This window comes from Paenibacillus sp. 22594 (assembly GCF_052044425.1).
GTDB lineage: Bacteria > Bacillota > Bacilli > Paenibacillales > Paenibacillaceae > Paenibacillus_AQ.
In genome coordinates, this window is record NZ_JBQENA010000006.1 from 173,015 (window position 1) to 288,357 (window position 115,343).

At 48.2% G+C, this 115,343-nt stretch carries 105 protein-coding genes and 3 pseudogenes (2 of these 108 running past the window's edge); 69 read left to right on the forward strand and 39 right to left on the reverse strand.

All coding sequences use genetic code 11. From position 1 onward, the window contains the following. Positions 1-548 carry the 3' portion of an amino acid ABC transporter ATP-binding protein gene (locus ACTJKB_RS20005; protein ID WP_440836134.1) on the forward strand. The gene continues 205 nt to the left of window position 1, outside the view, so 548 of the gene's 753 nt are visible here — the last part of the coding sequence; its start codon lies beyond the left edge, outside the window; its stop codon occupies positions 546-548. Positions 549-631: 83 nt separating this feature from the next. On the opposite strand, the gene ACTJKB_RS20010 is transcribed toward ACTJKB_RS20005, so the two are convergent. Together ACTJKB_RS20010 and ACTJKB_RS20015 are read right to left on the reverse strand one after the other, a co-directional pair. Beyond that, positions 632-1,306, reverse strand: a complete 675-nt coding sequence (locus ACTJKB_RS20010) for an S-layer homology domain-containing protein (RefSeq protein ID WP_440836135.1) — start codon at positions 1,304-1,306, stop codon at positions 632-634. A 95-nt stretch (positions 1,307-1,401) separates the two neighbouring features. Continuing rightward, positions 1,402-2,277, reverse strand: a complete 876-nt coding sequence (locus ACTJKB_RS20015; RefSeq protein ID WP_440836350.1) for an AraC family transcriptional regulator — start codon at positions 2,275-2,277, stop codon at positions 1,402-1,404. A gap of 206 nt (positions 2,278-2,483) precedes the next feature. Between ACTJKB_RS20015 and ACTJKB_RS20020 the strand changes: the two genes are divergently transcribed. Continuing rightward, positions 2,484-2,957, forward strand: a complete 474-nt coding sequence (locus ACTJKB_RS20020) for a Fur family transcriptional regulator (RefSeq protein WP_440836136.1) — start codon at positions 2,484-2,486, stop codon at positions 2,955-2,957. Positions 2,958-3,085: 128 nt separating this feature from the next. Here the strand turns inward: ACTJKB_RS20020 and ACTJKB_RS20025 are convergent, their stop codons facing one another. Together ACTJKB_RS20025 and ACTJKB_RS20030 are read right to left on the reverse strand one after the other, a co-directional pair. Beyond that, positions 3,086-3,766 (reverse strand): TIGR00266 family protein, encoded by a 681-nt coding sequence (locus ACTJKB_RS20025; protein WP_440836137.1) that lies wholly within the window; start codon positions 3,764-3,766, stop codon positions 3,086-3,088. A 21-nt stretch (positions 3,767-3,787) separates the two neighbouring features. Then, positions 3,788-4,105, reverse strand: coding sequence for a hypothetical protein (locus ACTJKB_RS20030; protein ID WP_440836138.1), 318 nt, complete (start codon positions 4,103-4,105; stop codon positions 3,788-3,790). Positions 4,106-4,306: 201 nt separating this feature from the next. On the opposite strand from ACTJKB_RS20030, the gene ACTJKB_RS20035 reads away from it, so the two are divergent. After that, on the forward strand, positions 4,307-4,561 hold the full coding sequence (locus tag ACTJKB_RS20035; RefSeq protein WP_440836139.1) for a hypothetical protein: 255 nt from the start codon (positions 4,307-4,309) through the stop codon (positions 4,559-4,561). On the opposite strand, the gene ACTJKB_RS20040 is transcribed toward ACTJKB_RS20035, so the two are convergent. Then, on the reverse strand, positions 4,558-5,391 hold the full coding sequence (locus ACTJKB_RS20040; protein ID WP_440836140.1) for a helix-turn-helix domain-containing protein: 834 nt from the start codon (positions 5,389-5,391) through the stop codon (positions 4,558-4,560). The two genes, ACTJKB_RS20035 and ACTJKB_RS20040, sit on opposite strands and share 4 nt — an antisense overlap. 326 nt (positions 5,392-5,717) lie before the next feature. Here ACTJKB_RS20040 and ACTJKB_RS20045 point away from each other — a divergent pair, with 326 nt between their 5' ends. From ACTJKB_RS20045 to ACTJKB_RS20075, 7 genes are all read left to right on the forward strand, one after another. After that, positions 5,718-6,485: a sugar phosphate isomerase/epimerase family protein gene (locus ACTJKB_RS20045; RefSeq protein WP_440836141.1), complete on the forward strand. Its 768-nt coding sequence runs from the start codon at positions 5,718-5,720 to the stop codon at positions 6,483-6,485. After that, positions 6,478-7,575 (forward strand): Gfo/Idh/MocA family protein, encoded by a 1,098-nt coding sequence (locus tag ACTJKB_RS20050; RefSeq protein ID WP_440836142.1) that lies wholly within the window; start codon positions 6,478-6,480, stop codon positions 7,573-7,575. Before ACTJKB_RS20045 ends, ACTJKB_RS20050 begins: the two co-directional genes overlap by 8 nt. Before the next feature lie 39 nt (positions 7,576-7,614). After that, complete coding sequence (locus ACTJKB_RS20055) at positions 7,615-8,679, forward strand: Gfo/Idh/MocA family protein (RefSeq protein ID WP_440836143.1); 1,065 nt, start codon at positions 7,615-7,617, stop codon at positions 8,677-8,679. 36 nt (positions 8,680-8,715) lie between these two features. Then, on the forward strand, positions 8,716-9,684 hold the full coding sequence (locus ACTJKB_RS20060; RefSeq protein ID WP_440836144.1) for a sugar phosphate isomerase/epimerase family protein: 969 nt from the start codon (positions 8,716-8,718) through the stop codon (positions 9,682-9,684). Between the two features lie 4 nt (positions 9,685-9,688). Next, complete coding sequence (locus ACTJKB_RS20065) at positions 9,689-10,663, forward strand: phosphotransferase family protein (RefSeq protein WP_440836145.1); 975 nt, start codon at positions 9,689-9,691, stop codon at positions 10,661-10,663. 275 nt (positions 10,664-10,938) lie between these two features. Beyond that, positions 10,939-12,009, forward strand: a complete 1,071-nt coding sequence (locus tag ACTJKB_RS20070; protein WP_440836146.1) for an ABC transporter ATP-binding protein — start codon at positions 10,939-10,941, stop codon at positions 12,007-12,009. 169 nt (positions 12,010-12,178) lie between these two features. Continuing rightward, the gene (locus ACTJKB_RS20075; protein WP_440836147.1) at positions 12,179-13,606 is read left to right on the forward strand and encodes a glycoside hydrolase family 43 protein; all 1,428 of its coding nucleotides are present in this window, start codon (positions 12,179-12,181) and stop codon (positions 13,604-13,606) included. Between the two features lie 151 nt (positions 13,607-13,757). Here ACTJKB_RS20075 and fabF read toward each other — a convergent pair whose 3' ends face one another. Further along, the gene (fabF, locus tag ACTJKB_RS20080) at positions 13,758-14,996 is read right to left on the reverse strand and encodes a beta-ketoacyl-ACP synthase II (RefSeq protein ID WP_440836148.1); all 1,239 of its coding nucleotides are present in this window, start codon (positions 14,994-14,996) and stop codon (positions 13,758-13,760) included. 314 nt (positions 14,997-15,310) lie between these two features. Between fabF and ACTJKB_RS20085 the strand changes: the two genes are divergently transcribed. Continuing rightward, on the forward strand, positions 15,311-16,162 hold the full coding sequence (locus ACTJKB_RS20085) for a helix-turn-helix transcriptional regulator (RefSeq protein WP_440836149.1): 852 nt from the start codon (positions 15,311-15,313) through the stop codon (positions 16,160-16,162). A 114-nt stretch (positions 16,163-16,276) separates the two neighbouring features. Beyond that, positions 16,277-17,380 (forward strand): citrate synthase, encoded by a 1,104-nt coding sequence (locus ACTJKB_RS20090; protein ID WP_440836150.1) that lies wholly within the window; start codon positions 16,277-16,279, stop codon positions 17,378-17,380. Between the two features lie 148 nt (positions 17,381-17,528). Here the strand turns inward: ACTJKB_RS20090 and ACTJKB_RS20095 are convergent, their stop codons facing one another. Beyond that, the gene (locus tag ACTJKB_RS20095) at positions 17,529-17,816 is read right to left on the reverse strand and encodes a hypothetical protein (RefSeq protein WP_440836151.1); all 288 of its coding nucleotides are present in this window, start codon (positions 17,814-17,816) and stop codon (positions 17,529-17,531) included. 247 nt (positions 17,817-18,063) lie between these two features. On the opposite strand from ACTJKB_RS20095, the gene ACTJKB_RS20100 reads away from it, so the two are divergent. Further along, positions 18,064-18,831 (forward strand): exodeoxyribonuclease III, encoded by a 768-nt coding sequence (locus ACTJKB_RS20100; RefSeq protein ID WP_440836351.1) that lies wholly within the window; start codon positions 18,064-18,066, stop codon positions 18,829-18,831. Positions 18,832-18,910: 79 nt separating this feature from the next. Here the strand turns inward: ACTJKB_RS20100 and ACTJKB_RS20105 are convergent, their stop codons facing one another. Next, on the reverse strand, positions 18,911-20,374 hold the full coding sequence (locus tag ACTJKB_RS20105; RefSeq protein ID WP_440836152.1) for a serine hydrolase domain-containing protein: 1,464 nt from the start codon (positions 20,372-20,374) through the stop codon (positions 18,911-18,913). Positions 20,375-20,479: 105 nt separating this feature from the next. Then, positions 20,480-21,610, reverse strand: coding sequence for a VanZ family protein (locus ACTJKB_RS20110; RefSeq protein ID WP_440836153.1), 1,131 nt, complete (start codon positions 21,608-21,610; stop codon positions 20,480-20,482). A gap of 153 nt (positions 21,611-21,763) precedes the next feature. Here ACTJKB_RS20110 and ACTJKB_RS20115 point away from each other — a divergent pair, with 153 nt between their 5' ends. Then, positions 21,764-22,111 (forward strand): hypothetical protein, encoded by a 348-nt coding sequence (locus ACTJKB_RS20115; RefSeq protein WP_440836154.1) that lies wholly within the window; start codon positions 21,764-21,766, stop codon positions 22,109-22,111. A 92-nt stretch (positions 22,112-22,203) separates the two neighbouring features. Here the strand turns inward: ACTJKB_RS20115 and ACTJKB_RS20120 are convergent, their stop codons facing one another. Beyond that, positions 22,204-22,836: a hypothetical protein gene (locus ACTJKB_RS20120; RefSeq protein WP_440836155.1), complete on the reverse strand. Its 633-nt coding sequence runs from the start codon at positions 22,834-22,836 to the stop codon at positions 22,204-22,206. Between the two features lie 135 nt (positions 22,837-22,971). Between ACTJKB_RS20120 and ACTJKB_RS20125 the strand changes: the two genes are divergently transcribed. The 13 genes from ACTJKB_RS20125 (at position 22,972) to ACTJKB_RS20185 (ending at position 41,751) form a co-directional block, all read left to right on the forward strand. Then, the gene (locus tag ACTJKB_RS20125) at positions 22,972-23,685 is read left to right on the forward strand and encodes a response regulator transcription factor (RefSeq protein ID WP_440836156.1); all 714 of its coding nucleotides are present in this window, start codon (positions 22,972-22,974) and stop codon (positions 23,683-23,685) included. Further along, on the forward strand, positions 23,686-25,029 hold the full coding sequence (locus ACTJKB_RS20130; protein ID WP_440836157.1) for a sensor histidine kinase: 1,344 nt from the start codon (positions 23,686-23,688) through the stop codon (positions 25,027-25,029). It begins immediately after the preceding gene. A 136-nt stretch (positions 25,030-25,165) separates the two neighbouring features. Next, positions 25,166-26,398 carry an aminopeptidase gene (locus tag ACTJKB_RS20135; protein WP_440836158.1) on the forward strand — a complete coding sequence of 411 codons (1,233 nt, stop codon included), beginning with the start codon at positions 25,166-25,168 and terminating at the stop codon, positions 26,396-26,398. 153 nt (positions 26,399-26,551) lie between these two features. Further along, positions 26,552-27,088, forward strand: a complete 537-nt coding sequence (locus ACTJKB_RS20140) for a sigma-70 family RNA polymerase sigma factor (RefSeq protein ID WP_440836159.1) — start codon at positions 26,552-26,554, stop codon at positions 27,086-27,088. Further along, positions 27,078-28,211, forward strand: coding sequence for a DUF4179 domain-containing protein (locus ACTJKB_RS20145; protein ID WP_440836160.1), 1,134 nt, complete (start codon positions 27,078-27,080; stop codon positions 28,209-28,211). The genes ACTJKB_RS20140 and ACTJKB_RS20145 overlap by 11 nt, the downstream gene beginning before the upstream one ends. A gap of 274 nt (positions 28,212-28,485) precedes the next feature. After that, positions 28,486-29,361, forward strand: a complete 876-nt coding sequence (locus ACTJKB_RS20150; RefSeq protein ID WP_440836161.1) for a formylglycine-generating enzyme family protein — start codon at positions 28,486-28,488, stop codon at positions 29,359-29,361. 166 nt (positions 29,362-29,527) lie between these two features. After that, positions 29,528-31,468 carry a stalk domain-containing protein gene (locus tag ACTJKB_RS20155; protein ID WP_440836162.1) on the forward strand — a complete coding sequence of 647 codons (1,941 nt, stop codon included), beginning with the start codon at positions 29,528-29,530 and terminating at the stop codon, positions 31,466-31,468. A 377-nt stretch (positions 31,469-31,845) separates the two neighbouring features. After that, positions 31,846-33,087 carry a sugar ABC transporter substrate-binding protein gene (locus ACTJKB_RS20160; RefSeq protein WP_440836163.1) on the forward strand — a complete coding sequence of 414 codons (1,242 nt, stop codon included), beginning with the start codon at positions 31,846-31,848 and terminating at the stop codon, positions 33,085-33,087. Positions 33,088-33,251: 164 nt separating this feature from the next. Then, positions 33,252-34,106: a carbohydrate ABC transporter permease gene (locus ACTJKB_RS20165; protein WP_440836352.1), complete on the forward strand. Its 855-nt coding sequence runs from the start codon at positions 33,252-33,254 to the stop codon at positions 34,104-34,106. A gap of 42 nt (positions 34,107-34,148) precedes the next feature. Continuing rightward, a complete protein-coding gene (locus tag ACTJKB_RS20170; protein WP_074083620.1) occupies positions 34,149-34,973 on the forward strand; it encodes a carbohydrate ABC transporter permease in 825 nt (274 codons plus the stop codon). A gap of 43 nt (positions 34,974-35,016) precedes the next feature. Then, the gene (locus ACTJKB_RS20175; protein WP_440836164.1) at positions 35,017-36,009 is read left to right on the forward strand and encodes a LacI family DNA-binding transcriptional regulator; all 993 of its coding nucleotides are present in this window, start codon (positions 35,017-35,019) and stop codon (positions 36,007-36,009) included. Between the two features lie 140 nt (positions 36,010-36,149). Then, positions 36,150-38,315: a glycoside hydrolase family 3 N-terminal domain-containing protein gene (locus tag ACTJKB_RS20180; RefSeq protein WP_440836165.1), complete on the forward strand. Its 2,166-nt coding sequence runs from the start codon at positions 36,150-36,152 to the stop codon at positions 38,313-38,315. 52 nt (positions 38,316-38,367) lie between these two features. Next, positions 38,368-41,751: a GH36-type glycosyl hydrolase domain-containing protein gene (locus ACTJKB_RS20185; RefSeq protein WP_440836166.1), complete on the forward strand. Its 3,384-nt coding sequence runs from the start codon at positions 38,368-38,370 to the stop codon at positions 41,749-41,751. A gap of 161 nt (positions 41,752-41,912) precedes the next feature. Here the strand turns inward: ACTJKB_RS20185 and ACTJKB_RS20190 are convergent, their stop codons facing one another. From ACTJKB_RS20190 to ACTJKB_RS20205, 4 genes are all read right to left on the reverse strand, one after another. Then, positions 41,913-42,089 carry a hypothetical protein gene (locus ACTJKB_RS20190; RefSeq protein WP_440836167.1) on the reverse strand — a complete coding sequence of 59 codons (177 nt, stop codon included), beginning with the start codon at positions 42,087-42,089 and terminating at the stop codon, positions 41,913-41,915. Further along, entirely contained in the window at positions 42,089-43,105 is a 1,017-nt protein-coding gene (gene trpS, locus ACTJKB_RS20195) for a tryptophan--tRNA ligase (RefSeq protein WP_440836168.1), read from the reverse strand. The genes ACTJKB_RS20190 and trpS overlap by 1 nt, the downstream gene beginning before the upstream one ends. Positions 43,106-43,638: 533 nt before the next feature. After that, a complete protein-coding gene (locus ACTJKB_RS20200; protein ID WP_440836169.1) occupies positions 43,639-44,904 on the reverse strand; it encodes an MFS transporter in 1,266 nt (421 codons plus the stop codon). Positions 44,905-44,953: 49 nt separating this feature from the next. Next, positions 44,954-45,865 carry a LacI family DNA-binding transcriptional regulator gene (locus ACTJKB_RS20205; RefSeq protein WP_440836170.1) on the reverse strand — a complete coding sequence of 304 codons (912 nt, stop codon included), beginning with the start codon at positions 45,863-45,865 and terminating at the stop codon, positions 44,954-44,956. Between the two features lie 199 nt (positions 45,866-46,064). Between ACTJKB_RS20205 and ACTJKB_RS20210 the strand changes: the two genes are divergently transcribed. The 7 genes from ACTJKB_RS20210 to aroA are packed head-to-tail and all read left to right on the forward strand — an operon-like array spanning position 46,065 to position 54,646. Further along, the gene (locus ACTJKB_RS20210; RefSeq protein WP_440836171.1) at positions 46,065-47,207 is read left to right on the forward strand and encodes a DUF1611 domain-containing protein; all 1,143 of its coding nucleotides are present in this window, start codon (positions 46,065-46,067) and stop codon (positions 47,205-47,207) included. A gap of 20 nt (positions 47,208-47,227) precedes the next feature. Beyond that, on the forward strand, positions 47,228-48,367 hold the full coding sequence (locus ACTJKB_RS20215; RefSeq protein WP_440836172.1) for a DUF1611 domain-containing protein: 1,140 nt from the start codon (positions 47,228-47,230) through the stop codon (positions 48,365-48,367). Between the two features lie 2 nt (positions 48,368-48,369). Continuing rightward, positions 48,370-50,382, forward strand: coding sequence for an alpha-amylase family glycosyl hydrolase (locus ACTJKB_RS20220; RefSeq protein WP_440836173.1), 2,013 nt, complete (start codon positions 48,370-48,372; stop codon positions 50,380-50,382). 45 nt (positions 50,383-50,427) lie between these two features. Next, the gene (locus tag ACTJKB_RS20225) at positions 50,428-50,862 is read left to right on the forward strand and encodes a hypothetical protein (RefSeq protein WP_440836174.1); all 435 of its coding nucleotides are present in this window, start codon (positions 50,428-50,430) and stop codon (positions 50,860-50,862) included. A gap of 21 nt (positions 50,863-50,883) precedes the next feature. Next, positions 50,884-52,062, forward strand: a complete 1,179-nt coding sequence (locus ACTJKB_RS20230; RefSeq protein WP_440836175.1) for a glycosyltransferase family 4 protein — start codon at positions 50,884-50,886, stop codon at positions 52,060-52,062. 18 nt (positions 52,063-52,080) lie between these two features. Beyond that, positions 52,081-53,319 carry a Coenzyme F420 hydrogenase/dehydrogenase, beta subunit C-terminal domain gene (locus ACTJKB_RS20235; RefSeq protein WP_440836176.1) on the forward strand — a complete coding sequence of 413 codons (1,239 nt, stop codon included), beginning with the start codon at positions 52,081-52,083 and terminating at the stop codon, positions 53,317-53,319. Next, positions 53,276-54,646 carry a 3-phosphoshikimate 1-carboxyvinyltransferase gene (gene aroA, locus ACTJKB_RS20240; protein WP_440836177.1) on the forward strand — a complete coding sequence of 457 codons (1,371 nt, stop codon included), beginning with the start codon at positions 53,276-53,278 and terminating at the stop codon, positions 54,644-54,646. Before ACTJKB_RS20235 ends, aroA begins: the two co-directional genes overlap by 44 nt. A 77-nt stretch (positions 54,647-54,723) precedes the next feature. Here aroA and ACTJKB_RS20245 read toward each other — a convergent pair whose 3' ends face one another. From ACTJKB_RS20245 to ACTJKB_RS20265, 5 genes are all read right to left on the reverse strand, one after another. Next, positions 54,724-56,031 carry a DUF5050 domain-containing protein gene (locus ACTJKB_RS20245; protein WP_440836178.1) on the reverse strand — a complete coding sequence of 436 codons (1,308 nt, stop codon included), beginning with the start codon at positions 56,029-56,031 and terminating at the stop codon, positions 54,724-54,726. A gap of 217 nt (positions 56,032-56,248) precedes the next feature. Further along, entirely contained in the window at positions 56,249-57,301 is a 1,053-nt protein-coding gene (locus ACTJKB_RS20250) for a suppressor of fused domain protein (RefSeq protein WP_440836179.1), read from the reverse strand. Between the two features lie 67 nt (positions 57,302-57,368). Continuing rightward, complete coding sequence (locus ACTJKB_RS20255) at positions 57,369-58,508, reverse strand: toxic anion resistance protein (protein WP_440836180.1); 1,140 nt, start codon at positions 58,506-58,508, stop codon at positions 57,369-57,371. 96 nt (positions 58,509-58,604) lie between these two features. After that, positions 58,605-60,293, reverse strand: a complete 1,689-nt coding sequence (locus ACTJKB_RS20260) for a VWA domain-containing protein (RefSeq protein ID WP_440836181.1) — start codon at positions 60,291-60,293, stop codon at positions 58,605-58,607. Positions 60,294-60,307: 14 nt separating this feature from the next. Then, positions 60,308-61,060, reverse strand: coding sequence for a hypothetical protein (locus ACTJKB_RS20265; RefSeq protein ID WP_440836182.1), 753 nt, complete (start codon positions 61,058-61,060; stop codon positions 60,308-60,310). A gap of 361 nt (positions 61,061-61,421) precedes the next feature. Here ACTJKB_RS20265 and ACTJKB_RS20270 point away from each other — a divergent pair, with 361 nt between their 5' ends. From ACTJKB_RS20270 to ACTJKB_RS20285, 4 genes are all read left to right on the forward strand, one after another. Next, positions 61,422-62,384, forward strand: coding sequence for an EamA family transporter (locus ACTJKB_RS20270; RefSeq protein ID WP_440836183.1), 963 nt, complete (start codon positions 61,422-61,424; stop codon positions 62,382-62,384). Positions 62,385-62,587: 203 nt separating this feature from the next. Then, positions 62,588-63,361: a hypothetical protein gene (locus tag ACTJKB_RS20275; protein ID WP_440836184.1), complete on the forward strand. Its 774-nt coding sequence runs from the start codon at positions 62,588-62,590 to the stop codon at positions 63,359-63,361. 418 nt (positions 63,362-63,779) lie between these two features. Further along, positions 63,780-64,514, forward strand: coding sequence for a LuxR C-terminal-related transcriptional regulator (locus ACTJKB_RS20280; RefSeq protein WP_440836185.1), 735 nt, complete (start codon positions 63,780-63,782; stop codon positions 64,512-64,514). A gap of 93 nt (positions 64,515-64,607) precedes the next feature. Continuing rightward, positions 64,608-65,249, forward strand: coding sequence for a hypothetical protein (locus ACTJKB_RS20285; RefSeq protein WP_440836186.1), 642 nt, complete (start codon positions 64,608-64,610; stop codon positions 65,247-65,249). A 52-nt stretch (positions 65,250-65,301) separates the two neighbouring features. Here the strand turns inward: ACTJKB_RS20285 and ACTJKB_RS20290 are convergent, their stop codons facing one another. Beyond that, a complete protein-coding gene (locus ACTJKB_RS20290) occupies positions 65,302-65,679 on the reverse strand; it encodes a PilZ domain-containing protein (RefSeq protein WP_440836187.1) in 378 nt (125 codons plus the stop codon). Between the two features lie 242 nt (positions 65,680-65,921). Between ACTJKB_RS20290 and ACTJKB_RS20295 the strand changes: the two genes are divergently transcribed. After that, on the forward strand, positions 65,922-67,511 hold the full coding sequence (locus tag ACTJKB_RS20295; protein WP_440836188.1) for an ABC transporter substrate-binding protein: 1,590 nt from the start codon (positions 65,922-65,924) through the stop codon (positions 67,509-67,511). A 102-nt stretch (positions 67,512-67,613) separates the two neighbouring features. Here the strand turns inward: ACTJKB_RS20295 and ACTJKB_RS20300 are convergent, their stop codons facing one another. The 5 genes and pseudogenes from ACTJKB_RS20300 to ACTJKB_RS20320 all read right to left on the reverse strand — a co-directional run bounded on the left by ACTJKB_RS20300 (position 67,614) and on the right by ACTJKB_RS20320 (position 71,840). Then, a complete protein-coding gene (locus ACTJKB_RS20300; RefSeq protein WP_440836189.1) occupies positions 67,614-68,531 on the reverse strand; it encodes an MBL fold metallo-hydrolase in 918 nt (305 codons plus the stop codon). Positions 68,532-68,546: 15 nt separating this feature from the next. Then, on the reverse strand, positions 68,547-69,572 hold the full coding sequence (locus ACTJKB_RS20305) for an ABC transporter substrate-binding protein (protein WP_440836190.1): 1,026 nt from the start codon (positions 69,570-69,572) through the stop codon (positions 68,547-68,549). A gap of 37 nt (positions 69,573-69,609) precedes the next feature. Further along, on the reverse strand, positions 69,610-70,374 hold the full coding sequence (locus tag ACTJKB_RS20310) for an ABC transporter permease (protein WP_440836191.1): 765 nt from the start codon (positions 70,372-70,374) through the stop codon (positions 69,610-69,612). Further along, positions 70,358-71,112: pseudogene (locus ACTJKB_RS20315) on the reverse strand (ABC transporter ATP-binding protein). Before ACTJKB_RS20315 ends, ACTJKB_RS20310 begins: the two are co-directional and overlap by 17 nt. Positions 71,113-71,174: 62 nt before the next feature. Continuing rightward, the gene (locus ACTJKB_RS20320) at positions 71,175-71,840 is read right to left on the reverse strand and encodes a Crp/Fnr family transcriptional regulator (RefSeq protein WP_440836192.1); all 666 of its coding nucleotides are present in this window, start codon (positions 71,838-71,840) and stop codon (positions 71,175-71,177) included. A gap of 220 nt (positions 71,841-72,060) precedes the next feature. Between ACTJKB_RS20320 and ACTJKB_RS20325 the strand changes: the two genes are divergently transcribed. From ACTJKB_RS20325 to ACTJKB_RS20355, 7 genes are all read left to right on the forward strand, one after another. Further along, positions 72,061-72,687 (forward strand): TetR/AcrR family transcriptional regulator, encoded by a 627-nt coding sequence (locus ACTJKB_RS20325; protein ID WP_440836353.1) that lies wholly within the window; start codon positions 72,061-72,063, stop codon positions 72,685-72,687. A 20-nt stretch (positions 72,688-72,707) separates the two neighbouring features. Beyond that, positions 72,708-73,529, forward strand: a complete 822-nt coding sequence (locus ACTJKB_RS20330) for a substrate-binding periplasmic protein (RefSeq protein ID WP_440836193.1) — start codon at positions 72,708-72,710, stop codon at positions 73,527-73,529. A gap of 42 nt (positions 73,530-73,571) precedes the next feature. Beyond that, complete coding sequence (locus tag ACTJKB_RS20335) at positions 73,572-74,216, forward strand: amino acid ABC transporter permease (RefSeq protein ID WP_440836194.1); 645 nt, start codon at positions 73,572-73,574, stop codon at positions 74,214-74,216. 19 nt (positions 74,217-74,235) lie between these two features. Next, positions 74,236-74,982: an amino acid ABC transporter ATP-binding protein gene (locus tag ACTJKB_RS20340; RefSeq protein WP_440836195.1), complete on the forward strand. Its 747-nt coding sequence runs from the start codon at positions 74,236-74,238 to the stop codon at positions 74,980-74,982. 17 nt (positions 74,983-74,999) lie between these two features. Continuing rightward, a complete protein-coding gene (locus ACTJKB_RS20345; RefSeq protein WP_440836196.1) occupies positions 75,000-75,434 on the forward strand; it encodes an OsmC family protein in 435 nt (144 codons plus the stop codon). 321 nt (positions 75,435-75,755) lie between these two features. Then, positions 75,756-77,819 (forward strand): methyl-accepting chemotaxis protein, encoded by a 2,064-nt coding sequence (locus ACTJKB_RS20350; RefSeq protein WP_440836197.1) that lies wholly within the window; start codon positions 75,756-75,758, stop codon positions 77,817-77,819. 271 nt (positions 77,820-78,090) lie between these two features. Next, positions 78,091-79,959: a serine hydrolase domain-containing protein gene (locus ACTJKB_RS20355; protein ID WP_440836198.1), complete on the forward strand. Its 1,869-nt coding sequence runs from the start codon at positions 78,091-78,093 to the stop codon at positions 79,957-79,959. Between the two features lie 309 nt (positions 79,960-80,268). Here ACTJKB_RS20355 and ACTJKB_RS20360 read toward each other — a convergent pair whose 3' ends face one another. From ACTJKB_RS20360 to ACTJKB_RS20385, 6 genes are all read right to left on the reverse strand, one after another. Further along, positions 80,269-80,958: a DUF975 family protein gene (locus ACTJKB_RS20360; RefSeq protein ID WP_440836199.1), complete on the reverse strand. Its 690-nt coding sequence runs from the start codon at positions 80,956-80,958 to the stop codon at positions 80,269-80,271. Positions 80,959-81,180: 222 nt separating this feature from the next. After that, on the reverse strand, positions 81,181-81,936 hold the full coding sequence (locus ACTJKB_RS20365; protein WP_440836200.1) for a (2Fe-2S)-binding protein: 756 nt from the start codon (positions 81,934-81,936) through the stop codon (positions 81,181-81,183). A 13-nt stretch (positions 81,937-81,949) separates the two neighbouring features. Next, entirely contained in the window at positions 81,950-82,909 is a 960-nt protein-coding gene (locus ACTJKB_RS20370; protein ID WP_440836201.1) for an ABC transporter substrate-binding protein, read from the reverse strand. A gap of 120 nt (positions 82,910-83,029) precedes the next feature. Next, positions 83,030-84,676 (reverse strand): helix-turn-helix domain-containing protein, encoded by a 1,647-nt coding sequence (locus tag ACTJKB_RS20375; protein ID WP_440836202.1) that lies wholly within the window; start codon positions 84,674-84,676, stop codon positions 83,030-83,032. A 470-nt stretch (positions 84,677-85,146) separates the two neighbouring features. Beyond that, positions 85,147-87,423, reverse strand: coding sequence for a preprotein translocase subunit SecA (locus ACTJKB_RS20380; RefSeq protein ID WP_440836203.1), 2,277 nt, complete (start codon positions 87,421-87,423; stop codon positions 85,147-85,149). A gap of 514 nt (positions 87,424-87,937) precedes the next feature. After that, positions 87,938-88,174 carry a hypothetical protein gene (locus ACTJKB_RS20385; protein WP_440836204.1) on the reverse strand — a complete coding sequence of 79 codons (237 nt, stop codon included), beginning with the start codon at positions 88,172-88,174 and terminating at the stop codon, positions 87,938-87,940. On the opposite strand from ACTJKB_RS20385, the gene ACTJKB_RS20390 reads away from it, so the two are divergent. After that, the gene (locus ACTJKB_RS20390; RefSeq protein ID WP_440836205.1) at positions 88,173-88,445 is read left to right on the forward strand and encodes a hypothetical protein; all 273 of its coding nucleotides are present in this window, start codon (positions 88,173-88,175) and stop codon (positions 88,443-88,445) included. The genes ACTJKB_RS20385 and ACTJKB_RS20390 overlap by 2 nt on opposite strands. A gap of 469 nt (positions 88,446-88,914) precedes the next feature. Here the strand turns inward: ACTJKB_RS20390 and ACTJKB_RS20395 are convergent, their stop codons facing one another. Then, positions 88,915-92,715, reverse strand: coding sequence for an endo-1,4-beta-xylanase (locus ACTJKB_RS20395; protein ID WP_440836206.1), 3,801 nt, complete (start codon positions 92,713-92,715; stop codon positions 88,915-88,917). A gap of 495 nt (positions 92,716-93,210) precedes the next feature. Between ACTJKB_RS20395 and ACTJKB_RS20400 the strand changes: the two are divergent. Next, positions 93,211-93,455: pseudogene (locus ACTJKB_RS20400) on the forward strand (transposase); the annotation flags it as partial. 391 nt (positions 93,456-93,846) lie between these two features. On the opposite strand, the pseudogene ACTJKB_RS20405 reads toward ACTJKB_RS20400, so the two are convergent. Both ACTJKB_RS20405 and ACTJKB_RS20410 read right to left on the reverse strand, forming a co-directional pair. Further along, positions 93,847-93,969: pseudogene (locus ACTJKB_RS20405) on the reverse strand (sulfurtransferase); the annotation flags it as partial. Positions 93,970-94,096: 127 nt separating this feature from the next. Beyond that, positions 94,097-94,612, reverse strand: a complete 516-nt coding sequence (locus tag ACTJKB_RS20410; protein ID WP_440836207.1) for a DUF975 family protein — start codon at positions 94,610-94,612, stop codon at positions 94,097-94,099. Between the two features lie 436 nt (positions 94,613-95,048). On the opposite strand from ACTJKB_RS20410, the gene ACTJKB_RS20415 reads away from it, so the two are divergent. Beyond that, positions 95,049-95,963, forward strand: coding sequence for a hypothetical protein (locus ACTJKB_RS20415; protein WP_440836208.1), 915 nt, complete (start codon positions 95,049-95,051; stop codon positions 95,961-95,963). Between the two features lie 197 nt (positions 95,964-96,160). Beyond that, positions 96,161-96,709: a hypothetical protein gene (locus ACTJKB_RS20420; RefSeq protein WP_440836209.1), complete on the forward strand. Its 549-nt coding sequence runs from the start codon at positions 96,161-96,163 to the stop codon at positions 96,707-96,709. 158 nt (positions 96,710-96,867) lie between these two features. Here ACTJKB_RS20420 and ACTJKB_RS20425 read toward each other — a convergent pair whose 3' ends face one another. Then, positions 96,868-97,755 (reverse strand): sulfurtransferase, encoded by an 888-nt coding sequence (locus ACTJKB_RS20425; RefSeq protein ID WP_440836210.1) that lies wholly within the window; start codon positions 97,753-97,755, stop codon positions 96,868-96,870. A 341-nt stretch (positions 97,756-98,096) separates the two neighbouring features. Here ACTJKB_RS20425 and ACTJKB_RS20430 point away from each other — a divergent pair, with 341 nt between their 5' ends. Then, the gene (locus ACTJKB_RS20430; protein ID WP_440836211.1) at positions 98,097-99,101 is read left to right on the forward strand and encodes a phosphotransferase; all 1,005 of its coding nucleotides are present in this window, start codon (positions 98,097-98,099) and stop codon (positions 99,099-99,101) included. 5 nt (positions 99,102-99,106) lie between these two features. Here the strand turns inward: ACTJKB_RS20430 and ACTJKB_RS20435 are convergent, their stop codons facing one another. Continuing rightward, positions 99,107-100,504, reverse strand: a complete 1,398-nt coding sequence (locus ACTJKB_RS20435; RefSeq protein ID WP_440836212.1) for a cryptochrome/photolyase family protein — start codon at positions 100,502-100,504, stop codon at positions 99,107-99,109. A 220-nt stretch (positions 100,505-100,724) separates the two neighbouring features. Here ACTJKB_RS20435 and ACTJKB_RS20440 point away from each other — a divergent pair, with 220 nt between their 5' ends. The 5 genes from ACTJKB_RS20440 to ACTJKB_RS20460 are packed head-to-tail and all read left to right on the forward strand — an operon-like array spanning position 100,725 to position 104,249. Further along, positions 100,725-101,696, forward strand: coding sequence for an ABC transporter ATP-binding protein (locus ACTJKB_RS20440; protein WP_440836213.1), 972 nt, complete (start codon positions 100,725-100,727; stop codon positions 101,694-101,696). Then, a complete protein-coding gene (locus ACTJKB_RS20445; RefSeq protein WP_440836214.1) occupies positions 101,689-102,435 on the forward strand; it encodes an ABC transporter permease in 747 nt (248 codons plus the stop codon). Before ACTJKB_RS20440 ends, ACTJKB_RS20445 begins: the two co-directional genes overlap by 8 nt. Then, the gene (locus ACTJKB_RS20450) at positions 102,435-102,809 is read left to right on the forward strand and encodes a GntR family transcriptional regulator (protein ID WP_440836215.1); all 375 of its coding nucleotides are present in this window, start codon (positions 102,435-102,437) and stop codon (positions 102,807-102,809) included. Before ACTJKB_RS20445 ends, ACTJKB_RS20450 begins: the two co-directional genes overlap by 1 nt. A 13-nt stretch (positions 102,810-102,822) precedes the next feature. Continuing rightward, a complete protein-coding gene (locus ACTJKB_RS20455; RefSeq protein ID WP_440836216.1) occupies positions 102,823-103,524 on the forward strand; it encodes an ABC transporter ATP-binding protein in 702 nt (233 codons plus the stop codon). Continuing rightward, positions 103,518-104,249: a hypothetical protein gene (locus ACTJKB_RS20460; protein ID WP_440836217.1), complete on the forward strand. Its 732-nt coding sequence runs from the start codon at positions 103,518-103,520 to the stop codon at positions 104,247-104,249. Before ACTJKB_RS20455 ends, ACTJKB_RS20460 begins: the two co-directional genes overlap by 7 nt. A 176-nt stretch (positions 104,250-104,425) precedes the next feature. Here ACTJKB_RS20460 and ACTJKB_RS20465 read toward each other — a convergent pair whose 3' ends face one another. Together ACTJKB_RS20465 and ACTJKB_RS20470 are read right to left on the reverse strand one after the other, a co-directional pair. Beyond that, the gene (locus ACTJKB_RS20465; protein ID WP_440836218.1) at positions 104,426-104,806 is read right to left on the reverse strand and encodes a PilZ domain-containing protein; all 381 of its coding nucleotides are present in this window, start codon (positions 104,804-104,806) and stop codon (positions 104,426-104,428) included. 184 nt (positions 104,807-104,990) lie between these two features. Next, positions 104,991-105,275 carry a hypothetical protein gene (locus ACTJKB_RS20470; protein WP_440836219.1) on the reverse strand — a complete coding sequence of 95 codons (285 nt, stop codon included), beginning with the start codon at positions 105,273-105,275 and terminating at the stop codon, positions 104,991-104,993. A 524-nt stretch (positions 105,276-105,799) separates the two neighbouring features. On the opposite strand from ACTJKB_RS20470, the gene ACTJKB_RS20475 reads away from it, so the two are divergent. The 13 genes from ACTJKB_RS20475 to coaD all read left to right on the forward strand — a co-directional run bounded on the left by ACTJKB_RS20475 (position 105,800) and on the right by coaD (position 114,307). Further along, complete coding sequence (locus ACTJKB_RS20475) at positions 105,800-106,066, forward strand: hypothetical protein (protein ID WP_440836220.1); 267 nt, start codon at positions 105,800-105,802, stop codon at positions 106,064-106,066. Between the two features lie 22 nt (positions 106,067-106,088). Next, the gene (locus tag ACTJKB_RS20480) at positions 106,089-106,286 is read left to right on the forward strand and encodes a diguanylate cyclase domain-containing protein (protein ID WP_440836221.1); all 198 of its coding nucleotides are present in this window, start codon (positions 106,089-106,091) and stop codon (positions 106,284-106,286) included. Between the two features lie 495 nt (positions 106,287-106,781). Further along, on the forward strand, positions 106,782-107,585 hold the full coding sequence (locus ACTJKB_RS20485; protein ID WP_440836222.1) for a glycoside hydrolase family 73 protein: 804 nt from the start codon (positions 106,782-106,784) through the stop codon (positions 107,583-107,585). A gap of 5 nt (positions 107,586-107,590) precedes the next feature. Beyond that, complete coding sequence (locus ACTJKB_RS20490) at positions 107,591-107,869, forward strand: holin (RefSeq protein ID WP_074083675.1); 279 nt, start codon at positions 107,591-107,593, stop codon at positions 107,867-107,869. A 94-nt stretch (positions 107,870-107,963) separates the two neighbouring features. Further along, positions 107,964-108,386: a hypothetical protein gene (locus tag ACTJKB_RS20495; protein ID WP_440836223.1), complete on the forward strand. Its 423-nt coding sequence runs from the start codon at positions 107,964-107,966 to the stop codon at positions 108,384-108,386. Positions 108,387-108,514: 128 nt separating this feature from the next. Beyond that, complete coding sequence (locus ACTJKB_RS20500; protein ID WP_167374602.1) at positions 108,515-108,652, forward strand: hypothetical protein; 138 nt, start codon at positions 108,515-108,517, stop codon at positions 108,650-108,652. Positions 108,653-108,773: 121 nt separating this feature from the next. Beyond that, complete coding sequence (locus ACTJKB_RS20505) at positions 108,774-109,058, forward strand: hypothetical protein (RefSeq protein ID WP_440836224.1); 285 nt, start codon at positions 108,774-108,776, stop codon at positions 109,056-109,058. A gap of 126 nt (positions 109,059-109,184) precedes the next feature. After that, positions 109,185-110,873 carry an alpha/beta fold hydrolase gene (locus tag ACTJKB_RS20510; protein ID WP_440836225.1) on the forward strand — a complete coding sequence of 563 codons (1,689 nt, stop codon included), beginning with the start codon at positions 109,185-109,187 and terminating at the stop codon, positions 110,871-110,873. A gap of 97 nt (positions 110,874-110,970) precedes the next feature. Then, positions 110,971-111,435 (forward strand): ferritin-like domain-containing protein, encoded by a 465-nt coding sequence (locus ACTJKB_RS20515; RefSeq protein WP_440836226.1) that lies wholly within the window; start codon positions 110,971-110,973, stop codon positions 111,433-111,435. Between the two features lie 185 nt (positions 111,436-111,620). Then, complete coding sequence (locus ACTJKB_RS20520) at positions 111,621-112,220, forward strand: hypothetical protein (protein WP_440836227.1); 600 nt, start codon at positions 111,621-111,623, stop codon at positions 112,218-112,220. A 216-nt stretch (positions 112,221-112,436) separates the two neighbouring features. Then, positions 112,437-112,823 carry a LytTR family transcriptional regulator DNA-binding domain-containing protein gene (locus tag ACTJKB_RS20525; protein ID WP_440836228.1) on the forward strand — a complete coding sequence of 129 codons (387 nt, stop codon included), beginning with the start codon at positions 112,437-112,439 and terminating at the stop codon, positions 112,821-112,823. Between the two features lie 370 nt (positions 112,824-113,193). Next, positions 113,194-113,802, forward strand: coding sequence for a 16S rRNA (guanine(966)-N(2))-methyltransferase RsmD (gene rsmD / locus ACTJKB_RS20530; RefSeq protein ID WP_440836229.1), 609 nt, complete (start codon positions 113,194-113,196; stop codon positions 113,800-113,802). Then, positions 113,786-114,307, forward strand: coding sequence for a pantetheine-phosphate adenylyltransferase (gene coaD / locus ACTJKB_RS20535; RefSeq protein WP_083613474.1), 522 nt, complete (start codon positions 113,786-113,788; stop codon positions 114,305-114,307). Before rsmD ends, coaD begins: the two co-directional genes overlap by 17 nt. On the opposite strand, the gene ACTJKB_RS20540 is transcribed toward coaD, so the two are convergent. Next, positions 114,276-115,343, reverse strand: partial view of a nucleoside recognition domain-containing protein gene (locus tag ACTJKB_RS20540; RefSeq protein WP_440836230.1) — the 3' portion only. The gene runs 165 nt beyond the window's last position; the window shows 1,068 of its 1,233 coding nt (coding positions 166-1,233); the start codon falls outside the window, past its right edge; the stop codon is at positions 114,276-114,278. The two genes, coaD and ACTJKB_RS20540, sit on opposite strands and share 32 nt — an antisense overlap.

Consider the following 115,343-nt stretch of genomic DNA (forward strand, 5'->3'; position numbering starts at 1 on the left):
CCGGCGGCAAAATCCCGCAGCGTTCGATACTTGCGCTCCGCCAGCGGACCGGAATGGTCTTTCAGTCCTATAATTTGTTCCCGCATATGACCGCATTGGGGAATGTGATGGAAGGTCAGGTTACCGTTCAGAAACGTTCCAAGGAGGAAGCCCGCAAGAAGGGCATCGAGCTGCTCGCCAAGGTTGGCCTTGCAGACAAGGTGGATGCTTACCCGCATCAATTATCAGGCGGGCAGCAACAGCGTGTCGCTATTGCACGGGCGATGGCCGTGGAACCTGAAGTGCTGCTGTTCGATGAGCCCACATCGGCACTTGATCCTGAGCTGGTAGGCGAGGTATTGAAGGTAATCAAGCAGCTTGCCGCCGAAGGCATGACGATGGTCATTGTTACCCATGAGATGAAATTCGCCGCAGATGTGGCCGATCAGATTATATTAATGGATGACGGTGTGATCCTGGAGCAGGGGACACCGGCTGAAGTGCTGGAGCATACAACGAATCCGCGCGCGCTGCAGTTCCTGAACCGGCTTAGTGGTGAGGACATCTAATCTGGTTATTAACAAAAAAAGGCAGTCCGGAAGAACGTCCGGGACTGCCTTTTTGCTTGCGCCAATGGGGTCTACTTTGTAGTTTAGCTTTGTGGAACAATATCCGTTTTGGATTTCAGGTATTCCAGAGCATTATAGAGCATAACAGCTGCTTCAGCCCGTGTAATTTCACTTTTCGGATTGAACTTGCCGCCTTCATCCAGAGTGTTGATCTTGTATTTTAGCGAGCGCTGAATGCTGCCCTGGAAAGACGGGTTCAAGGCATCCGCATCAACGATGTCGGTAGGGACAATGTTGATCATCGGCAGATTGCCCACTTTTTCTATACCCTGAATAAGAAGATTTGTGAATAATTCTTTGGTCATTGGCTTTGCAGGGTCGATATCCGCAGGAATTTCAATCCCGTTATAGTGAGCGTTGATAAAAGCTTCCGCGTACCAGGCGTTGTCTTTGACCTTGGTGAACGTGCTGCTGGCGAGCGGCGCCTTGTTGAAGTCGATAGCCGCAAGGCTTAGCTGAAGGCCGCCTGAGATGAACTGTATGCCCTGAGCGGTGGTTACTTTAGAGCCTGGAAGGAACTGGGTGTCGGAGATGCCCTTGATCAGGCCTTGATCCTTTAGGGAAATGATTTTCTCTTTGCCGGTAACGCTGTCAATATCCTTGAAACTGCTGTCAGCGGCAAAGATGGGTCCGGCGAGTGAGAAAGTAAGAAGCGATACACTGGTGATCGCTGCAAAAGCGCTCTTTTTGAAGTTCATATTGATCTCCACCTCTGTCTATAGGATTTAGGCCGCTTGGCCTTATTCAACTCCTTAGACGCGACAGAATATGGAAAGGTTGCAGACCGCTAAATTTAGTCTACGGGAATATAAATAGTGATGCGCATGTGATCAGGAAATGACGAGTTCACCACATCCGTGATTTCAAAGTCGGGCCCTTCCCGACGTTCATAACCGGAATTTTGCAGCCAGGTTCCATAAATATAGTTGCGGGTCGTTGCAGTGAGTGAGGCGGGTCCATAAGCTTTGAACATCGCATACTTTCCTGCGGGGAGAACCAGTTGGGCATAATTCCCGTCCGGCAATTCTGCACTTTCCGTTACTGCCTCACCTACAATGAAGGAGAAGTCGCCGTTGTCCTGATAATCACAAGAAATGCCGTAGGACATTCCCGGAGAAACCTTATCCGGTATAGGCAGAAACCGTCCGTTTCGTCCAAAATCATCGTAGAATCCGGGAATATCAGCATAGTGGCCGTCTCCGTTCAGGCTGGTTTTGTATTTATAGCCGATTATAGGGGTGTGTTCAAGCTGAATCATGGTTGGTTTGTCCATTCGTTCTACATCTCCTTCGGTATTTTTTTGCAGCTCCAGAAAGTTGATCTTGTGCTGGGATTCAGTAGTCATATCCAGAGATCTCCGGTACTTGCCAGGAGTCACACCTGCGTAGCTTTGAAAAGCTCTAGTGAAGGCTTCCTGGGACTGATATTGGCAAGCCAGGGAAATTTGCAGCACACTTTCGCTGGTGTGACGCAGCAGCTTTGCCGCTTCGGTGAGTCGCCGCTTGCGAATATATTCGTGTACGGTAAAGCCGGAAACCGCCAGGAACATGCGCTGGAAATGGAAGGGTGAAAAGCAGGCTTTGCCGGCAATCTCAGCAATCCGCAGTTCGTCCTGCAAATGATCCTCAATGTAGTCCAGCGACAGCTGAATTCTGTGATAATAACTCATCCGTTTCATCCCTTTACAAGTGGAGTACAAAGTTTATTATGGAATATTCTTAATATTATTTTTTGATGGTTTGTGCGAAATTTCAAAACGTAATGGTATAATCATGTCAGGCCCTTTTCTTTGGTGGGTATTTTTGTTATGCTTAATTCGTAACGATTACTAATTATAATCGCAATCCTCGCTTCCGGAAAGGTGGGAGACCCAAGATGAACCCGATTGTTAATATCAGTCAGCAATTCGCTGCACATAACTATAAATTGACTCCTCAGCGTGAAGCAATTGTCAAAGTCCTGCTAGATAATGAGAAGGACCATTTAAGTGTAGAAGAAGTATATATGATCGTTAAGACCAGCTATCCGCATCTTGGACTTGCAACGGTGTATCGGACTCTGGAGCTGCTATGTGAACTTCATATTGTGGAAAAGATGAATTTTGGCGATGGGGTAGCACGATATGATTTGCGCGGTGACGATCATGCCCATATGCACCACCATCTGATTTGCAATGTATGTGGAAGGCTGGAGGAAATCAAGGAAGATTGGCTTCATGACCTGGAGCTCCGGCTGGAACAGGAATATGGCTTTAATGTTACGGACCACCGGCTCGACTTCAAAGGCACATACAATACATGCAAACGGAGCGGCTGCAAAGGAGAAAAGGATTGCCAGGCGGTCTCATGAGGTTGGCGCAGGTATGAGACATCCGGCAGATGAATGTAAGATTTAGCCTGAGTGGAATTTCTGCCTACAAGTGGAAACGGCATTTCAAGAGCCTGCACATTGCGCTCTGAAATGCCGTTTTGATTTTTTTAGGGCCTGGAGGGTACAAAAGATTTGATCCATGTTCCGAAGCTGCCCGGATTGCGGGATTGCACCAGCACTACACCTTCGCCGCGGAACCGGCAGACAAGGGCTTCCCCGCTCGTTAAGCTGTTCAGCCAGCCGGAGGCTGCTTTTTCCACCTTGTATTCCATATAATCCGGCCAGGCCACCAGATGTCCGTTATCAATAATCATTTCCTCGCCCGGTTCCAGGTTGATCGCATGTATCGCTCCGAACGATGAGAGGAATACGGTGCCGCTGCCGCTGATCTCAACGATGAAGAACCCTTCCCCGGAGAACAGCCCGCGCGTCAGATTCTGCATTTTTGTGTTGACCTGAATGCCATGGGTTCCGGCGAGAAATCCGTCCTTTTGCACATATAGCTTGTACGATCCGTCCAGCTCTATGGCCTGAATGTCACCAATGGCTCCCGGAGAGAGCAGCACTTCACTTTGCCCTCTTGTTGCCGTCAGCTCCTGGAAGAAAAACTTCTCCCCGCTCAGCATTCTTCCGAGTCCCCTCATCAGACCGCCGTCCACAGTACCTTTGATTTCCACATTGGGGGACATGGCGACCATCGCACCCATCTCTGCTTTGACACTTTCACCAGGATTCAAATACACCTTAAGCATAGCAAAAGCACCTTCGTACAATACATCGTATTTCATGAATTCCCTCCGCATCTGTGGTTACTGGCTTTCCCAGTACTCCACGGTTTTGCCCATCCTCCGGGCGTACTCAATCTCTTTGCGTGTACTTTCACCGATATACCCGTTCACATGAATGACCATAATTCCGTCTGACATTTTGATTTTATTGTAATGGAGCTGTTCGAACAGATGCGCCTGATCTGCTGTAATATGAATGCCTTCGCTCTGTTCAAAGAATCCCAGACTCAGCACGATTACGCCTTGGCGGGTTAAAGCGGCATTTGCGGCCTCAAACTGAGGTTTGAACTTGGTGGAGCCGCATAAGGTAATGATTCTCGGACGGTCGCAATTCTTCATGGAATCTTCCTTTTTAGGGCTATACTTATACCTTCAAGAATACTGTACCCGAAGCTGCTTGTGCAAGCGGATGCCGGCAGGTGAAATGATTATAATCAACTTTACCGGGAAATCTACAAGCGAATATGTTAAAATTAAAATAACAGCAGCCCAGATACCCAACTGCTGAACATTCAGACTTAAAAAGGAGTGCAAGCGCATATGGCACGCACAAAAACACAAAAAGCTCTGCTGAGGGCAGAACGCTCCGGCACCTGGTGCGCGGAACGAAACCGCAGGCAAAATGATCAGTACGGTGTGATATCACAGCATGTCCGGGTCACCCCAAGCAAGCAGCAGAAACTGAATAAGGTCAAACACAAGGAGCGGATCTTTCAGGATGGCGCTCCTTTTGTATGTCTGCTGAATCCAATCCTGCTTCTGCATCACGCAGATACAGCTCAGGTTCCTTTTTAAGAGAGGACAGCTGTTTCGGCTTGCCGGCTAAATGCACGGTATTGCTTGGGTGACATCCCGAAACGTCCCCGGAACAAACGGTGGAAATAGGTGTAATTGGCAAAGCCGCATGTCTCAGAGACATGCTCCAGCGGCATAGGGCTGAAGGTGATCCGTTCCCGTGCCATATCCAGCCTGACGTCGTTTACATATTTTACAATTGTGGTACCAAAAGCCTCCTTGAACAGATGAACCGCACGTGAGACTGAAATATCCACATGTCCGGCCACATCCTCCAGTCGGAACGGATAAGCCGCATGCTCCTCGACATATTGCTTCATGCGGTACGCCAGATAGCCCTTGGGCGAAACCGCTGGCTGTTCAGACATCAGCCGGTCGATTTCCAGACACAAAATCTGCAGATAACAAGCTGAAATCTCCGGTGAAGGGTTGGACAGACGGCGCTGTTCCAGCACGATTTGGCGGAATAGGCCCAGAAAATAGTCGCTGAGCGGCATAGGGAGAACCAGCGGGCGCTGCTTGCGGGTCCACCATTCTTCAATCCAGGGCCCTCCGCAGAAAATATGATAGTCGCCACTTTCAATACGGGGCTTCCCCACGGGATAGCTCTCTTTGTCGATGCTCAGATAATAGGGATCGCTTGGAGCGAACAGCATGAGATCGCCGCTCTCTACGGTAGTGAGAACACCATCAACCATGGTCCGGCTGCGTCCTTCAGTCTGCAGACGCAGGAGATAATACTGAACACTGTCGCCACCCGACATATGGAATGGCTTGCGGTGTACTGAGAATCCGGCTGACAGGATGTGGCAAGGTGCTGTTTGTGTCATAGGGCCTCCTGGTGATGGAATAGGATATTGAAATGATAAGCAGATTGTTCATGTTTTAATCATATTCTTCATTTTATTATATACGCTTTCATATTACTATGGACCTGAGCAAAAAACATATAAATGATGTGGAGGGGGCTTTATAGCGGCTCTGAAAGCTACATAGGTACGCATATGGAACATGAAGGATAAGGGAGACAGATATTGGGCATTCAGTTGCTTGCAGCCCTTTTGTTCAGGTGAGTCATATGATGTGGCACCACAGGGACGATAAGAAGCAGGATAGATATGGAAGTGCAATCCAAACCATTAGGAGTGAGGCAAACATGCTGAAGATCGGCTTGCAACTGTATACGCTGAGAGAAGAACTGGAACAGGATTTTGAAGGAACACTCCGCAAGGTAGCGGAGCTTGGATATGCCGGAGTGGAATTTTATCATTTCTTTGGACGCACGGCAGAAGAAGTGGTTGCGCTGCTTCAGGAAACGGGTCTTACCGCGCTCGGCGCACATCGTCCATATGATGCTATGCTGAATGACACGGAGCAGGAAATCAGCTTCAATCTGGCTATCGGCAACCGCAATCTGATTGTGCCTTATTTGACTGAAGAACAGCGCAATTGGGAAGAGGTTGCAGCGAATTTGCGGACTATCGGAGAGAAGTGCAGCGCTCGCGGCGCCGTTCTTTCTTATCATAATCATGATTTCGAATTCACAGAGCAATTCAGCGGACGGACCGCTTTTGACGGTATCTTCGAGGAAGTGCCTGCCGATGTGCTGAAAGTGGAAATGGATACATGCTGGGTATATTATGGCGGCTATGATCCGGTAGAATATATCAACAAATATGCCGGACGCCTGCCGATTATCCATCTAAAGGATATGAAAAAGCACGAAGACGGATCGGCGGAGACGGTCGTACTGGGTGAAGGGGAAGTGAATCTGGCTGCGATTCTGGAGGCCGCTGATGCAGCGGGTACGGAATGGGCTGTAGTAGAGCAGGATTATTGCAGCAGATCACCGCTTGAAAGTGTAGCAGACAGTCTAAAATGGGTTAAAACATATGCCAATCAAGGAGGAAATGTTCATGTCTAACAAACTCAAAATTGCTATTATCGGTTGCGGTGGTATCGCAAACGGCAAACATATGCCAAGTCTGTCCCGTCAAAAAAATGCCGAAATGGTGGCTTTTTGTGACATCGTAGAGGAACGTGCACAGGAAGCGGCGAAAACTTATGGGACTGAGGATGCAGCGGTCTACACTGATTTCCGGGAGCTTCTGGCAAAAGGCGGATTTGATATCGTTCATGTATGTACACCAAATGACAGCCATTCCGTGATCTCGGTAGCAGCGCTCGAAGCCGGCAAACACGTAATGTGTGAAAAGCCGATGGCAAAAACAACGGCCCAGGCTCAGGAAATGCTGGACGCAGCACGCCGTACCGGCAAAAAGCTCTCCATCGCATACCAGAACCGCTTCCGTTCGGACAGTGAATATCTGAAGGGCCTCTGTGAAAGTGGAGAACTCGGTGAGATTTATTATGGTAAGGCTATTGCGCTGCGCCGCCGTGCGGTTCCGACATGGGGAGTATTTCTGGATGAAGAGAAGCAGGGAGGAGGCCCACTGATCGATATCGGGACACATGCGCTTGATTTGACCCTGTGGCTGATGGATAATTATAAACCTCGGATGGTAGTCGGTTCGACATTCCACAAGCTGGGACAGAAGAAAAACGCGGCAAATGCCTTCGGTCCTTGGGATCCTGAACAATTCAAGGTAGAAGATTCCGCCTTTGGATTTATCACTATGGAAAATGGAGCGACGATCTCTCTGGAATCCAGCTGGGCACTGAATGTGTCCGAGTTCCGTGAAGCCCAAACTTTACTTGCGGGCACAGAAGGCGGGGCGGATATGAAGGACGGTCTGCGTTTAAACGGAGAACGTGCAGGACGTCTATATGAGACTAAAGTGGATCTTTCCTCCGGCGGTGTAGCTTTCTACAGCGGAGAAGCGGAGAGCGAAGCAGACCGTGAAGCCCGCCTGTGGCTGGAAGCGGTAATTGAAGACAAAGAACCCGTTGTAAAACCGGAGCAAGCTTTTGTAGTTACGCAAATTCTTGAAGCAATCTATGAATCGGCACGGACTGGCCGTGCGGTGTATCTTGACGGAAGTTCAGACAAATAACTGGCAAAGTCAACGTCTATCAAAACAGGAGTGGAGACCATGAGTTCACAGAAGCATACAATCGTCATCGTTGGCTATGGCGGAATGGGAAGCTATCACACACAATTGATTGAGGAGAACGGCCGCCTGGAGGTGGCCGGAACGTTCGATCTGCTGGAGGAACGCCGCAGTGCTTCGGTAAAAGCGGGATATATGGCTTATGCCAGCTATGAGGAGGTTCTGGCTGATCCGAAGGTTGGAACCATACTGATTGCCACACCTAATGATGTGCACAAAGAAATCGCCATCGCAGCGTTTAGAGCCGGTAAGCATGTAATTTGCGAGAAGCCTGTGGCATTATCCTCGGATGAATTTAAAGAAATGCTTGAGGCAGCAGAAACCGCTGGACGTATCATGATGGTGCATCAGAACCGCCGGTGGGACGAAGACTTCAGGATCATCAAGGAAATGTATGAGCATAACACTATCGGTCCTCTGTTCCAGCTCGAATCGCGTGTGCACGGAGCCAATGGCATTCCAGGTGACTGGCGGCACGTGAAGGCACAGGGCGGCGGTATGCTGCTGGATTGGGGTGTTCATCTGCTGGATCAGCTGTTGTTCATGATTGACAGTAAAGTAACCAGCGTGAGCAGCAGCTTAAGCTTCATTCTGGGCAATGAAGTGGATGACGGCTTCGAGGCGCTGCTGCAATTCGAGAATGGCATCAAAGCCGTCGTAGAAGTGGGAACTACCAACTTTATTACACTGCCAAGATGGTACGTAAAAGGTACAGAAGGCACAGGAATTATAGAAGATTGGTCATTGACGGGACGGATCGTTACCCGCAACCAGAAGAGCGAAAGACGGGAGCCTACCCCAATCCGCGCCGGTGTAGGCCTTACGAAAACCATGGCTCCTCCTTCAGAAGGGGCGACGATTACCGAAGCGCTGCCGACCGCAGTAGAGCTGTCCTCCAGCTTCTATACCAATTTTGCCGATGTCATTGAGGGAAAGGCAGAGCCGATTGTCAAAAATGCTGAGGTCATGCGTGTACTGAAGCTGATTGAGGCGATATTTGCGGCGGCTGAAACCAATCAGACCATTAAGGATTTTGACGTGTATTGAGATGAATGCTTATCATGAACGAGAGGCGGCAGAACAATGAAACTTGGAGTATTTATGGTGCTTTTCGGCGGTCGCAAGCTGGAGGACGCGCTGGATTATGTAGCTTCCAAAGGACTTAAGGCAGTGGAGATCGGCACCGGAGGCAATCCGGGCAACAGCCACTGCGATCCCAAGCTCCTGCTGGAGAATGAGACTGCACTCAAAGAGTTCAAGCATGCGGTAGAGTCACGCGGTCTGATGATTAGTGCGTTGAGCTGCCACGGTAATCCGCTGCATCCGCAGAAAGAGCTGGCCCGTAAGGATCACGAGGATTTCGTCAATTCGGTCAAACTGGCGCAGAAGCTTGGTGTTTCTGTTGTGAACACCTTTTCAGGTTGCCCGGGCGATCATGAAGATGCGAAATACCCGAACTGGCCGGTAGCTCCATGGCCGAATGACTACCAGGAGATTCTGGCCTGGCAGTGGGAGAACAAAGTTATACCTTATTGGACAGAATGGGGCGCGTTTGCCGCGCAGCACGATGTGAAGATTGGCCTTGAGCTGCATGGGGGCTTCTCTGTGCATACGCCTGCTACGCTGCTTCGACTGAGAGAGGCAGCGGGTGAAGTGATCGGGGCGAACCTTGATCCGAGCCATATGTGGTGGCAGGGCATTGATCCGGTGCAGGCCATTCATATCCTGGGACGCCAAGGTGCAATCCATCATTTCCATGCCAAAGATACCGTGATCGATCCGGTGAATGTGAATATGTACGGTTTGACCGATATGCAATCCTACACGAATATGCTGGACCGGGCCTGGCAGTTCCGTTCGGTGGGCTACGGCCATGATGTGAAGGTCTGGGCGGATATCATCAGCGCGCTCCGCTTGGTTGGCTACGATTATGTGGTCAGCATTGAGCACGAGGATGGGCTGATGTCTATTGAAGAAGGATTCTCCAAAGCGGTAGACAATCTCCGTCAGGTACTAATTGAAGAACCTCTTGCCGATATGTGGTGGGTCTAAATAAATGGAGAGTTTTACTAAAGTCAAATTGGATGATCAGCAGCTGAGAACTTTAGTAACGGGTACGTTTGGAAAGGATACATTGATCATCAGCAGCAAGGAGTTGACCGGAGGTTTTTTTAATACTGCCTACGATCTGGAATTATCGGACGGACGATCCGTGATTCTGAAGGTCGCACCCTCTGAAGAGACACCAACGCTGAGCTACGAAAAAGACATCATGCGCGCAGAAGTGGAGGCGCTTCGCCTGGTTCTGGCTGCAGGCAGCATTCCGGTGCCGGCCGTATATGGATTCGATGAGAGCTGCGAACGGATTAGAAGTCCTTATTTTTTCATGGAAAAGGTTGAAGGGAAGCCCTACAATGAGGTCAAAGAGAGCCTCGCGGACGAAGTGAAAGCCTCCATTGAACAGGAGCTGGGCCGTTATCAGCGGCTGATTAATGAGATTAAGGGCGGGCACTTTGGTCTTTTTGGAGAGTCGCCTGATGGAACGGGAAGAGCCTGGCGTGAGACCTTCACAAAGATGATTCATACTGTGCTGGACGATGGTCAAAAACTGGGAGCTGTGCTCCCGTCTTCCTATGACGAAATAAGGCAGGGGCTGGAAAAATATCTGCCTGCACTTGATGAAGTAACCGAACCGCGGCTGATTCACTGGGATCTGTGGAATGGCAATATCTTTGTCCAAGACGGTGTGATTGTCTCAATTATTGACTGGGAACGCGCGCTGTGGGGGGATGTCCTGCTCGAATATTACTTCCGGCACTTTGAGAATTCTCCGGCATTCTTGGAGGGCTATGGTGCAGTGTTTAACAGTCCGGGCGAGCAGCTCCGCATCAGGCTGTACGACCTGTATCTTGATCTGATTCTGGTCATCGAGTATTACTCCAGGCAATATAAGGATGAGAATCATATTCACTGGGCGTTTGATAATTTGCGGGAAACCTTGAAAGACTTTGTGAACACAGTTGAAGTATAAATGTGAAAAAGCGGAAGGCCGGTTCTCACAGGAGACACCGGTCTTCTTGCCTGTGCACTGCAGCAGCGGACTTGAATGGGGCCGCGTGAAATTTTGCTATACTATTGTGATTCGTGTATATTTTGTTAGGGATGAACGCGTTTGCTTCGGCATCGCCGGTTTTCAGAAAATTCTTGACGTAAGCACATGTAAATAGATAAAATAATACTTATTGTGTGTTTTTTACGTATTGAGAATCATTATCGTAATTTGAAAAGAAACGAGAGGGTGACAGGATGGAGCGCCTTTTAGAGGTAAAAGACCTGGCTATATCATTCAGAACACGCGGAGGCGAAGTACAAGCGATCCGTGGTGTAAGCTTTCATGTGAATAAAGGGGAAACACTGGCGATCGTGGGCGAATCCGGTTCCGGTAAGAGCGTAACTTCGCAGGCCGTCATGAAGCTGGTTCCCCAGCCGATGGGTGAATACAAGCGCGGACAGATTTTGTTCGACGGGCAGGACCTGATTGGTAAAAATGAAAAGCAAATGCAGAAGATCCGCGGGAAAGAAATCGGAATGATTTTTCAGGACCCGATGACCTCGCTGAATCCGATGATGAAGGTTGGCAAGCAAATTACCGAAGTGCTGTTCAAGCATGAGAAAATCTCCAAGGATGCTGCGTACAAACGCGCGATCGAATTGCTGAATCTGGTAGGGATACCTTCACCGGAACGCCGCTTTCAGCAGTATCCGCATGAGTTCAGCGGCGGGATGCGCCAGCGTGTGGTGATTGCCATGGCACTTGCAGCCAACCCTAAGCTTCTGATTGCCGATGAGCCGACCACCGCGCTCGATGTAACGATTCAGGCACAAATTCTGGATCTGATGAAGGATCTCCAGAAGAAAATTGATACCGCAATTATCTTCATTACCCATGATCTCGGGGTTGTAGCCAGAATGGCTGACCGTGTTGCGGTAATGTATGCTGGTCAGATTGTTGAAATGGGCACAGCGGAAGAAATCTTCTATGACCCAAGACATCCGTATACCTGGGGTCTGCTGGCTTCTATGCCAAGTCTGGAGAGCAAAGGTTCTTTGCTAACTGCTATTCCAGGAACGCCTCCGGATCTGATCAAGCCGCCAAAGGGCGATGCTTTTGCACTCCGCAGTACTTATGCGATGCAAATCGATATGGAGAAAGAGCCTCCAATGTACAAGGTGTCCGACTCCCATTTGGTAAAATCCTGGCTTATGCATCCGATGGCGCCAGCGGTAGAGCCGCCTGAAGTGGTGAAGAAAAGACAGCGCGTTCTTAGCAATGCATATCCGGAACCGATTTTGGTAGAGAACGCCGGAGATTATTAATATATTATATGTAAGCGTCAAGCTCCTTTACGGGCTTGGCGCTTTTTTGCGTGAAATGACGACTTAATGTTTATATAAGCGTGAAACGAAACTAATATATTTAAATAAAAGTATTGACTATTTCAGCTCTGGACAGCAAAATGTAAGGGTATACATAGGAGGCTGAAGGATGAAAAAAAGAACATTTACCACTTTATTATCATTGTCTATTTTGACGGCATGCAGCAACAGCAACCCTGAATTTAATAATGTATCTGTGCATGATCCCTCTGTAATCAAAGTAGATGATATGTATTATGTCTTTGGCTCCCATCTGGCTTCGGCGAAATCCAAAGACTTGATGGACTGGACGCAGGTGTCTTCTGGCGTTGCCGACGGCAATGTGCTTATACCCAATGTTACTGAAGAGTTAAGTGAAACCCTCAGTTGGGCACAAACAGATACTCTATGGGCACCTGATGTCATTCAGCTGTCTGACGGGAAATTCTATATGTACTATAACGCCTGCAGAGGGGATTCTCCGCTGTCGGCAATGGGAATAGCTGTATCCCGCAAGATCGAAGGACCCTATAAAAATAAGGGGATCATTCTCAAATCCGGTATGGCTGGTACAGGCGATGACGGTGAAATTTATGATGCAACCAAGAAGCCTAACGTGGTCGATCCTGATGTGTTTTTTGACGAGAACGGCAAGCTTTGGATGGTATATGGCTCCTATTCCGGCGGGATCTTTATCTTAGAATTGGATACCAAGACAGGTTTGCCGCTGCCTGATCAGGGTTATGGCAAAAAACTGCTTGGTGGCAACCACGCCCGGATTGAAGGACCTTATATGCTATACAGTCCTGAAACCGATTATTATTATCTTTTCCTTTCTTACGGCGGTCTGGATGCGAAGGGCGGATATAATATCCGCGTTGCCCGCTCCAAGAATCCGGATGGTCCATTTGAAGACTCGGAAGGCAAGGCTATGCTTGATGCGAAAGGTACAGCAGGTGTATTGTTCGATGATCCGGTTTACTCTCCATATGGAGTTAAGCTGATGGGGAATTTCGAATTCACGAATGCAGGGCTGGATCCGGAGGCAAACCGGCCGGGTTATGTCTCTCCAGGCCACAATTCGGCGTATTACGATGCCAAGAGCGGACAATATTTTCTCATTTTCCATACCCGTTTTCCTGGCAGGGGTGAGGAGCATGAGGTTCGTGTACATCAGATGTTTATGAATACCGAAGGATGGCCAGTGGTAGCGCCGCACCGATACAGCGGAGAGAAGATTGGTAAGTACACTGCCGAGGAGATTAGTGGCGGCTATGGCTACATCAACCACGGTAAAGAGATCACAGCGAAGGTTGCCGGCTCGGAACCGATTGAATTAACCACTGACGGAAAGATTACTGGGGCGGTTGAAGGAACCTGGAAGCTGACGGGAGATCATAATGCTGAGCTGATAGTTGACAGTGTGGCCTACAGCGGAGTTTTCCTGATGGAGTGGAATGAAGCGGCTGGTAAAAGTGTAATGACGTTTTCGGTAGTCTCGGCTGCCGGCATCTCTCTCTGGGGAAGCCACGATTTACCTGAAACAGAGGAGAACTAATCGGCAATATAGCCCGCTGTTATTGATGTAGCTAGAATTAACATGCTCCAGATGCAGCAAGACAAAAAATCACCAGCGTTAAGCCTCCAGCCCCTCCTGTGCGTGCAGGGGAGCTGGAGGTTTTTATGAATTTCAGTGTTCGGAAGCCTGATCACTCCGTATATTTCTGCAGTACAATCACAGCATTATGACCTCCGAAGCCAAAGGAATTGGAGATTCCGATGTGCAGGTCGGCTTGGCGGGCAGTGTTCGGTACATAATCCAGGTCACAGACTTCATCGGGCTCCTCCAGATTGATGGTAGGAGGGATAAGGCCTTCCTGTATACTCTTAACCAATGCAATGGCCTCAAGGCCTCCAGCGCCGCCCAGGGCATGGCCTGTCATTGATTTATTTGCCGTGACCGGAATGCGGTAAGCCTGGTCGCCGAACAGCTTTTTGATCGCCATCGTTTCTGAACGGTCACCCACCAGAGTGCTGGTGGCATGGGCGCTGATGACATCTACCTCCCCTGGCTCTATCCCTGCCTCTTGGAGAGCCAGTTTCATCGCCTGATAGGCACCTATGCCTTCCGGATGGGTAGCCACCATGTGATAGGCATCTGAACTGGCACCATAGCCTGTCACCTCGCCATAAATTACAGCATTTCTCTGCAGAGCATGGGATAAGGACTCCAGGATGACAATCCCGCTCCCCTCCCCGATGACAAACCCGTCACGGTTCGCGTCAAATGGACGGCTTGCTTTGAGCGGTTCAACATTATGTGTGGACAACGCAGTCGCATTTCCGAAACTGGCTAGTGATATTTCGTTAATTGCGGCTTCGGCCCCTCCTGCAATGACTACATCGGCACTGCCGTAACGGATCAGCCGGAAGGCTTCACCTATGGCTGTATTCCCGATAGAACAGGCCGTTACAGGCGACAATGCAGGTCCAAGTGCCCCCAGCTTAATACTGATCAAGGCTGCAGCCATATTGGAGATCAGCATTGGGATCAGCGTCGGGCTGACTCTTTCCGGTCCGCGGGAACGCAGCACATCGGCTTGCTCCATTAAGGTCTGAATACCCCCGACACCTGAGCCTACATAAACCCCAATACGTTCGCGGTCTATCTTGTCCAGCTGAAGCCCGGAATCAGCCCAGGCGTCTTCGGCAGCTGCCAGTGCGAACTGGCTGAACCGGTCCATCCGCCGCGCCTCCTTGCGGCCAAACCGGCCCTCAGGATCGAAATCGTGCACAGCACCGGCGATCTTTGTTTTGAAATGTGAGGTATCAAATGTGGTGATAGGAGAGATCCCCGACTCACCTGCCGTTAGGCGTCTCCAGAACTGCTCTACTGTATTTCCTAGTGGCGAGACCAACCCCATGCCGGTAATCACTACGCGCTCCATAATTATCCTCCTAAAAGTTTTGATAGCATAAGCTCCCATGAATCAACTCCGCAAAACTCTCTACGTAAGCATCCACAATGTTTTGATAGCATAAGCTCCCATGAATCAACTCCGCTAAACCCACATCGGAAGCATCCACAAAGTTTTGATAGCATAAGCTCCCATAGAGACAATGTGTTATACTCGCAGCCGAAGCATGAAACTGTTTTGTTATGCGTTTATTTTTCCACTTTATTTATCCTATTACAAGTTGTCGTTTATCATAGTATAATTAATACTATTCTAAACATCGTTCAGGAAGAGGCGCATAGATCATGTCTACGCAGACAAGACTTCAGGCATTATCGGACTTTTTAAAAGCAAGGAGGGCGGCGATATCACCTGCTTCCGCAGGGCTGCCTCAAGGCACGCGCAGAAGGACCCCGGGTCTGCGGAGGGAAGAGGTTGCGCAGTTAGCCGGTGTCAGTAACACCTGGTACACCTGGCTGGAGCAAGGCCGGGATATCAAAGTCTCGCCTTCTGTATTGGACTGTATTGCGACCGCACTGCAGTTGACCAAAGATGAGCGCAGCTATTTATTTGCCCTGGCACTGGAGAACGGGCCTGGAGCTGCCCTTTATCCGCAGGAGAACATCTCTGAGATCAATCCTTCATTGCAGAAAATTCTTCAGGAGCTGACCACCTGTCCGACTATTATTTCCGACCGCCGCTGCGGGATTGTGGGTTGGAATGAAGCGGCTGCGCATGTGTTTCTCGACTTTGCCAAGCTCCCGCCGGAGGAGCGGAATATGATCTCCCTGCTATTTGTCCGGAAGGAATTTAAGCGCCTCGCCGTGAACTGGCAGCAGTTCGTCAGCGGGTATTTATCTATATTCCGGGCCTATTACGGCCAATATGTGGAGGACCGCTGGTATGATGATTTCATTGCGGAGATGAAGCAGCAGCATCCGGAGTTCAACACGCTGTGGGAAGAGAGCCGCGTCAGCTCAGCTCCAGATGTTGTGCTTGAATTCCGTCATGCGAAAGCTGGCAAAATGCTGTTTCACCTAACCTCGCTCCAAGTACATGGCAGCACCGATTTGCGCTGCAGTATCTATACGCCGGCAGGGGATTCCAATACAGAAGCAAAGCTCAAGCAGCTGATGGAACAGCATGTCCAGGATTGATGATAAAAAATATTTATGGATTCATAAAAAACTATAAATATGCAATGTAAGGTTTGACGTTTATACTCCTAATATGATGTTTAACTTATGGAATCGGAAAAGGAGCAAAGCATAATGGTAAAAGTGACCGGATTGGAAGGCGTAGTGGCAGGAGAAACCGACATTGGTCTGGTGGACGGGGAAAAGGGATACTTGGTTTACCGGGGATATTGGGCAAAAGAACTTGCAGTGACACGCACTTACGAAGAGGTAGCCTATTTGCTGTGGAACGGGCACCTGCCATCTGCGGAAGAGCTGGAACGGCTTAAGAGCGAAATGGCTGAATCCCGTCAGTTGCCAGGGTATATCCGGCAGATCATTGAACTGATGCCTGCTTCCGTTCCAATGATGCTGGTGCTGCAGAGCACTGTTGCTGCACTTGGAGAGCAGGAAAATACCTCTTGGCCCCCGGCACTAACGCAGGCGGTAAGGCTGGCATCCATCCTCCCGACCATTATTGCTTATAGATACCGTACCCTGAACGGATTAACACCTCTGGAACCGTTATCAGAGCTTGGGCATGCGGCCAATTACTTATACATGCTGACTGGTGAAAAGCCGACCAAGGCGCATGTGCAGGCGCTCAGTGCTTACCTGATTCTATGTATGGAGCACGGCATGAACGCTTCAACCTTCGCTGCCCGCGTGGTACTGTCTACCGAGTCGGATATGAATGCTGCAGTCGCCGGGGCAATCGGGGCTATGAAAGGGCCGCTGCATGGCGGTGCCCCGTATGAAGTAATAGCCATGCTAGAGGATATTGGCACCAAGGAACGGGCGGAACCGTGGCTGCGGAAGGCTCTGGAGAGCGGAACCAAGATCATGGGTTTCGGACACCGGATCTATAAAACCAAAGATCCGCGTGCTGAAGCACTTCAGATCGCGACACAAGAAATGATCGGCAAAGATCCTTCTTTTGACCTGGCACTTCATGTAGAAGCAACAGCCATACATTTACTTCAAGAATACAAGCCGGGCCGCAGACTATTCACCAACGTGGAGTTTTATGCTGCTGCTATTCTGAAGGCGCTGGAGCTTTCACCGGACATTTTTACACCAACCTTTACAGCAGGAAGAATTATCGGCTGGACCGCCCATATTATGGAGCAGGCTGCCAACAACCGGATTTTCCGGCCGCAATCCGTCTATACCGGTCCTATGCCCCAGAACGAATTCTAAAAAAGCTGCAGAATTATTCCGGAGGTTAATCTCTTAGAACATAGCTAGTAAGTATGCAAAAACATCCCCGGCCGACAAGCGGCCGGGGATGTTTTGAGTAGAGGGATGGTCATGAGTGAGAGTATGAGGGGGATACTCTGGCGTTATTTTAGAAATCGGATGTTGCAATTTCAATAGTGCCAAAGACAGCGCCGGCAGCCGTGCTGAGAAGTGCGGCAACCAGAAGTGCATTGACGGAAAGGGTAAGGCTGTTCAGTGCAGGGATGGTATAAGTGACAACTGGAGCATTGACCCGGTAAATGACAAGATCCACAGGGAATGCAGAACCGTTGTTTACCGTTACAGCCGCGTTAATGCCACCTGCCAGATTCTCGTAATAGGATTTACCTACAGAAGGAGCCAGGTTGAAGTATTGAATGGGTAACAAGATAGCCATGGTAACGACCTCCTTTTCATTTGATAGAATATTCTATTCGGTTACTCTATTATTGCTTTGACGAATGACATGGGAGATTAGCACAAAATAATAGCAAGCCTATAATTGGATGAATAGTCCATCCAGGATGGAACATAGCTGCCCTGCACTGGTATAGAAGATTGCGGCTAACTAACGTTAGAGATTCAGCAGGTTGAAATATGTTACACTGGGAGTAATTCTGTTAATAGTAAGGAGAATTAAGATGATCAAGCTGGTATCCTGGAATGTGAATGGGTTAAGAGCCTGCGTTAGCAAAGGCTTCATGGATTACTTCAAAGAAACGGCTGCAGATATCTTTTGTGTGCAGGAGACCAAGCTTCAAGCCGGACAAATTCTTCTGGAGCTGGGAGAAGAGTATGAACAGTACTGGAATTACGCAGTGAAAAAGGGGTATTCGGGAACGGCGGTATTCACGAAAATCAAGCCACTCTCTGTAAGATACGGAATGGAAGAGGATTCAGAGCCCGAAGGCCGGTTGATTACACTGGAATTCGCTGACTTTTACCTGGTGAATGTCTATACTCCAAATGCAAAACGGGATCTGACGAGACTGGATTACCGGATGGAATGGGAGGATCGCTTCCGCAGTTATCTTCAGGAGCTGGACAAGCGTAAACCGGTGCTGGTGTGCGGAGACATGAATGTTGCCCATCAGGACATCGATTTGAAGAATGCCAAAGCCAACCGTGGAAATTCAGGCTTTACCGATGAAGAGCGGGGGAAGATGACAGTACTGCTGGAGTCGGGATTTATTGATACGTTCAGACATCTTCATCCCGATCAGGAAGGGGCCTACACCTGGTGGTCTTATATGCCGAAGATCAGAGAACGGAATGTAGGCTGGCGCATTGATTACTTTCTGGCGTCTTCACGTCTTGCACCGCAGCTGGAGCTGGCGGGATTGGAGTGCAATGTAATGGGCAGCGATCACTGTCCAGTGTATTTACAGCTTGATGGTATACAGTCATCCTAACTTTAAATGGATAAAAATAAGGGCCGTACATCCCCAATCAGGATGCCCGGCCCTTTGCAATTCTGTAGTTAACAATGTCCTATGCCAGATAGCCAACGAATTCTGCTTCAAGATCCTCAGGGGACATGGAAAGATTAAATTGTTGATTAAGTACCATGGATGTATCCTTAACCGACACTTCCATGGTAAGGCAGAAAGGAGTTTCTACAAACAGCAGTGTCATTTTAAGCTTGCCCTCCGCAGTCCAGGTAAAGCTGGAAAAGATCAGGTTTTTAGTAGAGTCCAAGATTTGCGCGGAGCTTGTTATCCATTCGCCTCGCCCAAGCTTGATAATCTGTTTACCGTACATACCCTGCAACATTAATAATGCCTCTGTACTGTTAAAAGAAACCGAAACGGCTTCAAGTTGCTGCGGATTATCTTCCATTCTGAATACTTTGCCGTTCAAGAACGCCTCAAGGACTGAAGCTTCCTTCTGACGCTCGGGCTGAAAGTTTAAGCGGTCAAGGAGCAGAGCAAGCTCCGCATTCGCAGAACCGGTTGGGGCAACGGATGATTCGGTTCTCATGGCAGGCAGAAGATGCTCCCATACCCCGTTCATAATACGCTGCATATCACTGTTTCCGCTTGTTATGGCAACCACAGCATCCTGCTCTGGCATCACAATGCAGAGTTGGCCGAAAGCGCCGTCTCCACGAAATCCGCCATGCTGGCATTGCCAGAACTGATAGCCATAACCCTGCGACCAGTCGCTGGTGCTCGCACCCGGGCTGCCGTCATCATTGCTGATTTGCTTGGATGTTGCGGCGGCAATCCATTCTTGGGTCAGCAGTTGACGGTTATTCCACACTCCTTGCTGCAAATAGAGCTGTCCGAACGCTGCAATATCCTCGGTAGTGATACTTAATCCAAATCCGCCTAAATTGATCCCCCGGGGACAGGAGCCCCAGGTTGGATGCTGTATGCTCAGCGGCACAAACAAGCGGGGTTCCAGGTATTCCAGTAAAGTGAGACCGCTTACTTTTTGCAAAATGGCAGAGAGCATATACGAAGCTCCAGTATTGTAGAGGAAATGGGTACCAGGTGTCTTATCGACCGGAAGCCGGAGGAAGGCTTGGACCCAGTTGCCCTCTTCGCTGCTCATCATTGGTGGCATGGTATCCTCTGTATGGCCGGTCCCCATCATCAGCAGATGGCTGATGTTCATCTGTGCCAGATTGGGGCTAATGTCTGCTGGAGCATCATCGGGGAAAAACGCCACAACCTTATCCTCCAGTGACAATAACCCTTCTGCCACCGCCAGGCCAATTGCTGTCGAGGTGAAGCTTTTACTGAGTGAGAACAAAGAGTGCTGCAGCTCAGGCTGGTAAGGCGACCACCAGCCCTCAGCGACTACAGTGCCATGGCGCAGCAGCATAAAACTATGAAGCCCCAATTGCTGCTCTTCCATAGTATTTAGAAAAGAAGAGATTGCTGCCGACGGGATTCCCTGTTCTTCCGGCAGGCTTCTTGGCAATTGCCTTGTGATTTGCATATTTTCCATAATCATATCTCCCTTGATAGACGTGGATAAGAGCTATACCTACTATATTATACCAATCTTGGACAAGGAAAAAGGAGTCCTGCATGGGACTCCTACCTGTTCATATTATGGAACTTCACAAGTCTTCCCGGTATCGGCGTACTGCTGATCTGGCCAGGTGATCTTGTTGCAGGTCCGGCTCAGTTGTTCATATACCAACACCGGGTTTCGCTTGAATATACGGATTACAAGATGAATAAAGAATATGAAATTCATGATCATTACTCCGCCATACATGATTCCCATCCATGGACCAGGTAAACTGGAGAGCCAGGAGGGAGTAAGCAGATGGACATTCACCCCAATTATAATTCCGTATAGGAGCAGATATCTTAGGATCAATCCCCATAACCGGCTGCGTCCGTCTTCGCTGCTTATGCGGATGCGGACAACCCATTTGCCAAAGGTCCGCCCGCCGGTACAGAAAGGAAGCACTACAAAATAAACCCCTGTCGTAATCCAGTAAGCGCCTGGAACCTGGAAGGAATGGATCAGCAGGAACAGCATGATCCAGATGGGTGCATCTAACACCGCGGCGATGCCCCTGCGGGTATAAGTGACTCTTTTGGCAGATAAATCTACCCGGGTATCCAGCTGTTCGATTCGTGGCAGCAGAGCGGATATCCAGAGCGCGATCCGGTATCCGGTGATTCCACCCAGTGTATTGGTAAGCAGGTCATCGACATCGAAGATCCGGTATGGATGATCAAAAAAACCGTAGATTCCCGTGATCTGGGTGATCTCAAAAAGTAGTGAAAGCGTAAAGGAGAGCAGAATGCAAACGACCCAGCGTGTACGGAAATAATAACCCAGGAACATACCAAACGGTACCGTCAGAAATACATTGAATGCGGCCTGAAGGAAATCCGGTTGCCGGAGGATCCGGAGGTAAGATAAAGGGTCATCTGCGTTTACGTTGGAATTGCGGACAATTTCCTGAATGAAATGCAGCGGTATATGCTGAATCATACTTCCCATAGGCATGGCATTATGCCTGGATGACGGCATCGGGAGCATAATCAAATAGAAAGCGTTCAGCAAATAGAGCAGCAACAAATATAGGACGAGTGCCCTGATTTTGTTGATATAGCCATACCGCCTGTATTGAACCATGAGGAACGGGAGCGTGAACAGCAGCGCTGCCACAGGAAAAGACATGAATGCATAAGAGATTGGAGAGAGATAGGATTGTAACATGAGCCACCTGCCGTAAATAGGATAGTATACAAATTCAGAGAGCACCTCTATGTGTTAGACGCCGCAGCCTGCAGACATCACTGCAATTCGGGGTGTCACTTATTTATTTAGCCCAACCGGCATACATATGTCAGGAGAGGAGCGTGAATCAATATGGAGAAGAAGGTGCAGCAATATTACAAACTGAAGGCCAAACAGAAGGAGTTGGAGAAAGAACTGGGCGAGCTTCGGCAGGACATTCTGGCATTTTGTGCAGAACAGGGAGTGATGGACAGTGAAATCGGGGGCTACAGAGTGAAGCTGGTCACGCAAAACCGCAAGGAATACGATGACGACAAGCTGTACCAGACGTTATCCGATCCTGAGGTGTGGCGGCTGCTCTCCAAAGCAGATCCGGCAAAAATTGCCAGTCTCGTCAAGCTGAAGATCATCGAAGAAGACAAGATCACCCACGCTTATGCGGTTAAGACGGTTACCCTGTTGCAGGTGGATAAGAAATAGATCGGATCATAAATGAGTAGTGTTACAATCATATACTTTTTTCATATTTATCTCACAGAATTCCCGTATCCGATTGTTATTCTAAAGTCACTTCAAAGGAAGAGGTGGTTTAAGATGAATAACAAATGGACAAGAAAAGCAATTGCATTACTGGCAGTGATTAGCGTGGTAGGAGGCTCGACAAGTGCATTTGCGGCAGCAGCACCTGCCAAGGCAGCAGTTACGACAAAGGCAGCAGCACCGATTGTCAAAACAGTTACAACCGCAAAAGTAGCTACACCTGCTGTAAAACACACTGCACTGCCTAAAACCGCTGCAACACCAGCAAAGGCAGTAGCAGCAACAACATCAGCAACAGCATCAACAACAGTAAAAGCACCGGCAAAAACTACAGTGAAAAAAGCATCAACTAAAAAAGCATCAACTAAAAAAGCATCAACTAAAAAAGCATCAGCGAAAACTGCAGTGAAAAAAACATCAGCTAAAAAGGTATCAGCGAAAACTACAGTGAAAAAAGCAACAACCGTAAAAGCACCAGCCAAAACTACAGTGGCAAAAACATCAACCGTAAAAGCACCAGCCAAAACTACCGTAGCAAAAACATCAACAGTAAAAGCACCGGCAAAGACCGCGGTAAAGGCACCGGCAAAAACAGCCGTTAAGAAATCATCAGCCGCTACGACTCCGGTAGTTAAATCCAAAAAGAAATAAGGAATCGAATACATCCTTCTGAGCTTGCAAGTCAGCTTCATATTCTATCTTCAACAAAGACGGGACCGTACGCAGGTTTCCCGTCTTTTGTCTATTGTGATACGCTGTATGTATAAGAGATTAATATAGAAAGGCAGAGTGACTTGACGGTGAGCAAAATAGTAGTGGTAGACGATGACCTTTTCATCTTACAACTGCTCTCTGAGTATTTACGGAAGGAAGCTTATGAGGTAACTTCATTTGCTAGCGGGTCTAATCTGGTGGAATATGTCCGCTCAGATGAACCTGAATGTCTGATCCTGGATATCATGATGCCCGGAATAGACGGACTTTCTCTGCTTACTGAAATCCGTTCGTTTACCGAGATTCCCATAATTATGATTTCCGCAAGGGGCGAAGAAAGTGACCGTATCCACGGGCTGGAGCTGGGCTGCAGCGATTTTTTGAGCAAACCGTTTAATCCTCGTGAACTGGTAGGCAGGGTTAAGGCAATGCTGCGTCTGTATAAATTAGGGAATGGTTCTTCTGTTGACCCTGAGGCTGCATCCCAAACGGAGAATATATGTCATGCCGGAAATCTGGAGATCTATGCTGATTTTCGCAGGGTCTCTGTAAATCATACGGAAATAAGCCTGACCTCGCGCGAATTTGAATTGCTTCTTTTTCTGGCTTCGCATTTAGAGCGGCCGTTTGACCGGGAACAACTGATCCAGCATGTATGGAATTATGATTTCTTTGGAGATGTCCGGGTTGTGGATGATCTTGTCAAAAGAATCCGTAAAAAGCTTGCTGAACATGGTTCTTCACTACTGATCAACACGGTCTGGGGCTTCGGCTACAAAGCGTCCGTTAACAAAATATAGATGCGTACCATTAGAGGCAAGATGCTGTTGTCCTTTTTTTTGGCGCTTGTGGTTACGGTTGGGATTACGGTAGCTCTGTTCGTACACCTGATTGATGATATCCTGGTGAATCAGGTCAAGGCCCAGCTGCATGGGCAGGCGGAGAAAGCCGAGAAAATATTGCGTAATGGCGATATCTCCGGACTGAACAACACAGAATTCAAGTATGTAGTAAAGGGTCTGATGCTGGATGCGGATTATCTTATTCTCGATTCGAACAATAAAGTCATCGATGCGAACGACGACAAGGAAGTAGGAAAAACCCTGAATTATGCACTTTCCGGGCGGAAGGGTATAGCGGTGTTGCATGGCAAAAAGATTCTCTTCACCAAAGAACGTTTGACTGGCCGGCCTTATTCTATCTTCATCTATGCTCCACTCTCCTCCCTTAGAGCGCTCTACGGTTCCTTGATGCGGACAACACTTCTGGCGATTGGATTCAGTCTCTTAGTGATCCTGGTCATAGGTCTATTGACCGTTTCGAGGGTAGTGCGTCCATTGAATCAGCTGAAAGAAGCAGTAGGCCGCTACGAGCCTTACCGTTCGCAGGATGAAGCCTTTCCGGTAGGAGATACCACTGAAATCGGCGAATTGATTACTACGTTTCAGTCGATGTCTGACCGAATACAACAGCATCAGCGTAATCAGGTTGAGTTCCTGCAGAACGTTTCCCACGAGCTGAGAACACCGCTGATGTCGATTCACGGTTTTGTGTTCGCCATCCAAGATCAGGTGGTTACACAAGAGACGGGACTTGAAGTGATATTAACGCAGTCTGTGCGTTTGATGGATATGGTGGACAAGCTGCTTCAGCTTTCCCGGTTGGAGGCGGTCGATGAATATTGGCCTGCATCCGAAATTGATCTTCGTACAATGGCAGAAGAAGCGGCGCTCTTACTTATGCCGGCGGCGAGTGAACGGGCAATTAAGCTCCAAGTGGAAGGGGCGAGCCATCAAACGGTTGTTGCCGGAGAGCAGCTGTTTCAGGTTCTGGTGAATCTGCTGCAAAATGCAGTAAGACACACTTCAAGCCAAATTTGTGTGCGTATCGATACGGAATACCCCGGAGCTGTCTGGGCCATACATATTGACGATGACGGAAACGGATTAAGCGAAACGGAGCGGGATGCTGTCTTCCAGAGGTTTTACACCGGATCTAACGGGGTTACCGGTCTCGGTCTGGCAATTTGCCGGCAAATTGCCACGAATTTGGACGGAGAGTTAGTGTACTCCACCTCCCCTCTTGGCGGTGCGCGGTTCAGTTTTATTAAACATATCGGGCGGGTAACAGGAACGGGTGCATAAGTGGAATTCGGATTGGACTCGCAACCTCGTGTATTTTACGTTAAAATTACAGTGGATACGAACCTCCGGCTGCCTGCAAGCAGCGGAGATGTTTCGTTTAAGCTACTGTAAATTATGATACGGAGGAAATGAAGCGATGAAAGATTTTGATAGGTTGTTGGAGAAATATGCGGACCTGGTTATCAAGGTCGGAGTGAATGTTCAGCCTGGTCAAGTGCTGATAATTCACTCGCCGCTGGAAACGGCAGAGCTTACCCGCCTGATTGTAGGCAAGGCGTATGAAGCAGGAGCCAAATATGTGCTTGTGGATTGGGATGACGAGAAGGTCACACGGATTCGCTACGAGAAGGCCACCGAGGATTCTTTTGGATATTATCCGCAGTGGCATGCTGATATGCTGGAGGGGTTTGCGGAAGAGGGCGGAGCTATTTTACATATTAAGGTGCCTGATCCGGAATTGTTCCGCGGCATCGATTCCTCCAAAGTATCCACTGCAGTAAAGGCCGCAGCTATAGCACGCAAGAAATATCAGAACTACACCCGCAATAACCGAATCAGCTGGTCGCTAATCAAAGCGCCAACGAAGGCTTGGGCGGACAAGGTGTTTGCGGATTTGCCGGAAGAACAGCGTGTGGAAGCGATGTGGGAGGCAGTATTCCAGATGAACCGTGTGGGCAGCGAGGACCCGGTAGCCGCGTGGCGCGGGCATATTGCCGATCTCAAGGAATCCCAGGAACGGATGAATGCTAAACGCTACAAAAGCCTGCATTACCGCGCTCCGGGAACGGATCTGCACGTAGAGCTTCCTGAGGGACATCTCTGGCGCGGGGGTGGCGGTGAAAATGCGAGTGGAGTCTATTTTGTAGCCAATATGCCGACTGAAGAAATATATACCATGCCGCACCGCAAGGGAGTCAACGGGACGGTAAGCAGCACACTCCCGCTGAATTTGAACGGACGGCTTGTAGATGGGATTAAGATTACCTTTACAGATGGAAGAGTAACGGCTTATGATGCAGAATCCGGGCGGGAGCACCTGACCTCTTTGTTAGAAACGGATGAAGGAGCTTCTTATCTGGGAGAAGTGGCGCTGGTGCCGCATGATTCTCCTATTTCACGTCTGAATCGAGTATTTTACAACACTGGAATCGACGAGAATGCTTCCTGCCACTTTGCACTCGGCAGCGCGTATCCGGTAAATATCGAAGGTGGAACCTCACTGAGCAGCGAAGAACTGATAGAACGGGGAGCCAACGTCAGCTTGACACATGTTGACTTCATGGTCGGCTCCGCAGAGCTCGATATCGACGGCGAATTGGCCGATGGAACCATTGAACCCGTCTTCCGCAAAGGGAACTGGGTACTATAAAACACAGGGAATTATATCACTACTTTTTATATCCGTTACAGAAGCTGCGAACTCACCTGGGGGTGGGCTTTGCAGCTTTTTTAGATTCTGCGAAAACCGTTTGGACGGGCTCTCCGTCTTAATCCATATACAGATAAGCAAGGAGGGGAACAGATGATCAGTCCCAAGGCGGAAATGAAAAAGCTCACGGGTACTGTAACGCGGCAGGATAGCGCCTTTTATGAATCCGTAATGGAGCACAGCGACCAGCTGTACCATATTGCCTACAGCTATTTACGGAACCGGAATGATGCGCTTGAAGCGGTACAGGAGACAACCTGCCGGGCCTGGATCAAGCGGGAGACACTGAAAGAGCCGCGGGCATTCAAATCATGGATCATCCGGATTCTGATCTATGTCTGCATCGATGAGCAAAGAAGAAGGAAAAGGTCGGTACCGACACCGGAAGAAGCAATGCAGGAACCGGTCATGCAGCACAACAGCAGCAAGCTGGAAATGCTGTGGGCTGTGGAACAGGTGAAGCTGAAATACCGGCATGTGCTGCTGCTAAAGTACTACAACGACATGACTTTAACAGAAATCGCAGAATTGCTCAGAAAACCGGAGGGCACGATCAAAACCTGGCAGCACAAAGGGCTGAAGCAGCTTAGAACCATAATGAAGAATCGGGGTGAATGGAATGATCAATAGCAGTCAAGAGCAGTCCTTGCTGAACGATGCTGTCCGTATGCGGGAGGAAATGGATAAGGATACAGGCAGTGCAGCAGTAAGACTGGCAGTTCAAACAGGGATGGAGCGGGGACAGATGAAGCTGAGGAAACGTTTTTTATCCAAAAGTATGGGATTCAGTGTTGCCGCAGCCATGATAGCCGCAGCTGTACTGTTTATCCTTCCATATTTTCATACTGTTCCGAAGTCAGCTGGCTTAGAAAGGTCAGTAGATTGGGGTGAACTTGAGGTATTTCGAGAAAACGGCATATTTGGCACGGATGTGGCTACGCTGGATTCTGTGATTCGAAGCGGGTATATTCAGCTGGTGAACAAAACGGCGGAAAGTGAAGGATATGCCATCACATTAAATGCTGTTACAGCAGACGAAAATAGGATCATATACTTTTATACGGCGACAACCGATGAGAAGCAGGAGATATATAGTATTAACAGTGCAAAGATGAAGAACCTTGCCACTGACAGTTATCTGAACACGACGACACAGCTAGGCGGCAATATAAAGATTGCGGAACCGGAGAAAAACCATGTATTTTACGGACGAGGTATTGTAGAACTGAATCGTACGGAGCCTTTCCCACAGCATATTGAGGCGGAATTCAGAATCGCTTCAGTCAATCCAGGCAAAATGGCAGACCGCAAGACCGGGACAATAATGGCGGATATGCATTATTCTAAGCTGCTGAAGGTCAGCTTTGCGCTTGATCCTAAATTTAAGCAACACAAAACACAGATTGTGAAGCCGAATCTGCCGTTTAGTCTGAACGGGCATGAGGTGGTACTCAGTCAGGTTGAAATGTCTCCATTGCTGATTCAGGCAAGAGTTGCACTGAAGAATCCGGAGGAGAATGATTGGGAAACCAGGAACGATATTTTCAAAGACGCCTTCTTTCAGGAAATACTGTCGAAGGTTCAGGGAAAGTCTATCCAGCTCAGCCTGGTTTCAGGCGGGGGTACGGAGGATGGGTATGCATATGCGTTTGCCAGCAACTGGCTGGATAATCCCCGGTCGCTGGAGCTGAAGATCAAAGAGCGGACGGGAAGTAAGCTGGAGGAAATTAATCTGAAAGTTTATACAAAATAATAAGCGATGCGCTTAAAGCCAATTTTATCGGAGCTAAAAAACAGACATCCGGGTGAGTTTCCGGAAGTGAGCGCTGCTGCACAGCAAGCGATTGAGCAAGCACTAATGCAGAAGATATTCCCGCTCAGAAGGAAGTAATACCAGATAAGGAGGTCTCATTTTGGATAAACATCAAGAGAAAAGCTGTTGCGCCGCTAGAAGGCAGCCAACTTCAGAATATCTGGCGACTCGAATACTATATCCGGAGACTCAGGCGCCGGGTCCCGCGGCACACATGAACCCATTTCCTGATCTGTCACAGAGTGTGCGACTTGGAGGAAGCACCTTTCTAATGGGTACAAACAGTCAGGAGGCGTTCCCTTTTGATGGAGAAGGACCAGAGCGCGAGGTCTATGTCGCTCCCTTCTATATCGAGAAATATGCAGTTACAAACGCCCAATTCAAGACATTCATTGAATCCACAGGATATGTCACAGAGGCGGAGCGATTCGGCTGGTCATTTGTATTCCATGCTTTTGTATCGGATGAGTTAAATAAGCAGCCGCTGCAATTTCCGGTCCAAACGCCGTGGTGGCTGGTCATCGAGGGCGCCTCGTGGCATTCCCCGGCTGGTCTCGGTACGAACATCCAGGACAGATTGAACCATCCAGTTGCACATGTATCATGGAATGATGCGGAGGCCTATTGCAGATGGGCGAGCAAACGGCTGCCAACAGAAGCGGAATGGGAGCTCGCTGCACGGGGTGCTCTTTCCAGCAAGAGATACCCTTGGGGAGATCAACTTAAGCAGGGGAGCAGAAATCTCTGCAACATTTGGCACGGAGAGTTCCCGAAAGTCCACACGGCACCTGATGGTTACTTCGGCACTTGTCCCGTGGATGCTTATCCTCCCAACGGGTATGGATTGTACAATATGACCGGCAACGTATGGGAATGGTGCTCTGACTGGTTCAGTTCATGCTATCATCAAATCAGTTCATCCATTAACCCGCAGGGGCCAGCAGTTGGCAAGGCTCGAACGATGAAAGGCGGCTCTTACCTCTGCCACCATTCCTACTACAACCGTTACCGTGTTGCGGCGCGCAGTTCGAACACGCCGGACAGTTCTACAGGTAGTATCGGATTTCGCTGTGCCGTTGATGCTGAATGAGCATTGAACAGGAAATAGTGGTGAGATTGGTCCCTGAACGAGTACGGTGTGATTCAGTCTACCTGTTCAGTAAACCCTGATGAGACCTTCTCCCATTCCTCTCTGGAAAATAAAATAATTTGTGATAAAGTGGAGATGTAACAACTCTGGAGGGGGATTTTGGAAAATGAGAGGGTATAAGTTGGGAATTGCAGTAGCTGTGATTGCAGTGGCGCTCCTAGGGAATTTCAGCAAGGCGGAGGCGGCGGGAGCTACGCTGGTTGATTTCGAAGACGGCAATCGTCTGATGAGTGACGGCACAGTCTGGACGCAAGATATGAATGTTGAGGAAACCTTGTTGACAGACTACAACATTGTAGATCTGGATGGGGAGTACGGCTTGACCAAGGATGGACAGCTGGTGAGATTCTCGTTATTTGATGCGAAAGTGGTGAAGGGGACATCAGGTATTGTTCAGATCTCCGGAACCTATTATCTGAAACAGGACGGCACCGTGTGGGATATGGATGGCAAGCAGTTGAAGGAATATTCTGATATCGCCATGATCAATGCCAACCGGCATACGAATATACTGGTAACCTTATCCCGTTCTGGAGAGCTGCGGTGCGCATATGGCTTCCAAGGCCCGATTGACCAGCTGGGCTCCGCTTCAGAGGTTTCGGCGGTTCTGTCCGGCGACCTTAATGAGGCGGCTGTAGTGTTGAAGTCCGGCAAGGTGCTGGTCTATTCCAAATACCAGGCAGACAAGGCCAATCCGGCCAAATATGTGCCTACAACGTTGACGGAGCAGGCGGCGGGCGCGCTGTACAATGACAGTGGAAATCTCTTTGTCCTCCTTCAAGACGGGACAATCGTAGTGAAGAGATCACAAGTGCCCGGCACCTATGAATTGGAGCAGACTGAGTCTCAGCCGGGACATGTCACTGCCTTGGTTACCGAGTGGCGCGGCTCGTTGATCATCAAGCTCCAGGACGGCACACTCCGGAGCTATAGTCCCCAGTCCGGTGAATTGCAGGAGATTTCCGTTCCGGTTATTGAAGATCTAAATCTGCGGATTGAGTCTAAAGAACTGAAGGTTGGCAGCAAAGTATCAGTACAGATTGACGAAATCTGGAGCAATGACACGACGAAGCGCATCCCGCTGTCCGAAGCTGAGCTTGAGATCGAGAAGCCTTATCTGCTGCAAAAGATGCCGGACGGTACGGTAAAAGCCCTTGCGGTGGGCCAGACCAAACTGACAGCCCGCTCCGGTTCGTTCTCCAAAACGATCAGCGTCTCCATCAGCGATACATCGCTGATGGACCAGGGAGCTTACATAGGGGGTAAGATGTACCTTCCAGTACAGCCTGTGTTCCATAAGCTGGGTGCCTCCATTCAAGCGGATATGGCCGCCAAAACCTTCTCCATCCGGCTTGGCGAACTGCCGATTCAGCTACAGCTGGGCAGTGATACAGCGATCATAAATGGCGAAAAGGTTAAAATGAGCGATAAAGTGCAAACCGTGAACGGAACCGCAGTATTTCCGGCATCCCTACTCAAAACCGCACTTGGAGCCGGTCTGGCCTGGGATGGCACTTACCAGAAGATGACGGTTAGTTTCGGGAGCGCGAAACTGACGGTGCAGACCAAACAGACGGCCCAGATCGTCAAAACGAAATCACAAGGTTACCTCACCAAGCTCATTGGGAAAAGCTACTGGGTTAACTTTTTTGATGAGAATTACCGCTTTCAGAAGGTGACGATTGTGGATATTATTCCGAACAATAACGGCTACTTTGCAGCAGCCTTTAAGTTTCCTTCGGGTAAGGTTTTGAACACCCGTAAGATGAGTGGTGATGAATTAATATCTACCCTTGCGGACAGACAAGAGTTCTTCACAGCCGATCCTTACAAGACCTATAAATGGCCGGATGCCATCTGGGCGAAGATCAAGGATGGACGGGTTACAACCGGTATGACCAAGCAACAGGTGGAATTAAGCTGGGGCTCGCCCATCGATGCCTCGGCTATGGAAGGCAGCGGTGTTCGGGTAGAGACCTGGTCGTATGGCAATTTTAATTATGTAACCTTTACGAACGGCGTTGTTACGATGATCTATACCAACTAAGCGGATATAAGCAAGGCTGCAGCTTTACTCAAAGGACACTCTGGATCAGCAGAGTGTCCTTTTTTGCAACATTTTTGGATAGCCTACTTGAAATCGCTAACAGCAAGTCATATAATAGGGCTATCGAAACGATTCGATTCACGCAATCGATAAACGGGCAACATACGGAGGGGAAGATCTCCTTTTCGAGGGAAAATGTAGGAAAAGTAGTTTCGGATCTCGAATCATGGGTAAATATTGATTGTGAGGTCTGAAATTCGTACTATGTTTCACAGAAAAACTCGAATTTTTTTTCGAATTTAGTCGAAACGTTTCGATGTATGGGCTTTATTCATAGTTTTTAAAGTTTGGCTAACACTAAAATAGGGGTGAAAGAAATGAAAAAAAAGACAGGTTTGGTAGCTACAGCAGTATTGATGAGTTTCTCTTTGGTTGCTGCAGGTTGTGGGAATTCTAATAATTCAGCATCCGGTGACAGCAAAACATTAAAGGTGTGGTTCATGGGTACTGCGGATACCGTAACACCGATTGCCAAGATGTATGAAGAAAAAAATCCCGGTATTAAAGTAGAAGTTCAAGCGATTCCTTGGGATAATGCACATGACAAATTACTGACAGCCGTAGCTTCCAAAAACGGTCCGGACGTTGTCCAAATGGGTACAACCTGGATTCCTGAATTTGCAGCTGCCGGTGCGCTAAAGGATATGGCACCTTATATCGAAAAATACCCAAGCATGAAAGCGGAAAACTTTTTCGATGGTGCCGTTCAAACGACGAAATATGAAGATAAGACGGTAGCGATTCCTTTCTATGTTGAAACACGCGCTATGTTCTACCGTACAGATCTGCTAGGTGACGTAGGCTATCCGGAAGGTCCTAAGACTTGGGATGAACTGAAGGATGCCAGCAAGAAGCTGGTTGCCAAAGGCGGAGCCGGACATTATGCGTTGCCTATCGAGGCAAAGGATTCCATCTACACTGCAATCTTCGCCTGGCAGAACGGAAGTGAGCTGATTGACAGCAACCGTAAGCCACAGTTCAACCAACCTCCTTATGTGGAAACCATTAATTTTCTAAAGAGCTTCTATGATGAAGGTTTGTCCCCTAAGGGTACAGATCTGGATACGGTAGCTGCATTTAAAGATGGCACTATGGGGATGTTCATCAGCGGTCCGTGGATGATTCAGACAGTCAAAGAAAAAGCACCTGAAATTGACGGTAAATGGGCTGTAACCACGCTGCCGGCCAAGAAAACGAACACCTCCTCTATTGGCGGTGCAGACCTGTCGATCTTCAATTACAGTAAAAACCCTGATGAAGCCGCTAAATTTATCGCTTTCATGGCTGAGCAGGATGCACAGCTGAAATTTTATGAAACTTCCAACTCTATGCCTGCACTCAAGGCTGCTTGGACTAACGATGCGTTGAAAGACCCGATGATCCAAGCCTTCGGTGAACAGCTTAAGAGTGCACGTCCTGCTCCAATGGTAAAAGAATATGAAGAGATTGCCAAGGCTGCTATGGCTTCATTTGAGCAGATCACGGTAGGCGGTGCGGATACGCAAACCGAACTGGACAAGCTTAACGCGAAGGCAAATGAACTTCTCGGCAACAAGTAAGTAAGTATTATACTTGCCAGACATACTGCCGGTATCTCCCGATAAGAGGTCCCGGCAGTATGTACGTTCGTTCTTAATTAAGGAAGAAAGTGCAAGAAAGCGAAGGGATGTGAGCAATTGTGAGTTCATTTGTGAAGCAATGGAATAAAAATAAATACCCTTATATGTTTATCGCGCCTGCCGTAATCCTGCTGACCTTATTTTCCATTATTCCGATTATTATTGCGCTGGTCATCAGCTTTACCGATATGGATTTGGTTGGACTTGCAGATTATTCGAATATCAGCAGTGCGGGTTTCGACAATTACATTAATATTTTTAAAGACCCGATCTTCCTGAAATCGATGTATAACACACTGATCTATGTAGTTATCGGTGTACCGCTTGTAGTGCTCGCGTCCATGGGAGTGGCCCTGCTGCTTAATTACGGAACAAGCTGGCTGTTCAAAAGCTTCCGTGTCATCTATTACATGCCGTCCATTACCAACATTGTAGCCGTGGCGGTGGTTTGGGGATATCTGTATAACGGCAGTTATGGTCTGTTCAACTACATTCTGTCCATCTTCGGCCTTCCGGCACAGCAATGGCTTCAGGACCCGACTCTTGCGAAATTGTCCCTGATCTTGCTGGCGTTCTGGAAATCCATCGGGCTTAATATGATTATTTTCCTGGCGGCCCTGCAGGGCATTCCCCGTTCCTATTATGAAGCGGCTGAAATTGACGGAGCAACAGGCTGGAAGAAGCTGCGCTTCATTACAGTTCCTCTGCTGGGATTCGCTACTTTCTTTGTGACCATTACGACCTTGATTGGCTGGATTCAATTCTTCGAAGAACCGCTGGTTATGACCAAGGGCGGACCGCTCAATGCAACGATGTCGATGGCACTCTTCATTTACAACAACGGTTTCCAGCTCAGTAAGTTTGGCTATGCGGCTGCTGGCTCATTTGTGCTGTTCATCATTATCATTGTGGTGACGCTCATTCAATTCGCGGTCAAAAAGAAAGAAGTGGAATATTAAGTTTCAGCTTCTGCGCTGCAGCTTAAAGAGGAGGATACTTTCATGGCATTGAAAATGAAACATATGGAAAAAGGCTTGATGATCGCACTGCTCATTATCGGAGGACTGCTGATGATGGTGCCGTTCATCTGGATGATCGGCTCTTCCTTTAAACCTGAGAATGAATTTACTGTGATTCCGCCAACACTCATTCCGAACCACCCGACGTTCTCTAACTACCGGGATTTGTTCGTGAAGATGGACTTTTTAATTTATTTGAAAAATACACTGATCATCGTGCTGTGCTCTTTTGTAGGACTGTTTCTAAACGCGATGGCCGGTTATGCTTTTGCTAAATTTGATTTTCCGGGTAAAAATAAGTTTTTCTATATTATTTTGGCGACGATGATGATCCCCTCACAGGTGACGATGATTCCAACCTATCTGATTATTAACCAGATGCATTTGGTGAATACGATGGCGGGTATTGTGTTGCCTGGTTTGGTCGGCGCTTTTGCGATTTTCCTGTTCCGCCAGTTCATGACCACGATTCCGATGGATTTGCTGGAGGCAGCAAGACTGGATGGGGCCGGCGAGTTGCGAATTTTCTTCCAGTTGATGGTCCCGATCGTGAAGCCGGTTTTTGCGGTACAAGGCATCCTGACCTTTATTGGGGCTTGGAACAGCTTCCTCTGGCCGCTGATTATTGCCAATGATGAGAGACTGTACACCTTATCGGTAGGGCTGTCATTGCTGAAAGGACAATATGGAACCGAGTTCGGACTGCAAATGGCCGGAGCCGCATTCATGGTCGTACCGATTATTATTATATTTATCTTCTTCCAGAAGCATATCATAGAAGGATATACCATCTCCGGCATAAAATAATATAGAGAAGCATATTGCATGTCTCGGGAAGGATTGAACAAACATGGCAACAATCAAAGATGTGGCAAAGCTGGCAGGGGTAGCCTTATCGACAGCGTCCTATGCCATGAGCGGCAACAGCAAGGTGAGCGCCAAAACCAGGGAAAAGGTGCTTGAAGCCGCAAGACAGCTGAATTATCAGAAAAATGGCTTTGCCATGGATTTGAAAAGAAGCCGCACGAATACTATTGCTCTAATATTGACGGATTTGTCCGGTCCCTATTATTCAGAGCTGATCCGGAGCATTCAGGATGTGGCTTTGTCCAATTCCTATGATCTTATCGCATGCAGTTCTATGGGCGGGAAGGATTCTACGGCAGTAAGATTTCTTTTGGAAAAAAGAGTGGATGGAGCCATTGTGCTCGCACATAACATTACCGATGAAATTTTGCAGGCTGCCGGAAGCGAAAGGTTCCCCATTGTAGTTATGGACCGGCTGATTTCCGGTAGAGGCCTCATTAATGTCGTAGTGGATGGAGAACAGGGGGGTTACAGTGCTACCCGTTATTTGATCGAAAAAGGCCATGAGCATATTGCATACATCAGCGGTCCGGCCAATTCCTATGATAATACGCTGCGCTATCAAGGGTTTCTGCGGGCCATGCGGGAAGCGGGTTTGGCAGAAAAAGCCAAATGGAAACTAAACGGGGGGTTCATCCGTGAAGGCGGATATAAGGCGACCAAAATGATGCTGATGCAGGGGGAATTGCCTACTGCTGTCTTTTATGCAAATGATGAAATGGCTGTAGGAGGAATGAAGGCACTGGAAGAAGGTAGGATCAGGGTGCCTGATGATATTTCTGTGATCGGATTTGATGATATCCAGCTGGCTGAATACATTCAGCCCCCGATGACCACGATTCGGCAGCCTATGTACGAATCCGGATCGCTGGCGGGACATCTGCTGTTCCAGATGCTGAACGGTGACACCGTCAATGATTTCTATAAGCTCAAGATTGAGCTGGTTGAACGTAAATCGGTCAAACCCCGGAGCTAACCGCCCTGGGGAATGAAAGCGTTAGTATATCGAAATAAAGTGAAACGTTTATGAAATAATGGTCATTAAATAAGTATAAAACCATATTATAAAAGGCGAAAAACAAAAGAAACGTTTCGTTTCATTGGGGGTAAGCAGCTATGACTGAACATCTGTATAACAAATATGTGCAACATATGACCCTTGAAGAGAAGATAGCCCAACTGCTTCAGCTGGCAGCTCCTTTTTATGATGAACCTGGTGATGATTCAGAGATTACTGGACCTATGGAAGAGCTCGGAATTGATTCCAACACCAAACGGGCTGCCGGTTCGGTGCTAGGTATTGCAGGTGCGGAGAAAATGATGGCTGTTCAGAAGGAACACCTGGCCGGCAACAGACTGGGTATTCCACTGCTGTTCATGGCGGATATTGTCCATGGCTTCAAAACGATATTCCCCATTCCGCTGGCGATCGGCTGTTCCTGGGATCTTAAGCTTGCTGAACAAAGTGCTGAGATAGCTGCACGCGAGGCAGCCGTATCCGGTCTGCATGTGACGTTTGCCCCGATGGTCGATTTGGTTCGTGACGCCCGCTGGGGCCGTGTGATGGAATCTACCGGGGAAGATACCTATCTGAATGCTGAGTTTGGGAAGGCGTTTGTCCGAGGCTTCCAAGGAGACAATCTAAAGGATGACAAGACCCGTGTAGCGGCATGTGTGAAGCACTTTGCGGCATACGGACTGGCCGAAGGCGGCCGTGATTATAACACTGTGGATCTTTCGGAGCGTCAGCTGCGTGAATATTATCTGCCCGCCTACAAAGCGGCCATCGACGCAGGCGCTGAAATGGTTATGACTTCTTTTAATATTGTAAATGGCATTCCGGCAACAGCTAACCAGAGATTAATGCGTGGTCTGCTGCGTGACGAATGGGGATTCGACGGGGTTGTGATCTCCGATTGGGCGGCGATTAAGGAAGTTATTGCCCATGGTGCAGCGGAAGATGACAAAGAAGCTGCTTTCAAGGCGATTCACAGCGGTGTCGATATTGATATGATGACTACAAGTTATGTGAATCATTTACCGGAGCTTGTGGCTGAAGGGCTTGTCGACGAAGCAATGATTGACGAAGCCGTACTGCGGATTCTGAACCTGAAGGAGAAGCTGGGCTTGTTCGAGAATCCAATGCGCGGAGCTGACCCTGAGTTGGAACAGCAAATTGTGTTCAGTCAGGAGCACCGTCAGGTATCCCAGAGACTGGCCGAGAAGTCGAGTGTACTTCTCAAGAATGAGGGAGTTCTGCCGCTTCAGACTGACCAGCGGGTTGCCTTGATTGGTCCGTTCGCTGACAGCGGTGATATTCTTGGCTGGTGGTCCTGGACGGGGTCCAAGGAAACTGCGGTGAAGCTTGGTGAGTCCATGCAGAAGGTAAGCAGTGATCCCAGCAATGTGATAATTGCAAAGGGATGCGGTATCGATACCCTCTCAGAGTCTGGTCTTGCTGAAGCGCTGAACGCTGCGTCAGCAGCCGAGGTTATTGTAATGGCTCTTGGCGAAGCCTCTGACATGAGCGGAGAGGGGGGCAGCCGCAGTGATATCCGGCTTCCGGATGCTCAGCTTGAGCTGATCCGCGAGATGAAGAAGCTTGGCAAACCGCTGGCTGTTGTTCTTTTCAACGGGCGGCCGCTTGATCTGCACGGAATCTTTGATGTGGCAGATGCGGTGCTGGAAGCCTGGTTCCCGGGCAGTGAAGGCGGCGCGGCGCTGGCGGATATTCTGTATGGCAAGGTGAACCCTTCCGGAAGATTGTCTATGTCTTTCCCTTATTCTGTCGGACAAATTCCTGTATACTACAATGCTTACAGTACCGGCCGGCCTAAACCTGAGGAAGAAACAGACAATCGTTATATTTCTCAATATATTGATATTCCCAATGAACCGCTGCTGCCGTTCGGTTATGGCCTAAGCTATACAACCTTTGCCTATGCAGATTTCTCTCTGTCGTCGGATACCATGACTGTAAGCCGTCCACTGGAGGCCAAGGTGACTGTAACGAATACCGGCAGTCAGGCCGGAACGGAGACCGTTCAGCTCTACATCCGTGATATGTCCGGTGAGACTGTGCGTCCGGTCAAAGAGCTTAAAGATTTCAGACAGGTGCAGCTGTCTCCGGGAGAGAGCAGAGAGGTTGTTTTCCACATCGAGGAATCTCAGCTTCGCTATCACCACAGTGATTTGTCCTATACCAGTGATCCCGGCCGATTTACTGTATATGTCGGCGCCAGCAGTCGTGACACTCAGTCCGCAATGTTCCGATTGGTATAATGTGTATATCATTAGCGGCCTCATACCTAATCAGATAAGGAAGTGAAATGAAATGACAATTGAATCTAGTACCAAGCTGACGCTACAAAAGGGTAATTTAGCCTTTACATTTCTGGAGAGTGGTGACCTATACCAGGCTCTTGGCGGCAAAATGATGATTAATCAGCTCCTGTCGAGCAGTGTCGACGGTGCGCCGGGCAATTTATATGCAAGGCTTCATACTTCGAACGGAATTCAGGCATTTCCGCTGCTTGGCGTGAAATCAGCCAGCCGTTTCCGCAAGGACGGAGACCGCTTGGTATGGCAAGGCGATATTCCAGCAGAGCAGGTTGGACCAGGAGTAGATGCTATACATTATCAGGTAGTCTTTTCCATGACAGATCTGGGAGCCTGGTTCTGGGATGTCTCCATTGAAGGCAGCGGCGTTCTCCTGGACGTGATCTATACTCAGGATGTGGGTATTGCGTCTCCTGGAGCTGTTACAAGCAATGAGGCTTATCTGTCCCAATATATCGATCATGCCGTATTTGAAAGTAAAGAGAATGGGTATATTGTATGCTCCCGCCAGAACCAGCCACAGGCCGGACAGTTCCCTTATCTTCAGCAGGGTTTGCTTGAAGGTGCTACGGGATATTCGACCGACGGCTTTCAATTCTTCGGTTTATCCTACAAGGAAACCAATCAGGCGGAGGCATTGTCCCAGGACAAGCTTACCAATGAGATTTATCAGTATGAATTTGCCTACACAGCGCTGCAATCGGCAAAAGTTCAGCTGGAAGGGGAAGCACGCTTTACGTTCTATGGACTGTTCCGGGAGGATCATCCGGCAGCAATTACGGAACTTGAGTATAAAGAGGCAGTCCAAAAGGCCTGGCAGCAGGTACAGTCTCAGGGAAGCGTGTCTGCAGATGGAGAGTGGCTGAACGAGGTATCGGTTAAACCTCAGATCGGTGAACCATTGCAGACACTTCCTTTGACAGGGGCTGAGCTCGATTTGCTGTTCCCTCAGAAGTTCCAGGAGGAACGTGAGGATGGCCAATTGCTGGCTTTCTTTACTGACGGCTACGAGCATGTGGTGCTCAAAGATAAGGAGCTGCTTGTCGAGCGTCCGCATGGACAGATACTCATGAGTGGTGATAATGCCCGGCTGAATCCTGAGGTAATGACTACAACCTCCTATATGTATGGTATTTTTAATTCCCAGGTGGTCGTCGGCAATACTAATTTTAATAAAATGATGTCCAATGCCCGCAGTGCATTAAACATCTACAAGACCTCGGGGCAACGTATTTATGTCTTTTCTGAAGGTCAATATCATCTGTTAACGATGCCTTCGCTGTTCGAAATCGGTTTTAACTATGTGCGTTGGTATTATAAAACGGCTTCGGATACCCTGGTGATTACCAATTACACCACCATGGATGAGCCGGAGGTTAGACTGCATGTCCGTTCTGCTGGCGGTATCGCTTACCGTTTCCTGATCACGAACCAGATTACCATGAATGTGGCGGAATATGAGGTTCCCTATGAAGTGTCTCAGGACGCGGCAGATGGTACGCTGACCTTCCGGGCAGCGAAGTCAGGCACCAGCGCGAAGGTGTACCCTGAACTGGCTTACCGGATGCATCTGGATGGTGCGGTATACGAGTTGGGCGATGAGTCCTTCCTGGTAGAAGGCCGGGTTCAAGGCAGTGCATCCCTTGTGGTGATGGAGCTGCATGAGAGTGCTGAATGGACCTTAACTCTGCAGGGACTACTGGATGGCAAGGCGCGTCCACTTAGCTCCACTTCGCTTGAGACCGAGGTTGACCGGTACCGCGAATTTTTGTCTGGAGTTATGAATGGGTTCAAGCTGACGGAGAAGGGTGGGACGGAAGGTGAGTTGTTCAAGGTAAATGCGCTGGCCTGGTGGTATACCCATAACATGCTCGTTCACTATTCCGTACCTCACGGTCTGGAACAATATGGCGGGGCTGCTTGGGGAACCCGCGATGTCTGTCAGGGTCCGGTGGAATATTTCCTGGCCACCCACAAGTATGAGCAGGTTCGTGAAATCCTGCTTACCGTATTCGCCCATCAGTATGAGGATGACGGTAGTTGGCCGCAATGGTTCATGTTCGATAAGTATACGCATATTCAGCAGGAAGAGAGCCACGGGGATATTATTGTCTGGCCGCTGAAGGTGCTTGGCGATTATCTGCGGGCGACCCGGGATTACGAAGTTCTGGATGTGCAGCTTCCGTACACCCGCAGACACCATTTTGACTTCACAGAAGGAACGGCTTCCCTGCGGGAACATGCGGTCAAGGAACTGGATTATATCAAAACGAACTTCCTGCATGATACGTTCCTCTCCTCCTATGGTGACGGGGATTGGGATGACACCTTGCAGCCGGCCAACGCTCAGCTGAAGCAGTACATGGTTAGCAGTTGGACAGTCGCATTGACGTATCAGACGGTTCTTGGACTGTCGGGCGTATTGGAGGAAGTCGATGCTGCATGGTCCGGGGAGCTGAAGGAACTGGCGGCAGGAATCAAAGGTGACTTCAACCGCTATATGCTGGGAACCGATGTGATCCCGGGCTTCCTTTACTTCGAAGATCCAGCCCATGCCAAGCTGTTGCTGCATCCCGAAGACAAGGAGACTGGCATCCAGTACCGGTTGCTGCCGATGACCAGAAGCATGATTGGCGAGCTGCTGACTCCGGAGCAGATGGAGGAGCATTACAAGCTGATTCAGGAGCAGTTCCTGTGTCCGGACGGTGTGCGTCTCATGAATCATCCGGCTCAATATGCCGGTGGTGTCAGTCTGCACTTCAAACGGGCTGAGCAGGCGGCGAATTTCGGCCGTGAGATTGGTCTGCAGTATGTGCATGCGCATATCCGTTTTGTTGAAGCGATGGCGAAGATCGGTAAACGGGATCAGGTCTGGAAAGGATTGGCCGTCATTAACCCGATAGGCATCCGCGATGCGGTACCAAATGCGGAACTGCGTCAGAGCAACTCCTATTTCAGCAGCTCGGACGGAAAATTCTCCAACCGTTATGAAGCGCAGGAGCGTTTTGCAGAGCTGCGTGACGGTTCGGTTCCGGTCAAAGGCGGCTGGAGAATCTACTCGAGCGGTCCGGGGATCTACATGAATCAGCTGATTTCGAATGTACTGGGTATCCGCGAAGACGGCGGCGATCTGATCATTGATCCAGTATTGCCGGATGAACTGGATGGAACCCGTTTGGACTTCGACTACGGCGGCAAATCTGCCACGTTTGTCTACCATTGCGCACAAGGTGAACTGGCCTATATTAAGGTAAATGGACAGGAAGTTCCAACTGAACGGCTGGCGAATCCGTACCGCCTGGGCGGACTGCGGATCAAGCGGGCTGATTTTGACCGGCTGCGAAGCGCAGAAGGCACGGTAGTGGACATTTATATGTAAGCTTTAATCGAACATTAGGCAATTCAGTTGAAAAAGCGGTCAGTGATACGGGTATTCCAAACAGGATACCAAGTAATCACTGGCCGCTTATTTTTAAAATATAAGGATTTATATGTTTCACACCATCAATCATCTTTCTGCTTGAAGAAGGGGACTGATTCTCAAACAATGAACGCAAGGATACGATTCAGCCGAACGACATGAGTAGGAACCGCTCTTGCGAGATCGAAGTATTGCTCCGCATCCTGGGTACTACGGATAGGAGTCTCATGGGCAATCAGCCCGAAGTCGCAGTTGTTATCTAGCAATAATACGGGAAGTTCCGGTAAACTCAGCATTAGAGCATCCCTTTTTCCATGGCGGAGAGGCCGAAATAATCAAGGCTCATCGCTTCACGGACTTCCTTCATCGTCGCACTGGCGATCCTCCGGGTGTACTTCGTTCCGGTCATTAGAATATCATCCACGAGGTGTGGCCGTGAGGCGTAAAAGGCCCGGCGCTCCCGCATGGGTGCAATCAGCTGCTCTAATGTCAATGTGATGCGTTCTTTGCAAGCCGTGCATCCCATGGTCCCACGTTCACAGCCTTCGCGTATTTCCGTAAGCGGATCCGGCCCAAAAGCTCTATGATAAGCATAAATGGGGCAAATCTCCGGGTGTCCGGGATCATTTTTATGCACGCGGGCGGGGTCTGTGACCGCTCTTTTTATTTTGTAGGCGATATCCTCCGCAGAAGTATCAAGTTCGATCGCATTGCCCAGACTTTTACTCATCTTAGCATTTCCGTCTGTACCAACAAGTCTCGGTGTATTGCTGATCATCGCCTGAGGTTCTACAAGGATTGGCTGATACAACTCGTTGAACCGGCGCACAATCTTGCGGGCCAGCTCCAGATGCGGAAGCTGATCGTCACCAACAGGAATAATCGTTGCTTTGCAAATGGCAATATCAGCGGCCTGACTGACCGGGTACCCCAGAAATCCGTAATACAGCTCGTCTAGCCCTCGTCCTTTGGATTCAGCCTTAATGGTTGGATTGTGGCGCAGCGCATTGACGGATACGAACATGGAGAAATATATAGTGAGTTCAGCAATCTCGGGAATCATGGATTGAATGAAAATCGTAGACTTCTCCGGATCAATCCCTACGGATAAATAATCCAGAGTCATCTCGCGGATATTGGTGCGAATCAGTTCCTGTTGTTCGAAATGGGTGGTCAGCGCCTGTACATCGGCCAGAAATACAAAGGATTCATACTGATCCTGTAAGAGCACCCGGTTCTGCAGACTGCCGGCATAATGGCCAAGGTGGAGCTTTCCGGTTACCCGGTCTCCTGTCAACACACGTTCTGTCATAAGTGAACATCCTCCTAAAATGGTTGTATACATATTTGTGGAATTTGTAAAATTGAAATGTGAGCCGCCACCACCAGCCATCCTCCATGGCCATCACCCCCTTGAAAAATAAAATAACCCCGTCCGATAAGGACGAAGTTGTCGTTGTACCACCTTAATTGACTGCTCAGCCGCACTAAAGGTGCAGACTTTTCAGTCTTCGCATTACGGTGCGGAGATGCTGCAACTCCTCATCCCGAGACCGTTCCCCTGATAACGGCGGGATTCCCGGCATTTCCCTACTTCACCTTCTAAGGATGGTTCGGAAAAGCAACTCCAAAGGCCATTCGAGCATATCCTGGACACCGGTTCACAGCAACCACCGGCTCTCTGCAAGTCCACTGGGGAAATGTCTACTTACCCTTTTTCTGCGTTGTTTATTGTATATGGGGAATATTACCTTATGGTAGTTGGATTCGTCAAGCAGAGATGAAAATTCAAATCGTCTCGCCGCAGGACGAAAAAGAACACCTACCTATCGGCGCAATATCACCTTATCTATAACTCCGAATGACCTTGAGCTTAGTAGAAGCATATAAAGCGAACAGGAGCAGCAGCAATCCAATGGAACCCATGACAGGACCGGGAGTGAAATGATCCGAGAGGTAGGAGACAATGGTCAGACCGATCGACGGAGCTACACTCATAACGGACCCCAGTACGCCGAAGACTCTGCCCTGAAGCTCTTCCGAAATTTCCAGCCGGAGAACGGTATTGATTAGCAGTGTGCAGAACGAGAATATGAATCCAATCAACAGAATGACAGGAATAGCTGCAGCTGCAGAAGGGATGAAAGATAACAGGATGTACATTGGGCCTAGACTGAGGAGACTGATCATAATCAATAAACCCCGCCGTTTGATTCGGGAACCGAGTATCATAATCAGGCCTGAGCCAATCATATAACCGAGCGGAATACAGGCTTCCATGAGTCCGAACTGGAACGGGCTGGACTTCCATACGTTGACGGCCATGACCTGGGTCAGCATCAGCGAAGGCATGAAGAATAGCGTGAGCGTCGGAAGCATGATGATGACTGCTTTGGCAAAAGGAAACTTCCAGATATACCGCATGCCGTCTCCAAGATCCTGCATAAATTTCTTCTTCTCTTGGGGCTCATGATTGACGCGAGTCGGCATCGGCAGGGAACGGACAGCAAGAACGAGCAGGAAGGAGACGAGAAATGTGAATCCATCGAATAAAATGGCGTCTGACGCACCAAAGGTTGCGACAAAGATTCCTCCTGCCGAAAAGCCTACCGTCCGGCAAATGTTCTCCGACAGATTAAGCATTCCAACCGCTTGCTGGACATGCTCTTTGCCAACAACGGTGATAATAGAAGACTGGTAGGCAGGAGACTGGAACAGGGCCGACACGGTGGTCAGCGCTGTAAGCACAGCCACAATAATGAAGGAAGAGGAAGGGACGGAGATGACCAAGGCAAGCACGATTACCAGCATGCAACTGATCAGATCTGTAATCAGCATAATCTTTCTACGGTTGGTTCGATCCGCGAACGTTCCTCCAATAGACCCGAGCAGTGAGCTCAGTAATAGGTTAATGATCGTCAGTACAGCCATTAATTTGGCGCTGCCGGTGGTCTGGAGCACCCAAAGACTTAGAGCAATGCTGTGAAAGGTATTTCCAAACAGAGAAATGGAAAAGGAACAGAGCAGCAATAGAAATTTTTTGTTGGCCCAAAGTCCCGGGTAAGTGGGTGCAGCAGCAACCGACTGTCTAGCCAAAACCGGATCGGACATGGTATTCTCTCCTTTCAACTTAAGCGTTTAAGTTAGTCCTCAAAAAAAATTAGTCGATAAAATAGCAGTTATTGTCTTGCTCAGAGTAATCGGAATCGTGCAAAAGCTTAAGCATGAGTTCAAATGCGACTTCCGCCTTATCACCTTGGAAGAGAAGCTTCTCCACGCTTTCACCCAGCATTTGCGGAGAATTACAGGTACAGATTACAGTCAGGTGCTCGAAGCCGCATGTCTTCTCGACGTGGCTGCCAATGAATTCATTGATCACGATCGCCTGCTTGAAGCGGTGGTGATCCATTGCTGGATTCAAATCCTGTAGTTCGCGGATCTCGAAGACCGCATCGTCAGCCAGAGGAACACTGCTGCGGATATAACGGGTTAGCAGCGAGTTGTTGAAGCTCTCCATAATCAAACAGACCTGCGACAGATCCTCCGGCAGAGCCTCTTCAAGCGCCGAGCGGTAATTGAACACCACCTGCTTGAACAGCTTATCTTCAATCATGCTGTCAATCAGAATCAAGGGAATACCCTCGACAAAGTGTCTGGAGATCGAGTAGAAGGATGCGTCCAGCACATCAATGAGAAACACGGCTTCCAGTTTGCGCTCGACAATAATGTCCAGCGAAGGGTTAGCTTCATCCAGTGAGTAGAGCAGCGTATGATAGCCGGCTGCTGTAAGCCGTTGCTCCAAGGCATGAATAAAGGCGAGCTGTGCATGAAGCTTCCAGTAAGGCATTTGCACGGATTTGTGGACCAATACGCCTACGAGACCAGTTTTTTGGTTTGCAAGTGAGCGGGCTGCCAGATTCGGAATATAGCGAAGTTCTTCGGCCAGCTGCATAATCTGGCGCCGTGTTTTCTCAGGAATGGTCTGATTATCCACACGATTCAGCACATAGCTTACGGTAGCAACGGATACGTTAGCCCTGATGGCGATGTCCTTCATAGTTGTTTTTTTCAACAATCAAATCTCCTATCAGTCAATTTCCTAAAGATTAACATTAGAGCGGGTCAAGAGTCAATTCTGGATATGGAATGTCATGAAAATACTTTTATTTCTTTGTATTGATATAATATGTAAAATATTGTAGTATCAGCTTAATCGGTTAAGTCTATCGATTGTTGTCTATCATTTTCTCTATCATAGGAGGCGGTTATGCATGGACAATGTGGTGTTGTATCCCTTTAATAAGATCACGCAAGGGATGGTCAGATTCAGGGATTTGACGGATTTCAGGGTAGTGGCGGTTGTCGATTTTGTCCTGCATAAGGGTAAAGATGCGGCAGAGCTGGTTGCAGGCAGAGCGGCGGGTATTCCGATTACGGACAACATCGAAGAGGTGCTTGAGGCTGCTGATACCTTGATTCTGAATGATCCGGGAACTTCATTTGGCAATAACGAAAGCGTATACGGCGAGCATAATCTCACTCAGCTGTGGAGAATGTTGGTTATCCGTGCCCATGAGCGAAAGCTGCGGATCATCAGTGTGCATGAAATTATTGACGGCCCCACCCTGGAATGGCTACTTAAGAATGGAATTACCATTGAGGTGGAGCCGCAAATCCCCGCAAGTCTGGAGCACCGGCTTCAATCCGAATATGTATTTCCTTCCCCTGGTGATGAAGTAGCCACTTATCTATCTTATTTTGATGTAGACGCCCAGATAACCGCTTATAACCACAATATTTGCAAGGTAGGGATATTCGCAACAAGAGGCTGCCTGGGAAAGTTCACTGCCCAAATGTCATTATTCAGAGAACTTAAACAGGCAGGTGAGAAGGTCAAGGCGATTATAACCGAGCCTACAGCTTCACTGTTCAACCAACCGGGCGGGGATATTATGAAATTTATTGCCCGCAGGCCGCTGAATCAATACCCGTATTACATTCATGCAGCTGTCCGGGAGGCGGAGAGTGAAGGCTATGATTATGTACTTTTATCAGGGCAAGGTTCCCTGCTGCCGAATGAGAACTTCGTGATTGCAGCGACCAAGGTTTCTTATTTGCGGGCCTTCCGGCCGGACCTGACGATCCTGATTGCAGGTTATGATGATGATGAGCAGATCAGAGACAGCCTCGATATTCTTCGTATATACGGCAATGCCAGCCGACCTTTCGCCATTCTGATCCCAGATAAATACGAAGTTGATTTTGGAGAATACATCTGGAAGACCCCTGAAGAAATCGAACGACGCAAGGAAGAGATCCGCAGCCGCTTTGAAGCCGAGCATGTCGAATCCGTTCTGGACATTGGCAGACTAGCCGCCAAGCTGTCCCAGTATAAGAAGACTGTCAGATTATGAACCGGGCGGAGGCAGCGAATATGAAGAGAGTCGTGCTGTATCCATTCAATAAAATAACGCAGGGTTTGCTTCGCTTTCGTGATCTGCTGGACGTGGAGATTGTGTCGGTGATCGACTTCGTGCAGGAAGACGGACAAGATGCCGGAGAACAGGTAGACGGGAAACGCGCGGGGATTCTCATTCATAGGTCTATGGAAGAAGGACTGATTGGTGCGGACACTCTGATCTTGAACGATCCGGGCACTACTTTTGGCGGGAATAAGGGTATATTCGCCGAGCATGATCTGGCCGGATTATGGCGCGAATTGGTTATGTACGCTTCAGACCGGGGCTTAAGGGTGGTTAGTGTGCATGAAATCTATGACCGGGATACGCTGAGTTGGATGGCGGAGCAGCAAATAAAGATCGACGTGGTTCACAGTCCGCGGGAGCATCTTATTCAAGAGATGGACGAGCGTTACTCTACGTGCGAAACGGATATCGAGCGCTATCTGGAACAGTTCGAGAAGGAGGCGTTGATGTTCTCCCGCCCCCGAACGATTAAGAGGGTTGGGATTTTTGCCACCCGGGGATGTATCGGCAAATTTACCGTGCAAATGAATCTCTATCGGAAATTTCGGGCGTGGGGCATTCCGGCGACAGCCTTTATCACGGAACCAACTGGCTTCCTCTTCCGGCAGCCCGAAGGAGATATCTTCAAATTTCTGGCACACCGTCCGCTTCAGCAGTATCCGTATTATATAGATTCAGTTATTCATCAGGCTGAGCGCAGTGGGAGCGAGTGGATCATCATGGCGGGGCAAAGCTCCATCCTTCCTACTATGAATATTGCATTCAACTCCCTGAGATACGCGATGCTACGGGCCTTTGACCCGGAGTTTGTACTGCTGATTGCCGGTTATGATGACGACTTGCACATTCAAGATGCGATTGATATTCTAAGAATCTACTCCAGGCGGCCGCTTGCCCTGCTGCTTCCAGATAAGATGGAGACCTCTTACGGGCAATATGAAATTTATCCCCATGAACAACGAACTGCCCGCAAGCTGGAACTGGAACAGAAATTCCAAATTCATGTGCTTTTTATCGAACAGGCGGAAGAAACCATGAACCTCCTGCTCGATGCAGCGAATGCCGTCCCGGCCGGTTCAGGTATGTAACTATGCTGAACCCGGGCCAATGTATCTATCAGATTATCACCGACCGTTTCAACGAAGGCAATCCTGGCAACCGTCCACTGGCTGAGCTATTCAGTCCGGATTCAAGCAATCTGCGGAAATATCTCGGCGGCGATTGGGAAGGGATTATCACCAGGATTAGGGACGGATATCTCACGGGAATGGGCATTTCTGCCATACTGATTTCTCAGCCTGCAGAGAACATTCATGTCTGCATGGACGATGAAGCAGGTACGGCTTCTTATCATGGCTATTGGCCCAGAGATTTCCTCAGGCCCAACCCGTATTTTGGTTCACTGGACACCTTCAGAGCCCTGGTGAACACTGCACATGAGCATGGACTGAAGGTCATCATTGATTTTACGCCCAACCATACATCGCCGGCACTGGAATTGCAGCCTGCTTACATGGAGAATGGTGCATTGTACCGCTCTGGAGAGCTTGTGGCTGCATACTCGGGAGATATGGAGCGTGTGTTCCTTCATAATGGTGGCACTTCTTTCCTGAATGCCGAGGATTCGCTGTACCGCAACCTGTATGACCTTGCCGGACTGGATCAAATGAATCCGCAGGCAGATGAGCTTTTACGCGAAGGTATTGCTTACTGGCTGGATCAAGGGGTCGACGGGGTCCGAATTGACGCAGCCAAACATATTCCTCCAGGCTGGCTAACCTCACTGAATGGATTCATTCATGCCAGAAAACCGGCGTATCTCTTCGGGGAATGGTTCCTGGAAGCACATGGAAGATCGCAGGATAATGCTGCGTTTGCCAATATCAGCGGAATGAGCCTGCTGCATTTCATGTTCACTCACTCGGTACGGGAGAGTTTTCACGGCGAACGAGGATTCGAAGCTTTCGCTGACATGCTCCGGGAAGCCTCCGGGAGCTATAAACATTTGTTCGACCAGCTTATTTTTCTGGATAATCATGACATGAGCCGGTTTACTCAGAACTCGGACCCTTCGCTTACGGATCTGGCGCTTGTGCTGCTGTTGACTTCCGCAGGCCTGCCCGTGGTGTATTACGGAACCGAGCAGTACATGAGTGGAGGAGATGACCCGCATAACCGTGCCATGATGAGCTCCTTCAGCAGGGAGACACCCGCCTACCGGATTCTGGCGGAGCTTAATCGCCTAAGGGCACGTAACCTTGCGATTGGTTATGGTAGTACGGAGCTGCTACATGTGAACACCAGGGTACTGGCATTCGAGCGTAGATACAGGGAAGATGTTGCTCTGGTCCTGCTCAATCTGGAAGAGAGAGAACATGTTCTGCCGCCACTGGTGACGTCCCTTCCGCAAGGCACGTATTCCAGCATTCTGAGAGACGTGTTCGCAGATTGTGAAGTGGCTCCAGGGGCTGCAAGGGATATACGGAATATGATGATGGCTCCGCGTTCTGCTTATGTCTATGCGTATGAGTCTGATTCGGAGGAGCCGGCAGCCTTGCACTTCTATCCCAAAGCAGCGGCGCCGGGAAGTGAGCTTATTATTCAGGGAAGACATTTGGGTAATACAGGCAGTCTGACAGTCGGTGGGTATGCTACAACTGTAATATCATGGGAATCCGATAGGATCGTTGCCAACGTCCCGGCTATACCAGCGGGCACACATAGGATACAAGGGCTGAGGGGCGGGGAGACGGAGTTCCTGCTGACGGAAGAGCTGACCATATGGACAGGAAAGCTGGTTACGGTAAGGCTGGTGGTCAAGAACATACACACCGATTATGATTCACAGGTCTTTGTAACAGGGAATGTGTATGAGCTTGGAGCATGGGGAGCGGACAGGGCCGCAGGGCCATTTTATAACCATATCGTCTATCGGTACCCCACCTGGTACTGTGACATTAGCCTGCCGGCGGATTCCCGGATCGAATTTAAATTTCTGCTAAAAAGTAATTCCGGAACGGTGCGCTGGGAGCAGGGAGTGGCCCATAGCTGGCATACGCCTCCGGAGGGTGTATCCGAAATGATTGTGGAGTGGCAGGAGTGATGGCCGCCAAGAATTCATCCAGTTGTCCAAAAGGAGATGCTGCGTATGGATGAGAGATTGCAGTTTGATGGAGCGCGCCTGGTCTTCCAGACTACGCTGGGCGAAGATACAAGGAGCATGATTGCCTGGCATTTTAAAAGTGGATGGCATGAGCTGCAGCAGGCTGTCCGCCTTACCGCCCTCTCTGCCGACAATAAATTTGCACAGTTTCTGTTCCCGGTGGATAGGCCGCTTGGACAAGCGCTGGACATGCAAATTCCCAGGCCGGGAAACCGCTACTATTACGCAGATTTGGGGATTATCAAAAAAGTGCAAACGTTTGTACCGATTTCGAGGTCGAATATTTTATATATTTCTGAAGACCTCATGACCGAGTCTGTGGACTGGCTCTCTTTTCAAAGAGATCATTCCTCGCCACCGCTGCTGGAGCAAAATACATGGTGGGAATTCTTCACGGGTTATTCACTTATTGCACACTGAGAGATTCGGAGGGGACAACCTATGCAATCAAGCGTATCTGTCTTAATCCTGTCCTGGGAGTATCCGCCTTTGGTGATTGGAGGGATTGCCCCTCATGTCTATGAATTATCCAGGCATTTGCAGGCTGGGCGGACGGCAGTCCATGTAGTCACCAATACCGCGCCCGGGCGGCCCGTACTGGAGGTGGAGAACGGCGTACACGTGCACCGTGTGAATTCTTATGAGAATTTGACTGACTTCGAGGATTGGGTGCTTCAATTCAATCTGGCGATTGTGGATTATGTTACAGCTCAGCTAAGCGGGAACATCAGGTTCGACCTAATTCACGCGCATGATTGGCTGGTCGGTTATGCGGCCCTTCTTCTGCGCCAGCGCCTTCACCTGCCGCTCGTTACGACGATCCATGCTACAGAGTATGGAAGAAATCAGGGATTATTCACGCCGCAGCAGCAAACGATCCATTCCATCGAACACGAACTGGTATCCTCGTCGGACAAGGTTATTGTATGCAGTCTGCACATGCAAAGCGAAGTCTGCGCCGTGCATACCCTGGACAAGCAAAGGACAGAGGTGATTCCCAACGGCATTGATCTTCGTTCACTGGAGCTCATGCCTGCCCATTCTTTCAGAAGAGAACATTATGCGCAGAATGGCGGAAAGATTGTCTTGTTCATTGGAAGGCTGGTTAAGGAAAAAGGGGTGCAGGTGCTGCTGCAAAGTATGCATGAGGTGCTTCGGGAATTCCCGCACTGTACATGTATTATCGCAGGCCGGGGCCCTATGCTGGCCGAACTTGAAGCAAGTGCGGCCGAGCTTGGTACAAGCATCCGGTTCACTGGCTTTGTGGACAGTCTGGAGAAAAGCTATCTGCTGGAGATTGCTGATGTCTGTGTATTTCCCAGTTTGTATGAGCCCTTCGGTATTGTAGCGCTTGAAGCGATGGGAAGCGGTACCCCGGTAATTGCGTCCGATATCGGTGGACTTGCTGAGATTGTGGAGCACGGGCGGACCGGGCTCATCAGCATTCCTGAAGATCCCCATATGCTTGCGGGCCGGATTCTGTATCTTCTCCGTGATCCTGAGGAGGGGGACCGGCTTGCGGAGGCAGCCCGGCGGGAAGTCCGGCTGCGGTATGACTGGCACCCTATTGCTGAGAGAACCAGAGAAGTCTATTCCGCGCTGAGCGGCGTGAGATTATGAGGAAGGCAAGGTGCTGAAATGACATCTTTTATCACCCTCAAAGAAGAGATTCTTGATCTATCGCTCTGTGCTTCCTGCGGATTATGCGCCGCAGTATGCCCTCAAGGCCTGCTGGCAATGAACGGCGATTCCGTTCCGATTCCCGTATTCCAAGGCATGGAGAGTCAAGCAGCGGACACCTGCGGAAGCTGCAATCTCTGCTCGGATGTGTGCCCGGGGTATGACACAGGTGTGATGGAGTCCGAGCGCCGCATTTTCGGCCGTAACCGATCCGAGCTTGAACGCTGGACAGGTATTTACCTGTCCACCTATCAATTATCGGCAGCGGACCCGGAGATCCTGGGCCGGGCGGCAGCCGGTGGTGCGGGGACGATCCTGGCGATCACGGCGCTGGAGGAGAACTTGGCCGACGCGGTGATTGTGGTAGGGAGAGATCAAGAACGCCCCTGGGTGCCGAAGGCATACCTTGCCGATTCGGTGGAACGGATTATCGAGTGCGCACAGACCAGCTACTGCATTACGCCGAATCTGGATCTGCTAAAGGACGGCAGATATGACAAGATAGGCATTATAGGTGTGCCGTGCCAGATTCAAGGAATCAACAAGCTGCTGAATCTCCCGGAGCATCTGCCTTCCTCTATGCTGGCAGACAAGGTAGCGTTCACAATTGAGCTGGGATGTGCTTCTAATACCTCCCTTGGCGGTACTGAACATCTGATTACAGAGATCCTCGGCATCGATTTGGCTGATGTTGTCTTTATGCGCTACCGGGAAGGGCAATATCCTGGACAATTCGTGGTCAGGACAAGGCAGGGTCAGGAATATTTTCTCCCTTTTTATAGGCTGGTGGAGGAGTTCAAGAAGTTTAAGACCTTTCGCTGCCTCGCTTGCCCGGATTGGTGGTCAGGTGTTGCCGATATCTCGGTTTCGGATGGGGACCCCAACATTTTTGATTCCAGCAAGGCCGGAGTATCCGCCAAAGCTTCATCCACGGTAATGGTGCGTACGAAGATGGGAGCTGATCTACTTGCGCTTGCACTGCGCCGGAACGCGGTGGAGCTAGTCGATTATACCTTCGAGAACAACCTTGGACTGGAGCGCAAAAGGCAGCGTTACCGCAGCTACGCGGCGAAGGGTGACCGGCGGATTCCGCTGGCTCCCGGAAGAGATATGGACTATTCGCAAATACTCTCGGATGATGAGGTGATCAGAATTGGAATTGGTACAGAACAGGGTCGAGCTACCGGCCAAGTGTGACTTGCGAATCAGAGCGAAGCGGGATGTAGGCTCTTTGGTGTTCAATTCGATTCCCGGAGACAAATCCATCTCCCAGCGGGCCATTGTCCTGAACGCTATCGCCGAAGGCAGAGGCACCGTACAGGGTGTGCTGCGTTCCCGTGACACTCAGAGCTGCATCGCTATTTTGCGCCAATTAGGTGTAACGTTTGCATGGAATGGTGATGACCTGTCTGTCTATGGGAGAGGGCTGCGGGGCTTGCAGGTACCAGAGGGCAGGCTTGAGATTGGGAATACGGCCACATCGGCCCGGCTGATCTTGTCTGTGCTGGCAGGACAGCCCTTTGCAGCGGAACTCGGCGGGAACGCACTGCTCTCGGCAAGGCCAATGGATTGGGTGGTTCAGCCACTGATGGACATGGGGGCCTCTATTGAATATCTTGGTGTGAAGGGCTGTCTGCCTTTGAGGGTTCAGGGAGCATCGCCATTGTCTCCCATAGACATGGAAGCCACCGTATTCAGCGCACAGGAAAAGTCAGCCCTGCTATTCGCGGGATTGTACGCGGAGGGGATCACACGTTATCGGCAAAGCTGCCAAAGCCGGGATCATACCGAACGCCTGATGCAGTATTTCGGCATAGATATTCAAACCGAGGGCGATGTTACTTTGCTGAAGGGAGGGAGTGCCTTTTCCGCTAAGGATGTAATTGTTCCAGGTGACCTGTCCTCAGCGGCTTTTCTGCTGGCTGCATACGCTATTCGGGGAATAGCGTGCAAAGGCAGCCTGTTGATTAAGAGGGTGGGTGTCAATCCGACCCGGAGCGGGTTCATCCACCTGCTTAGAGAGATGGGTCTTCATTTGACGCTGCAAAAGGAAGAGGAACTGATGTCCGGGGAGCCGGTTGCCGATATCCATTGTACATCCGGAACCCGCTTGTCTCCTGTTCTAGCTGAAGGCAACGAGCGAATACAGAGCTTGATTGACGAGGTTCCTTTGCTGGCTGCGGTATCGGCGTTCGCGGAAGGGGATACTGTGATTAGGAACTGCCGGGAATTAAAGGACAAGGATACTAACCGGATTCAGACGACTGCGGGGGTACTACGAGCTTTTGGTGTGGAAACCTCCTTCAGTGAAGACGAAATGGTCATTCATGGGGGGCGGCATCCATCACCTGCCATTGTTGATAGCTCTGGTGATCACCGGATCGCCATGACCGCCGCTGTTCTCGCCAGCAGTATGGATGAGCCTTCGATTATCCGCAACTGCAGCTGTATCGACGTATCCTACCCGGGTTTTGTAGAGGACCTTTCGCAGCTAGCTCATATTGATATTTTGCGTTCAGAATGATAATCTGTACTTTTTGCTGAAAAAGCCCACAGCACCGCATGATGCAGTGCTGTGGGCTTCTGTGATTTCGAGTAATATTATTTAGTGGTAATTGTATAGATTTCAGTCACAGGTCCATCTGAGAGCTTCAGCTTCGTTTTACCATCAGCGCTCATTTTATAGAGGCTCTCATTATCCTCTGCGTTATAATAGTAGATCCCTGATACATCGTTATAGATTACACTGTTATCCCAAGTCACGCCGTTCAATTTGGATAAGGATAAATCCGCTTTTACAGCATAAGCCTTGTCGCTTGCAAAAAACACGATTTGTCCGGCGGCTGTTCCATTCTTCAGGTTATAGACATCCGTCACATTGCTTAGTGCGAGTGTTTTGGTACTCGTTACTTTGCCGTTGGCTATAGTACTGATATAGCCTTTACCATTGCTGCCGACGTAGGCCAGCTTGTTTCCACCCATATCGGCAAGGCTGACAATCCCGCTTTGACTAAGCTGAAACGACTTTCCATTCTTATCTATCACAAAGCCTTTACTTTTGGAATACACGAAATTATCCTCATCGTCTACGGTAACACCTTTGTTATAGATATAATAGTCATTGGACCAAAAACCTGAATACGTCGCATTCATATCCAGCGGGCTTTTGGCATTCGCTGCTTTGGGATTTCCTCCACTAACCGGAAGGGTATACAGAACCATGGAGTTCAGAGAATAATATGTCTCTGCAGGTTTGGTATCTACCATGATAGAAGTTCCAGTCGGACCTGAATGGATATAGGTAGAAGAGATGATGGCCCCTTGAGCGATATATTGAACATTTCCACTGCCGTCCCGGGACTTCGAGGCTGCCCAGGTGTTTGATCCGTTCTTCAATACATTGTAGAAAATGCGCCCATTCTCGACGGAGAATCCTGGGAATTCCGTGTCTGCGTTATTCGCAATTTGCTTGATCTGGCTGTCATCAGCCGCATCAGCCAACGAACGGTAGATCACGCCATTATCATCCATGAAATAGAGGAAATCACCCTCGATCTGGTAATATAAAATATCCTTATCGCCGGCAAAGTTGCTGATCAGCGCACCTGGTTCGGTCAGAGACAAGCGCTGTAGCTTGCTAGTATCCTCATTATCAAAGAAATACAAATACTTGCTTGTTGCGTCTAGATAGGATCCCTCGAAATACTCAGAGATCATTTGAGCACTACCCCCGGCAGTGGGTACACGATATAATGATTCATCTTCTGAGCTATAATACACATACCCATTATCCACAGCCGCTGCTGAAGCGTGTGGAGTCAGCTTCCCTACCCCTAAGGCAGAGCTGATCAATACACCTGCAAGCAGGATGCACCCTAATCTTTTAGTTAACCTCTGAATCTTCTTCATTTGACGACTCCTCTTTAGATGAAATGGTATGAGTATAAAACTATACCTTACTAAGATATCGGATTAAACAGAGGAAAATATATGAAGCAAAAGAACCATTATTATTCTCTCGAATCATGAATTGAATGAATTTGGTAAGGGCTAAATGGCATGCATAAATGTGCAAACAAGGAAAACCCCCATAAACAAGAGGAACGGCCTATGGGGTTGTGAGTGATTATCCAATGGTTTTCACAACAGTTCCTTCATTGTCGGTGATATGAGTGGGTACGATCCGCACTGCAAACTCCGGCCAGTCTGAGAGATGATACAGTCCCGCTACCGGACGGAGAATTTCTGATATGGCTTCTGAGGCAGCCTCATCCAGCTTAAGAACTACGTTTTCTTTATGAATTTCGATGCTGCGAGCGCGACCTGTCTCGAAGCTGACTGTAACCTCTGGACCAGCCAAAGTTAAGGTTCGTCCTTTTAGAAGTCTGCCACGCAGCAGCTTGCCTACGATCTCAGCCTGCTTGGCTCCCAGCTGCAGAGTCTGGATGGAATCGTCTTTCAGGTTCTCCCAAGCTAACTGATCGACGTAAAGTGCACCAGTATTGGAGCCTTCGCGTTCACTGCCCATTCTTACGGCTTCGGCGATTGCAGGGAGTCTCAGGAGTGAATCCCGCTGTAGATCAGTCATATATAGCGGGATGTGCTCAGACATTTCCAACAAAACGCCCAGAGTATTCCAGACCTGCATTGCCAACAGTTCATCATTAGTGATGCCCACCAGTTGGAGGAATTCCACCCGGCCATTTGGGGTGTCTATCGCCGGAAGCAGGGGGTCTGTAATAAAAGCCAATGCTGTCAGTACCGTATCCGCCTCAAGGGCAATCGGGCCGTTTGCATCCATATAATCCCCGGAGCGGAACACATTCCCGCTGTTAAACACATAACGGCCCAGATTCTGCAGCAGGTTCAATGCCCAAGCCGGAGGCTCATCTTCTACAGCGGATTTGAATAGCCGGAAGGTCAATTCGAAGCCATATCCGCTGCAGTCTGGATCTTCCGTTTCTTTTTCATACAACTCCGAAAATCCATAGGTTACAAAATGCCAATGTGGCAGGGGTTCACGCACTTCGTATACACTGATTCCATTCAGCGGATCTGGTCCACCAAGCATGTAGGGTATGGCGGTTCCGTAATGCTTCTGCTCCTGTTCTCCATAGAGCTGCTCCAGTGCTTCATCTATGGCTTCCCAGCCATCTGCGTTCAATTCTTCTTCGCTCATATGTTTTCCCTCCCAGAATGTGGTCGGGAACTAGTTTATCATGATAGATTGGCAGACTCAAATCGGCTTATAGCCCGAGCGAATTGCCCCTCTCCAGACGCTGGATCTGCTGCTCGCCATTGTCGGCCAATTCGCGGAACTGATTGATGGTCTCGCGCATTCTCGGCAGTGCCTCCTGCTTGTAGGTACTGATGGAATCCAGGGCGGACAACACGTCGGTAAAGGCCTGCTTCAGCGTGTCCGGAGAGATGGTAGTTTCCATCGATTGTTTTTGAATCGCTGCACCTTGCTCTTTAAGCATTTTTGAGGTGCCGCTGATCAGATTGTCTGTCGTTTGATTCAGCAGCTCGATTTTTTTAAGTACAATTTTTTGATTATACAGTGCGCTTGCGACAGTGACGGAGATTTTGAGTGCAGATACGGTTACGTTTCTGGCTCTGTCAACGCCCCGGATCAGTTCTTTATTATTTCTGATCACTACTTCGATAGCCATGATGCCTTGTTGATTGACTACCTGCATCTGCTGCAGATCCATGACCCGCTGACGGAGAGGGAAGAGGACTTCTTCGGTAATGAATCTGATTTTGTCCCCGGACTCACTGCGCACCTTGGCAGCTTCAATCTGATGCTCGATTTCCTGGTCCATCAGCATGCCGAGCTGAATTTCCTTCTGCAGCTTTTTGGTGAGCTCCCGCAGGGTCTGCTGTTCGATCTCAAGGGTGGTGTTGTCGTTCTTCAAAATGGATTTGCCTTTATCCAGGGACAGGATGATATCGGAAATGACAGCGTCTGCTTTCTGGTACTTAGCGAAATACGTGCGCAGGGGATTGAAGAATTTGCCCAGAATCCCGTTTTTAGCAAAATCGACGGCACCCGGATCCAGATCCTTCAACTGCAAATGGAGCTCCGTTAATCCCTTGGCGACCTGGCCGCCTTCATCGCCTGTTTTGGACAGATTGCCTACGGACACCTGAAGCAGGGAGTTTTTATCGGAAGAGGATCGCATAGTATTCATTCCGAACATGTCGATTGATTGCAGCACGGACCTGCGTTTTTCCAGAGAGTCTATATCCAGGTCCAGAATACTTGCTACATTGCTCGCGGCCAGCTCCTTCAGCTGCGAAACCTCTGCAGGCTCCGGCTGAACTTGTTCTTCAATAACCGCTTTGAGCGTTTCCGTACTAGGGATTTCCATGGTAAATGACATAACAAGCCCCCTAAAAGTTTTATGAAGCTGTACTTCTTCGACTGTTGCACGCAATAATACTCGCTTTGTAAGCATATGCCCGGGTGGTAGACTGAGCTACATTTGTACGTTGAGCAGATTGCCGATTTTGTACACAACATCATCCGTATCCGCATTGATATTTGCTGCCTCATTAAGGCTGGAAATGCTCTCCAGTGCCTTGATGTTCGCATTGTAGCCTATAGTGTAAACCGGGATTTTATAAGTCTCGATTAAGCCTCTTATCTCATCCAGTGAATGCCCTTCATTCGTTTCACCGTCACTGAGGACGAAGATCACCGGCTTAACATCGGGATTCAAGGCAATTTGGTCCTGAAGCATTTTCATGGCTACAATGATTCCGTCGAACGTAGCGGTGCCCCCGGTAGCCTGCAGGCTGTTAATGGCCCCTACGAACATGGACTGCTGATTGGTGTCATATCTGGCAATGGGCAGATTAATGGTCACTTCACTGGAGTAGGAAACAAAGCCGATACTGTTGTCTTTACCCAGGAATTTCTGTCCTTTGAGCAGCGATTCCTTCAGATGATTGAGAGGTTCCCCGGCCATGCTTCCCGACACATCAGCAACAAATACAGCTGCAATCGGTTTGCTGCCATCCTTTTTCTCCTTCCAGAGCTTCTGGGCAGAAGAGAGGAGGCTACCATCAAAAGGGGCAAGTTCGGAGACGTATTCATTCAGGCCGTTGAAGCCTTTGTCTGAAGCCAGCTGTTGATATTGGTCCTGCTCAGTGAATTCGGCAAATTTCTTGACAATGTCCAGTTTCTCCTTGGATAAATTCCCAAGCGCGTAGAGCGGACTGTCGTGACGCACTCCAAACGGAGTGAAGACATAGCCACTCTTAAGATCAGGTGCATTGACATAGGTTTGATACTCCAGAACAAAAGCATCCAGTGCCCCTGTTTTAGCCGCATCACGCATTTGCAGCGTGGTCGAGGCGATGAACGGAACATTGGCTTGGAACCGCTCAAAGCCCTGCACTGCCTTATCACTTAGCAGATCAGTGCTGTCAAAAGTGCTGAGAGCGGTCACCAGGAAGTTCAGTCCGGTGGAGCTGGCGAACGGATCGGTGTAGCCCATCGACAGCTCATTCGCTGCGATAGCATCCGTTATGGTTTTGACATTCAGCGAGCCGTACTTGCCTACCAGTTCGTCATATTTTTTCTTGTTGGTTACCACGCCCGCCACATTGCCGGTTATACGTTTCGAGATAAGCACGGTAGGGGTTCCGTTTGCTTTGACCATCTCGCCCCATAGCTCGTTGGAGGGGGTAAAAGCATCCGGAATATACTTGCCGGACCGTATATAGTCAGTGGCCGTGCCTGAGGCGATATTACGGATCTTCACAGAAGCCTGCTTGCCGCCGATCATGATCTTCGCATCATTAAAGGCAGTGGCTACTTCATTCAGCCAGCCGTCATTTCCTGTCCCTGATTTCTCGGTGGAAGAGAAGATTTCCACGAAGCTGTCCGTTGTATTTTCTACGGAGATAGGGAATTTGGAGATGTCGGGCAGGGATTCGCCGATATCTGCGGGGGCCAGGTTGATTTGCCCCTTTACGGTTTCTGCGACTGTCACATTTATATTGCTGTATAGTTTGTTCAGCTTTTTACCTGCGTCTTCCGCCGAGATCTCCTTATCGGATTTGCCTAAATTTGCGGTCAGTGTGATTCCGAAATAGACCAGAGTAAATACGCATGCTGCAATCACTGCGAGTATGATCCCTTTTTTGCCTTTCCCGGCCATGTGCATCTCCCTTTCTAATTCTGATAGAGCTTGGTCTGCCCGATCAGGGCGTTAAGCTCTTTCATGCAAGGCATTTCATCAACTGCTCTGTAGTCCGTATGATCCAGCAGTGAAATTTCCAGCAGCAGCTGATCCAGCTTAAGCAGAATCTCCTCATTCGCCCCCAAATAGCCAGTCACGTGGGCAAAATATTCGTTATACAGCTCGTTTTTTTTCTGTACCAGCGTATCGGAGAAGGGCTTCGGCTTTTGCCGGCTGGTGAACAGGGTGAATTCCGAGGCATCGAACACACTGAGCTTGTTCAGAATCCCCCGCACATTCAGGTACAATAGCTTTTCAACCTCAACAATGACGGACTGGAACTTTCGGAAGCTTAATTCTGTGGGCTCAAACCGCTCCCCTAATAGATTCATCAAGGTAGATTTCTTTTTGTCGATCCGCTCCAATTGCTCAAGGGCAAGCAGAACATCGTTTTTTAGCGCCTTCACATTCCGATAGCGGCTCAACCCAGCGATGTAGTCTTCCCGGGTTTCCAAATTGCGTACAGAGGGAGTGGCCGGAGTTTTGAAGAGGAGGGTATAGCTCCCGTACAGCACGACAAGCAAACTAATGAATAACAGGGTAACGCCTGAAGCGGTCTCAAGCGTACTTCCGCCAACAATTTGAAGACCAAGCAGTCCAGGAGAAAGTACGGCTATATTCGACAGCGCAATTCCGGCAATGAGTCCTAACAGCTTGACGGGTCCAGAACGATTCAGAATGTACACCTCCTCTGCAGGTATATTTTTACAAGACGCCTTTGGATCCATTTTATCAGAGAAAAGAAGGTTTAGCTCCAATATATTACCAAATGAAGCCTCAGTCATTTTAATCCTCAAATTTTAAGAATTAAGGGTTGACATCAACTTACTTGCCATGTAACATATGAACAGTCGTCATACGTATAATTACATACTGTTCTCGTATAACCTCGCAGCCTTATTGGCATCAACAGGGCAAGGGTTTCTACAGGAAGCCTACTCTTCCTAACTACGATGGCAAGGATCATGCTCTTATGGTCCTCGTCCCCGGAGTTAGGTTTATTTGCGTATTGCGGCCGATTTAATAGATTCAGGAGGCATAAATGAAATGAAAGATTTGAAATATTTGTTATCGGTATTAATTGGGGCCATGAGCTACGGGATTTTATCCACGATCGTCGTATTGGCTTACGGAGAGGGTTACCAGCTTGGGGAAGTTGTTGGTACGCAGCTGCTGACCGGCTGCATTCTTGCCTGGCTGCTGGCATTATATACAAAGGTTAGACAGACTCGCAAACAACGCAGCCAAGGCATCCAGCCAGCTGCAGCACGGCAGGTATCACCTGCTCTTACCTGGAAGCAGCGGCTGCTGCTCATGATGGCTGGTGCGCCTACCGTGGTAACAGGATTAGTCTATTACCAGTCACTGCGCTATATTCCAGCTTCGCTGGCCATCATCCTGCTGTTCCAGTTCACCTGGATCAGTGTACTGATCCAGGCTGTCAGCAAGCGCCAGCGGCCCGACAAGGTAACCCTGTTGACGCTGTTGCTCCTCTTCGGCGGAACGCTCCTTGCAGCAGGAATTATGGATCAGGGTTCAGCGCATTTCAATGCTCTTGGGCTTACTCTTGGCCTGTTGTCAGCTGTAAGTTATTCCATGTTCATCATTTTCAGCGGCAAAGCGGTTCCCTCTGCACATCCGGCGTACCGGAGCGCATGGATGGTTACCGGAGGGTTACTGCTATTGTGCGTTATTTTCCCGCCGTACTTCCTTTTCAACGGACTTTTGTGGGGACAGCTACTGCTGTTTGGATTTTTATTGGGTTTGTTCGGTGCCTTTATTCCGCCGGTATTATTTGCGATTGGTGTTCCGCATATCGGGGGCGGCATGGCTGGCATTCTTGGTGCTGCCGAGCTTCCGGTTGCTGTATTGCTCTCCTCATTCGTGCTGCATGAGCAGGTAAGCGGACTGCAGTGGACAGGGGTTGTCCTGGTGCTCCTGGGGGTTGTGCTCCCTGAGCTGTACAAGCTGCGGTGGGGGATGGCCGACACGAGAGCTTCACAGGTCTAGCTACCTGCCGTCTAGATAAACCGCATGAACAGCGCGTACCGGGATCAGACGGTACGCGCTTTTTTTTTGTTAAATTCTAATTGAATGAACTCACACAGATTTCAGCACGCGCCCATCTTGTTCCCGATATTTCTTGAGTGAAACTAATAGTTGATGAATGGATCATGGAAATGAGAGGATGGAGATAACGGGGGGAAGTACATATGAATGGTGAGTTACATCAGATGTTATTAATCACAGCGCTTGGAAATGGGAATTTGATGAGTGGTACGGATGCCTCCAATACTGAATTGGAGCATACTGAATTCATAGAAGTGCGATTCATAGAGGAAGGAGGAGGGAAGGTCTGGAACTGGCCCGAATGGCTTGCAGAGCTGAAGAATAATGGATGCCAGCGGCTCATGTTAAACGGTATGGCTCCGGCAACTTCCTTGAGCGCGAGTGTTATTAACAGCATGCCCAATGGAGTGACCTCCCTTGGAATAACAGGTGAATCCTTGTGGAAGGCTGATTGGCGTATGGATCAGTACGGCTCACGGACAAAGTGGAAAGTTACCTATACTGAACAGAAGCTTAACGATGGACAGAAGGGTTATCGCGAGTTCCTTCCTTTATCTGTTTTATCAGAGAAGCTGGAAGCGGTGCTATGGCAGATTGGAGACCTGGCCAATGCGATAGAAGAGAGTTTCTGGATGGACCATTTCTTTGAGCCTGCTAAGAGTGTTCTGAACGGAACAGGTACTGCTGCGCAGCTGTCTTTTCACTTACCGGATATTTATAAGGACCAAGCGCGAGCACTGCTGAATGCAGTCTACAAAGCCTGGGTATTCGGTGGTATGGGTTCCTGGAATGACAGTCCTCCGTATTCTGCTTATCAGCATGACCGGGAGCAGGAGTTCAATGCCCTATCGGCCCGGTTATACGAAACGCTGGTACAATGTGCGCGGGGAGCCGTGAATTCTGTGGTACTGCTCTGAACCTTAGCGGGATTTAAAACCCATGCGTCGATAATTGTAGAAAGTTTTCTGGGTACAAGGAAGTAGGGGGTAAATGTAGTGACTCCTCTGCTCCTGAAGAACAAAGAGGTGAAGAATCATTTTAACCCGTTCTTGAACGGAGTACCGAAAAAATAGTATAAAAGTAACAGCTACCGAATTATTGAAGATTTCAAGAACTATTCGTATGTGTTTATTGACCCGGCATATAGGGTGAAAATCCCATTTATAGATGAGATAACTCTGATAATTTAGCTTAATGTGCCAAAAGTCTTATATTCAAAGATTCAGAAGTATAGATCTTTATTTTGTAAAATTCAATTTTCCCTTCACTTATTCCGATAAGTATAAAGGATTCTCCAGATTCTGGATGGTCTTAAGTGGAAGGAGAAATGTAGGAATGATTACATCCATCGATACATCTGGCCGGCTTGAAAAGGAAGACTACTTGTCATCGAATACGCAGCAATATAACCGAAATAATCCCCCCGATCAACTGCTAATTGAAGTTTTTCAGCACTGCATCTTTAATATTAAGGATCATCTAACCGGTACATATTTATTTCTGCTTACGGATAAGGAGGGAGTTCTGCTCGCGATGGATTACAGTCGTAATCTGGAGAGTGTAGTAAGCAAATCTCCTATCCATTTAGGAATGTTTTTTACTGAAAAATGCTGTGGGGTCAATGCGATATCAGAGGCCATAGCACAGGGTTGTCCCGTGTATTTACCACCTGAGGATCATGAAAGTCCCTTTTTTAAGAATTGGCATTGCTTTTCGGTCCCTTTAAATGTCGGTCATGAAATTATTGGTTATCTGGATGTCTCAACGATTAATGCCGCTATGAAAAGCGAACTGATCGCGATTGCCAAGCTGATTCCGGCAGATATGCTGATCAGTTACCAGGTACAGCTTGCAAGCCAAGCCGCTGGCCAGCTTCCGGCACAACTGAGTGAACGTCAATTAAAAGTACTCAAGCTCATTTCTCAAGGACTAACAGGTAAAGCAATTGCCTCAAAATTAAAGATAAAAGAATGTACAGTGAATCACCATAAGAAAATTATTTTTGATAAGTTGGGGGTCCAATCCAGCTCGGAGGCTGTTTCTGTCGCGACGCGGATGTTATTGTTTTAGCCATGACCTATAGTTTTATATAGGTGGTAATGATGACATTACATGTTAAACTTTTCTGGTGTACAAAAAAGAGAGAAACATCAGGAGGGTATTATGAAGAAAAAAGTTGGATTATTATCAATGGTGATGGTGTTAATGCTGATGGTGGTTACAGCATGCGGAGGAAAAGACAAGGAAGTTAGCTTAGGTGTGACTGAAAGTGGTACATACACAAATGACTATTTCGGATTGTCCCTTAACTTTCCCAAAGAGTGGGTCTTCCAGAACGCAGACCAGATGATGAAGCTTATGGAAGCCGGTCAGGAAGTTGTTGCCGGTGGTAATGAAGCCAAGAATAAAATGCTTGATCTGGCAAAGACCAAAACGCTGAATCTGCTGATGGCTTCGGAATTTCCATTAGACTCAGGTAAAAGCGGGCCTTCCGCTATCGCAGTTGCCGAGAAAGTAAGTATGCTCCAAGGCATTAAGACTGGGAAGGACTATCTGGAATCTTCAAAAAAATTGATGACGGACAGCAAACTTCCGTATGAATTTGAAGACATCAAGACTGTTAAAGTCGGCGGAAAAGATATGGACCTGATGAAGGCTTCCATTAATAATGGAGCTGCAGTAGTCACACAAGAGTATTACAGCACCATTATTGACGGTTATGCATTTAACCTCATTCTTTCCTACGTAGATGAGAAGTCAAAGGCTGAAACGGATAAAATTTTGGAATCTGTATCGTTTAAATAAGTTTACAAAAAAGGAGCACTCCCTTACGGGGAATGCTCCTTTTTTGTTTCTATCAACGAACCAAAATTTTACCTTCACCAGCCAGTGTGCGCAGCATTTTTGGCAGGCGATCCTTGTCAGTTTCAGGGATGTCCAATTGAATACCATAGTGGAAGGTGTCAGATTCCTCTTTATACCATTTCAATGTTCCTTCTAAGTACATAGATTCAGAGGAGAGGGCCATCTCCATGCCTACACGTACCAGGTTACCGTCCGGATTGACATTCAAAGGAATCGACAATCGGCATCCCGAACGGCTGATGTCATACAGTACGGCACTTACAGGTTTAGGCGGAACCGGAATTCCATTAATGGTAAGAATATGTAGATCAAATGTAGCAGGTTCTTTTAGAGTGTAGCGAAAGGGTTCAGTTCTGCGGTTACTGTTCATATACTCCTCCATACTTTTCCATGTGTATTCTAAATTTATCGACATAGAAGCAGGATTAGTGAAGAGCTAGGAGCTTGTTCACCCCAGTAGAATTCGTAATAGTGTTGTTGGTTTTAAGCCTTCAGACGAGAAGTCGTTGCAAAAGTATGTATAATCGTTGACGGCCTGCATTCTACGGAGAGAAACTTTTCTTTATACTGTGTATGTAAACGATTACAAATACCGATGGGGGGCATAATCTGTTGAATAAAAAAAGAGGAATGACACTGCTGTCCGGAGTGATAATGTTGTCGCTGCTAAGTGCATGTGGGAACAATAATGGTAACGGCGGAGGGAACGCGGCGGAGCCGCAAGCTTCAGCAGCCGCAACTCAGGCGGCGGGAGACAATACGAAAGCTGCTGGAGATTCCAGCACAGTGGATACCTCCCAGCCTGTCGCACTGAAAATGATCTTTGTGGGGCCTAAGCCGGTCGACTACGATACGGTATTCGGGGAGATTAACAAGAAATTGAAGGAGAAAATCAACGCTACTGTAGAAGGCGAGTTCTTGGACTGGTCGGACTGGGCGCAGAAATATCCGCTTAAGCTTGCGGCCAACGAGGATTTTGACCTCATTTACGCAGCGAACTGGGCAGGCTACAACGATCAGTCACTCAAAGGCGGATTCCTGGAACTGACTGACGAGATGCTGCAGAAGTACACTCCGATGACTTGGAAAGCGATGCCGGAGGTAAGCTGGGGTCAGGCGAAGGTGAATGGCAAGCTCTATATGGTGCCTCAGAACCGCGGGGAAACGGTCGAGAAGCTAATTCTATACCGGGAGGACCTTCGCAAGAAATACAACCTGCCGGAGATCAATAGCCCGGAAGCCTATGCTAACTACCTCAAGACCATCGCTGAGAAGGAGAAGGGTGTCACTCCGTTCGTACCGGAGACCGGGGACTGGAAGCTTCATAATCTGGACCGGGTGCTCTTGAAACAGCAAAACGAATGGAATATGCTTGACTTTGATCTGCCGATTGGCTTCAAGCTTGACGATCCTACTGGTAAAGTGTTCAATGTATACGAAACGCCGGAATTCAAAGACCTGATCTACTATTATAAAGATCTGGCCGATAACAACGCCTGGTCGAAGAGTGCATTGAACAGCAAGCTCGATCACCAGCAGGAGTTCCGGGCTGGCAAGACGGCGTCGATTACACACAATCTGGGTACACTTGGCGCTTTGATGACCGATATGCGGGAAAAGAAGTCGCCTTATGAATTGGCGCTGGCTGACGTTACCCCGGACAAGAAAAAATCGGTAGCTGTCTCTACACAGAACGGGATCGCCATTCACGCGACCTCCAAGAATCCCGAACGGGCACTGATGATGGTTGATTTGCTGCAGAACGACAAGGAACTGCATGATCTGATCATGAACGGTATCCCATCTGTTCATTACAATCCGGTCGGAGATGATAAGTACACGAACGCTGAAAAGAACGCCAACTATACCGGCTTTTCCAACTGGGGCTTTAACTCGCCGCTGAACCGGGACAACGCTTCCTTCCCGGAAGAAGCGAACGCGTTAACCGACAAATGGGAAGGGGAGGTTTACCACTATCCACTGGAAACCTTCGCGTTTAATAACAGCAATGTAAAAACAGAAGTTGCTAACGTCGGCAATGTGATGCTCCAATACGGCATTCCGCTGGAGTATGGAACAGTGAAGGATGTAGACAAGGGGCTGGCCACTCTTCAAAAGCAGGTAAAGGCTGCTGGAATTGACAAAATAATTGCGGAAGTACAGCGTCAGATCGATGAATTTTTGGCCAAATCGGGACAATAATTTTGTCAGGACGAAGTAAGCCGTTCCCGTCTATTCTAATACTGAAAGAACAAAGAGCCCGCGTAGTCAGCGGGCTCTTTGTTCTATATATTTCCCCTCTCCTTACAATTCAAACTCCATTAAATCACGGCCCATGGTGATGGGACCTTTATAGATCTCCTGCATGCCTATACTATACTCAGCTTCAGCTTCTGCCGTTTCTGCCGGCGCGGGGATGTGATGGGTGAGCACGAGATGCTTAACCCCAGCCTGTCGGGCCATTTCAGCTACTTCGTGTGTAGTGGAGTGATATTTGGCAGGGTTGGACAGGGAGGCAGCTTGATCCGGGAATTTTTCAATCAAGGCATCCAGCCATTTCTTGTTATAGGATTCATGGATTAGTAGATCCACTCCCCGGCTATATTTAACCATGTTGTCAACGGGAATGGTGTCACCGGAAATGACCACCGCCTTCCCGTTATATTCAAACTTATAGGCGATCGCCGGATAGACGGGTCTATGATCGACTTCAAAGGCAGTAATCTTAATGCCCTTCTGCTCATAAATAATACCTTCGTTACTTTCAAAATAATTAATATTAGCACCTTCGTCAGCGGAGAGGTTATAGTTAATTCGCAAATTGACATCAAAATCGAACGCCAAACGCATTTTGCCGATAATCTCTTGGGTGGTGGCAGGTCCATAAACATTCATTGGTGTTGAACGCCCCGGAAATACCTGATGGGCATTGACATGGGTGCGCCAGCTGGAGATGAATACGTCGAAGAATCCCGAGTTATGATCACTGTGATGGTGGGTGAAGAAAATGTCTGAAATCCGCTGCGGCATGACACCCGCCTTAAGTAGCTGATCTACAGTAGCACCCCCGCAATCCACCAAGAAGGTATGATCTCCGGCTAGAACGACAACCCCTGCTTTGGCCCGGCCCTGAAAAGCCCGTGGTGTGCCTGTGCCGAGTAAAATAACTTTTAGGTTTTCATGAAAGCTTGGTAATTGTCTGCTCTGATCTTGTATTTGCATGTAGGTTGTACCTCCTTATCTGTCCTTTTTCACTTCATCCAATAGCGATAAATCGATAAACTTGCTTAAGTCGAGCTTATCCTCTGTAATATCCTTGATATACCCGGCGTCAAAAGACACCTTAGCCATGCTCTCGATGACCTCCAGATGAACCTCATCCGTTAGATTCAGATGCTCTATGGCCCCTTTAATTAATTTAACATCCATGCCTTTACCGCTGAGCTCCTTGAGTTCTGCGCTGATTAATTCATAGGCCTCTTCAGGATGTGATTTGATAAAGTCAATTCCGTCCAGATTGGCCTCTATCGCTTTTTTGGCCAGATCACGATGCTTTTGAAGGAATTTGTCGCTGGCCACTAGCAGGGTTAAAGGATAGTTGCCGTTATTGGGCGGGATTTTGTCCCAATCGACCAAGACCTCGCCAGTGCCTTCCTCAACCAGCTGTATTCCCCAAGGTTCTGGAATTAAGGTAGCATCGATTTCTTTTTGACGCATGGCGACCAAAGTGTCTGCCGGAGCACGGGTGATAATCTGTACGCCTGAGGTATCCGTCGTTACCTTCAAGCCTTCCTGTTTTAAAAGCAATCGCAACGAGATTTCATTGGTGCTGCCTTTGGTGGGAACAGCTACGGTTTTGCCCACTAAGTCCTTCACGGAATGGATGCCGGCATCTTTGCGGGCAATGAAGACCGCACCTCCATTATTCGAACCGGAAATGATCCGAAAGTTCTCACTCTTCAGAAATTGGTTGATGGCTGGACCTGGACCCACAAAGCCCAGATCAATCTGGTGAGTTGCGATGGCGGTGGAGAAGTCGGAGCCGTTGTCAAAGGCCGTGACTTCAATCTTAACATTAGCCCCGAAGGCATCCTGAAAATAACCGTTCTTCAAGGCGATAAATCCCGGGGCATGGGTCACATTTTTTAAAAGCCCAATATGTACCGTCAGATTATCTGTTGCTGAAGTGTTCCCGCCATTATTTCCGCAAGCTGAAAGGACCAGAGTGAATACTAGTAACAAGACGATCGTTAATTTTCTCATGATTGTTCCCCTTTACCTTGGAGTGGATGATTTCAACTTATCTTTTGGCTGAATCTAAGCCGTAGCGGAGCATAATGCGATCCTCCAGTCTTTTGAAGCACAAATGATCCGACAGGGTGCCGATCACGGCGATGATAATGACAACACACAGGATGGTTGCTGTATCGCCAATGCTGCGGCTGTCCTGCAGTGTCTGGCCCAGTCCCAGTCCTCTCGCAATAAGCTCACCAGCGGTAAGTGCGCGCCAGGCAAATGCCCAAGCTACACGAACCCCGGTGATGAGATGAGGAAATGCTGCGGGAAGCATCACTTGAAAAAACATCCGAAACCCGCTGCCCGTCCCCATCATCCGCGCCGCTCTTAAATGGATGGTGGAGATATTCATAATGCCGGTTCGGCTAGCCATAGACATGGTCCAGGTGGCGCCGATGGTGGTGATGAAAATGACGGAGGTATCGTTAAGTCCGAACCAGATGATGGCGAAAGGCAGCCAGGCAATACTGGGAACGGTCTGCAGCGCAACGACCAGGAACCCAAAGGTTTCATCAAAATAACGAAAACGGGCGAACAAGAATCCCAGCAGTGTACCGATTCCAATCGCAAGCACAAACGAAATTAATAAGCGGCGAAGACTGGAAAGGGTGGCCTCCAGCAAATTCCCCTTCGTAAATCCATCATAAAAAGCTTGATAGGTCTGTATTGGAGAGGGGAATTTCCAGCCCCATTGAAACATCCGATAACCCAGCTCCCACGCAATCACTAGGATAATCAGAAATACTATTCTTCTAAATGCTGTATTCATGATCGATCTCCCCTTGGACGATCTTTTCCAGTTCATCTGTCAGAACTGCCAGAATTTTAGTCTCGAGAGAATGGATCAAGGGATCCTCCAGCGCATGTGGGCGGGCGGCCTGAACGGAGAACTCCTGTTGAATCCGGCCCGGCTGTGTAGACATAACTAGCACACGTTCAGACAGAAGTATAGCCTCGCGAATATTGTGAGTGATAAACAAGATGGTTTTCCGCGTTTTCTGCCATATCTCCTCCAGATCCTTTTGCAAAATATAGCGGGTCTGCTCATCTAAGGCGGCAAAGGGCTCATCCATTAATAAAATCTCCGGGTCCATGACCAGCGCTCTGGCGATGGCAACCCGTTGCTTCATCCCGCCGGAGAGCTCATGAGGATAACGTTCCACGAACTTACTTAAATGCACGGCTTTATCTGCTCATAGGCGAGCTCATAACGGGCTTTTTTGGATATGCCCCGCTGCTTTAATCCAAAGGCAACATTGTCGAGTACAGTTAACCAGGGAAATAGTCCATGCTCTTGAAAGACGACAACGCGGTCCGGGCCAGGAGACTTAATGCTCTGCCCGTTGACGGAAATTGAACCCTCATACGATGTTTCAAACCCGGCTATCAGATTTAATAAGGTGGATTTTCCGCAGCCGGAGGGACCCAGCAAGGATACAAATTGCCCGCGTTCCACATGGAAGGATACCTGATCCAGTACTGTGTAGGGTTCTCCTTTCCGCTGCATGAACACTTTGCTGACATTGTTGATTTCGATCACATGCTCACCTTCCTGACCCAAGCGCCTCTTTAAATATCTGTGAAAAAGCGGTTTGGATGATAAATGATAATTTTCTTATGGTTGTAGTCAATAAGTGCTTTCTCACGCCATTTATTCAAGGTCTCGGTGACCGTCTGTCTGCTGCAGCCAATAACATAAGAAATCTCTTCATGACTTAGCTGCAGTTGCAGATGGATCTGCTCATCTTTCTGAGTGCCCATCTGGAATATTAACCAAGCCAATCTCCATGCTACAGGCCGGCTAATTAACGTCTCAACCATGTTTTGGGTCTGCAATAGCCGATGGGCGCCGATAACCGCTAAGGAGTATGCAAACTCAGCGTTGCTTTTGGCTAAATCCAGAAAAATTTGCCCGTCTAACGTAATCATCTGACAGTCTACCAGGCACTTGGCATAACGTTTACGTTGAAGATTCGCCAGCAGCTCCGCGTTCCCAAAGATCTCGCCGGCATAACGAAGAAAGAGGGTAATGCCTTGACCTTCCTGGGAGGACTGTGAAATTTTTACTAAGCCTGTCTCTACATAAAAGACCGCATTGGCGGGATCATTCTCTAAAAAAATGAATTCATTTTTCTTATAAGATTTTGGGGTTCCGTATTCGTGAAAAGCTTGCAGAAGGACCTCCTTAATCTGCTTATTCATTAATAAATCCCTGGAATTTCCAATTGAATCCATAAATAGGTCACCTCTTATCGGCAGAGTCTATAGGATAATAAATCATAGTAATCATATGCGATATATGTATATTAGCACAATCCATTAGTAAAAAATGTCGTGCAGCTGACAATAGGAAGAAATATCAAGAATCTATTGACAATAACACAGTTATCCTATAGGATTTAAAAAAAAGACAACTGACTGACGAATCAATCGGGAGGAGGAAGATGGATTGCCCATAGATGACAACAACGGAAACATAGATCGCAGAACTCAGCTGATACAAATCGCTCTGGAGAAGTTTGCCAGGCTGGGATATCATCAGACGAAAATATCGGACATTGTTCAGGAAGCGGGTGTAGCGCAAGGAACCTTTTACTGGCACTTTAAGAGCAAGGAAGCCATTGCGCTGGAGATTATCGAAACGGGCAAGGAACAGCTGCTGCAAGTGATTGCCCAAGGTTATCGTCAAGATCCGGGAGATATAACGGATATGGTAAAAGCTTCAGAAGCACTGTTCCACCGGTTGTTCAATTTCGCCGCAGAGAACCGTCATCTTATGGAGATCCTCCTGATGGGAAATGGAGCCGATCAAACGATAAGGAAGCGTATTTCGGCTACCCGGAATGCAATGGAGCAAGCTTTTCGCCGCAATATAGAAAGAGCGATAGAGCTGCAAATGCTGCCTGAGGGTATAGAGGTTGAGCTTCGCGCTGCTCTTTTGATGAGTATGTGTGACGGCTTGCTCTCACGCTGGTTATTTGGCTCTGAAGACATTCATTCTAAGGTTGCAGAGGCCTCGGCACAGCAATTAGCGAGTGAATTGGCCAATTTTGAATTTTACGGATTGTTGGGAAAACTATAGATAAAGGGAGAGAAACAATAATGATAAAACGTAAATTTGCTATGGTTACAATAACAGCGCTGGCTGTGTTCGGTCTGGTTCTAAGCGCTTGCGGCGGTAAATCAGATTCGGGAACTACGGCATCGAATGAACTGGAACAAATTAAAAAAGCAGGTGTGATCAAGGTCGGTACAATGGGAACCTATCCGCCGTATACCTTTTTGAATGATAAGAAAGAAGTAGATGGCTTTGACCCTGATATCGCCAAGGAAATTGCCAAACGTCTTGGAGTGACAGCGGAATTCACGACTCAGGATTTCTCCGGGCTGATCCCAAGTCTGCAAGCGAAGAAATTCGACATCGTGATTAGCCAGGTTACGATAACTGATGAACGTAAGAAGCAAATTGATTTCACGGATTCTTACATCACGAACAATGTCAAAATCATCGTCAATACCAAAAATACAGATATCACGAAGCTGGAAGACTTCAAAGGGAAAACGATTGGGGTGGGGCTCGGAACAAACGATGAAACCTACCTTCGTACCGAAGTGCTGCCAAAAGTAGGTGATTTCAAGATCAAGACGTATGATGATGTCATTACCTCACTGAAGGATCTGGATGCAGGACGGATTGATGCGACCATTAATAATCTGTATGCCTTGAAGCCGATTGTGGATGAGAATGGCTTTCAGATTAAAGCGGTGGGCGAACCGATCAAATCCGATATGGCGGGTGTAGCTCTCCGCAAGGATAATGCAGAGCTTCGGGATGCCATGAATAAAGCCTTGGCAGATATGAAGGCAGACGGCACATACGACACTATTTTTCAGAAATGGTTCAATGAGACACCTGCAAAATAAATGTTGGAGCGTGCGCCCTATGGCGGGAAGGGGGTAGTATCTATGCAACTCGTATTCGACAATCTGCCCTTCTTGCTGAAGGGCGCCGGTTACACTTTACTGTTGACGATTGTCTCTATGTTCTTCGGTCTGATCATCGGACTAGTGGTGGCAATCGCCCGTCTCAAAGGGAATCCGCCGATTCGGTGGATTGCCCGTTTCTACGTATCGATCATCCGCGGGACACCGCTCCTTGTACAGATTGTGATCATATATTATGGGCTTGTAGATTATGGGATTACGCTTGGTTCCCTGACAGCAGCCTATATTGCGCTCAGTGTAAATGCCGGGGCTTACTTGTCTGAGACGTTTCGTGGAGCCATTCTGTCGGTTCCGAAGGGACAACTGGAGGCTGCATATTCAACCGGAATGACGCCATGGCAGGCGATGCGCAGAATTGTGCTGCCGCAGGCCATGCGTATTGCTATTCCACCTATGGGAAATACGTTCATTGGTATGCTGAAGGAGACCTCGCTCGTGTCGGTGATCACGGTCAGCGAACTGCTGCGTCAAGCACAGCTGCTCATTGCCCAATACTATCAATATATGCCTTTTTATCTGGGCATCGGAATAATGTATTGGATTATGAGTACGGGGCTGGCCTTCATCCTGGAGCGGTTCGAACGCAGATTAGCCAAAGCTTATTGAACATGGAGATGACGTTAACATGATAACGACTACAGGCTTATCGAAGCATTTTCAGGATCATGAAGTGCTGAAGGGCATTAATATACAGGTGGCAGCACAGGATATAGTCGTCGTTCTGGGACCGAGCGGTTCAGGTAAAAGCACATTGCTTCGCTGCTTAAATGGTCTGGAGGACATCTCAGGCGGCAGCTTTGAGGTAAATGGGATTGTGGTTGATGCCACTGCCTCCAGACGTTTGCGTCAGCAGGCCACCCGGAATATCCGCAAGCAGAGCGGGATGGTGTTCCAGCAATTTAATCTATATCCACACAAAACAGCGCTCGGCAATGTGATCGAAGGTCTGATCACCGTGAAGAAGCTGCCGAAGGAACAGGCTGTAGCTATAGGCCGAAATCTTCTGGACCGTGTTGGACTGGCAGATCGTGAAGAATATTATCCTTCCCGGCTCTCCGGCGGGCAGCAACAAAGAGTGGCGATTGCCCGTTCTCTGGCTATGGAACCCGCAGTAATGTTATTCGATGAACCTACTTCTGCGCTTGATCCTGAGCTTGTGGGTGAGGTGCTGAGCGTGATGCGTGAGCTGGCTCAGGAGGGCATGACGATGCTGGTCGTGTCACATGAGATGAAATTTGCCCGTGAAGTGGCGACCAAAATCATTTTAATGGCAGATGGTAATATTATCGAAGAAGCGGCTCCGCAGCGGTTTTTTGAAGATCCCCAAGAGGAACGGACACGCAGATTCTTGCGTCAAATCAACGAAATTTAAGGAAGAAGGTAAATATAATGAAAGTGTCGACCATTTGGAAAGGTAAACGGATGTTTGATTCAACAGGCCCTTCCGGCTATTCCGTGGGGATGGATGCAACTCCTAAATACGGCGGTAACGGCGAAGGCATGACTCCGATGGAATTACTGCTGGCTGGGTTGGGAGGCTGCATGGGCATCGATATCACGATGATTCTGGATCGGTTCCTGCCAGAAATCACACGACTTGAGATTGAAGCAGATGGAACCCGCAAGGAAGCGAATCCTTCTGGATTTACTGCGATTGATCTGTTTTTTCATATTGATGGGAATGTCCCCGATTACCGGCTCTGGAAAGCCATCCTGATGGCTGAGGAGAAGTACTGTGCCGTCTCTGATTCACTCAAGGCAGAGATTCACCCCCACCTAATCCTCAATGGAGTAGAAGTAGAGAAACCAGAGAAAGCAATCTAAGCTAGGATTGGACTGAACCATTCGTACAAATAATTATTTTATCGTTAAGCGGCCTTAATCCTGAATTCAATGGGACTAAGGCCGTTTAGTTTTGTCTATAACCATTCACTATTGTAAAAGGCGTCTAGCATTCCAACATCTAAGCAATGGAAATACACCCAGAAAAATATAAAACGAACTGCATTAATATCATTTTTATGCTGTAACCCTTAAAATTTCACTTCAAAATATCCATTATCGAAAACAACTCTATCGAACAATCGACAAATATCCGAAATATAATTATGAGCTAATTACACAAAAGTGAAATGGGGGGTTCTAATGTCACAGATCATAAAGAAAAGACGATTCAATTTATCAAGTATTGCAAATACTCTATCAATTGTGCTGTTAGTTATTATCGTTGTCGTCTTTTCCATCTTGGGAACATTTATGTTTTCTAGTACACGAAGTATACTTGTGGAGAACCAAGAGTCCATGCTTCGGACCAAGACACAGGCTCTCGTCAGTGAATTCGATGCTCTATTTAAGGAAAAGGGTTCACTGGTCAAACAGATGTCAACGAACAATATATTTAAAGAATATCTCGAAACCACTGAATCGCCTGGAATGGCCAAAACTTCTCCACATGCCGCTGAAGTAACAAAGACATTAGCAGCCATTGTGAAAGGAGAGCCCGCTTTTGCAGATGCTTGGGTAGCAAGTACTACCGGCAAAGGCTTTTACATCCTGAACGATGGCAGTATATCCGAGCCTACTTTTGATATAGCACAACGCCCGTACTATCAACCTGCACTCACAGCAGACGGTTTGTATTACTCTGATCCTTACAATGATATTACTACGGGTGATTTGTTGATGGGTATTTTTTATCCGATTAAGGATGACAACAATGCGATTATCGGTTTTGTGGTAGTTGATATAGCGTTTAAGGATATTCCTGCCATCATGCAGAGCTATAAGCTTGGCAGCACAGGTTATTCCATTCTGGTCACAAAAACTGGGGATATTATGTATCACCCTGATCCGGCTAAAATATTAAAGGAAAAGATTAACGAGAGCCCGGGTGATCTGGGGAGGATCGGAAAGAAAATGTTAGCTGGCGAATCCGGAGTAGAACTGATTAACGACAATGGAGAGAGCCGTTACATCGGGTACGCCACAAGCAAAGATACCGGATGGTCTGTGGGGTTGACCATTACAAAGCGTGAAGTACTCTCAGAATTAGTGAACTTCACATGGCTTACCATTATCGGATTCACTGCAGCTGCGTTCCTGCTCATTTTATTTTCATATATCACACTCCGTTATCTGCTCAGATCCATACCTATCCTTCTCACCAAAATCAAGCGGGTGGAAAATGGGGATTTGACTGTTCAGTTCGATGCTAATTCTAAAAATGAAATTGGACAAATTTCAATCGGAATCTTCAATATGGTCCGAAAAATTCAAAATATGATTCAGATGGTTGGCGCCTCCGCAGAGGTATTGAATCAGTCTTCCAAGGATCTGCAATCCATCTCTTCCCGGACGGCAATAACAATGAACGATACGGCTTTGGCCATTACTGAGATTGCCAACGCAACCAATTATCAGTCGATTGAAACGGATACGATTCTTCACAAAACCGGGTCATTATCCGGTCAAATCGACGAAATCACGAATGATGCCAAAGCAATAGAAATGATGGTACAAGCTTCTGCAGACCAAAGCGGGCACGGGTTAGGCGTTTTGGACCAGTTATCCAGATGGGCTGAAGAAAATCACAACTCCACTCAGGCGATTTCGTCTGCTATTCAAGATATTGATCTAAGCCGTAATGAGATATCAAGCATCGTAGACACGGTACATCAAATTGCCACACAAACTAATCTGTTAGCACTTAACGCGTCCATCGAAGCAGCGCGTGCGGGAGAACAGGGCCGCGGGTTTGCTGTTGTGGCAGGAGAGGTTCGGAAGTTGGCGGAACAGACCGCACGGGCCACACAGGAGATAGCCAGAAAGGTTCATGATATCGCGGAGAAAACCACCGCATCCGTTGAACACACTTCACAGGGCCTTGAAATAGCTGAAGAAACCGCGAAATCCGTGGAAGCTACGAAGCAGGTGTTCCTCAGTATTAATAAGGATTTAGAAGGCTTGAAATTACGCATGATTCAAATTAGCGATAATACTTCCATTGTTCATAACCACAAGGAAGAAATTCTACAGGCACTGGAAGTAATCTCTTCGACTACAGAAGAGAATTCTGCTTCGACAGAAGAGGTTAGTGCAAGTACTCAGGAGCAACTGGACAGCATTCAGCAGGTTGCAGGACTATCCCAGCAACTCAGCCTTTTGTCTAAAAAGCTACAGGATGAATTGAACCAGTTCCAGGTCAGCTGAGGAACAAGTCGGTCTTGGACCTCCGTCAAGTAGATATGAGTGGAAATAACAGTTTGAGTTAAGCAGGTGGCGGTTCTCCGGTAAGGAGGGCCGCTTTTTTGCATGTAGAGGACGTGTGAAGGACTTGAAGTCGCTTTACTTTTAACATAATTATGCGGTTTTGTGTGAAGATTCTTGTTAGAATAGGAGAGCTACTAGAATTTACTCGACTAAAGGAGAGGTCTTATTGTTAAGAAAGGGATTTATACTTGTGTTCTCGATATTATTACTTATGTCCAGTAGTATCACAGCATTTGCAGCGGAAAAAGTTAGCGGGGGAGCAGAGGCGGCAACCCCTTCCGGGATTCCGCTGGCCGGTTTGGAAGATTTTGTCGACAATTATGTAAAAGAATACATAGGGCAACAATCCGTAGGTGCGTCTGTAGTTATGATGAAGGACGGCCAGGTGGTTCTGTCCAAGGGTTACGGCTACGCCGACGTGGAGCAGAAGATCCCTGTCTCGCCGGATACGGTAATGGAGTGGGGTTCGATCAGCAAGCTTACCGTATGGACGTCTGTGATGCAGCTGGAAGAACAAGGGAAAGTTGATCTGAATGAAGATATTCGCAACTATTTACCGGAGAATTTCCTAACCAAGCTGAAATATGATGATCCCATAACGATGCTTAATCTCATGAACCACAATGCAGGATTCGAAGAGTATATGTTCGATATGGCTTATCAATCCCCTGAGGAAGTGCGATCGCTGGAAGATGGACTGCAGCTTGCCCAGCCGGCACAGATTTACAGACCTGGTGAGGCTGTTGCCTATTCGAACTATGGCAACTCACTGGCTGCGTATATTGTGGAGAGAATCAGCGGTCAGCCCTACCGTGAATACGTTCAGCAGCATATTTTTGATCCCCTTGGCATGAAGAATTCCATGGCATATTCCGTCATAGAGGACCGCCCGGAGCTGCTGAAGCATAAAGCTAAGGGTTATTTCTTTGAAGGAAAAGGGTCCTTTAGGCAGGGATCATGGAACTATATGTCCATGTACCCCAACGGCGGAAATAACGGCACTGCGGAAGATCTGGCTAAGTTTGCGATGGCATTCCTGCCTGCAGCCGGAGAACAATCCCTTCTGTTCGAGAAGCCCGAGACCCTGAGCAAGATGCTGACCCAGAGTTATGCCTCAGCTGAAGGAATGCCGGGCAATGCGCATGGATTCTGGGAATATCCCGGACGGCACCGGACGCTAGGACACGGCGGGAATACGATTGCCTTTGCCACCAATCTGCAGATCGTGCCTGAAGACCGGTTCGCGATCGTAATTATGACCAATCAGGCCAGCGAATCCAATATTGTTCATGGTCTGACCAAAGCAATCGTGGGTACGCGTGAGCAGGCGGATGCAGTCGATCTGCCGGACGCGTCAGCGGTTCAAGGTGAGTTCGTGGCTGCGCGCCGCCCTGGACATGGCTTCATGAATCTATTCCCCTATCTCACGCTGATGAAGCTTGAGCCGCAGGGAGCGGATCAGCTCCGTGTGTCACTTGCAGGTATGACCGGAAGCTATAAGCAGGTTCAGCCTTATCTCTATGAGAAAGTAAGCGGAGACTCGGCGCTCGATGCCTGGCCCATGCTGCATGCAACAGTTAGTGATGGTAAGGTAAAGGCGATCTCTGTGTATACCACTGATTATTTGCCGCTGCCTGCCGATAAATCGATGCCGGTGCTGCTCTTGAGTGCCGCGCTCGCGGTGCTGGCCGTCGTCTATTTCATTATCGCCCCAATTGTATTGCTGGTTCAGACGATCTTGAACAAGCGGAGAGCCAGAACGCACCCTGCTTCTCGTGCTGGCAACCGAAAGCTGGTGGCTGGCTTAACCTTATCGGGCACCGGCATTGTGGTGAACAATCTAGTTCTGGCTTTGCGGATGCTAAGCAACAATGAGCGTGCCTATGCCGAAGTGTATCCGCAGATTTTGGTTAACTATGGTCTGACTGGACTGGCTGCATTGTTCTTGGCAGCACTGTTGGTATCCTGGAAGAAGAAGCGTTCTGCTTCAACTGCCCGTGACAAGTGGTCTGCCATTTTGCCTGGGGCGATGATTGTTGTTCTGGTAGGACTGCTTGTATTCTGGCAATTCTACAATTAAGCTGGCAGTTCTGAACTGCACCCCGTCAAGTAGACAGCGTAAATAAAAGATCCTTAGGCGGCCTTAGTCCTGAATTCAATGGGACTGAGGCCGTTTAATTATGCTGCTTAACGGAGGAACCGGTCGAGCGGTGTGCTTTCCGCCGGAACTTCTTGTCCGTGAGTCTGTAAAGGCTCTGGAGGAGAGGAGCTTTTGATGAGATTGCGAAATTCCTGCCTATACAACTGTAAATCCCAGCACAAAAAGCCCGCGCCAAGCGCGGGCTCTGCATGTTGACTATTCATCAGCAGCAATCTAGCGGATACGATACTAAAAATAGGGTGTTGGTGCTAGCCGGAGTTCATATTCTGTTGTCATTTTATATGTAAGTGCAGTATGGCGTAAATCCAAGTAAAGCTCTGCCTTCGTGGCATTGATGTAGGGCTGAACGAATAAGACGCCGATGCCGAGTGCCAGCAGGCCAACCAGGATCCATCCAATAAAGCTCAGATCAAGCACAAACATGCGGAACTTATGTCCCTGTGTCATTTGCTTGCTTAATTCTACTGCACGGTTATATCCGATATTCGGATTGTCTGCAAGGATGTAAGGAACCTGACTGTACGCATAGGCTTTTACTATTCCTGGAATGATCAGTAACAGGAACCATAAGAAATTCAAAAAACCTCTCCAAAGCATAGTTAGAACTATAGCCCAATACCGTTCCATATTAAACGCATAGCCGATATTGCCCATACGGACTTCACCCTCGGCAGCCTGCTTGAAGTAACGCAATGAACCTACTGTGAGAGGAGAACCGATCAGGATATGAAATGCAATTCCAATTACTGCAAATATGCCAACTATGAATAATACGATAACAAGGAAGGGGCCTAAAAACCCCCAATCGATGTCATGAACGGAGTTGGACCATTCTGAACGAAGTGAGGAGGAACCCATTCTTTGAGTTAAGCTTGGGATACCTATGCCTTCTCCAAGTAAAACCAGTATTAAGCTCACCACAAATGCCTTCCAATACGAGGTTCGGAGCACATCCTTAGCCCTTCGCTTTATTTCCTTACGATCCCACATCATAACCTCTCCCTTTGTTTTGCATTTTGTTCATTGACTTACAATAGATACCATAGATTATGCCGAAAAGAAACAATTAAATGCTATTCGCACAAAAAAACCCGCGTGGGCCGCGGGCTCATTCTGTTGACTATTTACCAGTAGCTCCGTTTACTCCGGAGGCAGTATAGGACAGCTGCTGCAGTATCCATGATCCTCTCTGAGCTGATAAGCCAGACAGCAGGTCGCCTTAATAGATATAGTGTTGTGCGGAGGGTTGGGGTCTGTTCTGAATTTGGGCATGATGCGGAACGGATTGCCGCGAAGTCCGAATACCTCCGGTTCGAGTTCCCAGGTGATGGATTTGAATTGCTTAATGATAAGGTTGCGGGTGCTGTCATCTACCGCATCCCGGGATTCCTCTTCCATATAGGTATATAGCTGATTATAAATATGCTTCCATAGCATCACTGCTTTAGTCTGTGCGGATTTGGCAAGAGCAAGAATAATCGGTCTAACATCATTCTTATAGAACAAACCAAGCTCATCTAATACTTCATTCCCGGAAACACTTTTGTGGCAGAGGCCGTCCCGATTTTCATGGACATGAAAGGCGAATTCGGGGAACCCCTCAGTGCGGATGAGCTGTACAGACATGTTGCTCAGACACAAGGCATGAGCCATCGGGTGTGCAGCCGTGAGCAGTGTATATTTTGCCCCGCAAATTCCGGCGTACCAGCTGCAAAAGATGGCGGCTGCTATACGCTTGTCATCTGTTCCGAGCATGGAAGCATAAGCTCTGAGCAAATGCTCAGCATTTGCAGGCAGACATAATTCGGTAAGAGAAAAAGTAACCACCGCATTCTCCGCAGCCTCTGAATAGATGAAAAAACGTTCTCCCAATTGGATTTTTTCGGTTTCGCACATCCTTAAATCCCCTTTATTCCAAGTTACCCTCAAAGGCTTGGAGAACCGAATCAATCGCATAGCGGTTCGCCAGCGGAGACATGCCCACGTTAAACCAATCCTTGCCCGCCATCGTATACACCTGATTCTTCTTGACTGCATTCATGTTCTTCCACAGAGGACTTTCCAGCATATCTTCATAGGTTTGCTTAACCTCAACATTGTCCTCATTATTCAGCTGAATAATGAGATGGTCGGGATTATACTCGGGTAATTTCTCAAGTGATATGGTTAATGACGGATCTTTGGGGAAGTTCGGAATCATCTCCAGCCCAAGCGTGGTATGAATAAACTTTCCGCGATCGATCTGATCCCCATAGAGGATGAGGCTGTTGGGCATAACCATCATATACAACACGGTTTCGTTGCCAACCAGATCATCAAGCTTCCGCTTGGCTTCAGCTTCCTGGGCTGCCAGATCTTGAATGACCTTCTCTGCAATGTCCTTCTTGCCCAGGACCTCGCCTATATCCTTCAGTTCATCACGCCAGTCATCGCGCTGTGGCAGAAGAACCGTCGGTGCGATCCCGGATAACTGATCATAGTCCTTGTCAGACCACCAGACGGGAGCAAGGATAAGATCTGGTTCAGAGGCCAATATCATTTCAAAATTCGGGGTTTCTGCAATGCCCATTTTAAGAGTATCCTTGAGCGGTTCTCGCAGATAGGTTGGTAGATCCGTATGGTAGTTCTGTACTGCTATGGGTGTAACGCCCAATGCTTGCAGAAACTCCGGATAGACTACGGAGAGTCCGATGACTTTGGTTGGATTGGCAGGGATCTTAATCTCGCCTTTTTCACTTTTTACTACACGAATGTCCGATTCAGTTGTGGCGGCAATCTTGGCCTGTCCACTATTATTTGAGCAAGCTGCCATTACCAATACCAGCACAATAGCCATACAGAACGCCATTCCTGTTCTTATCTGTATCATTTATTATGTAACCTCCTGATTTTCGATACCTTAAATCTCACTTGCGAGTGAGAATCAATATCACTGTTAGGAGTATAAAACAATCTTCCAGATTCGACTATTGACAATCTCGCCATTATTTTATGTTCGATTACGCCAAAGAGACAACGCCAGGTCGAGAATCAGCTCCTGTGTGAACGATGTATACTCTGTCCATGGGAAGGGAGGGAGATGGTCAATACGCGAATATCCGGCGGGATCAGGATGCTTCCACGACTCCTTGTCTCGGAGCTCAGACCAGACGGCCTGCGAGTGGACATCCTCATCCACAATCAACAGGAGCCTGTCCGCATCCGCAGACCCCAGCTCTTCCAGCGTCAATGTCTGATGGCTAAGCTTGCGATTAACAACGGACGCCGGGAGCAGATGCAGATCATCGTAGAGCACTTCACCCAAGCTTCGATTAGACAACACGGTAATCTTCTGACCGGATATTCGGGCAATAAGAAGCTTGTCCTTGGCGAGTTCATGATCTATGTCCGCCCGGACAGCCTCGGCTTTGCGCTCATATTTGTCTAACCATGCCGCCGTTTCCTTTGCCTTGCCCAGGCATTTTCCAATGAATCTTAATTGCGTCCGCCAGTCCATTCGGTGCCAGGAGACGAGATAAGTGGGGGCAAGCTCTTGAAGCTGCTGCTGTATGTCCGGTCTTAGCGATTGCTCCAGCCCCAGAATAAAATCAGGATGGAGGAGGGCGAGCTGCTGTATTCTGGTATTGTCATCTTGGGCAAGAGGAAGTACCGCACCAGGCTCATATTTACGGCGGTAATATTCAGTCCAAGGATGGTCAGCCGGAGCTGCGCAGGGAACAATATTCAAAGTAAGCAGTGCCCCAATCAGGCTGCCGTGGTAAGCAACAATTTTCAGCTTGGCATTTCGCATGAATGTTGCTGGAGCAACACCGGTAATTTGCTTGAATTTGTGCCTGAAATAAGGGATGTCCTTATAACCGACGTAAGCGGCGATATCCTTCAATTCATAATTCGTTTGCGGCAGCATAAGGCTCCTTGCTTGTCTGATCCGGTATTCGGTCAGGTATTCAATGGCGCTGAGACCAAATTTTTGCTTGAACAGTCTGATGAAATGCCTTTCGCTGGTGCCTGCTTCGCCTGCCAGCAGACGGATGGTGAGCTCTTCACGGTAGTGTTGTTCTATATATGTCTTGACCCGCTCCATCACAGCGTCTGTATCGCTCAGCTGCAGCTGGCCGACATCGCTCAGCAGATTATACAGCAGCTCATAGAAGCCGCTCTGGGCATGCAGCCGCTGCAAGGGATTCATGCTTCCCATGGAAGTGGCGATGGCCTCACAGAGTTTGCTGTAAGTAATAGTTGATGCAATCGCTGCTTCTCCTTCCATGGGGAAGGGGATAATAAGCTCCGATGAGCTTGTCTGTTCGTGATCTTCAGGCAGATCACGCTGACCAAATACATCAAACCGAAGAATGTATAGCCTCTGGTCTCCTGAACCCTCTAGACGGGCTTCGATCAACTGTCCTGGCAGGCAAACAAAAACAAATCCCGCTCTGAGTTCAGCATATTTTCCATCTACCGTTATCCAACCCCGGCCAAATATTGGAATCAGGAGCATATGCGATTCAAGAAATTGCAGCCGAAGTGACCACTCTCCCTTGGGATTATTGTTCTGTGTGATGCTTCGAAGCCTGAACCACATTTGATCAATCTGTCCGAATGTTCCCGTATGGGGGATGCCATCCTTACTAATCATTCATCGCACCACCTTCCGATATGCAGCAACACGCAAATGCTTGCATCTGAGACCGCGGGTCACTGGGATAAAGTATCCTTTTCCCGTTTGAAACCAACGATTCTCTGAACAGAATATTTGCTGTTTACCGATGAGAGATTCATGCTGAATACTACTTTCCATTCAAATTTGAAACAAACACGGGACGTTTATATCTATTCGTATTTTATACTATTTTTTAATCCGCAACTAACTAAAAGCTCTTGTTAAGCATTGAACAGAGATTCAACTAAGGGACGAAGCTGTGCGTTAGATGACTGTGGGGAAAAGCTGGAGTGACCAGGATAGCTATGAAGGGAATGTTCGTAATTATTAATTACATCTCCAAGCGGCTTAGATGCATTGGCGATGTATTATTTCTGCCCCGAAGTTAACACGGAGTCAACGTTTCGCTTCGGAAAACATTTTCTGTTCTGAGAATGGTTCAGTCTTCAATATTTGGACAGCTTGAATACCGGCTTCATAATCATACGGATCCAATAAGCAAATACAGTCGTTCCGGTCCATGTGCTGCGCTTATTCTGTAGGTATTGATCGTTGATAATATAAGTCCTGGTGGAGGCAGGGCTCTTCAAACCGAGCTTTTCCCACTCCGCCGGGTCATTCGAACCTCCGAGCCTTTCAAGCATTTTTTCCGACGCACTATTTACTTTAAAAGGAATTTGCTCATAGGCTTCTGTGATTTGCGCATGAAATTCGTCGATCGGATTTCGGCTGGCAAGGCTCTCCAAATGGATGCTCTCGCGAAGGTAAGAAATGTACGCAAGATGTTCAGCCCAGAACTCGTCGATATAAAAAAGTCTGACTCGCTGCTCCGAAGGACTCATCGGTTTCTCACCTTTCAGAATTCGGAGCCGCTCCTCGTATAGAAGCCGCCTCTGATCCTCCACCATATCTGAATAGCAGTTCAATTCCTTGTGGATATCGAAGTTTTGGCCCATAACAATACGCTGAATACTTGTGATCTTGCTGCTGAGTAATGGTTCTTCAAGAGCCTTATCCTGCTTTGGATCGCGAACCGCTTTATGGATGCCGAAGCGAAGCAGTAACTCGTCCTCCATGCTTACATAAATAACAGAAGCTCCCGGGTCACCTTGACGGCCGGAACGCCCACGCAACTGGTCGTCGATCCGCACACTTTCGTTCACATGGGTGCCAATCACATATAACCCGCCCAGCTTAGCGACTAGTTCTGCTTGCGCGGGGTCGCCACCGCCGAGCCGGATGTCCACGCCGCGTCCCGCCATATTTGTAGACACCGTCACTGCGCCGATTTCTCCCGCTTTGGCGATGATGTCGGCTTCTTCTGCGTCGTTTTTCGCATTGAGAACATGGCAAGGTACACCAGCAGCCACTAGCGCCTCAGCAAGTATGGCAGACTCTTCGACGCTTGACGTACCAATGAGAATTGGACGTCTCGTTCGATGGACGGATGAGATTTCTTGTACGAGTGCCTTAAGCTTGGCTTCTTTATGGGTATAGATCCTGTGCGGATAGTCGATCCGGATGTTTGGCCGGTTCGGCGGGATTTGCACGACCTGCAGCGCATAAACATCTTCGAAGTCCAATGCGGAAGCATGTGCGGTTGCCGTCATCCCGCAAATCTGCGGATACAGGCTGATGAAGTGTTGAATGGTGAGCGTCCCGAGGATTTTTCCGCTGGTTGTGGAGTACAGCCCCTCTTTGGCCGTAAGCGCTGCTTGCAGCCCGTCCGGCAAATACCTGTTCTCCGCCACACGGCCGGTGTATTCTTCAATTAGCTCGATTTTGCCGTCCCGGACGATATAATCGATGTCTATTTTTAATATGGATTCCGCATGCAGCGCGCAATTTAATGACGTCAGCAAGTGACTGTTGTGGCTATCGTATAAATTGCCGCATCCCAGCAGTGATTCCGCTTCCGCAGCGCCTGCTTCATTTAAGTAAACATTCCGCTGGAACTCGTCGAAGTCGTAATGCTCTGCTTGCTTGAGCTGCCGAGCCACTTCTGCGAAACGAAAGCCGTCGCTCCTGGAAGGGGCCGAATCGCCGCTGATGACTAGCGGCACCCGCGCTTCGTCGAGAAGCAGCGAATCCGCTTCGTCGACGATGACGTAGTGGAAAGGACGATGCACGGTATAGGCTTCGCTTAGAGCAATTGTATCGCGCAAGTAATCGAATCCCGCTGCTTTAGCCGTAACATATGTTATATCCTTGGCGTATGCTTCCCGTTTCTCGTACAGGCTCATACCTGCTTGAACAGAGCTTACCGTTAACCCGAGGAAACGATAGACCGGGCCCATCCACTCCGCATCCCGCTTAGCCAAATAATCGTTTAAAGTTAGCACATGAACGCCTTTTCCAGTCAGTGCATTTAGATATACAGGCATAACAGCAGAGAGTGTTTTTCCTTCACCAGTATGCTGCTCGATCAGAAATCTCTCATGTAGAGCAATGGCAGCCATAATCTGGACATCGTAAGGCTGTAATCCGAGCTTTCTCTTCGCTGCCTCGCAGACTAACGCATAAGCATCGACAAGCAGCTCATCCAAAGGTGTACCTGACCGCGCTTCTTTTTGCAGCCGGAGGGATTCCTCTTGGAGTCGCCCGTCATCCCAGGCTTCCATATTCCGTTTCCTAATGAGCTCCGTTTTGTCCCGATAGACCTTTAGCTTATTCTGGGTATTACGGTCTTTGAATTTTCGCATGAACTTGACGGCTATATTCAAATGAATTTGATCTCCCCTCGGTCGACATACGCTTAGTTTTGAACAACATTTACGTTGATCTGTTGCTTGCCAGCAAACGCCAACTTTTTGAAAACCATGTGGTTGAAAGTAATGGCGAATGGAATTGTCATTTCCAGTTATTGGTTGGTAGGATTGTAGCTTATGTATTGCACAATGTAAATACTATTTTGCATTTTGGAAGCTTCATAGAATCAAATAGTAGAGTGTGAACTGTTGAATGAGCATCGCTGGAAGTTTTGCTTCAAATCCACATACCGGTCATCGATCCATAGAACATGCTCGTCTGTTATTATACGGTTGAAGGGGCAGCATAAAGCTGGTCTTGGAGGTGTGACCGGAAGAGAGGATTTAATGCGGGATCATCTTTCTCCGCTTGTGGTTGAATCCGCATTGACTTGACATTTTGCAGGGTGCTCTTTAGCACAAAAAGCCCACGCAGGACGCGGGCACTTCATGTAAACTATTCCCCGTAGCCATCGGATTCTCCTCATAACTAATCCAGTCGCTCCAGCTCCCTACATATAGATTCAAATTCAAATACAATAATACGCAGCCATCGCGGTGCAAGCTTTAATTTCTTGATCCATGAGCTATTCCACTCTAAATAAAATTTCGCTTTACGCCAGAAGAAGGCTGTTGATTTAGGTGATTTACGGTTTACAGATCCTCCCAAATTCAGGAAAAAGAATCCGGCGTCTTTACCCTCTACATTCTCCAAAAATTCACGCATGGACTTAATTTCCTTATCCGAGAAAGGATTTCTGGCAAACCCACTAGAGAACTGGTTGCTGGACCTTTGGGTCAGCGCCGGATCGGGAGCTAATAAAAAGCTCACTACTTGGGGAGTCGGTGGAAAAAAGATGTACCTGTTGAAAGGGTCTGTTGATTATGGAAATGCTGTTGTAACAACACAAGAGGTTTACAGCACAATGATTGATGAGTATGCATTCAATTTCATTGTTACATACACAAATGATGAGTCAAAGGCTGAAACGGATTAGATTTTGGAATCTGTATCTTTTAAATAAGAGAGGATGAAAATCAGTCAAGAGTTAAAGTTATCACTTACATATTTAATAAACGTCCCGATGGGGCAAAGGCTCCGTCATCCACCCTTGAGAGATAGAACGAATGAATGTAAGGGCATAGACCCAGTGTGACATGGGAGGGTAAACCCCAAGGGCGAATGGATTCACTATGCGATCATAATCAACTATCCACAGTTTTGGAATGAAACGATGCTAAGCTCTATCCCCGCCTACGCTCTTACGGAAAATCGTGGTGCAGACTACGTTCTCTACTAGTACCTCGCAAACTGTCAAGGTTGAAAAACTAAGAAAAAGCGGGTAAACAGGCGAAAACATCACTTTATAGTGAGAGAGATGTGTAGAGATGATGAAGGACTTTAATAAATGAAGCCTTCCCCCCGCGGCAATGGGGAGGAAGGCTTCTTTGTTGCGATGTCTGAACTTACATTAATTTAAACAATCCGTAAATGATAACTGCTGCTTGAGCGCGCGTTGCGTTGCTGGCAGGGGCAAATGTCCCGTCCACCATGCCGCTCACAATTCCGGCTTGTTGCAATGCTTTAATTGCTTGTGCTGCATAGACCGAAATGCTTGAATCATCGGCAAACTTGATTTCATTAACGGTATTTTGCAGCTTGATATTTGCCTTCGCTGCGGCACGATACAGCATAGCGGCCATTTCCTGCCTGCTGATTGCATCGTTGATGCCATAAGATCCGTCCGCTTTTCCGTTGACGATACCGAGCTGTTGAGCCGAAGCAATTGCTTGATAATTCCAGGTGCCTTCCTTCACATCTGTAAAGGTGCTGTTTGTCTTATCGCTGTTCAGATCAAGCGCATTCATCAGCATTTGGATGAACTCGGCTCTGGTAACCTGATTGTTCGGCGCGAAAGCTCCAGTTTCAACTCCTGCAACAATACCTCGCGCTTCGAGAGCTTGGATGCTTTCCACCGCCCAAGGTACATTGTTCACGTCTTTGAATGCGGAAGCATTGGCCTTGGCGACGTATTTGCTGAAGTGCTTCGGAGTAAATTCGACTTTGCCCGTCGCTGTTTTGTACTTCCCATTTTTGACGATTTCCAGCTTGCCGTTATCATCGATGTTATAGACGACGACATTGTTTGGATTTTCACCCGGCTTCAGGGTGTAACCCATGCTGACTTTAACGTCATTTCCGGTGAATTTCGAAATTTTTGTGCCGTTGATGCTTAAGTTGAAATTGTAGACGGTATTTCCGCCTACTTGGCTCCTTGCTGCGTCGGACAGCGACGCCGGGTCTACGACGGCCACGGACAATTGAACGTTGCCGGTACCGCTCGCGTCGTTGTGCTTCAGCAATTTCGGATCGATTGTAACAGTTGCCAAACCAGTGTCGATGACGATCGATTGGATCTGATCCGAAAGTGCTTGAACTTGATCTGCCGGCAAGTTGACTTGAACTTCTTTAACGCCGGCAGCGGGTTGTACTTGAATCGTCACGGATTTGTCTGTTGATTGACTGACTCCTTGATGGAAATCACTCGAACTGATGGTTACGGAAGCTGTACCGTTGCTGTCCGGATGAGCCTTTGCAGTGATATGATTTTTATCAACTGTGATGTCAGATCCCTGCGTCGTGGGCGTAGTCGTAGTCGTAGTCGTGGTCGTAGGCGTAGGCGTCGCAGCTTTGACTGTTACAACGCTTGTTGCTGTAAACCCGCTATCAACAGTCGTTGCGGTAATCGTTGCAGTTCCTGCTTTGACAGGAGTAACAAACCCATGGTTGTCCACAGTCGCAACGCTCGAGTCGCTGGAGCTCCACGTCACAGCTTTGTTCGAAGCGTTGTTCGGTAGAACTGTTGCCGTCAATGTTGCAGCGGTGCCCCCTGCTGTCAGCGATAAGGTCGATTGGTCAAGCGTAACTCCGGTTACCGATGTCGTAGTGGGAGTCGGTGCGGCCGCAAGTTCCAATGTGCCAATCTGGAATAGATCCTGATAAGAAGTCCCGCTAGCGTCGTTCCAAGCGTACGCGCCAATGCGCGCACCGTTCATCGCTTCGTTCACCTGAGTGTCAAAGCCGATCTGAGTGCCAATCGCGGGCGAAATTTGAATAAACGGAATCTTCATCTCGACGTTGTAGGAGTACGTATCCTCGTTGACCGTCGCAGAGGTCATCTTCGTTGCAATACCCTGATTATCTGTCATGCCTGCGTCTACCGACGCAAAGCCGTCATACCGAACGCGGTAATGTCCGGAAGCGTTCGAGTACATGGCGCTGGAGCCGTTCGTCAGGTCAACAACCACTTCGACTGAATCCTGTTCCCAAGGGTTTGCGTTCCCCTTGTCCAACGGTTCGGACGGATCTTTGGTCACCTGCGCGAGTACGTACAGGTTCGCGTTGTCCCACAACATGCGAGCGGTAGCGGCCGGCATGTGAGCATCCGCCTTCGTGTTACCTGCTTGCGTTACATTGATATTGATAGGCGTTGTCGAATTCCAAATGTCGTCTATTTTGCCGTCGATGTTGGGCGTTCCCTTCGCGGCTGTTGAGGTTTTGCCCCCAGCAGGCTTTGTCGGAGCGTGGTAATTCGCAAGGTAATTAGCCGGGTCAATCACAGCGTAAAACGCGTCTTTCGGGTACAGGTTGCCGTCGAACAGCAACGGGCTGCCTTCAGACAACCAGCTGTTGGTGTCTGTCAGCCCCCAGATGGAGATGCGCTGCACCGTGTCCTTGAAGTTGGGATCGGTATAAACCTGCATCAACCGCGCGTACTGTGCGGCTTGGGCTTTTACCTGCTCGGTTGTCTGCTGTTTGTTCGTTCCTGCGGAGATGTCCAGCTCGCTGATTGAAACTTTGACGCCGATATTCTTGAACATCTGTATCGTCTTTCTCTGATTGTTAGGGTTGGTGCCGAGGCCGTTATGCTCTTGCAAGCCGACACCCTGTATGAGCTGCTTGCCAGGGTGATCCAAGGCCCAACGGTCATTAATGTCTTTCACCATGTCGCGAACTGCTGCGGCCTTATTCTGGTCATCCATACTATAGTCGTTGTAGTACAACAGAACGTTGTAATTCGGCTCCGCCGCACGGGCGTACTTGAACGCCTGTTCGACGTAGTTCGCGTCCGTCGCCTTCAGCCACGGGGTGGATTTCAGGTAGCTGTGCCAGTCTGTCGGACTAAGAGAGCTGTCACGGACGGTGCCCCCCATCGCTTCGTTAACGACGTCCCACGAGATGATGTTCTGCGTGCTCGCGTTGAACTTGTCGTCAAAATGCGTTAGTACAGAGTTAATGTACGCGTTCATGTTCACATACGCCCCATCCGCGGTCAGACCTGGGTTGGATGGAGTCGAGTCGGAGCTGGAGATCTTATCGTTGTTCAGCCATGGAATCGATTGCCCTTCCCAGACGAGCGTATGCCCATGTATTTTTAGGCCATTGTCGATCGCGCTCTGAAGCTCTGTGTCCGCTTCGGTAAAGCTCAGATCCGCGACGTTATGCGTAGAGGCACTGGTGCCGATCAGCGAAGCTGGCTTCATCGCGTTCTCAGGCGTCACAACGCCGAACTGGGCTTTCAGGACGGGCATGATTGAGTCTTGCATGTAATATGGGCCGATGATATTGCCCATCAAATAATCCGGGTACGTATCCTTAATGCTTGGTAAGGTGAGTACATCCGGGTTAATCGTTGGTGTTGGTGCAGCACTAATATTATTTACAGTAGTTAATGTAGCCGCTCCACTTGATGTAAAGAGACCAACCGTTTGGTCGTCAAAGTTGGCTGTGTAAACAACAGTGCCACTCTCGTCTTTAATAACAAAGTTGTCGATGTAGTAAGTTATATTCTTGGCATCCGTATTTCCGCTATCACCTTTTTTAACATACTGGATATTGGAGCCACTTGTGTCTGTATAAGTATACGTCGCTGAATAGGAATTCCAAGCTGGGCTTGCCGCGCTTAAAGCTCCTGAGTCTTTAATCCAGTTGTAGCCGCTAGTTTGTAGAATAATGCCTGCCACATCTTGGTCAGAGGTGTATAAATCATATGAGAAGGTATAGGTTGTACCGGCAATGAGGTTTAAGCCGATTGCTCCTGTAGGTATTTGCACGCCATCCCACTGTTTCCCGCCTGTGGTTTGAACTTTTAAGACATAATTTCCGTTCGTACTTGCCGCACTTGCCTTTTGCGCGATCCCAAACTGCGGCAAAAACAATACAACCGCAAGCACTAACATCAAAATCTGCTTAATCCGTCTGTTCATCGTGTTACTTCCCCTCCCAAAATAAATATTATATAGCCTCCCGGCATTCGCCGAGGCTTGCGGCACAAGGGTTTTCTTGTACCACCACCCTGTCGATAAATTTGGCAACCTAGTTAAAGCGTTTACATTTTTACTGAAATATGTCCTCCTTTCGAGAAATAACAACTCAATAATAATGTAAATGAAAGCGCTTTACAGTACACATATTAAAGAAGGAACCACTAGAATTTATAGCTCAACTTTCGGTGCGACCAAGCTAGGTTGTGGAGTGTAGCAGGTGGAAATCCTGTTTGGAAAGGCTAAAGAAAGCCACCAATAGCGAGTCTTGGACGGTTGGAAGCAATTTCAGACATTACGCGTAGACAGTCAGATAGTAGGCCTGAAAGTGATTGAGCCTCGAAAAGAGTAAACCAGAGGGGTCGACGTTGTCGAAAGTACGGAAGACCATACTCATTCGTGCGCTAAAGGCAAGTAGGAATGAGTTCTCCCGGGGTCGGCATGATGGAGGGCATCGACAAGCACAGTCATGGCTACAAACGTCCTCAGGAAGCGCTTTGTTCGGCTCCGCGTGATCGCAGCCATGCTGGATCGAGCCATACAAGCGGGCATTTCGGCACCCTACGTACTCAAGGATAGTTGGTTTACGCATTCGCCGCTCATTCAAGAAGTAATCCGTCGCGGGTTGCATGTCGTTGGCATGGTCAAGAGCGATTAACAAGCGCTATCTCGTGGCGGGGAAGCCCACGCCACTAATACGCCGGATTGTTGAACCCATTCGCACTCGTGGTATGGTTCACCTCGATTAATTCTAAACGACCGCTATGATGGCTGACTTCGTGTTGAATCCTCTCACATAAGTTTAATGCGTTGACTTCTAATGAAAACTTGTTGTCAGTTTGAACCATCCAATGGTATACCATCAATTAATATTTAAATAGACCAGAACTCTCCAACGAGAAATTCTGGCCTTCTATTAGACATTACTTGAGATACGAGTATGCGTTCGGTATGGTATGCCGCCAGTATGTACTTTCAGCAACCGCGTGTTGACTTCGTGTTGATTAGAAGTCATAAAAATACAGAGCAATGGAGGTCATCTCACCATGCTTTGTATTTGGACTTAGCTTACTGTTATACGTTTATCGGCTTTTCTTCATCTCCGGTTGCTATGGGGTTGTACCCGTAGCTAATCCAGTCGCTCCAGCTCCCCGCATATAACCGTAAGTTGTTGAACCCTGTCTTCATAAGTGCCATGTCCTGGATTCTATTCGGGGGGACCTGCTAGGACAAATCAACATACAAATTGATTTGCAGAAATAGCGGGAAGCTGAGGGGAGTGTATTAGAACGATGGAAGATCGCGGGCGAAAGGGCTGGTGAATCTAACTGAGTGCTAATGAAGATGAATCAAGGATAGTGGAGCTGCTGCAGCACTTGAAGCCTAACGCTATAGCAGCTTCATTTTGGTATGAATGAATAGCAGATACGATACTGATGCCGAGTGCCAGCAGGCCAAGCAGAATCCAGCCGATAAAACTCAAATCAAGCACAAACATGTTGAATTTATGCCCGTGAGTCATTTGCCTGCTTAATTCTACTGCACGCTTATATCCGATGTTCGGATTACCTGCAAGGATGTAAGGTACCTGACTGTACGCATAGGATTTTATTATTCCTGGAATGATCAGTAACAGGAACCATAAGAAATTCAAAAAACCACTCCAGAGCATGGTTAGAACTATAGCCCAATACCGTTCCTTGTTAAACGCATAGCCAATATTGCCCATACGGACTTCACCCTCGGCAGATTGCTTGAAGTAACGCAAAGAACCTACTTTAAGAGGAGAACCGATCAGGATATAAAATGCAATTCCAATGACACGAGGTGCGGAGTACATCCTTAGCCCTTCGCTTTATTTCTTTGCGATCCCACATAAAAACCTCTCTCCAGTTTGCATTTTGTTCTTCGTCTTACAATTGATACCATAGATTATACGAATGCACAAACAATTAATTACAATAATATTTGACTGAGTACTGAAGATTGCAGAAATTATGCTGGAAACAATGTTAATGGCGGGTATCCATTGAGCCTGTATACATCGTGCTACGCACTAAAACCCGCATACTGTGCTGGCCTTTATCACTATTTTTTTCCAGTAGCCACCGGAACTTAGCCTAATCCATCTGCAATTTCAGTGAGACGTTCCTTAATTCATTCCGAATTTACACCAGGCTGCCTATATGATCCATGTCCTGATGGGTGATAATAAGCCCAATAAACGATATAATCTCCGTAAAGCTCCATTCTGGATAGAAAAGGTGAATCACGATATGAATCCATTTACTAGAAAAGTCAAAGTGCCTTACATCAGATTCCGCAAAGCCAACACCCTCCGAAATGACTCGACCCAGCATGACTGGCAGCACTGGGCGGGCTACCGGGATCAGATTCAGCAAGTTCTGGAGCAAACGCTGGAACATAACCGCTGCGGGCGCGGGCATATTTTACTGCTTGGGGCCGGGAACGGAAACGATGTGCCCATTTCGTACATCGAGTCAATATTTGAGCGGATCACAATCGTCGATATCGATGAAAAAGCGCTGGACCGCTTTCTGGCCAAGTCGGCGCACCCGGAAAAATACGAATGTGCTATCATTGATTTGACCGGAGTAGGAACGGAAGTGTCATCCCCGGATGACTTGAAAGCAAAGGTTGACCAATTGTTGCCCAACGTGGATTTCTCGCCGCTGCACCCTCCTTTTGATGTGGTCATGAATTTATGCTTCACGACGCAGCTCATCTCCGCCTTCTTTTACCGGAAGAAAAACAAGGTTACTCATACGCCAGAATTCAGCGCTCAGCTGGATCGGCTGCTAGAACGGATCCATATCAATATCTTTCAATCTTTGCGAGGCCTCCTGGCACCCGAAGGGTTGATTGTCCATTTAACCGATACTTTGCTGCTGCAGCACATCAAAACAACCGGCTATACCAGCCCGGCTGCTTTTAAGACTTTGGAGCTGACGGGAGGGAATCACCGGGAAAACTTGGACCTGATATACGGGCATCTGCCGGAGATGGCAAAACAAGGCTTGTGCCTGCCGGGGGCGTTTGTCCACGTTCATCCGCAAATTATGGGGTTGTATAAAGTTGAATTAAGGTTTTCGCTGCTGTGGGAGTTCGTCCATGACGAAAATGAAGACAGGGATTACTTTGTGAGCGCGCATGTGCTGACCAAGCTGTAGCGGAAGGTAACCGACCCGGCCTTTAGCTGGGACTGACAAATGGGGGACGGATCCTGGGGGAAGCGGTCTTGGCACTCAGTGAAAATTCTGCTGCGTTTATTTACAACTTGGATACAATTCGGCTTCAAGATGGATACAATCGGCTGTTAAGATAAGCTCGAACAAAGAAAACAAGACACGAAGGAGAGGAATCAAACATGCGTCACCCCCAATGGATCGCAGCTTCAATCGCCACAAGCATACTTTTCACAGGAATATCGGCTCAGCCGTCCTCGGCAGCCGGTAATACGGAAAGACAGGCAGCGTCTGTCGCTTCGAATTCCGTCGCAGCCTCCCAAAAGCTGAACTTCACGGTGAGCGATGTGCCTTATTCGTCCGCTGAGTACAAAAAGATCATTCAAGCCTTTGCTTCTTTCTACGGATTCGAAACCGCCTACGTGCCTACCCGGATGATCACAGGCGATTCCTTCTCAAAAGTAGGCGTTGCCGGCGACAGCGTTACCTTTTTCTTTAAATACATGAGAGTTTCCGTGTCCCCGCGCGATTATTCCCACAGCTATAAAGGCACCGTAGTCACATTGCCTGAATCCAATAATGTGAAGGGTAAATGGTATAAAGTAAACGGTACCGACATGCTGACGTTCCCTTTGAAGGACCGGTACGTTACCATCTTTGCTCCTTATCATTCGTTAAGCAAAACCAAGCTCGAGCATGTGGCCGTAGATGTCAGCAAATACGCGCCTTGAGTCTGTGCAGCCATTGTAACATGCGCGAATAGCTGGAAAAGCACAGGGAATCCGTGTTTTTTGAAAACAAGTTGCACCGCCAGTGTAGCGGTAATCAGCACAAAAAGCCCGCGTCGGGCGAGAACCCGGCGCGGGCTTTTGCATGCTTATGCCATTGTTCATTCCTCTCCCGTAGCCACGGGATTCTGCTCATAGCTAATCCAGTCGCTCCAGCTGCCGGCATACAGTTTCACGTTCTTGTAACCTGCCTTCTCCAGCGCCAGTACATTCGGGCAGGCGGTTACACCGGAGCCGCAATAGACGATGATCTCGGCATCTTTGTCCAACTCAGCAAAGTGCTCCTGCAGCTGCTCAGTGCTCTTGAAGCTTCCATCCGCATTCTGCGTCTCTTTCCAGAAGAAATTAACCGCTCCCGGAATATGTCCGGCTGTCTTGTCCAGCGTCTCATTCATGCCTTGATAGCGGTCATTCGCACGGGAGTCGATTAGAATCGGGAGGGCAAGGGCAGAATCCGCAGCAGAAGACGAAGCGTGCACTGCAGCATCAATCGTCTGTTCAGATATCCGGCGAACCTCATCAACGCCAGCCAGCATCTGGACCTGGACCTTTGGCACAAAAGTACTCGGAACGCGCACCGGCTGATGATCCGTGACCGGGAACTTCTCGGCTTTCCAGGCACTGAATCCGCCTTCCAGAATGAAAACCTGTTCATGCCCCAGATAACGAAGCAGCCACCAGAGCCGAGCAGCGTTCATTCCGTTCTCATCATCGTAGGCAACAACACGTGAATCGTTGCCTATCCCGAGTTTGGCTAGTCGTGCAGCAAGCACCTCCGGGTCGGGTAGAGGGTGGCGCCCGCCGTGCTCCCCTAACGGACTGGACAGATCCAGTTCCAAATCGAGATAAATGGCACCCGGAATATGTTCCTGCTCATAACACTCCCGACCAGCATCTGGTTTACCGAGCGTAAACCGGCAATCTACAATCGTCTGCTCTGGCTCATATAGCCTTGCCAGCAGCCATCGTTTGGAAACAGTTGCGTCCATAGGTATCCCATCCTTTGTGTATATCAATATGAAATTTATTATAGCGGAAAAATCAGAGGAGCCTCAAGATAAGCTCCAAATATTCTATTTCCGGTTCACAAACTTAGCTTTGAGGGCAGCGGTTGCCAGCAGCAGTCCCATGATCAGTGAAGTAAGTGTTTTTTGGCGATTTGACATAACCAGACACTGATTTTACAATTGCCCTTGAACTGATTAATATTTTTCACCTGAAAATACTGCTCGTAGATTTGTTCTACATCGGCCACATGTTCAACACCTTACATATAAGACCCGCTTACGGGAGATTCGTTACAAAACAATTAAGAGAGGGGCTTAAGCCTATGGAGAAAATGATAAGCCAGGCCTGGCCGGCTTGGAGCGGAACGCTAAGGAAGCGGAGCGGCGGCTGGAATAATACAACCTATTTTGTGGAAAATAGTACTCACCGTGCCGTACTCCGCATCTATGATACGCACAGGGACAGAGATAAAATCGAATTTGAGCATGCCGTGCTGGAAAAACTGGGAGGGCAAGATTTACCTTTCAAAGTACCGGTACCTATATGCACCCTGGATGGAGATACAGTAGTTCAGCTGAAGGATGCGGACGGCAAATTCGCCTGCCTGTTCAAATATATAGACGGAGATTCACCGGCGGAAGAGGAGAACGGATATTTCGAATCCTTCGGGCAAGCTGCGGGTGGGTTATCCACTGTGCTGTCTGACATCAATCTTGAGCTGGATCCGGTGTACAAGCCTTATTATGAGCTGAGGCAGGCTTATCCACTGTGCACCGCAGAAGTAATCCATAAGCTCTGTCTGAAGCTGCCAGTACCGTTTGCAGATCTTGCTCCAGAGCTGAACATGCTATATGAAGCTTACGACAACATCGCTGGTTCACTGCCCGAACTGCAAGAGCTGCCGCATCAATTGGTACATGGGGACCTGAATGCTTCCAATCTGCTGGTGGAAACAACCGATCACCGGCAAGTAGCCGCGCTGCTTGATTTTGAATTCTGCACCTTCGATGTCCGGGCGATGGAGCCGGCGGTTATTCTGTCCGGGCTGCTTGGGCATGCAGAGGAAAAGGCAGCAGTCCGGGATTTTTGCCGGGGCTTCAGCCGCCATATCCGTCTCTCTGAAGCAGAAATTGAAGCTATTCCAGTGCTGATGCTGCTTAGAAAAGTAGATGTTTTCCTTCATTTTGTCACCCGATATCTGGAGGGTACCGATGAAATACATGTGCTCCGGGAGCAGGTGAAACTTTTGTCAGAAGATATCATTCAGTTATCGGCCGGGACTTCTCTTATTCTGGAAATTCTAAAGGAAGAACAAGAGGGAGCTTGAAGCTGCTATCCTTTACTTTGAAGAATCTCCTTATAGGTTTCGATTGCCAGTGCCCGTGAACTTTTTAGATCAACTATGGCACCGGGGCGGGGCAGATGGATTTCTTTGTCCGACAAATCTGTCAGCTCCGGCAGCCAGGTGCGGATATAGCTTCCGTTTGGATCATGAGTCTGCGATTGGGTGACCGGATTCATAATTCTGAAGTACGGGGAGGCGTCAAAGCCGAGTGACGAACTCCATAGCCAGCCGCCCCGGTTCAGCACATTATCGTAATCGCTAAGCTTCAGGCGGAAGTACCGTTCTCCGTAAATAAACGGACAGCCCAGATTCTTAGTGAGGAACATCGCGGTAATCATCCGCAGGCGGTTCGGCATCCAGCCCGTTTCGTTCAACTGGTGCATAGCCGCATCGATTACCGGAATACCTGTGTTCCCCTGGCACCAGGCTTCAAAATGTCTGGTACCCAGACTAGTCAGATCAAAGACCTTCTCATAGTTGAAAAAATCAGCATCCAGACGGGCCTGAATCAAATAAAAATCCCGCCAGGCCAGCTGCCGCAGCCATTCTTCCGCTCCGCGTTCTTGCTCCGTCAGCCTTGTATAGATCATCCGTACTGAAATCGCCCCTGTATTTAAATGCCGGCTGATCCGGCTCGTACCATCCTCCGCATATTTATCGCGTCTCACCGTGTAATCCTGCAGATTCTCACTAAGGAAATGATCGAGTGTACGATTCGCGTCCAGGTCATTGGTCCGTGAGGATAGTTGCCAGAGCTGCTGGCTAAGCTCATCCGGAACCCTGAAGGCGGTTGTTACACTTTGCTCCAGGCTGGTCGTTTGCAGTTCCTTCAAGCTAATGGAATAGGGGGGATGGAAACGTTCTGCGACGAAGGTGCGCCAGCGGCGGTAAAAAGGTGTAAAGACCTTGTATGGCTCCGCCCGCCCGCTCCACTCCATGAAATCATCCAGGTCACAGAGCATACTGTCGGAATAAGTCTGAAAACAGATGCCAATTGAGGATGCTGTAGCATTCAGCTGCTTGTCCCTCTTTACAGCATAAGGTGTGTAATCTGCATGAACCATTATTTGCTCAATGGGATGGGTCTGTACCAGCTTCTTGACGACTGTATCTGGCTCACCGTACAGAATATGCAGCTGCTTGCCCGTCCGGATGTAGTCCTGCTGCAGCCTTGCAACTTGCGCGAGAAAGTTCAGGCCGCTGTGTTCAAGATACCGCTTCTTCCCCAGCAGAAAAGGATCAAGGATTAGTACATGCAAGCTGGCTACACCAGCAGAATGGATGGCATCAAAGGCCGGTAGGTCGATCGTCCGCAGATCTTTGCGGTGAATGAAGAGTATCATAATCGCGGTTTCCTTTCCGAAATAGACTGATCTTTTGATCATAGCGGGACCATACTGCTTCCGCAAGACAAATACTTTATTACCCGTAACATGCTGAAGGATATCAATGCCCTCCATTTGTAGTGCAGCTTTGTCTCCGGTCAATTGAGTCTGGAAGAATTAGGCTTTACAAAACCGATGAGTCGGTGTACTATTTAACTAACACACCGGTACAATAGAATATTCAACCGGAAACATTTGATTTTAAATCCAGGAGGGTGCCATGAATCAGATTGCATATCATGTTGAATCATCAAGTGTTGGGAACGCGCCGATCGTACTTCAAATGAATGGCGTCAGTAAGATCATCAAAGGGAAAGCGATTGTTGATAAGCTGTCCTTTGATATCCGTAAAGGAGAAATTGTCGGGCTGCTCGGACCTAACGGAGCCGGTAAAACAACCACCATCCGTATGATGACCGGCCTAATCCGTATGTCGGAAGGAGATGTGCTGGTTGACGGACACAGTATCCGCAATGACTTCAACAAGGCCATCGCCCACATTGGCGCGATCATCGAGAACCCTGAGTTTTATCCCCATCTGACGGGTTATGACAACCTGAAGCAATATCAGCGGATGAGCGACGGCATCACGGATGCACGGATTGATGAAGTGGTACAGCTGGTCGGCCTGCAGGAGGCAATGGGTAAGAAGGTAAAAGCCTATTCCCTGGGGATGCGCCAACGGCTGGGGATCGCCCAAGCGCTGCTGCAAGCACCAAAGCTGCTCATCCTTGATGAGCCTACAAACGGGCTGGACCCTGCGGGAATTCGTGAAATGCGTGAATATATGCGCACGATCGCTGAGGTGGAAGGCATATCGATCCTGATTTCGAGTCATATGCTTACGGAGATTGAACAGATCTGCCACCGAGCGGTTGTCATTCAGAATGGCCAACTGATCGCAGTAACTCCGCTGGGAGAAGAAGTGAAGGTTGGGGGCGAGATTCCCCTTGCCATCCGGGTAGATAAGCTGGAAGCTGCGCTTACGGTTATCAGAGCACAGTCAGGTGTTCAGTTCATTCGGACGGATGAGGCGAATTCTGAAGTCCTTATCAGCATGAAGGATAACGAAGTACCGGGGCTAGTAGCAGCTTTCAGCGAGGCGAGAGTAGGGGTCTATCGTATTACAGATAACAAACAAAGTCTTGAAGAAGAATTCCTGAAATGGACAGGAGGGAACCGCATTGCGTAAGATTTATAATCTGGTGCTGAATGAATGGATTAAATTATCCAAGAAACGTTCTTTCTTTGTTGCCTATGCTCTTTTAATCGTATTGCCGTTTTTGGTAGGGTACATTGTGCATTCCGTTGCGGCAGATCTTTTTGCTACCGGGCCTGCGTTTGCGGCGGAAATGATGATGCCGACGGCTATTGGCCAAGTGCTGAGTATTCTGGTCATTATCGGTACAGCGGGTATTGTCACCAAGGAATACAGTCAGGGCACGATTAAATTCCTGCTGATCCGTGCGCGTAGCCGTACTGCCATCCTGGCCTCAAAATATTTGACCGTCCTGCTGTACGCACTCAGCCTGACTGTAGTAACAACTTTAGCAGTGTATGCTTCTGGCAGCGTGTGGTTTGGAATGGGTGGAGATAGCCTGGGCATTGGTGATGTTCTCACTTCCGTACTCTACAATAGCGTGTATCTGGTGATGTACACTGCGCTGGCTTTTATGATTGGAATATTGACCACTTCTACTGGCGTAACCATAGGAAGCACGATGTTTGCTATTACAATTAGTAATTTGGTCATTTTCCGCGATTTCTACAAATACGTATTATTTCCCAACATGAATCTGGCTGCTTATGAAGGGGGAGGAGCACCGATTCCAGGAATGACGCTGCAATTCTCTATTCTGGTGCTGTCCGTATACTTTGTACTGTTTCTTCTGGCGGGATTTATGGTGTTCAGACGAAGGGACGTTGCTTGATGACCATAGAATTTGACAACAATCAGCCGATTTATCTCCAGATCATGAATTATATGAAAGGGGAGATCGTTACCGGAAAGCTGAAACCGAGCGACAAAATCCCCTCCGTACGTGAATTGGCCGCTGAACTACAGATTAATCCGAATACGGTGCAAAGAACCTTTCAGGAACTGGAGCGTGAAGAGATCGTGGAAACCCGGCGTGGGATGGGCAGATATGTGACCGGCAATGAACAGACTATTCTTACTATTAAAAAGGAGATGGCACAGGATGTGCTGGAACGATTTTTCCGCGGCATGCAGGAGCTGGGCTTTCAGAGTGAGGAGATCCTGACGGCTGTAGCGGAAAATATTGCTTCAAGGACTAAATCATAGGGGGATTGTTTCAGTGGACAGGATACTTCAAGTTGAAAATGTGACCAAAAAATACGGTTCCAAGCATGCCCTGAACGGGGTCTCCTTGGAACTCAGCGCCGGTAAAATCGTCGGCCTGCTCGGCAGCAATGGCAGTGGGAAAACTACACTGATGAAGCTGATTGCCGGGCTTGCCCAGCCGACTTCGGGGAAGATTTCCGTGTTGGGTGTTCCGGTGGGAGAAGCGAGTAAATCGCTAGTGTCTTTCATGCCAGACCGTCCCTTAACTGAATCATGGATGAAGGTAGGAGACGCTCTCAAGTTTCAGCAGGACTTCTATCCAGACTTTGATCTAAGCAAAGCAAAAAAAATGCTGGAATTCATGAAACTAAGGGAAAGTGACAAGGTCAATACCTTGTCCAAGGGAATGAGCGAACGCCTGCAGCTGACCATGGTGCTCTCGCGCAGAGCCAGCTTATATATTCTGGATGAGCCAATCGGCGGAGTTGACCCTGTGGCCCGGACAAAAATACTTAATGCGCTAATGGAGTTCTACGAGGAAGACAGTACGATCCTGCTCTCCACGCATCTTGTAACCGACATCGAACGAATATTTGATGAAGTGATCTTTATCAAAGAGGGTGAGCTTGTCCTGCATAGTGAAGTAGAGGAGATCAGGCTCCAGCGGGGAAAAAGTATCGATGAGCTGTTCAGAGAGGTGTATGCAGAATGTTGAAGCTGATGAAATATGACTTGAAACGCAGACAGGAGCGGATCCTCGCTTTCTTCGTCATTATGCTGCTTGTTCAGGCTGGAATATGGATTTCGAACAGCTCTATGGGGGTTGATCTGCTCTCCTATAATATGATGGCATATGGCGTTTTTGGTTGTACCCTGCTGCTCTTTGCCTTTTTCAACTATGTCCGTTACTTAAAGTCATATGCCAGAAGGCTTGTGCCGGTAGGTACTTTACAGAATGTTCTCTCACCGCTGTTGCTCAACTGGATTCTGCTGCTGCTGGTGACGGGGCTTGCTGCGATCCATCTAGGTCTATATATTCTGGTTTACTCCTCTGATTTTCTACCGGTGAATTTCTGGCGGGTGGCATCATGGTGCATATTCAATCTCCTATGGACCGCCGGATTTGAACTGATCCTCTTAATGTTTGCCATCACCATAGCCAAAAGCCTTCGGGTAAAGGGGACCATCTGGATTGCTATCGGTGTTTTTGTGATGATCGAGAACGGAATAAGCTCTATTGAGAATCAGTTTTGGGGAAGCTACATTAGTGCACTGAATAACGCATTCCAGTTTAAGGTTTATGATGCCTCTGCAATACGTACCGGACTGAAACTATCCGATATCGGAACTAACTTCTGGGCTCTGATCTTTGAGGCTGCTGTTGGAGCCATACTTATTTATGTAATGAAGCTGTTGATCCAGAAAAGGATTGAAGAATAAATTTATAGGTTCCGGGAATGTTCAAAATGGAATGCAATGGAGCGAAAGTATGGCCCTGGGCTGTGCTTTCGCTTTTGCGTATGTAAACTTCATCTACCTCAGTTCAAGTGAACTGACAACGCGCATATCTTAAAAAGACGTCCTCCTTGTGGAGGGCATCTAAGATGATGAGCCTGCTATAATCCTTGTGCTCTGCGAGTATTGGTCCAGATCTCCAATTCACGCAGCAGCTGCTCTTCTTCGTCTTCCTGTAAATCTAGACGGATTCCGTACTGGAACTGGCCCAGTCCAAACATCCATCCCCAACGCACGCTTCCTTCAAATTGCAGCTTGTCTTCCGCGAGCTGAAAGTGAATGATCAGCTTCGTATCACCAGAGGTAAAGCGGAGATTGAGCGAGGTGCGCACCTTGCAGCCTGAACGGCTAAGGTCAAGCAGCACTCCTTCTGTTAATTTTCCGGCACCTGGACCGGAATTGCTCGCGGGAAGTTCCAGCCAGCATTCAATGGGCTGGTTCATCACGTATCGGAACGGTTCTTTTCTGCTGGAGTCGTCCATTTGTACCTCCGCTGTTTTTTTTGCTATTATATCGAACTGCAATGATCTGGGCAATCTACTAAAGTGCTATTTTTAAAAGAAAAGATTTAAATTTTCTGAAGACCAACAGAAATACCCTCAGCCTCAGTTGAAAGAGGGAGGGTATTCAGAAATTAATGGGGGACTATGTAGGCTATTTAGTGGATTACAGATTGTAAAGGGAAGACATGCAGTCAACGAACATCTTGTTGTATTCAGACCGCGACAGGTCCCGTGATGAAGCGATATCTCTGCCCAGGAATTCAAACCAGGTAATTTCAGTGTTATCCTTTTTATAGAAGAATCTTTCATGCTCCATAGAAAAAACGGCATTGTCATATGAAGGGACATGCTCATACTTGAGCTCGGTACCCTGCTTCTCGGAAATTAAGGTAGCCAGAAGGATAAGCATCTTGAATGGATCATCATACATTTCAAATTGTTCTGACATCAGAGATCACTCCTTTTAATGGTTGATGAGCAGATTATACTACAGTGTCTTTATGTAAGCATTCCCAATCCGGCAACAAAGTATTATTTTGCTATAAGCAATGAGAAAAATGAAGAATGAGAATCATATACAAAATATGTATTTAATAATCTTGTATCAAGGGAATCAGTCTACCCGGTCTGTCGAGCTTAGTATCGGAGGTTCCCTCGCTGCAGAGGCCTATCAGATGTCCGAGAAACTGGATCATTTCATGTGGTCACGGACTGGAGAGGTAGAGGTGCTTAGCAAACTTAATGCATTTCAGATGCCCGTGGACAAAAAGGAAGCTGACGGCTTATTGAACCAATTAAAAAGCAGTCTGCCTGTGTTCACCTGGGGGATTTCTGGATTCGAAAGGGAATGTGCTCTCATCTACGGACAATATCCTGCTCAGTCAGAATATAAGCCAGCGCCCCGTGTTTCAAGAGGGTTCAAAGGGAACATACATCGGGGATGTGCACGATGCCGTTTTATTGTCGAAGCTATTGCCGAACCCAAGTGGTGAAGCCTTGCAGTTTGTGGACATAAGTGTGCCTGTCCATACCAGGGAAGGACTGGTGACAGGGGTGCTGGCAGCACATTTGAGCTGGAAATGGTCCAGAGAAGTAGAGAGATCCATAGTCACTCCGCTCAAGGAGCGTTTAAAGGATGTAGAGGTTTTTGTAGTTAGTCAAAAAAATGACAACATTCTTCTGGGGCCCAAGGAGCTGGTTGGTAAGAAAAATAGTGATCCTTCACACTTCTGCAACTAAACCCATGCAGGAGGCTGAGATTGTGGCCTCGCGAATTATTAACAAGATAAACCTGCCGATCATTCAAGGAGAAAATATCCATGTGGGGTGCAGCGTGGGGGCTGCAGTATGGTCCCCGGATGGTGCGGACACCATTAAAACGCTGCGTCTGGCCGACGAGGCCTTATATATCTCCAAACGCAGCGGAAAGAACCGGATTACTTTTGAGGCAGCCTGCTGATTTTGGAATAAGCAAAAATAGAGCTTTTCTTTAATGGGTCAAAAGAATTATTAAATCTGGCATGAAGAAAGGATTTATTCTTCCAGCGATAAGCTGGAACTGGCGGTATAAGTTAAGGTCAGCGTAATCTTTTACGCGGATTGGACCACCACTTAATCCATAGATATCCTTCGTCGTCTCGAAAAAATTTAACCCCGACCCAGCTTAGAGGTGTCCAAAATTCTTTGAAATAATATGAAGGCATAGGATATTAGACCCTCCTTAGTAGTTAATTATTACTATACTACTGTAAATATATGAAAATCACAAGAATTGTATGTTTAATATTACCAAAACTACTCTTACTTCTATATTACAGGGTGCTGCAAAAAAACGCGGGAGCGGATGCTCCGGCGTTTTTTTGCATTCAAACCTATTAAAAACAAGATATCCATAGGGAGCAGCACAAGCAGATTATCTTAACGAGCATTTTATATAGAGAAAGGATGTGATGAGATGACCGAGAAGGAATTTATTGCTGCCATTGCCTCCTTTGCAATAGCCGATATGCGCCGAAGCGGTATTGCGGCCTCCTTGACGATCGCACAGGCAGCGCTTGAATCCGGCTGGGGAAGTAGTGGATTGACGGTCAGGGCCAACAATCTGTTCGGGATCAAAGGCAGGGGGCCAGCCGGCAGCATCACGATACAGACAACTGAATATCAGAACGGGAAAGCTGTGCAGGTATCTGCGGCTTTTCGTGTCTATAATAACTGGGGAGAATCGGTTGCGGATCACTCTGCACTGATCCGGGACGGGGTTTCGTGGAACCGAAATCTGTACAGCAAGGTGATTGGTGTAGGCGGAGCCGACGCTGCAAAAGAGATCGCTGCGGCAGGTTATGCCACGGATCCCGGTTATGCTTCGAAGCTTATTCAAATTATGAATGCCAATAATCTGTTTCAATATGATGAGGTGGAGGAGGATGATGAGATGTCGGCAGAGGATAGACAGAAGCTGGCCATTCTGGAAGTGCAGCTGCAGGAGCTTCAACAGCTTGTCAATGGACTGGGAGCAAGCAGGGATACGCTAAAGACAGGAGTTCAGGAGCAGGGTCAGACCCTCAAAGACGTGATTGAACGGCTGGCAGCCATAGAAGGACGTTCAACCATGAATGTTCCGGAATGGGCGCAATCGGCCGTCAGCGCCGCAGCGGCTGCGGGACTGTTAGATACACCTTCCCAAGGCAGTTATGACTTCTATAGAACGCTCACCGTATTATACCGGGCAGGCCTCATCACAGCGAAGAAGGAGGGTTGATGAACATGGTGAACGAGGCGCTGAATAATGTTCTTGCGTTTGCTTCAGTCTTGGCTGTTTTTGTTCTCGCGTTGGTTCAATTGGTAAAGAGCACCGTGAACCTGCCACGAAACCTGGTTCCTGCCGTTGGGCTTGTGATTGGCCTGTTTGTCGGTGCTGTAGCTTACCCGTTTACCGAAATGAATCTGATTCTGCGCCTTTGGGCAGGTGGACTTGCCGGATTGTCCGCAACCGGACTTTTCGAGCTTGCATTCAACAAGAGGGATGGTTCAACCAAGGACTGAAACCCGTTTATCATTTAGGCCTTGCTCACAGGCCAGTAGACCAAGCAATAGATAGCGTTCCGAAATACAATAAGGAAGGAAAGGAGGTGCTCATATGGGAACTTACTTGGATGCAAGAACTTCACAGAATGCCAGTACTGCCAATTCCATTGCCATTCCGATTCTGGTGATCAATACGCCTCAACTATTCGGTCAGATTGGCCTGATTACTGAAGGAATTACGACGAATCCCCGAGTGCTGCTCAAGGGAACTGTATCTATCCAGCTTCCTCTCGCTTTAGTAGGTATTACTATAACAATTGTCAGAGGGACATTGCCTACAGACCCGGTAGTATACTCAGCGACCTCCACCTTTAGCTTAAGTGTCCTGGCACCACAGGTGATTGCATTCTCTGCTGCTGATTTTTTACCACCGGTTACACCTCAACTTACGTATACTGCATTTGTCTCCTCCAATCTTCTGGGTTCAATTCGTGTCGGACCGGAGAGCTTTGACGGAATTCTGGCATCGGATTAATGAACGGCATCCTGCCCTTTTTGAAAAATTCACAAGCAGCGGCCTAAAAATAAACCGTTTAGCCCAATCTGTACGGGGTCCGGGGACATATTCTGTTGTGTAGTGATCAAATTGGAGGAGGTAATCTCATGGGTGCAGATTGTGGTTATGGCGGTAATGTGGGTGGCGCTAATGTTGGCCCTGTTGTAAGTCCTTTTACTTCGACAGGTGCGATTCTGGTGCTTTACATCCTTCTGGTTATTATTTTGAGTGCCTGCTTCATCTAAGTACAGGAAATGGGCGCGATCTCTGAGCAGAAATGCCGGGTCGCGCTTCTTTGCCCAGTTGTGAAGGACAAGCAGTGTAATATAGAGGAGTAGTGTAGAATAAGAGGGTACAGTTTTGTGTGTGAAGTACATTATTTATGAGAGTGGTGAAGTTATGGAAGAGAAAGAAAGAATTTATATTGTACTCAAACTGATTGAAGCGGGTGTACCTCTGGAGAAGGAGGCGCTGGAATTGGGTGAGGAGGATTTTAATGAAAGAATGGAGGAAATTTTTGATGACCGGCTGGTAGAGAATATCATTTTCACAAGGTCCGGCAACAGGCTGCTTGGCGTCAACACACAAGGTGTGAGATTGACCCGGCGCGGCAAAGATTTTATTTTCCTGAAAGAGGCCGGAAGGATGTGAGTGAATAAAAGGTCAATTCCATGAATTAAATGTAACCATTTACCATCTGGTTCGTATTAGAAAAGGATGTGATAACAGAAAGGAGATAATAATATGAGAACCAAATTATCGTTCGTATTGGCTTGTGTGCTGCTGCTGGGTGTATGGTCTTGGTCGGCACCGGCGGCACATGGAGCAGCACTTAAAATAACATTTAATGTGAACAATGAAGTACTGAAGTTTCCTGTGAATGCGGCTCCGTTCGCAAAAGGCAATACGGTACTGGTCCCTATCCGTAAGGTAGGTAAAGCGTTGGGTCTGGAAGTTAATTACATAAAAGAACAAAAAGTACTGCAATTAAGCCGTAACGGCCAACAGATTACAATGAAACTTGGTGCAAATGAAGCAATATTGAATGGGAAGGATAAATTTGTGATTGAAGAAAAGGCGGTGCTCCAAGGCAATCTTATTTATGTTCCCATATCCTTGCTGAATGCCATGGGGTTAGTGGTCTCCTATGATTCAGCCCTGGCTCAAGTTACTGTGTATACTCCACAGGTTTTCGCTGAGAAAGTAACAGGCCTGCTTGCCTCTAATCAGTATGAAATGTTATGGCAGCAGTTTTTAAATGAGTCGAGCCAAAAGGCTATTACTGTTGCCAAGCTTCAGCAGGTTTGGCAAGGAATAACCGATACCTTTGGCGAGTACCTTAAGATTGATTCAGTATCAAGTCATCAAGTGAATCATGAACTGACTATTGCCTCCACAGCTATTTTTACAAAAGGAAATTTGATTGTAACGATAACCACAGACAGCTCCGGCGAAATTAAGGGACTCTGGTTTGCCCCTGCTGCTGCAGCAGCAACGCAATCTAATGCTCCAGAGCTTAAGCTTCCCGATGGAGTAACCGAGGAAGAGGTGGTTGTTGGTGCCGGGACATCACATCCGCTTAAAGGGCTGCTGACGCTTCCCAATGATACGACTCATCCTTTGGCTTCTGTAGTGCTTGTACAGGGTTCAGGAGCTTCAGACCGTGACGAAACAGTATTTGCTTATAAGCCTTTCCGGGATATAGCCTATGGACTTGCCAAACAAGGCATCGCAGTGCTTCGTTACGATAAACGGAACTATTCTTATCCGGAGCAGTTTATGGGAGCTGCAGCTCCAACGATTAGTGTTAAGGATGAAACGGTTGAAGATGCAATTGCCGCATCAAAGCTGCTCAAGGCTGACAAACGAATGGATCCCGCACAGGTATATTTGGTTGGTCATAGCCTTGGAGGTATGCTTGCTCCGAGAATTGATGCTGACGGCGGTAACTTTGCAGGACTGATCCTGCTGGCGGGTTCGCCGCGCAGTTTACTGGAGATTATTTACGAACAGAACATGGCTTCCATCCAAAATTTATCAAACACCGATCCGCGTAAGGCACAAACCGTTGCAGCCATCGACACCGAACACTCCAAAGGAAAAGCACTCACTGCAATGACCTTAGAGCAATCCAAGGCAGCGCCTAGCATATTTGGTGTTCCGGCTTACTATTTTAAAGAGATGGATATGCATCCTACCGGGGAGTTGGCTCGCAAGCTTACCAAACCGGTACTTGTACTGCAGGGTGCCGATGATTTTCAGGTCTATCCGGACAAAGACTTTCCGCAGTGGAAGGACGTTTTAAAAGGGAATCCTGCAGCTTCCTTTAAGCTTTACCCAGGTCTTAATCATTTCTTCGTGAATGATGAAGGGAAAGATGCGGGAACTGCAGCGGGATATAACAAACCAGGAATGGTGGATGCTCAGGTGATCACTGATATGGGGCAATGGATTTTAAACTTGTAATTGGGCTAGGACGATGAATCCGCCGCCGGGTAACGTTTAGGCTATAGGTGAATATCCTGTAACTAAGTGTTCCTAATTTAGTAAAGGCGGTGTCGCCGTGAATTATCAACCGTATTTCGCTCCAAATTTCCAGTCATCCAACCGGCTTCTGTCCCGCAATGACGAAATGGTCCTCCAATTGATCCAGCAGTCAATTCAAGGAGAACGGAATGATGAGCTGTTTTATGACTTCCTTATTAAATTGGCTCCTACAAGGGAAGAACAAGAGATTATTGCAGGCATCCGCGATGATGAGAGAAAGCACCGGAGCATGTTCAAGACGCTTTACACACAGCTGACCGGAATGGCCCCCAAGGTTTCGGATGAAGGGACAGAACCTTTGCCGGTCAGTTATCTGGAAGGTATTGAAAAGGCACTGATCGGCGAACTCAAAGCATTTGAAAAGTATCGCAAGCTTTATTTGCATATCAATCCCCAATACCGGGACTGGATCTTCGAGATCATGACGGATGAGATTAAGCATGCCAGCTACTACAATTGGCTGTACACCAAAAATAAGTAATCAAGAGATCAAAAAGCACCGGGCAGGGTGCTTTTTTGCTGTAAAAAGACTTTTCTTCTGACATAACACGAATGTGAAAATAAATAAATAGTGTACGCATCCCAAGGGACAGATATATAATTAATGTAATGAACGAAATTTAGAGCAGGCGGTGTTGGAAGTTGTCGTGGGAGCCGGCAGGATTTATGTTTTTCTCGATTATAGAAACGATTGGCGTATATTATTTGGTTATGGCGCTCTTCCGTTTCAAGCCCGGAGATTTTGTCTGGGAAGCTCTAACCGTAAGCCTCTTGATCAATTTGCAAAGTTACATACTTAGAAATGAACTCTCATTAGCGTACTTAGTACCAATAATTACGGTGTTGATCTTTATCTTTTTCTTTTCAGTTGTTGTTAAGATTCCTCTGGTATGGTCATTGATCACAACAATCCTTGGATATGCAATCTATGGATTTTTGCAAACCGGTTTGGCGTTTCTTTTATTTCGTTCCATCGATGCTGCCCAGGCTAGCCTAACCAATGGTTATCTTTTGCAATTTTCCTCAGGACTGATAAGTGTGATTCTCTCCATCTGGCTATACAAGATTGGCTGGGGTTTTAAATTCGATTTTGAGCGGCTCCGCTTTAAATTCGAGGACATTCTGATTATCGTGCTGATTGTTGTATTTCTGGGTCTGCTATCTGTCATCGTCTACTATGAGCAATTGTTCATTCTCATTGCATTTTTTGCAGTTACAGTTATATTTTTGTTATATTATGCTATTTCAAAAGAGCGGGGGAAGTAACGGGTGGAATCTCCTTCGCCTTTTTCTATCCTACCGGGTGAAGCGGGGTGAAGCAGAAGTGATGTGTTTCCTGAAAAAGGCATGTCACCGCATCAATTACCGGATGGCTTCTTTCCTGGCTCTGACAGCAATGTTCATAGTAACTACAGATAGTATCCTTTTCATATATAAAGGTGAGACAACGGAAGAATTGCTCAAGTAGCTTGGAGGCATAATATGGACACCATAAGTGTAACTAGAGATATTGAGGGGAAGACGGGCCTTATAACTGTTAGAATTGATGAAATCATCTACCTGGGAACGGACAGCCGCACAGCGATTTTGTTGCTGCACACGCTGGACTCCGTTTATTTTACAGCCGGGACTTTAAAATATTGGACACAAGTACTCAATGCATCAGGTTATTGCTTTCTGCTCGCTGACCGAAACAATAGCATTAATATACGGAGGATCGTAGAAATCAACAAGCTGCTGAAAGTAGCCTACTTCGAACCCGAGTCGGAGAGGAACAAAGCTTCAAAATACAGCACCATGTCCAAAAGCGGCCTTAAAGAGGTGCTTCAGGTTATAGCAGAACTGGATTCAACAGTTGTTTTTACATGAAAAGCTACCTCTTGTGGCGGCTTTTTTTTGTTTTTTCATTTGGGGAAACTGTATTATCGAAGTGTGTTTAGAATATAAAAATCGGGCGCCTATTTCTAGGCGCCCTTTCATGGGAGAGGAGAAACCGGACGAAGAGCTTATGGGGAAACGTAAGCCTGCTCCGCGGTTGTCTACGACATCTTGCAATGTCGATAATTACATGATGGCCCTGAATGTCCAATTTTATACACGAGCAGTCGGAAAAATTACCCGCCTCAATAAGACGCCTGCAGACATTTTTTTATTTCAATAGACAATTGTGGTACTATAGGCTTGGACTTATGCCCTAAACGGCATAACTAACAGAGACATAAGAGCAGGTGAATGAGCGGTGAGAGTTGTATCGGGAAGTGCAAAGGGCAGACCCCTGAAAAGTGTTCCGGGGAGCGGAACGCGGCCTACAACCGACAAAGTCAAGGAAGCGATGTTCAGTATGATTGGCCCTTATTTTGAGGGGGGGGCCGCGCTGGATTTGTTCGCAGGCACGGGCGGGCTCGGAATTGAAGCCTTGAGCAGAGGGATGGAACAGGCTGTTTTTGTGGACATGGAACAGAAGAGCATTGATACGGTGCGCGCAAATCTGAAGGCGGCCAAGGTGGAGCAACAGGCAGAGGTCTACCGCAATGAAGCGGGCAGAGCGCTAAGTGCGCTGGAGAAACGTGGGCGTTCGTTCGATCTTGTCTTCCTGGACCCTCCATACAGGCTGAAGCATGGGGATGAACTGATGCTGGCCATGGTTCAAAAGGGACTGCTGCGCCAGGATGCGGTGATTGTACTAGAACATGAGTCAGGCTATGAATATCCGGAGGACATCCCGGGATTCCATAGAACACGGCAAGCTGTATATGGAGAGACGACAGTCTCTATTTATAAGTATGAGGCTGCCTCCCAAGAAGTACAGGAGAGCAGCAAGGAGGGTAATGATGAGTCTGCAGATTAGAAAAGAACGTGTCGCCATTTATCCGGGAACGTTTGATCCGGTGACGATGGGGCATATGGATATTATTAACCGTGCAGCCAAACAGTTCGACAGACTGATTGTTGCCGTCCTTAACAACTTAAGCAAAAATCCGTTATTTTCCGTAGAAGAACGTACCGATCTGCTCCGGCAGGCCACCCGGGACATTCCCAATGTGGAAGTAGACAGCTTCCGTGATCTGCTGGTCAATTATGTCCGGCAAAAGGATGCCCAGGTGATCGTCCGCGGAATCCGAACGGTTACCGATTTTGAATATGAGCTGCAGAATGCCTCGATTAATCATAATCTGGACCCCGATGCAGAAACCATTTTTATGATGACTAATCCGAAATATTCCTATTTAAGCTCGAGTGTCGTGAAGGAGATTGCACACTTCGGCGGGAACGTCTCCGACTTTGTGACGCCAGAGGTAGAGCAAGCCATGAATCTCAAATTTAAGCGGATGGACGGCGGAATGAAGCCGTAATATAAACAGCTGCAGACAGTGCTAATAATAGGAGCAGGATCAGAGCCTGCAAGCCCGCTAATTGTGGAATGGAGCGCCAGACCGTTACGGGGTTTAGCGTGACTGCAGGCAGGTGCTCATCCGGCACACTTATTGCTGGCTGCACATTCGTCTGAAGATTAAGCAGCGGTTTCCATAGGAGAAGCGTGAATAAAAAAGCGTACATGCCGTGCATCAATCGAATGGCAGCATAAGACAGATAACGCACGCCTGCTTGCTTAAGCAGAGTCAGCGCCTGGAGCTGTCCGCAGATTCCGCTCCAGGCCAGGGCCGCCGATAACCAGGCCGCTGTGAGAGTGTTCATTGAATTTAAGGCAGGAAGGGCTGCTGTTCCTGTAGTAAGCGTATAAGCCCCAAGGTGAATCTCAAGCAGACTTGAAACCAGTGCCGGTGGAAGCTGTGGGAGCGCTGAAGCCGCTATATGGATTACAACTGCGAAGATGATCATATAGCCGCCGACGATCATCAGGTTCTGGACGGCAGAACCCACGGAATCACCAAGCAGTCTTCCGAAGCTGCGTCCATCCTGTGCACGTGCGTCCGCAGCAGCACGATAGACGCGTGTCAGCAGAGAGGTTTTTTTGCGGTGTGCCTGTTCCTGGATTGCGGTTGATTGGAGCTTAGAGCGTCCGGCAAACAGAGCGGAGGTACAACCGGCGGAAAGCCCGGCAAGCCAGTGAATGGCCAGTAGCGCGTATCCGGAAGCGGGACTGTGCAGAAAAGCTGCGCCTACAACGATCAGCACAGTCACCGGGCTGGCATAGTGCGCCAGGGAGGCCAGTCTTCCTGCCTCCTTGTCCGTAATACGGCCCTGCTTATGCAGCTGCATAACTGCTCCTGCCCCGGCGGGGAAACCTGCGGTCATTCCCAGGGCAAGTGTCCATCCGCTGGCTCCGGGCAAACGGAATACTCGCTTCATAAGGGGTTCAAGCATTACACCGAAGCCGTGGACTGCTCCGGAAGCCGTAAGCATCTCTGAGAGGATCAGAAAAGGGAG

Bases quoted from the DNA above. Each gene is read 5' to 3' on its own strand.
- ACTJKB_RS20010 (WP_440836135.1), bottom strand. From the start codon at position 1,306: ATGAACTTCAAAAAGAGCGCTTTTGCAGCGATCACCAGTGTATCGCTT.
- ACTJKB_RS20015 (WP_440836350.1), bottom strand. From the start codon at position 2,277: ATGAGTTATTATCACAGAATTCAGCTGTCGCTGGACTACATTGAGGAT.
- ACTJKB_RS20020 (WP_440836136.1), top strand. From the start codon at position 2,484: ATGAACCCGATTGTTAATATCAGTCAGCAATTCGCTGCACATAACTAT.
- ACTJKB_RS20025 (WP_440836137.1), bottom strand. From the start codon at position 3,766: ATGAAATACGATGTATTGTACGAAGGTGCTTTTGCTATGCTTAAGGTG.
- ACTJKB_RS20030 (WP_440836138.1), bottom strand. From the start codon at position 4,105: ATGAAGAATTGCGACCGTCCGAGAATCATTACCTTATGCGGCTCCACC.
- ACTJKB_RS20035 (WP_440836139.1), top strand. From the start codon at position 4,307: ATGGCACGCACAAAAACACAAAAAGCTCTGCTGAGGGCAGAACGCTCC.
- ACTJKB_RS20040 (WP_440836140.1), bottom strand. From the start codon at position 5,391: ATGACACAAACAGCACCTTGCCACATCCTGTCAGCCGGATTCTCAGTA.
- ACTJKB_RS20045 (WP_440836141.1), top strand. From the start codon at position 5,718: ATGCTGAAGATCGGCTTGCAACTGTATACGCTGAGAGAAGAACTGGAA.
- ACTJKB_RS20050 (WP_440836142.1), top strand. From the start codon at position 6,478: ATGTCTAACAAACTCAAAATTGCTATTATCGGTTGCGGTGGTATCGCA.
- ACTJKB_RS20055 (WP_440836143.1), top strand. From the start codon at position 7,615: ATGAGTTCACAGAAGCATACAATCGTCATCGTTGGCTATGGCGGAATG.
- ACTJKB_RS20060 (WP_440836144.1), top strand. From the start codon at position 8,716: ATGAAACTTGGAGTATTTATGGTGCTTTTCGGCGGTCGCAAGCTGGAG.
- ACTJKB_RS20065 (WP_440836145.1), top strand. From the start codon at position 9,689: ATGGAGAGTTTTACTAAAGTCAAATTGGATGATCAGCAGCTGAGAACT.
- ACTJKB_RS20070 (WP_440836146.1), top strand. From the start codon at position 10,939: ATGGAGCGCCTTTTAGAGGTAAAAGACCTGGCTATATCATTCAGAACA.
- ACTJKB_RS20075 (WP_440836147.1), top strand. From the start codon at position 12,179: ATGAAAAAAAGAACATTTACCACTTTATTATCATTGTCTATTTTGACG.
- fabF (WP_440836148.1), bottom strand. From the start codon at position 14,996: ATGGAGCGCGTAGTGATTACCGGCATGGGGTTGGTCTCGCCACTAGGA.
- ACTJKB_RS20085 (WP_440836149.1), top strand. From the start codon at position 15,311: ATGTCTACGCAGACAAGACTTCAGGCATTATCGGACTTTTTAAAAGCA.
- ACTJKB_RS20090 (WP_440836150.1), top strand. From the start codon at position 16,277: ATGGTAAAAGTGACCGGATTGGAAGGCGTAGTGGCAGGAGAAACCGAC.
- ACTJKB_RS20095 (WP_440836151.1), bottom strand. From the start codon at position 17,816: ATGGCTATCTTGTTACCCATTCAATACTTCAACCTGGCTCCTTCTGTA.
- ACTJKB_RS20105 (WP_440836152.1), bottom strand. From the start codon at position 20,374: ATGGAAAATATGCAAATCACAAGGCAATTGCCAAGAAGCCTGCCGGAA.
- ACTJKB_RS20110 (WP_440836153.1), bottom strand. From the start codon at position 21,610: ATGTTACAATCCTATCTCTCTCCAATCTCTTATGCATTCATGTCTTTT.
- ACTJKB_RS20115 (WP_440836154.1), top strand. From the start codon at position 21,764: ATGGAGAAGAAGGTGCAGCAATATTACAAACTGAAGGCCAAACAGAAG.
- ACTJKB_RS20120 (WP_440836155.1), bottom strand. From the start codon at position 22,836: ATGTATTCGATTCCTTATTTCTTTTTGGATTTAACTACCGGAGTCGTA.
- ACTJKB_RS20130 (WP_440836157.1), top strand. From the start codon at position 23,686: ATGCGTACCATTAGAGGCAAGATGCTGTTGTCCTTTTTTTTGGCGCTT.
- ACTJKB_RS20135 (WP_440836158.1), top strand. From the start codon at position 25,166: ATGAAAGATTTTGATAGGTTGTTGGAGAAATATGCGGACCTGGTTATC.
- ACTJKB_RS20140 (WP_440836159.1), top strand. From the start codon at position 26,552: ATGATCAGTCCCAAGGCGGAAATGAAAAAGCTCACGGGTACTGTAACG.
- ACTJKB_RS20145 (WP_440836160.1), top strand. From the start codon at position 27,078: ATGATCAATAGCAGTCAAGAGCAGTCCTTGCTGAACGATGCTGTCCGT.
- ACTJKB_RS20150 (WP_440836161.1), top strand. From the start codon at position 28,486: ATGAACCCATTTCCTGATCTGTCACAGAGTGTGCGACTTGGAGGAAGC.
- ACTJKB_RS20155 (WP_440836162.1), top strand. From the start codon at position 29,528: ATGAGAGGGTATAAGTTGGGAATTGCAGTAGCTGTGATTGCAGTGGCG.
- ACTJKB_RS20160 (WP_440836163.1), top strand. From the start codon at position 31,846: ATGAAAAAAAAGACAGGTTTGGTAGCTACAGCAGTATTGATGAGTTTC.
- ACTJKB_RS20165 (WP_440836352.1), top strand. From the start codon at position 33,252: ATGTTTATCGCGCCTGCCGTAATCCTGCTGACCTTATTTTCCATTATT.
- ACTJKB_RS20170 (WP_074083620.1), top strand. From the start codon at position 34,149: ATGGCATTGAAAATGAAACATATGGAAAAAGGCTTGATGATCGCACTG.
- ACTJKB_RS20175 (WP_440836164.1), top strand. From the start codon at position 35,017: ATGGCAACAATCAAAGATGTGGCAAAGCTGGCAGGGGTAGCCTTATCG.
- ACTJKB_RS20180 (WP_440836165.1), top strand. From the start codon at position 36,150: ATGACTGAACATCTGTATAACAAATATGTGCAACATATGACCCTTGAA.
- ACTJKB_RS20185 (WP_440836166.1), top strand. From the start codon at position 38,368: ATGACAATTGAATCTAGTACCAAGCTGACGCTACAAAAGGGTAATTTA.
- ACTJKB_RS20190 (WP_440836167.1), bottom strand. From the start codon at position 42,089: ATGCTGAGTTTACCGGAACTTCCCGTATTATTGCTAGATAACAACTGC.
- trpS (WP_440836168.1), bottom strand. From the start codon at position 43,105: ATGACAGAACGTGTGTTGACAGGAGACCGGGTAACCGGAAAGCTCCAC.
- ACTJKB_RS20200 (WP_440836169.1), bottom strand. From the start codon at position 44,904: ATGTCCGATCCGGTTTTGGCTAGACAGTCGGTTGCTGCTGCACCCACT.
- ACTJKB_RS20210 (WP_440836171.1), top strand. From the start codon at position 46,065: ATGGACAATGTGGTGTTGTATCCCTTTAATAAGATCACGCAAGGGATG.
- ACTJKB_RS20215 (WP_440836172.1), top strand. From the start codon at position 47,228: ATGAAGAGAGTCGTGCTGTATCCATTCAATAAAATAACGCAGGGTTTG.
- ACTJKB_RS20220 (WP_440836173.1), top strand. From the start codon at position 48,370: ATGCTGAACCCGGGCCAATGTATCTATCAGATTATCACCGACCGTTTC.
- ACTJKB_RS20225 (WP_440836174.1), top strand. From the start codon at position 50,428: ATGGATGAGAGATTGCAGTTTGATGGAGCGCGCCTGGTCTTCCAGACT.
- ACTJKB_RS20230 (WP_440836175.1), top strand. From the start codon at position 50,884: ATGCAATCAAGCGTATCTGTCTTAATCCTGTCCTGGGAGTATCCGCCT.
- ACTJKB_RS20235 (WP_440836176.1), top strand. From the start codon at position 52,081: ATGACATCTTTTATCACCCTCAAAGAAGAGATTCTTGATCTATCGCTC.
- ACTJKB_RS20245 (WP_440836178.1), bottom strand. From the start codon at position 56,031: ATGAAGAAGATTCAGAGGTTAACTAAAAGATTAGGGTGCATCCTGCTT.
- ACTJKB_RS20250 (WP_440836179.1), bottom strand. From the start codon at position 57,301: ATGAGCGAAGAAGAATTGAACGCAGATGGCTGGGAAGCCATAGATGAA.
- ACTJKB_RS20255 (WP_440836180.1), bottom strand. From the start codon at position 58,508: ATGTCATTTACCATGGAAATCCCTAGTACGGAAACGCTCAAAGCGGTT.
- ACTJKB_RS20260 (WP_440836181.1), bottom strand. From the start codon at position 60,293: ATGGCCGGGAAAGGCAAAAAAGGGATCATACTCGCAGTGATTGCAGCA.
- ACTJKB_RS20270 (WP_440836183.1), top strand. From the start codon at position 61,422: ATGAAAGATTTGAAATATTTGTTATCGGTATTAATTGGGGCCATGAGC.
- ACTJKB_RS20275 (WP_440836184.1), top strand. From the start codon at position 62,588: ATGAATGGTGAGTTACATCAGATGTTATTAATCACAGCGCTTGGAAAT.
- ACTJKB_RS20280 (WP_440836185.1), top strand. From the start codon at position 63,780: ATGATTACATCCATCGATACATCTGGCCGGCTTGAAAAGGAAGACTAC.
- ACTJKB_RS20285 (WP_440836186.1), top strand. From the start codon at position 64,608: ATGAAGAAAAAAGTTGGATTATTATCAATGGTGATGGTGTTAATGCTG.
- ACTJKB_RS20290 (WP_440836187.1), bottom strand. From the start codon at position 65,679: ATGAACAGTAACCGCAGAACTGAACCCTTTCGCTACACTCTAAAAGAA.
- ACTJKB_RS20300 (WP_440836189.1), bottom strand. From the start codon at position 68,531: ATGCAAATACAAGATCAGAGCAGACAATTACCAAGCTTTCATGAAAAC.
- ACTJKB_RS20305 (WP_440836190.1), bottom strand. From the start codon at position 69,572: ATGAGAAAATTAACGATCGTCTTGTTACTAGTATTCACTCTGGTCCTT.
- ACTJKB_RS20310 (WP_440836191.1), bottom strand. From the start codon at position 70,374: ATGAATACAGCATTTAGAAGAATAGTATTTCTGATTATCCTAGTGATT.
- ACTJKB_RS20320 (WP_440836192.1), bottom strand. From the start codon at position 71,840: ATGGATTCAATTGGAAATTCCAGGGATTTATTAATGAATAAGCAGATT.
- ACTJKB_RS20330 (WP_440836193.1), top strand. From the start codon at position 72,708: ATGATAAAACGTAAATTTGCTATGGTTACAATAACAGCGCTGGCTGTG.
- ACTJKB_RS20335 (WP_440836194.1), top strand. From the start codon at position 73,572: ATGCAACTCGTATTCGACAATCTGCCCTTCTTGCTGAAGGGCGCCGGT.
- ACTJKB_RS20340 (WP_440836195.1), top strand. From the start codon at position 74,236: ATGATAACGACTACAGGCTTATCGAAGCATTTTCAGGATCATGAAGTG.
- ACTJKB_RS20345 (WP_440836196.1), top strand. From the start codon at position 75,000: ATGAAAGTGTCGACCATTTGGAAAGGTAAACGGATGTTTGATTCAACA.
- ACTJKB_RS20350 (WP_440836197.1), top strand. From the start codon at position 75,756: ATGTCACAGATCATAAAGAAAAGACGATTCAATTTATCAAGTATTGCA.
- ACTJKB_RS20355 (WP_440836198.1), top strand. From the start codon at position 78,091: ATGTCCAGTAGTATCACAGCATTTGCAGCGGAAAAAGTTAGCGGGGGA.
- ACTJKB_RS20365 (WP_440836200.1), bottom strand. From the start codon at position 81,936: ATGTGCGAAACCGAAAAAATCCAATTGGGAGAACGTTTTTTCATCTAT.
- ACTJKB_RS20370 (WP_440836201.1), bottom strand. From the start codon at position 82,909: ATGATACAGATAAGAACAGGAATGGCGTTCTGTATGGCTATTGTGCTG.
- ACTJKB_RS20375 (WP_440836202.1), bottom strand. From the start codon at position 84,676: ATGATTAGTAAGGATGGCATCCCCCATACGGGAACATTCGGACAGATT.
- ACTJKB_RS20390 (WP_440836205.1), top strand. From the start codon at position 88,173: ATGGACTTAATTTCCTTATCCGAGAAAGGATTTCTGGCAAACCCACTA.
- ACTJKB_RS20385 (WP_440836204.1), bottom strand. From the start codon at position 88,174: ATGCGTGAATTTTTGGAGAATGTAGAGGGTAAAGACGCCGGATTCTTT.
- ACTJKB_RS20395 (WP_440836206.1), bottom strand. From the start codon at position 92,715: ATGAACAGACGGATTAAGCAGATTTTGATGTTAGTGCTTGCGGTTGTA.
- ACTJKB_RS20410 (WP_440836207.1), bottom strand. From the start codon at position 94,612: ATGTACTCCGCACCTCGTGTCATTGGAATTGCATTTTATATCCTGATC.
- ACTJKB_RS20415 (WP_440836208.1), top strand. From the start codon at position 95,049: ATGAATCCATTTACTAGAAAAGTCAAAGTGCCTTACATCAGATTCCGC.
- ACTJKB_RS20420 (WP_440836209.1), top strand. From the start codon at position 96,161: ATGCGTCACCCCCAATGGATCGCAGCTTCAATCGCCACAAGCATACTT.
- ACTJKB_RS20425 (WP_440836210.1), bottom strand. From the start codon at position 97,755: ATGGACGCAACTGTTTCCAAACGATGGCTGCTGGCAAGGCTATATGAG.
- ACTJKB_RS20430 (WP_440836211.1), top strand. From the start codon at position 98,097: ATGGAGAAAATGATAAGCCAGGCCTGGCCGGCTTGGAGCGGAACGCTA.
- ACTJKB_RS20435 (WP_440836212.1), bottom strand. From the start codon at position 100,504: ATGATCAAAAGATCAGTCTATTTCGGAAAGGAAACCGCGATTATGATA.
- ACTJKB_RS20440 (WP_440836213.1), top strand. From the start codon at position 100,725: ATGAATCAGATTGCATATCATGTTGAATCATCAAGTGTTGGGAACGCG.
- ACTJKB_RS20450 (WP_440836215.1), top strand. From the start codon at position 102,435: ATGACCATAGAATTTGACAACAATCAGCCGATTTATCTCCAGATCATG.
- ACTJKB_RS20460 (WP_440836217.1), top strand. From the start codon at position 103,518: ATGTTGAAGCTGATGAAATATGACTTGAAACGCAGACAGGAGCGGATC.
- ACTJKB_RS20465 (WP_440836218.1), bottom strand. From the start codon at position 104,806: ATGGACGACTCCAGCAGAAAAGAACCGTTCCGATACGTGATGAACCAG.
- ACTJKB_RS20470 (WP_440836219.1), bottom strand. From the start codon at position 105,275: ATGTCAGAACAATTTGAAATGTATGATGATCCATTCAAGATGCTTATC.
- ACTJKB_RS20485 (WP_440836222.1), top strand. From the start codon at position 106,782: ATGACCGAGAAGGAATTTATTGCTGCCATTGCCTCCTTTGCAATAGCC.
- ACTJKB_RS20490 (WP_074083675.1), top strand. From the start codon at position 107,591: ATGGTGAACGAGGCGCTGAATAATGTTCTTGCGTTTGCTTCAGTCTTG.
- ACTJKB_RS20495 (WP_440836223.1), top strand. From the start codon at position 107,964: ATGGGAACTTACTTGGATGCAAGAACTTCACAGAATGCCAGTACTGCC.
- ACTJKB_RS20500 (WP_167374602.1), top strand. From the start codon at position 108,515: ATGGGTGCAGATTGTGGTTATGGCGGTAATGTGGGTGGCGCTAATGTT.
- ACTJKB_RS20520 (WP_440836227.1), top strand. From the start codon at position 111,621: ATGTTTTTCTCGATTATAGAAACGATTGGCGTATATTATTTGGTTATG.
- ACTJKB_RS20525 (WP_440836228.1), top strand. From the start codon at position 112,437: ATGGACACCATAAGTGTAACTAGAGATATTGAGGGGAAGACGGGCCTT.
- coaD (WP_083613474.1), top strand. From the start codon at position 113,786: ATGAGTCTGCAGATTAGAAAAGAACGTGTCGCCATTTATCCGGGAACG.